General features: G+C 67.6%; 103 protein-coding genes, 1 tRNA gene, 1 other RNA gene and 4 pseudogenes (2 of these 109 only partly in view). 78 read left to right on the forward strand and 31 right to left on the reverse strand.

Features of this window, described 5'->3' with window-relative positions; translation table 11 throughout:
* The 3 genes from hflX to EDD41_RS15930 all read left to right on the forward strand — a co-directional run.
* Positions 1–338 carry the 3' end of a GTPase HflX gene (gene hflX / locus EDD41_RS15920; RefSeq protein ID WP_123576614.1) on the forward strand. It extends 1,165 nt beyond the left edge of the window, so the window shows 338 of its 1,503 coding nt (coding positions 1,166–1,503); the start codon falls outside the window, past its left edge; its stop codon occupies positions 336–338.
* Between the two features lie 126 nt (positions 339–464).
* A complete protein-coding gene (locus EDD41_RS15925; RefSeq protein ID WP_123577202.1) occupies positions 465–2,402 on the forward strand; it encodes an ATP-dependent DNA helicase in 1,938 nt (645 codons plus the stop codon).
* On the forward strand, positions 2,402–3,085 hold the full coding sequence (locus EDD41_RS15930; protein ID WP_123576616.1) for a hypothetical protein: 684 nt from the start codon (positions 2,402–2,404) through the stop codon (positions 3,083–3,085). The genes EDD41_RS15925 and EDD41_RS15930 overlap by 1 nt, the downstream gene beginning before the upstream one ends.
* A gap of 10 nt (positions 3,086–3,095) precedes the next feature.
* Here the strand turns inward: EDD41_RS15930 and lexA are convergent, their stop codons facing one another.
* Positions 3,096–3,893: a transcriptional repressor LexA gene (lexA, locus tag EDD41_RS15935; protein ID WP_094764884.1), complete on the reverse strand. Its 798-nt coding sequence runs from the start codon at positions 3,891–3,893 to the stop codon at positions 3,096–3,098.
* Positions 3,894–4,175: 282 nt separating this feature from the next.
* Between lexA and EDD41_RS15940 the strand changes: the two genes are divergently transcribed.
* Positions 4,176–4,562: a hypothetical protein gene (locus tag EDD41_RS15940; protein ID WP_123576618.1), complete on the forward strand. Its 387-nt coding sequence runs from the start codon at positions 4,176–4,178 to the stop codon at positions 4,560–4,562.
* Between the two features lie 66 nt (positions 4,563–4,628).
* Here EDD41_RS15940 and EDD41_RS17910 read toward each other — a convergent pair whose 3' ends face one another.
* Complete coding sequence (locus tag EDD41_RS17910; RefSeq protein ID WP_211336682.1) at positions 4,629–5,381, reverse strand: RDD family protein; 753 nt, start codon at positions 5,379–5,381, stop codon at positions 4,629–4,631.
* A 135-nt stretch (positions 5,382–5,516) separates the two neighbouring features.
* On the opposite strand from EDD41_RS17910, the gene EDD41_RS15950 reads away from it, so the two are divergent.
* From EDD41_RS15950 to EDD41_RS15970, 5 genes are all read left to right on the forward strand, one after another.
* Positions 5,517–5,927 (forward strand): DUF2752 domain-containing protein, encoded by a 411-nt coding sequence (locus EDD41_RS15950; protein WP_170165409.1) that lies wholly within the window; start codon positions 5,517–5,519, stop codon positions 5,925–5,927.
* Positions 5,928–6,138: 211 nt separating this feature from the next.
* Positions 6,139–6,606 (forward strand): transcriptional regulator NrdR, encoded by a 468-nt coding sequence (gene nrdR, locus EDD41_RS15955; RefSeq protein WP_123576621.1) that lies wholly within the window; start codon positions 6,139–6,141, stop codon positions 6,604–6,606.
* Positions 6,607–6,672: 66 nt separating this feature from the next.
* Entirely contained in the window at positions 6,673–9,573 is a 2,901-nt protein-coding gene (locus EDD41_RS15960; protein ID WP_123576623.1) for a vitamin B12-dependent ribonucleotide reductase, read from the forward strand.
* A gap of 117 nt (positions 9,574–9,690) precedes the next feature.
* A complete protein-coding gene (locus EDD41_RS15965; RefSeq protein WP_123576625.1) occupies positions 9,691–10,281 on the forward strand; it encodes a CueP family metal-binding protein in 591 nt (196 codons plus the stop codon).
* A 40-nt stretch (positions 10,282–10,321) separates the two neighbouring features.
* Positions 10,322–12,094: a SulP family inorganic anion transporter gene (locus tag EDD41_RS15970; RefSeq protein WP_123576627.1), complete on the forward strand. Its 1,773-nt coding sequence runs from the start codon at positions 10,322–10,324 to the stop codon at positions 12,092–12,094.
* On the opposite strand, the gene EDD41_RS15975 is transcribed toward EDD41_RS15970, so the two are convergent.
* Entirely contained in the window at positions 11,995–13,302 is a 1,308-nt protein-coding gene (locus EDD41_RS15975; RefSeq protein WP_123576629.1) for an acyltransferase family protein, read from the reverse strand. The two genes, EDD41_RS15970 and EDD41_RS15975, sit on opposite strands and share 100 nt — an antisense overlap.
* Positions 13,303–13,326: 24 nt before the next feature.
* Positions 13,327–13,848 carry a ferritin gene (locus EDD41_RS15980; protein WP_094764892.1) on the reverse strand — a complete coding sequence of 174 codons (522 nt, stop codon included), beginning with the start codon at positions 13,846–13,848 and terminating at the stop codon, positions 13,327–13,329.
* A 133-nt stretch (positions 13,849–13,981) separates the two neighbouring features.
* On the opposite strand from EDD41_RS15980, the gene EDD41_RS15985 reads away from it, so the two are divergent.
* From EDD41_RS15985 to EDD41_RS16010, 6 genes are all read left to right on the forward strand, one after another.
* Positions 13,982–14,929: an AEC family transporter gene (locus EDD41_RS15985; RefSeq protein ID WP_123576631.1), complete on the forward strand. Its 948-nt coding sequence runs from the start codon at positions 13,982–13,984 to the stop codon at positions 14,927–14,929.
* A 25-nt stretch (positions 14,930–14,954) separates the two neighbouring features.
* On the forward strand, positions 14,955–15,932 hold the full coding sequence (locus tag EDD41_RS15990; RefSeq protein WP_094764894.1) for a T3SS (YopN, CesT) and YbjN peptide-binding chaperone 1: 978 nt from the start codon (positions 14,955–14,957) through the stop codon (positions 15,930–15,932).
* Positions 15,933–16,000: 68 nt separating this feature from the next.
* Positions 16,001–16,402 carry a pyridoxamine 5'-phosphate oxidase family protein gene (locus EDD41_RS15995; RefSeq protein WP_094764895.1) on the forward strand — a complete coding sequence of 134 codons (402 nt, stop codon included), beginning with the start codon at positions 16,001–16,003 and terminating at the stop codon, positions 16,400–16,402.
* 10 nt (positions 16,403–16,412) lie between these two features.
* Positions 16,413–17,279: a universal stress protein gene (locus tag EDD41_RS16000; protein ID WP_123576632.1), complete on the forward strand. Its 867-nt coding sequence runs from the start codon at positions 16,413–16,415 to the stop codon at positions 17,277–17,279.
* A 468-nt stretch (positions 17,280–17,747) separates the two neighbouring features.
* Positions 17,748–21,659, forward strand: a complete 3,912-nt coding sequence (gene hrpA, locus EDD41_RS16005) for an ATP-dependent RNA helicase HrpA (protein ID WP_123577204.1) — start codon at positions 17,748–17,750, stop codon at positions 21,657–21,659.
* An 81-nt stretch (positions 21,660–21,740) separates the two neighbouring features.
* Positions 21,741–22,853 carry an alkene reductase gene (locus EDD41_RS16010; RefSeq protein ID WP_123576634.1) on the forward strand — a complete coding sequence of 371 codons (1,113 nt, stop codon included), beginning with the start codon at positions 21,741–21,743 and terminating at the stop codon, positions 22,851–22,853.
* 4 nt (positions 22,854–22,857) lie between these two features.
* Here EDD41_RS16010 and EDD41_RS16015 read toward each other — a convergent pair whose 3' ends face one another.
* Positions 22,858–23,748, reverse strand: a complete 891-nt coding sequence (locus tag EDD41_RS16015) for a LysR family transcriptional regulator (RefSeq protein WP_123576636.1) — start codon at positions 23,746–23,748, stop codon at positions 22,858–22,860.
* A gap of 69 nt (positions 23,749–23,817) precedes the next feature.
* Between EDD41_RS16015 and EDD41_RS16020 the strand changes: the two genes are divergently transcribed.
* A complete protein-coding gene (locus EDD41_RS16020; RefSeq protein WP_245995687.1) occupies positions 23,818–24,801 on the forward strand; it encodes a YeiH family protein in 984 nt (327 codons plus the stop codon).
* A 65-nt stretch (positions 24,802–24,866) separates the two neighbouring features.
* A complete protein-coding gene (locus EDD41_RS16025; protein ID WP_094764901.1) occupies positions 24,867–25,724 on the forward strand; it encodes an acyl-CoA thioesterase in 858 nt (285 codons plus the stop codon).
* 114 nt (positions 25,725–25,838) lie between these two features.
* Here EDD41_RS16025 and EDD41_RS16030 read toward each other — a convergent pair whose 3' ends face one another.
* Positions 25,839–26,759, reverse strand: coding sequence for a sigma-70 family RNA polymerase sigma factor (locus tag EDD41_RS16030; protein WP_094765008.1), 921 nt, complete (start codon positions 26,757–26,759; stop codon positions 25,839–25,841).
* A 184-nt stretch (positions 26,760–26,943) separates the two neighbouring features.
* Positions 26,944–29,076 carry a S9 family peptidase gene (locus tag EDD41_RS16035; protein WP_123576640.1) on the reverse strand — a complete coding sequence of 711 codons (2,133 nt, stop codon included), beginning with the start codon at positions 29,074–29,076 and terminating at the stop codon, positions 26,944–26,946.
* A gap of 161 nt (positions 29,077–29,237) precedes the next feature.
* On the opposite strand from EDD41_RS16035, the gene EDD41_RS16040 reads away from it, so the two are divergent.
* Positions 29,238–30,626 (forward strand): RNA polymerase sigma factor, encoded by a 1,389-nt coding sequence (locus EDD41_RS16040; protein ID WP_123576642.1) that lies wholly within the window; start codon positions 29,238–29,240, stop codon positions 30,624–30,626.
* Positions 30,627–30,712: 86 nt separating this feature from the next.
* On the forward strand, positions 30,713–31,234 hold the full coding sequence (locus EDD41_RS16045; RefSeq protein WP_094764904.1) for a GNAT family N-acetyltransferase: 522 nt from the start codon (positions 30,713–30,715) through the stop codon (positions 31,232–31,234).
* A 15-nt stretch (positions 31,235–31,249) separates the two neighbouring features.
* Here EDD41_RS16045 and EDD41_RS16050 read toward each other — a convergent pair whose 3' ends face one another.
* The gene (locus EDD41_RS16050; protein WP_094764905.1) at positions 31,250–32,662 is read right to left on the reverse strand and encodes an FUSC family protein; all 1,413 of its coding nucleotides are present in this window, start codon (positions 32,660–32,662) and stop codon (positions 31,250–31,252) included.
* Positions 32,663–32,761: 99 nt separating this feature from the next.
* On the opposite strand from EDD41_RS16050, the gene EDD41_RS16055 reads away from it, so the two are divergent.
* The 3 genes and pseudogenes from EDD41_RS16055 to EDD41_RS16065 all read left to right on the forward strand — a co-directional run bounded on the left by EDD41_RS16055 (position 32,762) and on the right by EDD41_RS16065 (position 35,522).
* Positions 32,762–33,733: a glutathione S-transferase family protein gene (locus EDD41_RS16055; RefSeq protein ID WP_123576644.1), complete on the forward strand. Its 972-nt coding sequence runs from the start codon at positions 32,762–32,764 to the stop codon at positions 33,731–33,733.
* 113 nt (positions 33,734–33,846) lie between these two features.
* Positions 33,847–34,266, forward strand: a pseudogene (locus EDD41_RS18255) (choline/carnitine O-acyltransferase); the annotation flags it as partial.
* A gap of 50 nt (positions 34,267–34,316) precedes the next feature.
* Positions 34,317–35,522, forward strand: coding sequence for a choline/carnitine O-acyltransferase (locus tag EDD41_RS16065; protein WP_123576646.1), 1,206 nt, complete (start codon positions 34,317–34,319; stop codon positions 35,520–35,522).
* A 36-nt stretch (positions 35,523–35,558) separates the two neighbouring features.
* Here the strand turns inward: EDD41_RS16065 and EDD41_RS16070 are convergent, their stop codons facing one another.
* The 5 genes from EDD41_RS16070 to EDD41_RS16090 all read right to left on the reverse strand — a co-directional run bounded on the left by EDD41_RS16070 (position 35,559) and on the right by EDD41_RS16090 (position 41,433).
* The gene (locus EDD41_RS16070; protein ID WP_094764908.1) at positions 35,559–37,355 is read right to left on the reverse strand and encodes an ABC transporter ATP-binding protein; all 1,797 of its coding nucleotides are present in this window, start codon (positions 37,353–37,355) and stop codon (positions 35,559–35,561) included.
* 1 nt (position 37,356) lies between these two features.
* On the reverse strand, positions 37,357–38,172 hold the full coding sequence (locus EDD41_RS16075; protein ID WP_094764909.1) for an ABC transporter permease: 816 nt from the start codon (positions 38,170–38,172) through the stop codon (positions 37,357–37,359).
* Complete coding sequence (locus EDD41_RS16080) at positions 38,169–39,173, reverse strand: ABC transporter permease (protein ID WP_218668508.1); 1,005 nt, start codon at positions 39,171–39,173, stop codon at positions 38,169–38,171. The genes EDD41_RS16075 and EDD41_RS16080 overlap by 4 nt, the downstream gene beginning before the upstream one ends.
* Positions 39,170–40,711: an ABC transporter substrate-binding protein gene (locus EDD41_RS16085; protein WP_245995688.1), complete on the reverse strand. Its 1,542-nt coding sequence runs from the start codon at positions 40,709–40,711 to the stop codon at positions 39,170–39,172. The genes EDD41_RS16080 and EDD41_RS16085 overlap by 4 nt, the downstream gene beginning before the upstream one ends.
* Before the next feature lie 188 nt (positions 40,712–40,899).
* A complete protein-coding gene (locus tag EDD41_RS16090) occupies positions 40,900–41,433 on the reverse strand; it encodes an NUDIX domain-containing protein (RefSeq protein WP_094764911.1) in 534 nt (177 codons plus the stop codon).
* A gap of 58 nt (positions 41,434–41,491) precedes the next feature.
* Between EDD41_RS16090 and EDD41_RS16095 the strand changes: the two genes are divergently transcribed.
* The 8 genes from EDD41_RS16095 (at position 41,492) to EDD41_RS16650 (ending at position 48,963) form a co-directional block, all read left to right on the forward strand.
* Entirely contained in the window at positions 41,492–41,710 is a 219-nt protein-coding gene (locus EDD41_RS16095) for a hypothetical protein (RefSeq protein ID WP_094764912.1), read from the forward strand.
* Between the two features lie 3 nt (positions 41,711–41,713).
* Complete coding sequence (locus EDD41_RS16995) at positions 41,714–41,887, forward strand: hypothetical protein (protein WP_170165410.1); 174 nt, start codon at positions 41,714–41,716, stop codon at positions 41,885–41,887.
* Between the two features lie 81 nt (positions 41,888–41,968).
* Positions 41,969–42,931, forward strand: coding sequence for a DMT family transporter (locus tag EDD41_RS16100; protein ID WP_123576649.1), 963 nt, complete (start codon positions 41,969–41,971; stop codon positions 42,929–42,931).
* A gap of 36 nt (positions 42,932–42,967) precedes the next feature.
* Positions 42,968–43,981, forward strand: coding sequence for an LLM class flavin-dependent oxidoreductase (locus tag EDD41_RS16105; protein WP_123576651.1), 1,014 nt, complete (start codon positions 42,968–42,970; stop codon positions 43,979–43,981).
* A gap of 121 nt (positions 43,982–44,102) precedes the next feature.
* Entirely contained in the window at positions 44,103–46,385 is a 2,283-nt protein-coding gene (locus tag EDD41_RS16110; RefSeq protein WP_245995689.1) for a carbon starvation CstA family protein, read from the forward strand.
* Complete coding sequence (locus EDD41_RS16115; RefSeq protein ID WP_123576655.1) at positions 46,382–46,570, forward strand: YbdD/YjiX family protein; 189 nt, start codon at positions 46,382–46,384, stop codon at positions 46,568–46,570. The genes EDD41_RS16110 and EDD41_RS16115 overlap by 4 nt, the downstream gene beginning before the upstream one ends.
* Positions 46,571–46,763: 193 nt before the next feature.
* A complete protein-coding gene (locus EDD41_RS16120; RefSeq protein WP_148060592.1) occupies positions 46,764–48,176 on the forward strand; it encodes an AAA family ATPase in 1,413 nt (470 codons plus the stop codon).
* Positions 48,177–48,411: 235 nt separating this feature from the next.
* Positions 48,412–48,963 (forward strand): hypothetical protein, encoded by a 552-nt coding sequence (locus EDD41_RS16650; protein WP_148060593.1) that lies wholly within the window; start codon positions 48,412–48,414, stop codon positions 48,961–48,963.
* Between the two features lie 177 nt (positions 48,964–49,140).
* Here EDD41_RS16650 and EDD41_RS16125 read toward each other — a convergent pair whose 3' ends face one another.
* Complete coding sequence (locus EDD41_RS16125; RefSeq protein WP_123576659.1) at positions 49,141–49,338, reverse strand: DUF7455 domain-containing protein; 198 nt, start codon at positions 49,336–49,338, stop codon at positions 49,141–49,143.
* Positions 49,339–49,465: 127 nt separating this feature from the next.
* Here EDD41_RS16125 and EDD41_RS16130 point away from each other — a divergent pair, with 127 nt between their 5' ends.
* The 3 genes from EDD41_RS16130 (at position 49,466) to EDD41_RS16140 (ending at position 52,568) form a co-directional block, all read left to right on the forward strand.
* Positions 49,466–51,652, forward strand: coding sequence for a DNA gyrase/topoisomerase IV subunit B (locus tag EDD41_RS16130; protein ID WP_123576662.1), 2,187 nt, complete (start codon positions 49,466–49,468; stop codon positions 51,650–51,652).
* 86 nt (positions 51,653–51,738) lie between these two features.
* Positions 51,739–52,347 (forward strand): hypothetical protein, encoded by a 609-nt coding sequence (locus EDD41_RS16135; RefSeq protein WP_148060594.1) that lies wholly within the window; start codon positions 51,739–51,741, stop codon positions 52,345–52,347.
* Positions 52,347–52,568, forward strand: a complete 222-nt coding sequence (locus EDD41_RS16140) for a helix-turn-helix domain-containing protein (RefSeq protein WP_094764919.1) — start codon at positions 52,347–52,349, stop codon at positions 52,566–52,568. Before EDD41_RS16135 ends, EDD41_RS16140 begins: the two co-directional genes overlap by 1 nt.
* An 84-nt stretch (positions 52,569–52,652) precedes the next feature.
* Here the strand turns inward: EDD41_RS16140 and EDD41_RS16145 are convergent, their stop codons facing one another.
* Positions 52,653–53,114 (reverse strand): SRPBCC family protein, encoded by a 462-nt coding sequence (locus tag EDD41_RS16145; RefSeq protein ID WP_094764920.1) that lies wholly within the window; start codon positions 53,112–53,114, stop codon positions 52,653–52,655.
* A 146-nt stretch (positions 53,115–53,260) separates the two neighbouring features.
* Between EDD41_RS16145 and EDD41_RS16150 the strand changes: the two genes are divergently transcribed.
* The gene (locus EDD41_RS16150; RefSeq protein ID WP_170165411.1) at positions 53,261–54,589 is read left to right on the forward strand and encodes an MFS transporter; all 1,329 of its coding nucleotides are present in this window, start codon (positions 53,261–53,263) and stop codon (positions 54,587–54,589) included.
* Positions 54,590–54,592: 3 nt separating this feature from the next.
* On the opposite strand, the gene EDD41_RS16155 is transcribed toward EDD41_RS16150, so the two are convergent.
* The 3 genes from EDD41_RS16155 to EDD41_RS16165 form a co-directional block, all read right to left on the reverse strand.
* A complete protein-coding gene (locus EDD41_RS16155) occupies positions 54,593–55,087 on the reverse strand; it encodes a beta-class carbonic anhydrase (RefSeq protein ID WP_123576668.1) in 495 nt (164 codons plus the stop codon).
* Between the two features lie 66 nt (positions 55,088–55,153).
* Positions 55,154–57,721 carry a DNA gyrase/topoisomerase IV subunit A gene (locus tag EDD41_RS16160; protein WP_245995691.1) on the reverse strand — a complete coding sequence of 856 codons (2,568 nt, stop codon included), beginning with the start codon at positions 57,719–57,721 and terminating at the stop codon, positions 55,154–55,156.
* Positions 57,722–57,764: 43 nt separating this feature from the next.
* Entirely contained in the window at positions 57,765–58,649 is an 885-nt protein-coding gene (locus EDD41_RS16165; RefSeq protein WP_245995780.1) for an App1 family protein phosphatidate phosphatase, read from the reverse strand.
* A 235-nt stretch (positions 58,650–58,884) separates the two neighbouring features.
* On the opposite strand from EDD41_RS16165, the gene EDD41_RS16170 reads away from it, so the two are divergent.
* The 6 genes from EDD41_RS16170 (at position 58,885) to EDD41_RS16195 (ending at position 65,658) form a co-directional block, all read left to right on the forward strand.
* On the forward strand, positions 58,885–59,463 hold the full coding sequence (locus EDD41_RS16170; protein WP_123577208.1) for a DUF5998 family protein: 579 nt from the start codon (positions 58,885–58,887) through the stop codon (positions 59,461–59,463).
* Positions 59,464–59,476: 13 nt separating this feature from the next.
* Positions 59,477–60,634, forward strand: a complete 1,158-nt coding sequence (locus EDD41_RS16175) for an alkaline phosphatase family protein (RefSeq protein ID WP_123576670.1) — start codon at positions 59,477–59,479, stop codon at positions 60,632–60,634.
* Positions 60,635–60,648: 14 nt separating this feature from the next.
* On the forward strand, positions 60,649–61,314 hold the full coding sequence (locus EDD41_RS16180) for a thymidine kinase (RefSeq protein ID WP_094764925.1): 666 nt from the start codon (positions 60,649–60,651) through the stop codon (positions 61,312–61,314).
* The gene (locus tag EDD41_RS16185; protein WP_094764926.1) at positions 61,314–62,153 is read left to right on the forward strand and encodes a sulfurtransferase; all 840 of its coding nucleotides are present in this window, start codon (positions 61,314–61,316) and stop codon (positions 62,151–62,153) included. The genes EDD41_RS16180 and EDD41_RS16185 overlap by 1 nt, the downstream gene beginning before the upstream one ends.
* A 104-nt stretch (positions 62,154–62,257) precedes the next feature.
* The gene (gene aceE / locus EDD41_RS16190; protein ID WP_094764927.1) at positions 62,258–65,050 is read left to right on the forward strand and encodes a pyruvate dehydrogenase (acetyl-transferring), homodimeric type; all 2,793 of its coding nucleotides are present in this window, start codon (positions 62,258–62,260) and stop codon (positions 65,048–65,050) included.
* Between the two features lie 230 nt (positions 65,051–65,280).
* Positions 65,281–65,658 carry a DUF3052 domain-containing protein gene (locus EDD41_RS16195; protein WP_245995781.1) on the forward strand — a complete coding sequence of 126 codons (378 nt, stop codon included), beginning with the start codon at positions 65,281–65,283 and terminating at the stop codon, positions 65,656–65,658.
* A gap of 4 nt (positions 65,659–65,662) precedes the next feature.
* Here the strand turns inward: EDD41_RS16195 and EDD41_RS16200 are convergent, their stop codons facing one another.
* Positions 65,663–67,459 carry an ABC transporter ATP-binding protein gene (locus EDD41_RS16200; RefSeq protein WP_211336683.1) on the reverse strand — a complete coding sequence of 599 codons (1,797 nt, stop codon included), beginning with the start codon at positions 67,457–67,459 and terminating at the stop codon, positions 65,663–65,665.
* A 103-nt stretch (positions 67,460–67,562) separates the two neighbouring features.
* On the opposite strand from EDD41_RS16200, the gene EDD41_RS16205 reads away from it, so the two are divergent.
* From EDD41_RS16205 to EDD41_RS16215, 3 genes are read left to right on the forward strand one after another with little or no spacing between them, the layout of a single operon-like run.
* Positions 67,563–67,775 (forward strand): hypothetical protein, encoded by a 213-nt coding sequence (locus tag EDD41_RS16205; RefSeq protein WP_123576674.1) that lies wholly within the window; start codon positions 67,563–67,565, stop codon positions 67,773–67,775.
* Complete coding sequence (locus EDD41_RS16210) at positions 67,768–68,559, forward strand: nitrilase-related carbon-nitrogen hydrolase (protein ID WP_123576676.1); 792 nt, start codon at positions 67,768–67,770, stop codon at positions 68,557–68,559. Before EDD41_RS16205 ends, EDD41_RS16210 begins: the two co-directional genes overlap by 8 nt.
* Positions 68,556–69,185, forward strand: coding sequence for a hypothetical protein (locus EDD41_RS16215; protein ID WP_123576678.1), 630 nt, complete (start codon positions 68,556–68,558; stop codon positions 69,183–69,185). Before EDD41_RS16210 ends, EDD41_RS16215 begins: the two co-directional genes overlap by 4 nt.
* Before the next feature lie 3 nt (positions 69,186–69,188).
* Here the strand turns inward: EDD41_RS16215 and EDD41_RS16220 are convergent, their stop codons facing one another.
* Both EDD41_RS16220 and EDD41_RS16225 read right to left on the reverse strand, forming a co-directional pair.
* Positions 69,189–69,974 (reverse strand): hypothetical protein, encoded by a 786-nt coding sequence (locus EDD41_RS16220; RefSeq protein WP_123576679.1) that lies wholly within the window; start codon positions 69,972–69,974, stop codon positions 69,189–69,191.
* A 16-nt stretch (positions 69,975–69,990) separates the two neighbouring features.
* Positions 69,991–70,476, reverse strand: a complete 486-nt coding sequence (locus tag EDD41_RS16225) for a SigE family RNA polymerase sigma factor (protein ID WP_123576681.1) — start codon at positions 70,474–70,476, stop codon at positions 69,991–69,993.
* Positions 70,477–70,566: 90 nt separating this feature from the next.
* Here EDD41_RS16225 and mgrA point away from each other — a divergent pair, with 90 nt between their 5' ends.
* Positions 70,567–71,562 carry an L-glyceraldehyde 3-phosphate reductase gene (gene mgrA, locus EDD41_RS16230; protein WP_123576683.1) on the forward strand — a complete coding sequence of 332 codons (996 nt, stop codon included), beginning with the start codon at positions 70,567–70,569 and terminating at the stop codon, positions 71,560–71,562.
* Positions 71,563–71,647: 85 nt separating this feature from the next.
* Here mgrA and EDD41_RS16235 read toward each other — a convergent pair whose 3' ends face one another.
* The 3 genes from EDD41_RS16235 to EDD41_RS16245 all read right to left on the reverse strand — a co-directional run bounded on the left by EDD41_RS16235 (position 71,648) and on the right by EDD41_RS16245 (position 74,303).
* Complete coding sequence (locus EDD41_RS16235) at positions 71,648–73,627, reverse strand: APC family permease (protein WP_094764936.1); 1,980 nt, start codon at positions 73,625–73,627, stop codon at positions 71,648–71,650.
* 80 nt (positions 73,628–73,707) lie between these two features.
* Positions 73,708–73,781 (reverse strand) — tRNA-Val (locus tag EDD41_RS16240).
* 51 nt (positions 73,782–73,832) lie between these two features.
* Entirely contained in the window at positions 73,833–74,303 is a 471-nt protein-coding gene (locus tag EDD41_RS16245; RefSeq protein ID WP_094764937.1) for a GatB/YqeY domain-containing protein, read from the reverse strand.
* Between the two features lie 65 nt (positions 74,304–74,368).
* Between EDD41_RS16245 and prfB the strand changes: the two genes are divergently transcribed.
* From prfB to hpf, 16 genes are all read left to right on the forward strand, one after another.
* Positions 74,369–75,481: a peptide chain release factor 2 gene (prfB, locus tag EDD41_RS16250; RefSeq protein WP_094764938.1), complete on the forward strand. Its 1,113-nt coding sequence runs from the start codon at positions 74,369–74,371 to the stop codon at positions 75,479–75,481.
* 148 nt (positions 75,482–75,629) lie between these two features.
* The gene (gene ftsE, locus EDD41_RS16255; protein WP_094764939.1) at positions 75,630–76,316 is read left to right on the forward strand and encodes a cell division ATP-binding protein FtsE; all 687 of its coding nucleotides are present in this window, start codon (positions 75,630–75,632) and stop codon (positions 76,314–76,316) included.
* Positions 76,317–76,347: 31 nt separating this feature from the next.
* Positions 76,348–77,250 carry a permease-like cell division protein FtsX gene (gene ftsX, locus EDD41_RS16260; RefSeq protein ID WP_211336684.1) on the forward strand — a complete coding sequence of 301 codons (903 nt, stop codon included), beginning with the start codon at positions 76,348–76,350 and terminating at the stop codon, positions 77,248–77,250.
* Positions 77,251–77,292: 42 nt separating this feature from the next.
* On the forward strand, positions 77,293–78,792 hold the full coding sequence (locus tag EDD41_RS16265; RefSeq protein ID WP_123576685.1) for a M23 family metallopeptidase: 1,500 nt from the start codon (positions 77,293–77,295) through the stop codon (positions 78,790–78,792).
* A 119-nt stretch (positions 78,793–78,911) separates the two neighbouring features.
* Positions 78,912–79,388 (forward strand): SsrA-binding protein SmpB, encoded by a 477-nt coding sequence (smpB, locus tag EDD41_RS16270; RefSeq protein ID WP_123576687.1) that lies wholly within the window; start codon positions 78,912–78,914, stop codon positions 79,386–79,388.
* Positions 79,385–81,208 (forward strand): DUF2207 domain-containing protein, encoded by a 1,824-nt coding sequence (locus tag EDD41_RS16275; RefSeq protein WP_094764942.1) that lies wholly within the window; start codon positions 79,385–79,387, stop codon positions 81,206–81,208. The genes smpB and EDD41_RS16275 overlap by 4 nt, the downstream gene beginning before the upstream one ends.
* Positions 81,209–81,228: 20 nt before the next feature.
* Positions 81,229–81,597, forward strand: a complete 369-nt coding sequence (locus EDD41_RS16280) for an FKBP-type peptidyl-prolyl cis-trans isomerase (RefSeq protein WP_094764943.1) — start codon at positions 81,229–81,231, stop codon at positions 81,595–81,597.
* 65 nt (positions 81,598–81,662) lie between these two features.
* Positions 81,663–82,313, forward strand: coding sequence for a DUF1707 and DUF4870 domain-containing protein (locus EDD41_RS16285; RefSeq protein ID WP_170165413.1), 651 nt, complete (start codon positions 81,663–81,665; stop codon positions 82,311–82,313).
* A gap of 90 nt (positions 82,314–82,403) precedes the next feature.
* Positions 82,404–82,773, forward strand: a transfer-messenger RNA (tmRNA) gene (gene ssrA, locus EDD41_RS16290).
* A gap of 754 nt (positions 82,774–83,527) precedes the next feature.
* Complete coding sequence (locus EDD41_RS16300; protein ID WP_123576691.1) at positions 83,528–83,779, forward strand: FeoA family protein; 252 nt, start codon at positions 83,528–83,530, stop codon at positions 83,777–83,779.
* A 227-nt stretch (positions 83,780–84,006) separates the two neighbouring features.
* Positions 84,007–84,567 (forward strand): YqgE/AlgH family protein, encoded by a 561-nt coding sequence (locus EDD41_RS16305; protein ID WP_123576693.1) that lies wholly within the window; start codon positions 84,007–84,009, stop codon positions 84,565–84,567.
* A 69-nt stretch (positions 84,568–84,636) separates the two neighbouring features.
* Positions 84,637–85,359 (forward strand): MtrAB system response regulator MtrA, encoded by a 723-nt coding sequence (gene mtrA / locus EDD41_RS16310; protein WP_123576695.1) that lies wholly within the window; start codon positions 84,637–84,639, stop codon positions 85,357–85,359.
* A gap of 56 nt (positions 85,360–85,415) precedes the next feature.
* Positions 85,416–86,903: an MtrAB system histidine kinase MtrB gene (gene mtrB, locus EDD41_RS16315; RefSeq protein WP_245995693.1), complete on the forward strand. Its 1,488-nt coding sequence runs from the start codon at positions 85,416–85,418 to the stop codon at positions 86,901–86,903.
* On the forward strand, positions 86,900–88,633 hold the full coding sequence (locus EDD41_RS16320; RefSeq protein WP_094764949.1) for an LpqB family beta-propeller domain-containing protein: 1,734 nt from the start codon (positions 86,900–86,902) through the stop codon (positions 88,631–88,633). Before mtrB ends, EDD41_RS16320 begins: the two co-directional genes overlap by 4 nt.
* A 92-nt stretch (positions 88,634–88,725) precedes the next feature.
* Positions 88,726–89,478 (forward strand): ComF family protein, encoded by a 753-nt coding sequence (locus EDD41_RS16325; RefSeq protein WP_123576697.1) that lies wholly within the window; start codon positions 88,726–88,728, stop codon positions 89,476–89,478.
* 133 nt (positions 89,479–89,611) lie between these two features.
* Positions 89,612–90,208, forward strand: a complete 597-nt coding sequence (gene hpf, locus EDD41_RS16330) for a ribosome hibernation-promoting factor, HPF/YfiA family (RefSeq protein ID WP_094764951.1) — start codon at positions 89,612–89,614, stop codon at positions 90,206–90,208.
* Between the two features lie 73 nt (positions 90,209–90,281).
* Here hpf and EDD41_RS16335 read toward each other — a convergent pair whose 3' ends face one another.
* Positions 90,282–90,980 (reverse strand): type 1 glutamine amidotransferase, encoded by a 699-nt coding sequence (locus tag EDD41_RS16335; protein ID WP_123576699.1) that lies wholly within the window; start codon positions 90,978–90,980, stop codon positions 90,282–90,284.
* Positions 90,981–91,146: 166 nt separating this feature from the next.
* Between EDD41_RS16335 and EDD41_RS16340 the strand changes: the two genes are divergently transcribed.
* The 4 genes from EDD41_RS16340 (at position 91,147) to secA (ending at position 96,195) form a co-directional block, all read left to right on the forward strand.
* Complete coding sequence (locus EDD41_RS16340) at positions 91,147–91,518, forward strand: hypothetical protein (protein ID WP_123576701.1); 372 nt, start codon at positions 91,147–91,149, stop codon at positions 91,516–91,518.
* 203 nt (positions 91,519–91,721) lie between these two features.
* Positions 91,722–92,171 carry an NUDIX hydrolase gene (locus tag EDD41_RS16345; protein ID WP_123576703.1) on the forward strand — a complete coding sequence of 150 codons (450 nt, stop codon included), beginning with the start codon at positions 91,722–91,724 and terminating at the stop codon, positions 92,169–92,171.
* Complete coding sequence (locus EDD41_RS16350) at positions 92,164–93,378, forward strand: winged helix-turn-helix domain-containing protein (protein ID WP_123576705.1); 1,215 nt, start codon at positions 92,164–92,166, stop codon at positions 93,376–93,378. The genes EDD41_RS16345 and EDD41_RS16350 overlap by 8 nt, the downstream gene beginning before the upstream one ends.
* Positions 93,379–93,447: 69 nt before the next feature.
* Positions 93,448–96,195 (forward strand): preprotein translocase subunit SecA, encoded by a 2,748-nt coding sequence (gene secA / locus EDD41_RS16355; RefSeq protein ID WP_484177316.1) that lies wholly within the window; start codon positions 93,448–93,450, stop codon positions 96,193–96,195.
* A gap of 13 nt (positions 96,196–96,208) precedes the next feature.
* Here the strand turns inward: secA and EDD41_RS16360 are convergent, their stop codons facing one another.
* Complete coding sequence (locus EDD41_RS16360; protein ID WP_123576707.1) at positions 96,209–96,712, reverse strand: Rv3235 family protein; 504 nt, start codon at positions 96,710–96,712, stop codon at positions 96,209–96,211.
* A gap of 76 nt (positions 96,713–96,788) precedes the next feature.
* Here EDD41_RS16360 and EDD41_RS16365 point away from each other — a divergent pair, with 76 nt between their 5' ends.
* The 3 genes from EDD41_RS16365 to EDD41_RS16375 are packed head-to-tail and all read left to right on the forward strand — an operon-like array spanning position 96,789 to position 98,327.
* Positions 96,789–97,271 (forward strand): DUF6912 family protein, encoded by a 483-nt coding sequence (locus tag EDD41_RS16365; RefSeq protein WP_148060596.1) that lies wholly within the window; start codon positions 96,789–96,791, stop codon positions 97,269–97,271.
* A 1-nt stretch (position 97,272) separates the two neighbouring features.
* On the forward strand, positions 97,273–98,118 hold the full coding sequence (gene ku, locus EDD41_RS16370) for a non-homologous end joining protein Ku (protein ID WP_123576710.1): 846 nt from the start codon (positions 97,273–97,275) through the stop codon (positions 98,116–98,118).
* A complete protein-coding gene (locus tag EDD41_RS16375; RefSeq protein WP_143813945.1) occupies positions 98,118–98,327 on the forward strand; it encodes a hypothetical protein in 210 nt (69 codons plus the stop codon). Before ku ends, EDD41_RS16375 begins: the two co-directional genes overlap by 1 nt.
* Here the strand turns inward: EDD41_RS16375 and EDD41_RS16380 are convergent.
* On the reverse strand, positions 98,324–98,800 hold the full coding sequence (locus EDD41_RS16380) for a DUF2505 domain-containing protein (protein WP_123576713.1): 477 nt from the start codon (positions 98,798–98,800) through the stop codon (positions 98,324–98,326). The two genes, EDD41_RS16375 and EDD41_RS16380, sit on opposite strands and share 4 nt — an antisense overlap.
* Positions 98,801–98,993: 193 nt before the next feature.
* Between EDD41_RS16380 and EDD41_RS16385 the strand changes: the two genes are divergently transcribed.
* The 6 genes and pseudogenes from EDD41_RS16385 to EDD41_RS18015 form a co-directional block, all read left to right on the forward strand.
* Positions 98,994–103,721, forward strand: a complete 4,728-nt coding sequence (locus tag EDD41_RS16385) for an NAD-glutamate dehydrogenase (RefSeq protein ID WP_170165414.1) — start codon at positions 98,994–98,996, stop codon at positions 103,719–103,721.
* Between the two features lie 21 nt (positions 103,722–103,742).
* Positions 103,743–104,594, forward strand: a complete 852-nt coding sequence (locus EDD41_RS16390) for a PHP domain-containing protein (protein ID WP_123577214.1) — start codon at positions 103,743–103,745, stop codon at positions 104,592–104,594.
* Positions 104,595–104,793: 199 nt separating this feature from the next.
* Positions 104,794–105,912 carry a tryptophan--tRNA ligase gene (trpS, locus tag EDD41_RS16395; RefSeq protein WP_094765017.1) on the forward strand — a complete coding sequence of 373 codons (1,119 nt, stop codon included), beginning with the start codon at positions 104,794–104,796 and terminating at the stop codon, positions 105,910–105,912.
* Positions 105,913–106,003: 91 nt separating this feature from the next.
* Positions 106,004–106,216, forward strand: coding sequence for an FAD-dependent monooxygenase (locus EDD41_RS18005; RefSeq protein ID WP_342769244.1), 213 nt, complete (start codon positions 106,004–106,006; stop codon positions 106,214–106,216).
* A pseudogene (locus EDD41_RS18010) lies at positions 106,216–106,668 on the forward strand (FAD-dependent monooxygenase); the annotation flags it as partial. The gene EDD41_RS18005 and the pseudogene EDD41_RS18010, both read left to right, overlap by 1 nt.
* A 68-nt stretch (positions 106,669–106,736) precedes the next feature.
* Positions 106,737–106,817 (forward strand): annotated as a pseudogene (locus EDD41_RS18015) (hypothetical protein); the annotation flags it as partial.
* A 60-nt stretch (positions 106,818–106,877) separates the two neighbouring features.
* On the opposite strand, the gene EDD41_RS17250 reads toward EDD41_RS18015, so the two are convergent.
* Positions 106,878–108,341, reverse strand: coding sequence for an NAD-dependent succinate-semialdehyde dehydrogenase (locus tag EDD41_RS17250; protein WP_211336530.1), 1,464 nt, complete (start codon positions 108,339–108,341; stop codon positions 106,878–106,880).
* 156 nt (positions 108,342–108,497) lie between these two features.
* Here EDD41_RS17250 and EDD41_RS16405 point away from each other — a divergent pair, with 156 nt between their 5' ends.
* From EDD41_RS16405 to EDD41_RS16415, 4 genes are all read left to right on the forward strand, one after another.
* Positions 108,498–109,340, forward strand: a complete 843-nt coding sequence (locus EDD41_RS16405; RefSeq protein ID WP_211336531.1) for an MFS transporter — start codon at positions 108,498–108,500, stop codon at positions 109,338–109,340.
* Positions 109,321–109,548 (forward strand): hypothetical protein, encoded by a 228-nt coding sequence (locus EDD41_RS17255; RefSeq protein WP_211336532.1) that lies wholly within the window; start codon positions 109,321–109,323, stop codon positions 109,546–109,548. The genes EDD41_RS16405 and EDD41_RS17255 overlap by 20 nt, the downstream gene beginning before the upstream one ends.
* Positions 109,549–109,701: 153 nt before the next feature.
* Positions 109,702–110,355 (forward strand): GntR family transcriptional regulator, encoded by a 654-nt coding sequence (locus tag EDD41_RS16410; protein WP_123574573.1) that lies wholly within the window; start codon positions 109,702–109,704, stop codon positions 110,353–110,355.
* A 53-nt stretch (positions 110,356–110,408) separates the two neighbouring features.
* Entirely contained in the window at positions 110,409–110,735 is a 327-nt protein-coding gene (locus tag EDD41_RS16415) for an aldehyde dehydrogenase family protein (RefSeq protein WP_245995468.1), read from the forward strand.
* 50 nt (positions 110,736–110,785) lie between these two features.
* Here EDD41_RS16415 and EDD41_RS16420 read toward each other — a convergent pair whose 3' ends face one another.
* Both EDD41_RS16420 and EDD41_RS16425 read right to left on the reverse strand, forming a co-directional pair.
* On the reverse strand, positions 110,786–111,316 hold the full coding sequence (locus tag EDD41_RS16420) for a helix-turn-helix domain-containing protein (RefSeq protein WP_123574575.1): 531 nt from the start codon (positions 111,314–111,316) through the stop codon (positions 110,786–110,788).
* Between the two features lie 143 nt (positions 111,317–111,459).
* A pseudogene (locus tag EDD41_RS16425) lies at positions 111,460–113,154 on the reverse strand (DEAD/DEAH box helicase).
* A 267-nt stretch (positions 113,155–113,421) separates the two neighbouring features.
* On the opposite strand from EDD41_RS16425, the gene EDD41_RS17000 reads away from it, so the two are divergent.
* Positions 113,422–114,105 (forward strand): ferritin-like fold-containing protein, encoded by a 684-nt coding sequence (locus EDD41_RS17000; RefSeq protein ID WP_170165163.1) that lies wholly within the window; start codon positions 113,422–113,424, stop codon positions 114,103–114,105.
* A gap of 1 nt (position 114,106) precedes the next feature.
* Here the strand turns inward: EDD41_RS17000 and EDD41_RS16435 are convergent, their stop codons facing one another.
* Positions 114,107–114,309, reverse strand: partial view of a DUF3107 domain-containing protein gene (locus EDD41_RS16435; RefSeq protein WP_094764965.1) — the 3' portion only. 22 nt of this gene lie beyond the right edge of the window; 203 of the gene's 225 nt are visible here — the last part of the coding sequence; its start codon lies beyond the right edge, outside the window; the stop codon is at positions 114,107–114,109.

The following is a 114,309-nucleotide window of genomic DNA, read 5'->3' on the forward strand; positions in this document are numbered from 1 at the left end:
GGGACGTGCCCGAGCAGCTGGTGATCAACAAGACCGACCAGGCCAGCACCGAGGCGCTGTATGCGCTGCGCACCCAGTTCCCGGAGGCCATCTTCGTCTCCGCTCGAACCGGTCAGGGCGTCGACCAGCTGCGGGCCGTGGCGGAGAGTCGGCTGCCCAGCCCGGAGATCAGCGTCGACGTGCTGATCCCCTACGAGCGCGGTGACCTGATGGACAAGATCCACAAGCATGGCCAGCTGATCACCCTGGAGCACACCGGGGAGGGGACCCGGGTGGTGGCACGCGTGCACCCCGAGCTGGGTGGTGAGCTGAAGCCCTTCCAGGTCACCACCGGGTAGGCTTGCTCGGTGCCCGACGCCGAGAAGACCCCATCCGAGAAGACCGCTGGTCAGCACAGTTCGTCGGACGTGCTGGCGGCGGCCGTCGAAGTGATCGGCGGCACTCCGCGCGAGGGCCAGCAGCGGATGGCCAAGGCGATCGAGCAGGCGATCGAGACCGGCGAGCACCTGATCGTTCAGGCCGGCACCGGTACCGGAAAGTCCCTCGGCTACCTGGCGCCGGCCCTGCTGCACGTGCAGGGCAGCAAGCAGCGCATCGTGGTCGCCACGGCGACCCTGGCGCTGCAGGCGCAGCTGGCCAGTTCCGACATCCCCAATGCGCTCAAGGCCGTCGCCAAGGTCACCGGCCGGGAACCTTCGCACGCCATCCTCAAGGGCCGTACGAACTACGCCTGCCTTCTGAAGACCCGCGACGGCATCGTCGATGACCAGGACACCCTGCTCGGCGGGGCCGACCTGGCCGCCAACCTCAAGGAGTCGAAGGCCGACGTCGAGTCCGTGCTGGGCGCCGAGGTCCTGATGCTGCGGGACTGGGCCGAGGAACAGCTCAAGGCCAAGGGTCTGGCGGACCGGGACGACGCCCCCACCCACAGCCCGCGCGCGTGGGGGCTGGTCTCTATGCCGGTGCGCGAGTGTCTGGGCGTGCAGCGCTGTCCCTATGGCAGTGAGTGCTTCGTCGAGTCCTCCCGGGAGAAGGCGCGCGGATCCAGTCTGGTGGTCACCAACCACGCACTGCTGGCCATCGACGCCATGCACGGTGGTACGGCGCTGCCGGAACACGACATCGTGATCATCGACGAGGCGCACGAGCTGGTCAGCCGGGTCACCGGCGCCGCCAGCGACGAGTTGAGCCCTCAGACCGTCGAACGCGTGGCCAAGCGCGCCCTGCCGTGGCTCAGCGATGACCTGGGCCTGGAATTCCTGGAGTGTGGCGACATCCTGGCCGCAGCCCTGGAGGACTCGGAGCTGACCCGGATCACCGCGCCGTGCTCCGCCACCACGGCCTTCGAGACCATCCGCGACGTGAGCCGCCGCGTGGTCACCGGCCTGGGCAGCAAAGGGGAGAAGGGCAAGAAGGACGTCGACCCCGAGCAGCAGCAGGCGGCGAGCGCCGTCAAGGAGGTCTTCGACATCGCCGAGCGGATGGCGGCGCTGGGGACCAATGACGTCGTGTGGGTGAGTGAGCGTGAGCGCTTCGGACGCCAGGCGCAGGTTGCGCCCCTGAGCGTCGCCGGGCTGATGCGTGAGCGCGTGCTGGGGGAGGCGACGACGATCCTCACCTCCGCCACCCTCAAGATCGGTGGGGACTTCAACCAGGTGGCCGGCCAGATCGGTCTGCGCAAGAGCGACCGGCTGGAGGGCGAGCGGCATGACCCGGACAATCGGCTTGCCTGGCGGGCACTCGACGTGGGCACCCCCTTCACCTACGCGAAGCAGGGCATCCTGTACTGCGCGACGAGTCTGCCCAATCCCCGGCGCGAGGGGATCACCCAGGAGGCGCTGGCGGAGATCGCGGAGCTGGTCTGGGCGGCGGGTGGCCGCACCCTGGGCCTGTTCGCCTCGCAGAAGTCCGCGGAGGTGGCGGCGGCGCACGTGCGCAAGCAGCTGCCGAAGATGACGATCCTGTGCCAGGGGGACGCGCAGCTCTCGGATCTGACCAAGCGTTTCATCGCCGAACCGGAGGTCTGCCTGTTCGGAACCGTCAGCCTCTGGCAGGGCATCGACGTGCCCGGAGAGACCTGCGAACTGGTGATCATCGACAAGATCCCCTTCCCTCGTCCCGACGATCCGCTGATGCAGGCCCGCCAGCAGGCCGTGGTGGATGCCGGTGGCAATGGGTTCATGGCGGTGGCCGCCACCCATGCTGGCCTGCTGATGGCCCAAGGGGCCGGGCGCCTGATCCGTCGCGTCACGGACAAGGGGGTGGTGGCGGTGCTGGACGCGCGGCTGGTCAAGGCCCGCTACGGCGGCTTCCTGCGGGCCTCGATGCCGGACTTCTGGATGACCCAAGACCGTGAGGTGGCCGTGCAGGCGCTGCGTCGGCTGCAGGAGGGCCGGGGCTGATGGAGGAGTTGCCCCACGGCAGCCACTTCCAGCGTCTGGACCAGGCTCGCGTGCGCCGCTCCACCGCCGAGCTCCAGACGTGGATCCGGGATCGTTTTCCCGACCGCACCCTGTGGGAGGTCTGCGGGGAGCTGGGGGCCCTAGTGGACGAGGTGGCACTGCGCGACGGGCTGAACCAGCGCAGGATCCGCGCCGCTCGGATGCTCTCCCGGCTCGCGGTGGTGCTGGTGGTGGCCTTCCTCACGGGAACCGTCGGGCTGGCCGTGCTGGACCTGGTGCGGGGAGGCCAGTTCCAGGCGGTCGACTTCCTGCCATTGCTGGAGACCATCATCAACACCTCCGTCTTCGGCGGCTTGGCGGTGCTCTTCCTGCTGGCCGTCCCGGAGCGGATGGAGCGGGCCCGGATCCTGCGGGTGCTGCACCGGCTGCGCTCGCTGGCGCACGTGATCGACATGCACCAGCTGACCAAGATCCCGGGGCGCGACGAACTGGCCTCCGCCGATCTGGGGGCCTATCTGGAGCAGTGCTCGGAGATGCTGTCGCTGGTGGGCAAGACAGCCGCCCTGTTCGCAGAGGACACCACCGACGGCGATGTCCTGGATGCGGTGGAGGGCATCGAGGCGCTGACCTCCGACATGGCCCGCAAGGTGTGGCAGAAGATCGCCATCATCCAGCCGGACTGACCAGCCCGGTTCACACCTTGCGCAGGACGGCGACGACCTTGCCCAGGATCCTGGCGTGGTTGCCGTCGATCGGGGAGTAGGCCTCGTTGTGGGGCATCAGCCAGACCTGGCCCGGTGTCTTCTTCAGCGTCTTGACGGTGGCCTCGTCGTCGAGCAGCGCGGCCACGATCTCGCCATTGTTGGCGTCGGCCTGCTGGCGCACCACCACCCAGTCGCCGTCGCAGATGGCCGCATCGACCATCGAGTCGCCATGGACCTCCAACATGAAGATGGTGCCCTCACCCACCAACTGCTTGGGCAGGGCGAAGACGTCCTCCACATGCTCCTCGGCGAGGATCGGACCACCGGCGGCGATCCTGCCGACCATCGGTACGTTCACGGCACTCGGTAGGGCATCACGGATGCCGGTGATGTCGGCCGGCTCGGAGGTCTCGGGGACCGGCTTGGCCTTGGGCTTCAGGGAGTCCGGGAGGTGCAGTTCCATGGCGCGGGGTTGGCCGTGCACCCGTCGGATGTACCCGCGATTCTCCAGCTGCTTGAGCTGGTGGGCGACGCTGGACGAGCTGGCGAGGCCGGAGGCATCGCAGATCTCACGGATGGTGGGCGGATAGCCGCGCTGGGCGAAGGAGTCCCGGATGATCTCCAGGATGCGACGCTGGCGCGGGGTCAGTCCATCGGGATCCGCGGGGCCGTCCGGGAGCGCCTTGAGCCGTCCCCGTCCCGCCAGCTCGCGGCGCACCTGCTCATTGCTGGGCCGGCCCACCGGACGCTTGCCCTGGGGGCTGTTCTTCTCGTTCCCTGTCGCCATGGGGCAAGCCTAGTGCCCGGAGGCGTTCGATTCAAACATCTGTTCGAGGTTGTGGGGTGGCATTTGCGGGTGCTCCGGAGGTCTGTTCACAAAAAATGTCAGAGGCACCTGTTTGACTCATCATGACCTCGAACCGCGGGTGTCGACCATCGGCCGACACGCCATCATTCGAATGGATGTTTGATTGGAGCGGGGAGGGGCGCTAGTGTTGAGGCATCGAACACCTGTTCGACGAGCGGATGGCTCGCCGGCGGGATTTCGCCCAAGAAGCAAGGAGCAACCATGAGTGCATCGCTGATCGCCAAGGCCAATGCCGTCACCCCGGCCAAGGTCCGCCGCCGCGTGCGTGAGCAGCAGCTGCGTGGCCCGCAGGCACGTCCGGTGCGGTTGACCGCGCCGGGCGGGCGTCCGCTGCAGCCGGTGGCTCCCGGTGGACACGGCGCCCCGGTCGAGCTGGTCTGGGGGTCCGACGCGCGGGGGCGCGCCGCACGCCCGGCCAGCGGTCAGGTCCAGCTCACTGATCGCGGGATCCTCGCGGTCGTCGTGCTGTTGGGGCTGATCGTGGTCGCCACCGTGTCCGTGGGCGTGGTGCGATTTCTGGGGGTCAGCGATGCCCCCCTGGAGGAGGCGCCCACCGGCGGTACCGCCGTCGTCGCCCTGCGGAACTGACACGAAGGATGAAGACCTCGACCCTTGGGGGTCGAGGCCTTCATGCTGTGTGCCGTGGGGTTCAGCTCACTTGGTGTCGATCACCAGGGTGTTGCAGATCTTGTCAGCGAAGGTCTGGCGACGGGAGTCCCACAGCGGGAAGAGGTAGCCGATCAGGCAGGAGATGGTGTCCAGGATGTGCGCGATCTGGCGCAGGAAGGCCTTCCCTGCGCCCACGGGCTGGCCGGTGTCGGCATTCACCAGCTGGATGCCCAGCACCTGGCGTCCCAACGAGACGCCGGTCTTGCCGTCCTTGAAGACCATGTTCCAGATGAACCACGCGAAGCCCACGACCAGCAGGATGAAGCCCAGGGTGGGGTTGGTGCCGACCCTCTCGGTCTTGCTCGCGTAGTCATAACCGCCAATCATCGGGTCCGTGATCCGGTTGATGATGGTGATGGGCGCCCAGTCGATCAGGTGGCTGCCCACGCGCTTGATCCACGAGGTCAGCGCAGGGGTGGGGCCGTAGGCCATCTGGCCATAGCCGGGCTGCCCGTTACCCTGCTGGGCATAGGGATTGGCCATTGCGTTCGGGTCCTGCGCGGCCGGCTGCCCGTACTGGGGCTGGCCGTAGGGATCGGCGGCGGGCTGCTGGGGCTGGCCGTACTGGGGCTGGCCGTAGGGATCGGCGGCGGGCTGCTGGGGCTGGCCGTACTGGGGCTGGCCGTAGGGATCAGCAGCGGGCTGTCCCTGCACCGGCTGCTGGCCAAAGGGCTGCTCGGGGCTGGAGTTCTGCGGGCCCCACGGGTTCTCGGGGGTCTTCTCGGGCGGGTTCGTCACGGCAATTCTCCAATTCTGGTCAGGATGCGTCTCGAATGCTAGGGGTGCAGGGGTTCGCCTCATCGGTGGCGCGCCCAGTGGAGGTGGACTCTTCAGACCTCGGAAAGGGGACGGTCCAGCGGCACAATGGGTTCCATGGAACCAACCGCGAACGCGCCGACGGACTTCGATCCGCGTCGTGGGCTCCGGGGGCTCGCGCTGCTGGGGCTGGTGGGCCTGGGCCAGATTTCACTGGTCTTCGTGCTCGGGCGTGGCGTCGCCTGCCCGTTGCGCGAGGCCACCGGCCTCCTGTGCCCGATCTGTGGCACCACGACGGCGGTACGCCACCTTCTCCAGGGGGACGTGGGGGCTGCGTGGGGCGCCAACCCGTTCACGATGCTGATCGCCCTGGCCCTGGCCCTGTGCGCCGTCTGTTGGCTCGTCGAGGTGGCTGGTGGGCCCGCCACTCGTCCGCCACGGCGCCTGCGGCCGCTCACCTTCGAACGCGTGAGCCTGGCGATGGCGGGGCCGGCGGTGCTCTTCGCCATCCTGCGCAACCTGCTCTGATCTGATCGCGGGCTGCCACTCGACACGCCGCGGAAGCGCGACTTCGTGGAGTTTGATTTTGGGGTCCGCGCGGCCTACGGTATCCATATCTAGTGGTTGCAGACATGTGATTAACCCACAGCTAGTGGTTGAAGCACATATTACCGCCACTTGTCCATTTCATCGACGACGCCTGCGCGGTGCCTCGTCGTGTGCTCGAAAGGAGGTTGGCATGCATTGTCCGTTCTGCCGCAATGCCGACTCCCGTGTGCTGGACTCGCGCGCCACTGACGACGGCTGCAGCATTCGTCGTCGCCGCCAGTGCCCCGCCTGCGAGCGTCGCTTCACCACCATCGAACAGGTGCAGCTGTCCGTGCTGAAGAAGTCCGGCGTTGCCGAGCCCTTCAACCGGGACAAGGTCATCTCCGGCGTACGCAAGGCCTGCAAGGGTCGGCCGGTCAGCGAGGCCGACCTGGCCCGGCTGGGCCAGCGCGTCGAGGAGACCCTGCGCGCCAGCGGCATGGGTGAGGTTCCCACCGACGAGGTGGGCATCGCCATCCTCGAGCCCTTGCGCGAACTGGACCAGGTGGCCTACCTGCGCTTCGCCAGTGTCTACAAGCACTACCAGGGCGTCGAGGACTTCGAGGAGGAGATCCGGCGCCTGCGCGCGCCGTCCGCCGAGTCCACCGCCAGCCACTGAACCTTGCGAACGGGAGAGACCCCGGCCGCCTTCTGTTGAGAACACCCCCGAAGAGAGAGTCGAAGCATGACCGAAACCACCAGGACCTCACGTCGCCAGCCCAAGAAGACTGCCGGCCTGACCATCGAGCGGGTCTTCTCCACTGAGGGCGTGCACCCCTATGACGAGGTCACCTGGGAGAAGCGGGACGTCGTCCAGACCAACTGGAAGACCGGTGAGAACGTCTTCGAGCAGAATGACGTGGAGTTCCCGGACTTCTGGAGCCTGAATGCCACCACCATCGTCACCACGAAGTACTTCCGTGGGGCCCTGGGCACCCCGCAGCGTGAGACCGGCCTCAAGCAGCTGATCGATCGGGTCGTGAACACCTACTCGAAGGCCGGCCTGGACAACGGCTACTTCGTGAGTGACAAGGATGCCCAGGTCTTCGAGGACGAGCTGCGCTGGATGCTGCTGCACCAGTACTTCAGCTTCAACTCCCCGGTCTGGTTCAACGTCGGCACCTCGAGCCCGCAGCAGGTCAGTGCGTGCTTCATCCTCTCCGTCGACGACTCGATGGACTCCATCCTGAACTGGTACAAGGAGGAGGGCTTCATCTTCAAGGGCGGCTCCGGTGCCGGCCTGAACCTCTCCCGGATCCGTTCCTCCAAGGAGCTGCTCAGCTCCGGCGGAACCGCCTCCGGCCCCGTCTCCTTCATGCGTGGCGCCGATGCGAGCGCTGGAACCATCAAGTCCGGTGGCGCCACTCGTCGCGCCGCCAAGATGGTCGTGCTGGACGTCGACCACCCCGACATCGTCGAGTTCATCGAGACCAAGGCGCGTGAGGAGGACAAGATCCGCGCCCTGCGTGATGCAGGCTTCGACATGGACCTGAGCGGCAAGGACATCACCAGCGTCCAGTACCAGAACGCGAACAACTCCGTGCGAGTCAGCGACGAATTCATGTCGGCCGTCGAGAACGACACCATGTTCGGCCTCAAGGCCCGCGGCGACGGCCACGTGATCGAGGAGGTCAAGGCCACCGAGCTCTTCGGCAAGATGGCCACCGCCGCATGGGAGTGCGCCGATCCCGGTATCCAGTACAACGACACCATCAATGACTGGCACACCAACCCGAACTCCGGGCCGATCACCGCGTCGAACCCGTGCAGCGAGTACATGAGCCTGGACAACTCGTCCTGCAACCTGGCCAGCCTCAACCTGCTGAAGTTCCTCGACGAGGACGACATCTTCGACGTCGAGCGCTTCACCAAGGCCGTCGAGCTGATCATCACTGCGATGGACATCAGCATCTGCTTCGCGGACTTCCCGACCGAGGCGATCGGCGACACCACCCGCAAGTTCCGCCAGCTGGGCATCGGCTACGCCAACCTGGGCGCGCTGCTCATGGCGCTGGGCCTGGGCTATGACTCCGAGGGTGGCCGCAAGCTGGCCGCCGCCATCACCTCGCTGATGACCGGTACCTCCTACCGTCGTAGCGCAGAGCTTGCCGCGGTCGTCGGCCCCTACGCCGGGTACGCGGCCAATGCCGAGCCGCACCAGCGCGTCATGCGCAAGCACCAGGCCGCGAGCGATGCCCTCAAGCCGCTGCACACCAATGACTCCGTGGTGGCCAAGGCCGCCAACGAGCAGTGGGCCCAGGTCGTCGAGCTCGGTGCCGTCAACGGCTTCCGCAACGCACAGGCCTCCGTGCTGGCCCCCACCGGCACCATCGGCTTCATGATGGACTGCGACACCACCGGCGTGGAGCCCGACTTCAGCCTGGTCAAGTTCAAGAAGCTGGTCGGCGGCAGCTCCATGCAGATCGTCAACCAGACCATCCCGCGTGCCTTGAAGAACCTGGGCTACGGCGCCGACGAGATCGAGAAGATCGTCGCCTTCATCGCTGATCACGGCCACGTCATCGACGCCCCGGCCCTGAAGAAGGAGCACTACGAGGTCTTCGACTGCGCCATGGGCGCCCGGGCCATCCAGCCCATGGGCCACGTACGGATGATGGCGGCCGTCCAGCCCTTCCTGTCCGGCGCGATCAGCAAGACGGTGAACCTGCCCGAGACGGCCACCGTCGAGGAGATCGCCGACGTCTACATGCAGGGCTGGAAGTTCGGCCTCAAGGCACTGGCCGTCTACCGCGACAACTGCAAGGTGGGCCAGCCACTGTCCGACGGCAAGAAGGGTGACGGCAAGAAGGTCGCCGACGACGCCGCCGCGACAGCTGCCGCCGCGGCCGCTCCGGCTCCCGAGGTGCGGGTGGAGTACCGCCCGCGTCGACGTCGCCTGCCCAAGAGCCGCGATGGCCGCACCACCAGCTTCTCGGTGGCCGGCGCCGAGGGCTACATGACCTCCAGCAAGTACGAGGACGGTCAGCTCGGTGAGGTCTTCCTCAAGCTCGGCAAGCAGGGTTCGACCCTGGCCGGTGTGATGGACGCCTTCTCGATCGCGATCTCCATCGCCCTGCAGTACGGCGTGCCGCTGGAGACCTATGTCCAGAAGTTCACCAACCAGAAGTTCGAGCCCGCCGGCATGACCGACGATCCGGACATCCGCATCGCCCAGTCGATCATGGACTACATCTTCCGCCGCCTGGCGCTGGACTACCTGTCCTTCGACGAGCGTTCGGAACTGGGCATCTACACCTCGGCCGAGCGTGCCCGCTATGTCGAGACCGGTTCCTACATCAGCGAGGAGGACGAGGCCGAGATGCCCGAGTCCGAGTCGCTGAAGAATGATGCCGGCGATGACCTGCGTGTCGACGAGGGCGGCCCCGTCCAGCCGTCGCTGATCCAGGCCAGCCCGAAGGTGGAGCAGGAGACGGTGGGCAGCGCCCACACCACCACCGAGATGATGGAGGGCCTGACCGGGCACGCCATCGACGCACCGCTGTGCATGACCTGCGGCACGAAGATGCGTCCGAGCGGCTCCTGCTATGTCTGCGAGGGTTGCGGCTCCACCAGCGGCTGCAGCTGATCGCCACTCCTGACCGCCGACGGCGGCGTACCCACCCCGGGTACGCCGCCGTCGGCGTCCTAGGGTAGTTTCAACCTCAACTGTCACCTGCTTGCCTGACCCCCCAAGGAGATCCGCATGAACCGCAGCACCCGACCGCTGGCCCTCGCCGCTGCCGCCCTGATGCTCTTCGGTGGGTGCTCCGCAGGCAGCACCCAGAGCACACCCGCCGCCCCCAGTTCCAGTGCCGGGGGAGCGGGTGTCCTCGACCGGCTCGGCGTGCAGGGCAAGGATGCCGTCGCGACGATCGACGCCCTGGACCGATCCACCGATCCGCGGCCCATCGAGGGCCTTCAGGCCTCGGTCAAGGCGGACCGGCTGGTGATCACCGATGACGCGGGGGAGCGCAGCCTGCCGATCCCGGCGGACAAGTTCTACCTGTCCATCGCGCCCTATCTGCAGACCACGCACGACTGCTTCGCCCACAGCCTGTCCGGTTGCCAGGGCGAACAGGTGGACAAGGAGATGCACATCACCATCGTGGACGGGGCCGGCAAGAAGCTCGTGGACAAGGACGTCACCACGGCCGGCAACGGCTTCGTCGGCCTCTGGCTGCCGCGCGACACCAGCGGCAGCGTGACCGCGACGATGGGGGACAAGTCCGGAACCGTGCCCTTCAGCACGGGCGCCGACAGCCCCACCTGCCTCACTACCCTGCGCATGAACTGAACCCACCCCGGGCACGCTCCGCGGGGAGTAGCCTCGCTCCATGGAGGGCAGGCAACCGGCGTGGGCGCGGGTGCTGCCCGGACTCGACGTCCTGGCGCACTACCGGCGCGAATGGCTGCGCGGCGACGTGCTGGGCGGGATCACCGTGGCCGCCTACCTCGTGCCCCAGGTGATGGCCTATGCCGTCGTCGCCGGACTGCCGCCGGTCGCGGGCCTGTGGGCGAGCGGCGTGCCCCTGGTGGTCTACGCACTCATGGGGTCCTCCCGGCAGTTGTCGGTCGGGCCGGAGTCCACCACGGCCCTGATGACTGCTGCGGGCGTCGCGGCGCTGGCCGGTCAGGGGGCGGGGCACCCACCCGACGAGCTTGCCGCCGCGCTGGCCTTCGCGGTCGGTCTGGTCTGTCTGGCCGGATACCTGCTGCGCCTCGGCTTCCTGGCTGCCCTGCTCAGCCGCCCAGTGCTGGTGGGCTACATGAGCGGCGTCGCCGTGATGATGATCACCTCCCAGCTGGGCAAGGTCTCCCGCCTCGGCGTGCAGGGAGAGCGCCCGGACCAGGAGATCTGGTGGTGGATCACCCACCTCGGCAGTGCACATCGCCCGACCCTGGCCCTGGCGCTGCTGGTGCTGGTCCTGCTCTTCGCCGCCCGGCGCCTGCTCCCCACCTGGCCCGGACCACTGCTGGTCATGGTGGCCGCGGCCCTCGTGGTGTGGCTCGCCGACCTGCAGGCCCACGGGATCCGCACCATCGGAGCGGTGCCGGCCGGCCTGCCTCGCGCCGCCCTGCCGAGCCCCGACGGCCTGCCCTGGGGGCACTTGTTCGCCGCGGCTCTGGGCATCGCCCTGGTGGGCTATTCGGACAATGTGCTCACGGCTCGCGCCTTCGCGGCCCGTCACCGACAGGACGTGGATGCCAACCAGGAATTCCTGGCGCTGGGCCTTGCCAACCTAGCCACCGCAGCCACGGGCGGCTTCCCCGTCTCCAGCTCTGGCAGCCGCACCGTCCTGGCGGACTCGATGGGCGCGCGCAGCCAGCTGCACAGCCTGGTCAGCGCCGTGATGCTGTTGGTGGTGATGTTCTGGCTCGCGCCCCTGTTGGCCTGGTTCCCGGCGGCCGCGCTAGGGGCGGTGGTGGTCTACGCCGCCATCCGGCTCGTGGACGTCGCCGAGTGGCGACGGGTGGCGCGCTTTCGGCGCAGTGAACTGGTGCTGGCATTGGTGACAACCATGTCCGTGCTGGGCTTCGGTGTCCTGAACGGGATCGGGGTGGCAATCGTGCTCAGCCTCCTGGACCTCCTGCGTCGCCTGGCCCATCCCAATGACGGGGTGCTCGGGGAGGTTCCGGGGATGGCCGGCATGCACGACGTGCGGGACTACGAGGCCGCCCGGCAGATCCCGGGCCTGGTGGTCTATCGCTACGATTCTCCGCTCTTCTTCGCCAATGCCGATGACTTCGCCCACCGGGCCCAGCGGGCCGCCGAGAGGGCGCCGCAACCCGTCCACTGGTTCCTGCTCAATGCCGAGGCCAATGTGGTGGTGGACCTGACCGCCGTCGACGAACTGGACCAGTTGCGGGAGCGGCTGGAGGCTCGCGGCATCGTCTTCGCTATGGCCCGCGTCAAGCAGGACCTGTTCGACCAGCTGGAGCGCGCCGGCTTCGTGGAGAAGGTGGGCCCCGGCCACGTCTTCCCGACATTGCCGACGGCCGTCGCGGGCTATCGCGAATGGCTGGCCGCCAGCGGACGGTTGGCGGCCCAGGCCAACAGCGCGGAACCCACCCAGACGCCGAGCACGCCCAGCGAGGAGCGTGGCTGATCCGGGTGGATGACCAGCCCGTGGCGCCACACGCCCACCAGGCTGAGGCTGAGGACCAGCAGGGCCAGGACCGCGACCGGACCATTCTGCGCCGGGCCCAGCGGTGGGATCATGCGCAGGTTGAGCCGGGCGACCGCGGGCACCACGATGGCAATCAGCACCAGGGCCACCACCGGGGTGAAGGCGGGGAAAGTGGTCACCGTCACCAGTGACGGCCACACCGTGCCCAGCCCGATCCCGATGCCGAAGGCCGCGACGACACACGGCATGTGCCACAGGTAGGTGGTCATCAGCAGGGCATTGACCACCTCCATGGCCCGGCGGACCCCGGGGCGCTCCAGCACGACCAGCCGTCGCCCGGACAGGAGGCCCAGGACCCCGGTCTGCGCCAGGGCCAGCCAGGCCATCGCCACGGTGGGAGGTTGCAGGTTGGAGACCCACCGGGATCCCATGCCCAGCGCCGGCACCGGCCAACCGCCCATCGCCCCGAAGCGCAGGTGGAGCAGCAGCACGATGGCCGTGGTGCCCGCGGCCACGGCGGCGGCAGCGTGCCAGCGGGGGCCGGTGCGCAGGAAGCCCCGCTGGTGGGCTATGCCGATCTGGTGGCAGGCCAACCACACGAAGGCCAGGTTCCAGTACCGGTGGTCCAGCACGCCGGTGGTGATGGTCCACACGTCCACGGCCGTGGCGGCCCCGAACATCACCATGGGCACCAGCCACCACCACCGGTCGTGGAGCCACACCAGGGCGGGGGCCAGCAGGACCACCAGCAGGTAGCTGACCAGGAACCAGAGCAGTTTGGTGAGGTTGTGGCTGATGGTCACCGCATCCTCGAGGTGGCCCAGCCAAGCGGCCCCCGTGCTGGGGATCGCGAAGAAGGTGATGAAGACCGTGGTGGGGCCGATCAGTCGTCGTCCACGGTTGGCGTAGTAGTGCGCCAGACCGGTGCCACGCTGCCGCATCTTGTCCACCACCAGCGCATGGGCGAAGCCGCCCGCGACGAAGAACAAGGGCATCACCATCAGCAGCCAGGAGCCGTACCAGCCCCACGGCCCCAGCTCCATGGTACGGGCCTGCCAGCCTGTCTCGGTCCGCCCGACCCGCCACGGGCCGGCGTGGAAGCCCACCACCATGCAGACGGCAAGAGCGCGAGCCGCGTCGATCAGCAGCTCGCGCTCGGTGCCGGTGGGCGGTGCATCGGGGCTCACCCGTTCAGGGTAGGGCCCCTCGGTTCAGCCCTGGGTGTTCTCCGTGGCCTGGGTGGGGCGCTGTCCCAGCTCCTGGTCGAGCCGCAACAGGCCTGGGCCGTCGTCATTGATCATCCTGATCCGGCCGATGATCTCGCTGACGGTGGCCTCCTCCTCGAGCTGCTCCCCGATGAACCAGCTGAGCAGGGGGCGGGAGTCCAGGTCCCCGGCGGCATCGCCCTCCCGGTACAGGTTGCGGATGGACTCGGAGACCTTCTGCTCGTGCTCCAGTGCAGCGGTGAAGACATCGAGCGGCGTCATCGTCTGCTGGGCCTTCGGTGCGCTGATGGCTCCGATGCGTGGATGGTTGTCCCGGTCCAGCAGGTGGTCTATGAACTTGTTGGCGTGCACGATCTCCTCGTCGGCCTGGTGGCGCAGCCAGGCGGCCATGCCCGGCAGGTCCTGGGCGTCGACCTCGATGGCCAGCTGGCGGTAGACGGTGGAGGCCTCCAGTTCGAGGGTGATCTGGTCGTTGAACAGCTTCTCGAGTTCATTGGACATCTTCATGGGTCCAGCCTGCAACGGCGCAGGGCCAGGGAAAAGGAATTTGGCCAAGGGCGAACTGGCGATGGGGCGAGGCGGCGGGGCCCATGGTGGTCATGGTCCGCAAGCCCCGCGGTGGCCGCCTAGGGTTGGAAGGGTGACGGCCGTTCTGGGGGGATTCTTCGCGATCTGGGCCGTCGTGGCCGTGGGCATGCTGTTGGCCCACCTGCGCATCCTCGACGCCGGCTCTCAGCTGATCCTGAGCAAGCTCAGTTTCTTCGCCGGCAGTCCGGCCCTGATGCTGACGATGATGGCGACGGCCGACCTCAAACGAATCTTCGCCTGGAACCTGCTGGTGACCGTGCTCGCCACCCTCACCACCGGAGCCCTGGCACTGGCGCTGCTGCGGCTGGTGCTGCGCGAGCCCGACCAGAGGCGCCCCTCGATGGGGCACACCGTGATTGCCGTCTTCTGCGCCTGCTATGTCAATGCCGGCAACATGGGCCTGCCGATTGCGTCCTATGTGCTGCACGACGTGACATGGATCGCGCCCCTGCTGCTGGTACAGGTGGCCGTGCTCCAGCCCCTCGGCCTTGCCTTCCTGGACATCGAGGCGGCCCGCGACGGGGGAGGTCCCCTCTCGCGTCGGCAGAACCTGCTGGTGCCGCTGCGCAACCCGATGACCCTCGGAGTGCTCGCAGGACTGGCCCTCAACCTCACCGGCGTCACCATCCCGCAATGGCTGGACACCCCGCTGACCATGCTCGGTGGTCTGGCCGTGCCCACGATGCTGATCGCCTTCGGTGTCTCCCTGCGCCTGGGGCCGCTTCCGGGACGTGGGCCGCAGTTCACGGAGACCCTGGTCCTGTGTGCGCTGAAGCTCCTCGTCCAGCCTCTGGTGGCCCTGGCGCTGGCCCGGGCCTTCGCCCTCGACGCCGTGACGACCCTGGCCGTGATGGTGCTGGCCGGGCTCCCGACCGCGCAGAACATCTTCAGCCATGCGGTGCGCTACCAGCGTCAGGTGGTGCTGGCCCGTGACGTGGTCTTCATCACCTCCGTGTGCTCCATCCCCACCATCATGGCGATGGCCGTACTGCTGGGGTGAGCCGCGCTGTACTAGGTTTGCCAACATGGACGAGGAACTGGTCAGCACCGACGGATTCGACTTCGATGCGAGCACCGCACAGGCGTGGAAGCTCTTCGGTGAACGGCTGGCCGAGGTGGTCTCGATGATCGAGGACGGTGCCAGCCTGCGGGTGGACACCGTGGCCCCGGACACCCAGACGGCCCCCTTCGTCTGCTTCACCTGTGGTCAGCGCGCGAGCCGTGAGGAGCAACCTGTGGTGCTCGTCGAGGCCTCCAGCAATGCCGTGCTGGGCGATGGCCACCAACTGACGACCGCCCAGTTGGACCAGCTCGAGGCCCTCGGCTGGCAGCCCCCGACCACCGACCAGCCCCACCCGACCGCGAACTTCTGGGCCGAGGAGATCCAGGACGACAGTGACAGGCTGGCCGAGCTGGCCGTCGACACCCTGCGCGATGTCTTCGGCGTGCAGCACCCGGTCTTCCTCGTTCCCGACCAGCTGGCCGAGATCCTCGCGCCGTCGGCCGCGGTTCGCGAGGAGCTGGACGGTAGCGAGGCACGCATGGAGTCGGGGCCGGCCGAGGCCCACGACTTCGTGGCCGTCACCGCCCGGGACCGCGATGAACTGCACTCCTTGGTGCGCACCGAGCTCACCCACATGTTCGGTCACGAGCCGATCGTCGACGACGAGGGGGACTTCGCCATCCGGGTGGGCTCCTCGATGGTCTTCGTGCGCTGTGCACCCGATGGCCGGGAGGTGCTGCTCTTCTCAGCCCTCGTCCACGACCTCGAGGGTCGTGGACGGGCGGTCGAGGTGCTCAATGACCTGAACTCGGAATCCCGGTTCGGGCGCTTCTCGCTCTACCGGGACCGGGTCTTCGTCACCATGAGCCTGCTCACCCGGCCCTTCGTGCCGGCCCACCTGCACGAGGGCGTCCGGATCATCACCCAGATCGCCGACGGGATCGACGACGACCTGGCGGCCAAGCTGCGCGGGCGGGTCACCTTCACCGAGCAGGACTGATCCGGATACGATCGGGTGGACGGGGTTTGCCCGAGGGACCGGGCGGGCCACGATCCTGACGAGGAGGGATGATCGGCATGGTGCAGGGTCATTTCGAACAGCTGGATGCCGCCGAGTGCGCCCAGCTGCTGCGCGAGGCGAGCATCGGGAGGGTGGCCTTCGTCGGGCCGGACGGCATGACCGTCTTGCCCCTGGCCTATGCGGTCGACGGTGAGGACATCATCCTGCGCACCGCCGCCGGTACCCAGCTGGCGAGTCTTGGCGCGGGCACTCCGGTCGCCTTCGAGGTGGACGAGTTCGATCCCGAGGTGCGCAATGGTTGGAGCGTGCTGGCGCGGGGGCGGCTCGGCGTCCTCGACCCATCGCGGGAAGTGCGTGAGGTGCCCGAGCCCTTTGTTCCCGGTGAACGCGAGGTACTCGTGACACTGGCCGTGGAGAGCCTTTCCGGACGAGCCGTCTCCGGGGACTGAGGAGGAAGACATGAGCAGCGATTCCGTTCACGAAAGCCCTGAGCTGTCCGGCCCGCGCGTCCTGGTGGGCGTCGACGGGTCCGAGGATGGCCTGCGGGCCGTGCGCTACGGCGCCCGGGCCGCCCGGTTGGGCCGCGCCACCCTGCATCTGGTGCACGCCGTGGACGATGCGGTGATGGCGGGTGCCTGGGGTGTCGTCTATGACCCGAGTGCCCTGCAGGAGGCGGGGGAGCACGCCAACCAGGCCGCGCGCGCTGCGGCCCTCGAAGCGGGGCTGGACGCGCAGCAGGTGCACGACGAAGTGGTGCTGGGCAATGCCGCCGCGGTGCTGGCCCGGTTGAGCGAGGGCGCCGACCTGCTGGTCACGGGGCGTCGTTCCGTGAGCGGCCTGGAACGCATGTTCATCGGGTCGACCAGCGTCGCCCTGGCCGATGCGGCGCAGTGCCCACTGGTGGTCATCTCTGCGGCCGCGACTCCGGGAGCCACTGGCGGGCAGAACCACATTGCGGTGGGCATTGACGCGGAGAGCCACTCGCCGAACACCCTGGGGTGGGCGTTGGCCGAGGCCGAGGCCCGTGGGGCGCGGCTGACGGTGGCCCATGTCTCCCGGCAGGAGGGCCGGGCGGGACAGGTGGATGAGGTGGCGCGCCGGGCCATCGACGAGCTCCTGGAGCCCCTGCGGGTCTCCCATCCGCTGGTGGATGTGCAGGTGCAGGTCTCGCACGGCAATCCCGTCGACGAGCTGGTGGACCTGTCCGGTCAGGTGGACCTGCTGGTCCTCGGCGTGCAGCGGCCCAAGCTGCTGGGAATCCACCTCGGAGGCGTGATGCGCGCCGTGCTGGCGCATGCCCAGAGCCCCGTGGCACTGGTGAAGTGACAATTATCACACGGCTGGATGTGTCCCCTGATCTCGTGACATGAGGCCTCGGCGCGGCGTGAACGAGGAATTGAAATACCTAGTCAGGGCCGCGGCCTTGTGGGTGCTCGGGGTGTTGGCTGCGCTCCCGGGCTCCAGCGCGTTCAACGTTAACTTGTCATCAGATTTGATGAACGTGAAACTGGTCATGTTCGAAGGGCACCCGATCGGGGGAGACGGTGCCAGTCATCCGGTTCGGGGGAACCGGTGGCGGTGGAGTGGCCGGATCGGGGGATCGACCACTCGGGTCTCATCGGGGGATGGGCCTGGGCCGCCCGCAACAATTGCACACGAGCTCGTCCTTCGGGGGAATGGCGAGTTGACGTGATGACGGGTCCGCTGGCGAGAGCCACCGGGCCCGTCAGTGCGTTGTGTGAATTGGCTTGCGCCCGACCGTAGTCTTGACGGGTCATGACAGAACCTCGCCAGATGCCCGAACCCCGCCTGGAATTCGACCCGTCGCTGCCGATTGCCGAGCACGCCGACGAGATCGCCGCATTCATCCGCGAGCACCAGGTGGTTGTCGTCGCCGGCGAGACCGGATCGGGCAAGACCACCCAGATCCCCAAGATCTGCCTGGCGCTGGGCCGCGGCCGCATCGCCCACACCCAGCCCCGTAGGATCGCTGCTCGCACGGTGGCCGAACGGATCGCGGAGGAGTGCGACACACCGCTGGGGGATCTGGTCGGCTACCAGGTGCGCTTCACCCGCAAGGCCGGCAAGGACACCCGGGTCAAGGTGATGACCGACGGCGTCCTGCTCGCCGAGATCACCCACGACAGGGACCTGCGGCGCTACGACACGATCATCATCGACGAGGCGCACGAACGCAGCCTGAACATTGACTTCCTGCTCGGTTACCTCAAGCAGCTGCTGCCCAGGCGCCCGGAGCTCAGGGTCATCGTCACCTCCGCCACCATCGACACCGCTCGTTTCGCCGAGCACTTCAGCAACACGGCGGGCGAGCCGGCCCCCGTGATCGAGGTCAGCGGCCGTACCCATCCGGTCGAGATGCGCTACCGGCCGCTGGTGGCGGACGGGGAGACCGCCGAGGTGGCCGACCAGATCGACGGGATCTGCAAGGCCGTCACCGAACTGTCCCGCGAGGGGGCCGGGGACATCCTGGTCTTCCTGTCCGGCGAGCGGGAGATCCGCGATGCCGCCGAAGCCGTGAACGGCCTCAAGCTGTCCGACACCGAGGTCCTTCCCCTCTACGCGCGGCTCAGCGCCGCCGAGCAGCACCGTGTCTTCACCGCGCACACCGGCCGACGCGTGGTGCTGGCCACCAATGTGGCTGAGACCTCCATCACCGTGCCGGGCATCCGTTACGTGATCGATCCGGGCATGGCCCGCATCTCTCGCTACTCGGCACGCACCAAGGTGCAGCGGCTGCCCATCGAGCCGGTCAGCCAGGCCAGCGCCAACCAGCGCTCCGGGCGTTGCGGTCGCGTCGCGCCGGGCATCGCGATCCGTCTGTACAGCGAGCAGGACTTCCTGGCCCGGCCGGAATTCACCGAGCCGGAAATCCTGCGCACCAACCTGGCCAGCGTGATCCTGCAGATGGCCGAGGCAGGGCTGGGTGACATCGGCTCCTTCCCCTTCGTCGAGGCCCCGGACCGTGGCCAGATCACCGACGGCCTGCGGCTGCTCGACGAGCTGGGTGCCCTGAAGCCAGGAAGCCATTCGCATCCGAAGCTGACCAGGGTGGGGCACCGGTTGGCCCGGATCCCGCTCGACCCACGGCTGGGCCGGATGCTGCTGGAGGCTGAACGGCAGGGCTGCGTGCGGGAGGTGCAGGTGCTGGTGGCGGGCCTGGCCATTCCCGACGTCCGCGAACGGCCTGCGGAGAAGCGGGAGCAGGCGGACCAGCTGCACCGCCGCTTCTGGACCGCGGTGATGCCGCAGCCCGAGCCCGAGCCCGAGGCATCCGAGGGGCCGAAGCGTCACACCGCCCACACTCGCGCCGCGGAACGCGTGGCCGCCAGTGGTGGCGAACCCGATTCCGGTGGCGACATCATGGCGATGCTGCGTCTGTGGGACTACCTGCGCTCCCAGAAGAAGGCCCTGTCCGGCAACGCCTTCCGACGGATGTGCCGCGACGAGTTCATCCACTTCCTGCGGGTGCGGGAATGGGAGGACCTGCACACCCAGCTGCGCGACATCTCCAAGGAGATCGGGCTGGAGCGCAACAGTGCGCCGGCCCCCGCGGACAAGGTGCTCACCGCCGTCCTGGCAGGCCTGCTGGGGCACGTCGGGTTGGCCGACCTGCGGGAGCAGGACCAGCCGAAGAAGGACCGCAATGGCAAGCGTCGGCGTCCCGGTCCCAGGGAGTACCTGGGGGCCAGGGGGGCACGCTTCGCGATCCAGCCCGGTTCGGCGCTGGCCAAGAACCCGCCGCCGCTGGTGATGGCCGTCGAACTGGTGGAGACCAGCCGGCTCTGGGCCCGCACGGTGGCCGCCATCACCGCCGAACAGGTGGAGGAGGTGGCTGGTGACCTGCTCAAGCGCAGCTATTCGGAGCCGCACTGGTCCACGAACTCCGGTTCGGTGGTGGCCTACGAGAAGGTCACCCTCTACGGGGTGCCGGTCATCGCAGAACGTCCGGTCAGCTATGCCCGGATCGACCCTGTCGTCGCGCGTGAGATCTTCATCCGTTCCGCGCTGGTTGAGGGGCAGTGGCGTACCCGGCATCACTTCTTCCACCACAACCGCAAGGTCCGCGAGCAGGCCGAGGAACTGGAGGAGCGCAGCCGCCGCCGGGACATCACCGTCGACGACCAGCAGATCTTCGACTTCTACGACGCCCGGATCCCCGCCGAGGTGGTCAGCGTCCAGCACCTCGACGCATGGCTGCGTCGGCTCCCGGACAAGCGGCTGCTCGAGATGGGCATGGATGACCTGCTGGCCCCCGAGGCCGACCAGGTGGACGCCGGAGACTTCCCGGACCACTGGGTGGTGCCCGCCAGGGATGGTGGCGAACTGCGTTTCGACATCGACTACGTCTTCGACCCGGGCAGCGGCCACGACGGTGTCACCGTGGCGATCCCGCTGGCACAGCTCAACCAGATCAGCGCCGAGCCCTTCAGCTGGCAGGTGCCGGGCCTGCGGCACGAACTGGCCACCGAGCTCATCCGGGCCCTGCCCAAGAGCGTGCGGACCAGCTTCGTGCCCGCTCCCAACCATGCGCGCGCGGCATTGGACTGGCTCGACGAGATGGCCAAGGTCGGTCAGGGGCCGGACCACTCCACGCGCTTCTGCGACGAACTGGGACGGGCACTGCGCCAGCTGACCTCGGTGACGGTGGAGCCGCAGCAATGGAGTCCCGATGCCGTTCCCGACCACCTCCGGATCGCCTTCCGGATCACAGAGAATGGCCGCGAGACCCGCCGCAGCAAGGACTTCGCGGACCTGCGGCAGGACCTGGCCCGCAAGGTCAGCCAGACGCTGACCCGGGCCAGCGCCAAGAAGGCCGTCACCGGCGCCACCAGCTGGACGATGGGCCCCATCGACCGCACCCTGCAGGTGGAGAAGAGTGGCACGAAGGCCATCGGCTATCCCGCGTTGAAGGACGAGGGATCCAGCGTCGGCGTCGTCGTGCTGGACACCGCCGAGCGTGCCAGCCAGTCCCATGCGAAGGGTCTTCGGCGGCTGTTGGTGCTCACCCTGCCGGATCCGACGAAGTGGGTGGTCAGCCACCTGTCCAACCCGGACAAGTTGGCCCTGGGCAATTCCCCGTACGCGTCGGTGCCGTCCCTGCTAACCGATGCCCGGCTCAAGACCGCCGAGCAACTGGCCAGGCGCTGGGCGCAGGAGAACAAGCTCGGCCTCGATGATGTGCGCGACGCCCAGACCTACGAGCGTCTGGCCCTGTTCGTGCGCCAGGAACAGGCCGACGCGATGCGCGCGGTCGTCGCGACCGCGGCCGAGGCCCTGCGCAATGCCACGGCAGCCCGGTTGGCCATCGGTTCCCATCCGGCGGGCGAGGTGCGCGAGGACGTGACGGCCCAGCTCGACAACCTCGTCTTCACCAACTTCATCAGCGCTACGCCGGACCCGTGGTACGGGCACCTGCCGCGCTATGTGAAGGGGATCACGTTGCGCCTGGCTGGCGCCGCCTCCAGCCCGTCACGGGACAGGCAGGGGGCACTGCTCGTCGACGAGCTGGAGGCCGAGTATGCCCGGCTGTGCGATGCCCAGCCGCCCGGCCCGCTGCCCGCCGCGGTCGAGGAGATTGGCTTCCTGATCGAGGAACTGCGGGTGCAGCAGTTCGCCCAGCAGCTGCGCACCGCCGTCACCGTCTCACCCAAGCGGATCCGAAAGGCGATGGCGGAGGCCCACTGAGGAGTGCACAAGGGCGGGAATGGATGGACCCGGGCCGACGGTTGTGTTTCCGGACGACAACACCGATGGAAAGACGAACCAGTGATTGACCTCTTTGCCCCCGCAACCGCAGGCGCCCTGCAGTTGAAGAACCGCGTGACGATGGCTGCGCTGACGCGATCGCGTGCCGGGGCGGACGGCGTTCCCACCGACCTGCACGTCGAGTACTACGCCCAGCGCGCCACTGCCGGCCTGGTGGTGACCGAGGGCACCCGCACCAGCGGGGTGGGGCAGGCCTTCATCGGGCAGGCGGGCATCCACAGTCACGAGCAGGTTGCCGGCTGGCGACGGGTCGCCGACGCGGTGCACGCCGCGGGTGGCACCATCGTCATGCAGATCATGCATGGCGGCCGCCTCACCCTGTCCAGCATCAACAATGGTGAGCAGGCGGAGGCGCCCAGCGCCATCGCCCCGGTGATGCGCGCCCCCCAGGGCGGGGAGGTGCGCGTCAGCCTGCACGGTGCCGACGGCAGGCAGGACGTCCCCGCGCCCCGCGCACTGGAGACCGACGAGTTGTCGCGCATCGTGGACGAGTTCGTCACCGCGGCCCGCAATGCCGTCGCGGCGGGTCTGGACGGCGTCGAGCTCCACAGCGCCAACGGCTACCTGTTGCATGAGTTCCTCGCGCCCTCGGGCAACCAGCGCACCGACGAGTACGGCGGCTCACCGGAGAACCGTGCCCGTCTGGGCGTCGCGGTGGTCCGGGCCGTCGCCGCCGAGATCGGGGCCGACCGGGTCGGCCTGCGCATCTCGCCCGAACACAATGTCCAGGGCCTGGTGGAGGACGACCGTGCCGACGTGCTGGCCACCTACGGGGCCCTGTTGGACGGCATCGCGGACCTGGACATCGCCTACCTGTCCATCCTGCACGCTGACATCGACGGCGACCTGGTGGCAGCCCTGCGCTCCCGGTTCGGCGGGTTCACCCTGCTGAACAGCGGTTTCGGCTCGGTCACCACCCGGGAGGAGGCCGCTCACATCGTCGAGGACGGTCTGGCGGATGCCGCCGTGGTGGGGCGTCAGCTGATCGCCAATCCCGATCTGGTGCGCCGCTGGCAGGAGGGTCTTGAGCGCAACACCCCGGACTTCTCGACCTTCTACACCCCCGGAGCACACGGTTACACGGACTACCCCTTCGCGGGACAGGAAGCCTGAACGGCTACCGGGATGCCGCGATCCGGACCAGTTCCCGGGCCAGCGGCTCGGGAGAGCGGCCGGTCCAGATGGCGCGCAGCTGGCGGGTCAGGACGTCGGGTTCGGCGAGCTGGACCAGCCTCACCCGGCCCTGCTCGACGGCGCCACGCACCGCCAGCTCGCTGAGCACTGCCGGCCCCGCGCCCGCGGCGCAGGCGCCCAGTACGGCATGGTTGCTGCTCAAGACCAGCGACGGGGCGGCCACCGGGTGACCGGCCAGCGCGGCGTCGAGGGTCTCCCGGGTGCCGGAGCCCAGCTCGCGGACCACCAGTGAGGTCTTCGCCAACTCGGCGAGGCTGAGGGGGCGTCGATGGTGCACCCAGCGATGCTGGGGGTCGACCACGACGCACAATCGGTCGGTGTGCACGGTGCGCGTGGTGATGCCCGCCGGGAGGTCCGGGGTCTCGATGAAGCCCACGGGCACCTGGTGGGTCAGCACCTGGGCGATCACGGTGCTGGAATTGGTGACCGTCATGTTCCAGCCGGCATGGGGATCCAGCTGGTGCAGCCGTGCCAGCCAACGGGGAGCCAGGTATTCCGCAATGGTCTGGCTGGCGGCGAAGTCCATTCGCCGGGAGGCCTGGGTCGACAGGGCCTCGGCCCCGTCGAGGAAGAAGCGGGCCTGTGCCAGCAGCGGTGCGCCCAGGTCCACCAGCTGTCGTCCCGCGTCGCTGAGCGTCGAGCCTCGGTGGCTGCGCACCAGGAGCGTCAATCCCAGGCGGCGCTCCAGACGGGCAATCGCGCGGCTGGCATTGGGCTGGGCGAGGCCGAGCTCCCGGGCCGCGGCGGTCAGGCTGCCGGTCCGCGCGGTGGCATCCAGCAGGTCGAGCACGGCAAGCTCTGGCCAATCAGTCATGCGTCGATGATATGACCCGATGGCATCGCCGGTCTTCTGCCGCTCCGGCCCGCTGGCAAGGATGGACAGGTGAAGAACCTTCGACGTCTGCTGCCCGGCCTCCTGCTCTGCGCGGCGGGTGCCGTGCTCGCCGTCCTCGTCAACCGGGCGGTGCCGACGATGAGTGCCCTGCTGGTGGCCATCCTGCTGGGCGTCGCCGTCACCAACCTGGTGCCGGTCCCACCACGCTTCCAGCCGGGGGTGGCCTGCAGCGCCAAGCGGCTGCTGCGGATCGGTATCGTCCTGCTGGGCCTGCAGCTGGTGCTGGGCGACATCGCGCGGCTGGGGGCCGGGATGGGCCTGGTCATCGTCGTGGTGGTCCTGTTCGGCATCCTCGGCAGCTTCGCGCTCGGCCGCGCCCTGGGCATGGCCCACACCCAGTGCCTGCTGATCTCTTCGGGCTTCTCCATCTGCGGTGCGGCGGCCGTGGCCGGGGTGAACAGCGTTGTGGACGCCGACGAGGACGAGGTGGCCACCGCCATCGCTTTGGTGGTGCTCTACGGCACCCTGATGATCCCCATCGTCCCGCTGCTGGCGCACCTGTTCGGGCTCGGCACCCTGCCCTCGGGGCTGTGGGCGGGGGCCTCCATCCACGAGGTGGCACAGGTGGTGGCCGCCGGTGCGGCCCTGGGTCCCGCGGCCCTGAAGGTGGCCGTCGTGGTGAAGCTGGCGCGGGTCCTGATGCTCGCTCCCGTCGTGGTGGTCATGGGCGCCTGGCTGCGGCGCTCCCGGCCGGCGCAGCCAGGCGCCAACCGCCCGCCGATCGTGCCGCTCTTCGTTGCGGGATTCGTGGCCATGGTGCTGCTGGCCTCCCTGCACGTGGTGCCCGCGGGCTGGCTGCCCGTCATCAAGATCGTGCAGACGGTGCTGCTTGCCGCGGCCATGTTCGCCCTGGGGCTGGGAGTGAAGGTCTCCAGCCTGGTGAAGGTCGGCCCCAAGCCCTTCGTCCTCGGCCTGCTCACCACCGTGTGGGTGGCCGGGATCGCTCTGGCGGGCGTGATGCTGGTCAGCTGACCGCGGGCCGGAACACACAGCGAACCTTCCACGGCTCCCCAACACGATGGTGGCACACTGTCTGCGTGCCACAGACCACCGAAGAACTCGTCCAGCTGCTCGACCTCGAGGAAATCGAGATCGGACTCTTCCGCGGAGCCCAGCCCCAGACCGAGCTGCAGCGCACCTACGGCGGGCAGGTGCTCGCCCAGTCCCTGATGGCCGCCTACGGCACCGTCACCGAGGACCGGATGTGTCACTCGCTGCACGCCTACTTCCTGCGCGGCGGCATGCCGGACAAGCCGATCATCTACGACGTGGAGAATGTCCGCGACGGCGGGGCCTTCAGTTCCCGACGCGTCGTCGCCCGCCAGGGTGGCCGCCCCATCTTCAACATGAACGCCAACTTCCACATCAACGAGGGTGGGCTGGACCACTCCGACCCGATGCCGCGTGGCGTCCCCGCACCCGAGGACTGCCCCTCGCTGGTGCAGATGATGAAGGAGCGCTTCGGGGCCTCGTCGAGCTTCTTCAGCGAGTGGGATGCGCTCGACGTGCGCTTCGCCGGTGACTCGGGACATTCCAAGCAGATCGAGCGGGGCGCCCACCAGGCCCACATGCGGGTCTGGGTGCGCACCACCAGCGCCCTGCCCGATGACCAGCGGCTGCACCAGGCCGTGCTCGCCTACCTCTCGGACATCACGATCCTGAGCGTCTCGACCGTTCCCCACGAGGTCGTCTTCCACTCACCGTCGATGAGCATCGCGTCGCTTGACCACGCCATGTGGTTCCACCGGCCCGTGCGTGCCGACGAGTGGGTGCTCTACGACCAGGTCTCGCCGTCGGCCAGCAATGCGCTGGGCTTCTCGACCGGTCGCCTGGTGCAGGGAAATGCCCTCATGGCCTCGTGCAGCCAGGAGGGCATGATCCGGGTGGTGAAGTAGGCGCCCGCCCCAACTGGGACGCCGCGATGGTTCTTCGACGTAGCTGACCTCGCTGGGGTCGCAACGTCGAACAACTATCGTGACGTCCGCAGTGGTGGCCCTGCGCGAGTCAGGTCAGGCGGCGTCGCGCAGCTGGGCGAGCGCATTGCGCTCGATCTGGCGCACCCGCTCGGCCGTGATGCCCCAGACGGCGCCGATGTCGGCCAGCTTCGCCTGGCGCCCGTCGGACAGGCCGTAGCGACGCCGCACCACGTCGGCGGAGCGGTCGTCCAAGCCGGCGAGCATGTCCTCCAGGACCTGCCGCTCCTCGGCATCCAGCACCATCTCGTCGGGGCCGGGAGCGGTCTCCTTGGCTATCAGGTCGCCCAGGGAGGTGTCGCCGGACTCCTCGACAGGGGCGTCCAGGCTGATGTGGTCCCGGCTGTAGCGGATCAGGTCCACCACTCGTTCCTGCTCCAGGCCCAGCTCGTCGGCGATCTCGGCGACTTCGGGTTCGCGGCCCAGCTGGCGCTCCAGGTTGCGGCGCACGGCGTTGACCTGGTTGACCTGCTCGGCGACATGTACGGGCAGCCGCACGATCCGGCCCTGCTGGGCGATTCCGCGGCTGATGGCCTGGCGCACCCACCAGGTGGCGTAGGTGGAGAACTTGAAACCCTTGGTGTAGTCGAACTTCTCCACGGCGCGGATGAGGCCGGTGTTGCCCTCCTGCACGAGGTCCAGCAGGGGCATCTGCGCCCGGCCGAACTTGCGGGCCACGGACACCACCAGACGCAGGTTGGCCTGGACGAAGCGCTGCATCGCGGCATCGCCCTCGTCGACCATCAGTTGCAGCTGTTCGGTGGTCACCTTCTTGCGGGTCTTCAGCTCACCGTCGAGCAGGGCACGTGCGTAGAGCCCCAGCTCGATCGTGCGGGCCAGCTCCACCTCGTCGGCGGCGCTCAGCAGGGGAGTGCGGGCGATCGACTCGAGGTAGAGGCCGACGGAGTCCTTGCCGTCGATGCCCTCGCTGCTGCGAACTCGCGTTCGTGTGTCCATGGGATTGACCACCTTTCACCGGTTCTTCAACCCCCACAACGCATGACATTCCCGAAACGATCCACGAAAGTGCCCACGGATCGTGAAATCACGCTGTGAGCGGACAAGGCGGGACCGTGGTCGTAGGAATACGACGGCGGGGCTCAGGGTTTTCCCTGAGCCCCGCGAGCACTGCCTGGTTCGGTCAGCCGGTGATCTGGCTGATGATCCACGCCAGTTCGAAGGCCTCCTCACGCCAGCCGCCGTATCGGCCGCTGACCCCACCGTGTCCGGCGACCATCTCGGTCTGCAACAGAATGGGGCGCTGCGGATCCGGCTCGACGGTCTCCCGCAGCCGGGCCACCCACTTGGCGGGCTCGGTGAACAGCACACGGGTGTCGTTCAGGCTCGTGGTGGCAAGGATCGCCGGGTAACGGACCGCGCGGATGTTCTCGTAGGGGGTGTAGCCCTTCATGCAGGCGTAGACCTCCGGGTCCTCCATCGGATTGCCCCACTCCTCCCACTCGACGACCGTCAGCGGCAGCTCCGGCTTCAGGATCGTCGTCAGCGCGTCGACGAAGGGCACGCCGGCATGCACCGCGCGGAAGAGCTCCGGCGCCAGGTTGGTCACCGCACCCATCAGCAGACCGCCGGCGCTGCGGCCGCGGGCGGCCAGGCGGTCGGGGGAGGTCCAGCCCAGGTCCACCAGGTGCCGGGCGCAGGAGACGAAGTCGCTGAAGGTGTTCGGCTTGGACAGCTCCTTGCCCTGTTCGTACCAGGCCCGGCCCATCTCGCCGCCGCCGCGCACATGGGCGATGGCGAAGACGATGCCGCGCTGCAGCAGGGACAGCCGTGAGATGGAGAAGGACGGCGGGATGCAGGCCTCATAGGAGCCGTAGCCGTAGAGCAGGCAGGGGGCGCTACCATCGGCGACGACGTCCTTGTGACGCACCAGGCTGATTGGCACCCGGGTGCCGTCCTCGGCGGTGGCCCACAGCCGCTCCTGCACGTAGTCCGCCGGGTCGTAGGCACCGTGCACCGGATGGTCCAGGACGGGGGTGCGACGCAGCAAGGTGGTGCCCAGGCCGTCCAGGTCCAGTTCCAGCACGCCGGGTGGCGTCACGAGGGAGGTGTGGAAGACGCGCACCGTCGCACTGCCGTAGTCCTGTTCGGAGTGCGGCTGCACCTCGAGCAGTGGCTCGTCGAAGCCAACCCAGCGGGGCTCCAGGAAGTCCTCGCCGTCACGGGGCAGGACAGCGATGGCGCTGAGCCCCTCGCGCCGCCCGCTGAGCACCACGTGCCCGGCATAGGCGTCGACGCTCTCCAACCGGGTGCCTGTCTGGCCGTCCACGACGGTCCTCCAGTGTTCGGCACCGGGGGAGTGCAGCGAAGCGGTGGACAGGCTGTAGTCCGCACAGTCCCGGTTGTGCAGCAGCAGGACACGGTCCCCTGCCACCTCCGCCTGGTACTCGACGCCCTCGATCCGGCCGGCGACGGTACGTGGTGCGCCGGTGGGCTCGTCGGTGGACAGCAGCCAGCACTCGCTGGTCAGCTTTGATCCGGCCATGAAGACCAGCTGGGTCCGGTCACGGCACTCGTCGACGCCCAGCCAGAAGCGGTCGTCGTCCTCCTGCAGCAGCAGCACGTCCTGCTCGGGGTCGGTGCCAAGCTGGTGGCTGAAGACCTGGAAGGGCCGCCAGGCCTCGTCGACGCGTGAGTAGACGACGTGCTCATTGCCCGCCCAGCACAGGCCATGGGCCAGGTCCGTGTGAACCGGGCCGAAGTCCTTCCCGGTGGACAGGTCACGGACATATGAGGTGAAGCGCTCGTCACCGGCATGGTCGACGGACCACGCAAGCAGCCGGCCATCCGGCGAGACGCTGAAGGCGCCCAGCGCGAAGAAGTCGTGTCCGGCCGCCTCGGCATTGCCGTCCAGCAGCACCTGCTCGTCCGCAAGGGCGCGGGTGGGGTCGGGGCGGATGCCATCGGTGTCGGGGACGCGGCAGCGGAGGGGATAGTCCTGGCCCTCGACGGTGCGGCTGAAGTACCACCAGCGGCTCTCGCCCTGCTCGTCATGGTGAGTGACGTGCGCCGGCACGCTCAAGTCGGTCTGCTGGGTGCGTGCCGAGATGTCGTCGAAGATCTCCTGACGCAGCCGGGCCAGGCTCGCGGTCATGGCCTCGGTGTAGCCGTTCTCCGCCTCGAGGTGTGCGATCACCGCAGGATCGGCCTTGTCACGAAGCCATTCGTAGTCATCGGTGACGTCATCACCGTGGAAGCTGCGGATGATCGGGTGCTTGGCGGCGACGGGCGGCTGCGGCGTCGTGGTGTCAGTCATGTCCGCCAGCCTAGTGCGGCCCCTCGGAACCCGGGTTTGGGTTGAGGGACGGAGCGTGTAAAGATGTGTGCGGGAGTACTCTTGACTTTCACCGGCCTGTTCACGCCCTGAATTCAGGCGAGTTCGGTTCCGCTAGCAGTGCCCCCGCCGTCGCCGCCTCCATGCGGTGCGGGAGAACACCCCGGACTCCCCGAGAGGATCCTTCGTTGACGCCCACCTCTTCCAAGAAGGCAGCAGCCACCGACGACGCCGTCGTCGAGCAGCCTGCCGCCAAGAAGACCGCTGCCCGCAAGACGACCGCCCGCAAGACGGCCTCCGCGGCCGCGGGCACGGCCAAGAAGGCCACCAAGCGCACCACCAAGGCCGCCGCCAAGAAGGGCGCGCCCGGTGAAGAGGTCGTCACCATCGGTGGAGCGGTCGAGGGTGAGAACCTCGAGGTCGTCGTCAAGCGTGATGGCGATGACGTGGTCCTCACCGTCGGCGGCAAGAAGCGCACCCTGGACGACGTCGACGAGGCCGCCTTCAAGCCCGAGGAGACCGCCAAGGAGGAGAAGGAGCTCGTCGAGGAGTCGAAGGGCTTCGTCGTCTCCGACGCGGATGACACCGACGAGCCCGAGCAGCAGGTCATGGTGGCCGGTGCCACCGCAGACCCTGTCAAGGACTACCTGAAGCAGATCGGCAAGGTTGCCCTGCTGAATGCCGAGATGGAGGTGGAGCTGGCCAAGCGCATCGAGGCTGGCCTCTTCGCCGAGGAGCAGATCAACGACCCGGCCATCAAGGTGAAGGCCTCCGACCTGGAGGACTTCGAGTGGATTGCCGCCGACGGCAAGCGCGCCAAGAACCACCTGCTGGAGGCCAACCTGCGTCTGGTGGTCTCGCTGGCCAAGCGCTACACCGGCCGCGGCATGCTCTTCCTGGACCTGATCCAGGAGGGCAACCTGGGCCTGATCCGTGCGGTTGAGAAGTTCGACTACACCAAGGGCTACAAGTTCTCCACCTATGCAACCTGGTGGATCAAGCAGGCCATCACCCGCGCCATGGCAGACCAGGCCCGCACCATCCGTATCCCGGTGCACATGGTCGAGGTCATCAACAAGCTGGCCCGCGTGCAGCGCCAGATGCTCCAGGACCTGGGCCGCGAACCCACCCCGGAGGAGCTGGCCAAGGAACTCGACATGACCCCCGAGAAGGTCGTCGAGGTGCAGAAGTACGGGCGCGAACCCATCTCCCTGCACACTCCGCTGGGCGAGGACGGCGACAGCGAGTTCGGTGACCTGATCGAGGACTCCGAGGCCATCGTTCCGGCGGATGCCGTGAACTTCACGCTGCTGCAGGAGCAGCTGCACGACGTGCTGGACACGCTCAGTGAGCGTGAGGCCGGCGTGGTCAGCATGCGCTTCGGCCTGACCGACGGCCAGCCGAAGACGCTGGACGAGATCGGCAAGGTCTATGGCGTCACCCGCGAGCGCATCCGCCAGATCGAGAGCAAGACGATGAGCAAGCTGCGTCACCCGTCGCGCTCCCAGGTGCTGCGGGACTACCTCGACTGAGCACCCGCCCTGCCTCAAGGCGGCCGTCCGGACTCCACGGGGCGGCAGCTTTTCGCTGTGCGTCGGCTCTCGCTAGGCTCACGGGCATGTCCAAGACCCCGTACCGCATCAAGCGCGCAGAGCACCCCGTCGAGATCGAGGGGGCCGTGCGGGCCGTGGCGCAAGCCTGGCAGGAGTCCTTCGCGGACCTGTTGCCCGCCGAGGTGCTCGAGGCCCGCGGCCGTGAGGGTGTCGTGCAGCGCCGCGCCATGGAATGGGCGCTGGCCAGCCAGGAGGGCAGCTGGTTCTGGATCCTGATGGACTCGCGCGACCAGCGGGTGGTGGGCACGGCCTGCGCCCTGCCAGCCCGAGACGACGATGCTCCCGAGATCCTCGAACTGGTGACCCTGTACATCACCGACGAGGTGAAGGGCTCCGGCGCCGCGGCCGCCATCCTGGAGATGGCGATCGGCGACATGGATGCCTACCTGTGGGTGCTCGAGGGCAATGACCGGGCGATCGCCTTCTACCGCAAGCACGGATTCGAGCTGGACGGTGCCAGCCGTTCCAGAGACGATCTGTGTGGTGCCACCGAGCTGAGGATGGTCCGTCACAGTACCGGCGACTGACACGGGCAGGCCGCGTCAGCTGCTTCTCCGGGTCTTCCGCTCGGCTTCCATGGCGGCCAGCGTCTTCGCGTCCAGCCGCGGCAGGACCTGGGTGGCCTCGTCGTCGTCGAGGAAGTCGACGGCCGTGGTGGGCGTGTTGCGGCGCCGCAGGGCACGGGCACGCATCCGTTCGTGGCGGAAGCGGTCGACGGTGTTGGTCCGTGGCCCGATTCGCCCGTCGGTGAGGCGACGGCCGAGCTGGGAGGCCTTCCAACGGTCGCGCACCCGGACGCGGGCGTCGACGTCTAGTTGCTGCAGTACCTGGTCGAGTGAGGCGAGGATCCCTCCGCCCAGCAACCACTGGTCCCCGAGATGATCGGCGGCCGCCATCAGCTCGGCGATCTGGGCCCGGGTGTCGCGTAATTGGCGATAGTTGACCACGAAGGCCTGGTGGGCCTTGGCCTCGTTCCCGTTGGCCTCGGCCTCCACCATCGTCCCGAAGGCATCCAGGCAGTCTCCGAGCCGACGCAGCATCATGGCCACGGCCTGCTGGACGTCGTCGTCGAAGGGCTGGTCGGGGCGGGTGGCGAGGCCGAGCGACGGATGTACGGGGGAGGGCGCATGCCGTTCCATGGCCAGGAAGATGCCCCGCAGGCTGAGCAGGCAGCTCTCCAGGGTGTTCAGGCCGCTGGTGAGGATCGGGGAGATGTCCGCGGTGCCGACGGCGCGGGTGTTGAACTTGCGCACATCGCTCAGCCTGGTCACTTGCTGGCCGGCCTTCGAGAGCTGCGTGGTGAGCGAACGGGCCTCGTCGATCCACCCCGCCACGACTGGTCGGTCGACCCGTCCCGTCTCCATTGACTCTGCCGCCCTGTGCAGCAGGTCGCGTTGGGAGCTCGCTGCCCGGCGTACTGCCGAAGACGCGGACCGGAAGGGGACTGCCGGGGGTAGCAGGATCGGGAAGACGATGCCCACCACGGTGCCGATCAGAGTGGCCACGACGCGGGTTTCGGCGGCCACGTCGGTTCCCTGGCCCAGGATCAGCATGGCGGAGATCGGCATCTCGAGCGCCGAGTCGCCCAGCCGCAGGAGCCGGGCCAGCGCCAGCGCGCTGAAGATCACCAGACCAAGGCTCCACCAGTGCATGCCGAACAGGTAGGTCGTCAGCAGGGCCAGACCCACGCCGGAGCTGACCGCCACCACGCGCAAGGCGCCCTTCTTGAAGGTGCTCGCCACGCTCGCCTGCATCACCAGCAGGGCGGTCAGCGAGCTGGTGAGGTCGATCGGGCCATGGACCAGGGCACGGGTGAGGACATGGGCGAGAACCGAGGCGATCGCGAGCTTCGCCATGTTGCCGAGGACCGGCGCGACCCGCGCGAGCACCTCCTGGCGTCCCGCCGGGCGGGTGGGCCACAGGAGGTCCAACAGGCGCTTCCACTGCTCATTCATATGACGTCCAGTCTAGGAGGGCCTTCCATGTCTCCGCTGTGGATCCGCCGACAGCGTGCTGAGTGGTGACATCTCACGAAAAGGTCTAGTGTTGGTTGAATGAGCAATCAAGAGCGCGCCGAACAACATCAGGGTGGGGTCTACTCCTCCAAGGGGAACCCATTCGAGCGGGACACCCGCTACATCACCACTCGGATCGTGCGCCAGCCGACGCCCGGCCAGGATGCCGTCGCGGTGGAACCCGGCCGCTACCGCCTGATTGCGGCCAAGGCCTGCCCCTGGGCCAACCGAGCCCTGATCGTGCGTCGTCTCCTGGGCCTGGAGGAGGTCATCTCCGTGGGGATGCCCGGTCCGACCCACGATGCCGACTCGTGGACCTTCGGCCTGGATCCCGACGGCCTGGACCCGGTGTTGCGCATCCCGCGGATCAAGGACGCCTATCGGGCGCGTGACCCGCACTACTCGCGCGGGATCACGGTGCCCGCCATCGTCGACGTGACCACTGGCAAGGTCGTCACCAACGACTACGCCCAGATCACCCTGGACTTCTCGACCGAGTGGACCGAGTTCCACCGCGAGGGCGCTCCCGACCTCTACCCCGAGCACCTCCGCGAGGAGATGGACGCCGTGATGAAGCGCATCTTCACCGAGGTGAACAATGGCGTCTACCGCTGCGGCTTCGCCGGCACGCAAGAGGCCTACGATGCCGCCTACGACCGGCTGTGGACCGCGCTGGACTGGCTTGAGGAGCGACTGGCGAGGCAGCGATTCCTGATGGGCGAGAACATCACCGAGGCCGACGTGCGGCTGTTCACCACCCTGGTGCGCTTCGATGCCGTCTACCACGGCCACTTCAAGTGCAATCGCAACAAGCTGGCCGAGATGCCGGTGCTGTGGGGCTACGCCCGCGACCTCTACCAGACCCCCGGATTCGGCGACACCGTCGACTTCCAGCAGATCAAGGAGCACTACTACGTGGTGCACACGGACCTGAACCCGCTGTCGATCATCCCCAAGGGGCCGGACCTGTCTGGGTGGCTGACGCCGCACGGACGCGAGGCCCTGTCCTGACGCGGATTCGCCGCGAGTGTCTGCAGCAGCGGCCACACCGAGGTGAGCCCTGAGCACCAGTAGCCCAAGGAGTCATCGTGACCCGCCTGCCCGTACCCCCACTCGAGTAGTCGCTGACGAGCTTCCTCGACGCAACCCGCGTGCTGCTCGACGACGAGCAGTACCAGCGAACCCAGCAGTTGGTGCGCGACTTCTCTGAGGGCGAGGGCACCCAGTGCCAGGCTGAGCTCGAGGGCTTCGCCGAGGCTGAGTGCGCCGAAGGGCGCAACTGGATGTCCGAGATGTGGCTCGAGGCCTATCTGGCCGGCCGCACCCCGGTCACCCTCACCAGCAATGTCGGCTTCTCCCTGCCCCTGACCACCGACGAGTCGCTCGGCGACCCGATCGAGCGGGCCGCGGACCTGTTGGTGCGCTGCGCCGCCACCCATCTGGAGCACCTGCGCAGCGAGACGTCCGAGCAGCTCACCGCGCGAGGCGCACCGCTGTGCATGCAGCGATGGCGATATCTCGCCGGTGGCGCCCGTCACCCGCCTGCTGACATCGACGGCTTCCTGCCCGGGCCAACCGACGCGGCCAACGCAGCGTGCTGGTGCTGTGGAAGGGCAATGCGGCCACGGTGGCGATCAGCGACGCACACGGCCAGCCGCTGTCGCGCGCAGCCGTCGGCGCTGCCCTGCGCGAGATCACCGCCCTGGCGCCCGTCGACGGTCTGGGCTTCGCGGACATGTCCTTCCTGGGTGGGGAGCAGCTCGCCCCGCATCTGGCGCAGCTGTGTTGTGACGAGCTCAATGCCGCCACCTACCGCGCCGTCACCGAGGCCGTCTTCGGCTTCACCCTCGACGACCGGCCCGCAGACGAGGACGAGCACCTGCGCCGCTCCGTCTTCCAGGTGGGCATGGCCTGGGCCTACAAGCCGTCCACCTTCCTGGTCAGCCTGGCCGACGACTTCGTCGGGATGCACGTGGAACACACCATCGTGGACGGTGGGACCCTCAAGACCTCGATCGAGCGCGCGCAGCAGCTGGTCGCCGACACCACCGCCACCGAGCAGGTGGCGCGATGGCAGCAGCTCGCCTGGGCCTGGCCCGAGGCCCTTGAGGAACAGGTCGCCGACCAGATCGACCAGGTCCGTCATGCTGCGGCGAGCCACCGCGTCCGGACGCACCGTGTACCGACGCTGCCGCAGGCCGAGATCGGCATCAGGATGAGCCACGACGCCGGCATTCAGTTCGTGCTGCTCTATGCCCAACTGGCGACCTATGGCCGGGTGCGCAGCACCTATGAGGCGGTCGACATGCGCGAGTACCAGGCGGGGCGCACCGAATGCCTGCGTCCCAACACGATCGCCGCCGTCGCCCTCGCCACCGCCATGCGCGACGGCGACGCCACCGTCGAGCACCTGCACGCTGCACTCGCCGCCCATCGCGCCGGCGTGATCGCCTGCAAGACCGGACAGGCCTTCGACCGCCACCTCTTCGCCCTCCGGTCCGTCGCCCGGAAGCTGGGCCACAACCCGCAGCTGTTCGCCGGCGAGGGCTACCGGGCCCTGACCAGCGACCTGCTCAGCACCACCTCCTTGGGGGACCAGGCCCAGATCGTGCGCTATGCCTTCGCACCCGCCATCACCGGCGGCATCGGCGTCGACTACAACGCCTTCGATGGCGAGTACGAGTTCTGCCTCAGCGTGGATGACGCCACGGTGGAGCGCCTCGACGAGTTCGTCGCGAATCTCCACGAGGGGGCGCGTCGACTCTTCGAAGTGGTCGTCAGCGCAGGCCGGGCAGCCTGAACCGGGCCGGGCACCCGCCCCGGCTCCGGCTCAGGCTCACAGCGACGGGCTGTGGGCCAACAGGTCGCGGGTGTAGGGGTGCTGCGGGCGGTCCAGCACGTCGCTGACCGCCCCCGCCTCCACCAGTCGGCCATGCTGGAGCACCAGGACCCGGTCGGCGATGGAACGCACCAGTGGCAGGTCATGGGTGACGAAGAGCATCGAGACCTTCCTCTCGGCCTTGATCCGTGCCAGCAACTCCACGATCGAGCCCTGGATGGACACGTCGAGGGCGGAGGTGATCTCGTCGCAGACCAGCAGGTCGGGACGGGTGGCGAGGGCGCGCGCGATGGCGACGCGCTGGCGTTCACCGCCCGAGAGGCGGTTGGTGCGCAGGGTCAGCAAGCCGGCGTCCAGCTGCACCTGGTCGAGGAGCTCCGCGGCCTGTTCGCGGGCGTCACGTCCCTTTGCGATCCCGAAGAGCTCAAGCGGACGCACCAGGATCTGTTGCACCGTGCGTCGGGGGTTCAGCGAGAGGTAGGGGTTCTGGAAGATGTACTGGACGCGCTGGCGTTGCTCGCTGGTGCGCCGGCGTGCGGCAGGCGCCAGCTGCTCACCGTCGACGGCGATCGAGCCCTGCCACTGCTTGTGGATGCCGCCCACACAGCGCGAGATGGAGGTCTTACCGGACCCGGACTCGCCCACCAGCGCCACCACCTCCTGCCGGGCGACGTCGAAGCCGACGTCGTGCACCACCTGGCTGGCGCCGTAGTGCACGTCGAGGTGCTCAACGCTCAGCACCACCTCGCGCGGCCGGTCGGCGGGGGTGTCGGACACGACGCGATCTCGGGGGTCCCAGTCGCCCAGTTCGTTGGTTCGCAGACAGCGCGCACGATGGGCGGGGCCCACCTCGACATCGGCGGGGGACGTGCTGGCGCAGGACTCGACGGCGAAGGTGCAGCGGTCGTGGAAGCGACAGCCCTGGGGCCGATCACCCGGCGAGGGGGTGCGGCCGGGGATGCCACTGAGCAGCCAGGCGACGTCCAGATGTGGGATGGCGGCCAGCAGGGCGCGGGTGTAGGGGTGACGCGGGTTGCGGAAGATCTCCTGCACCGGGCCCTGCTCCACCACCTGCCCCGCGTACATCACGGCGACGCGCTGCGCGATGGTGGACACCACGGCCAGGTCGTGGCTGACGTAGAGCGCGCCCACCTCGAAGCGGCGGCACAGCTGCAGCAGCGTCTCCAGCACCATCGCCTGGGTGGTCACGTCCAGCCCGGTGGTGGGCTCGTCGAGCACCAGCACCTTGGGTCGCGGCAGGAACATCATCGCCAGGGCGACGCGCTGCACCTGTCCGCCGGACAGCTGGTGGGGATAGCGCGCCAGGAAGTCGTCGTCGGCCTCCAGGCCCACCTCGGGCAGGATCTCGCGGATCCTGCGGTCGCGCTCGGAGGGGGTGCCGATGGCATGCAGGTCGAGCAGCTCGCGCAGCTGGGCACCGATGCGGATGGCCGGGTTGAGCGCGGAACTGGGGTCCTGGGGCACGTAGCCGATCTCCACCCCGCGCAGGCGACGGACGGAGCTCGGGTCCAGCTCGCGGATGCTGTGGCCTGCCACCCGGATGTCACCCCCGGTGATCCGAGCCCCGGTCCGGGCGTAGCCGAGCAGGGCAGTGCCGGTGGTCGTCTTCCCGGACCCGGACTCGCCGACCAGGCCGAGCACCTCGCCGGGGTACAGCACCAGGTCGACGTCCTCGACGACGGCCACCCCTGTGCGCTCGAGACTGACCTGCATTCCGGTGACCGTGCTGATGGGTCGTGCATTGGCCGTGGCGACCTCGTCGGTGGTGTTCATCTCAGGCTCCCTTGGCGCTGCGCTGGCCCAGGCCGTCGGCCAGGAGGTTGGTTCCGATGGTGAACAACCCGATCACCAGGACGGGGGCGAGCACGCCCCAGGGCTGCACCAGCAGTCCCAGCCGGTTCTCGTCGGTCATCTTTCCCCAGTCGGCGGACCCCGGGTCGGTGGAGAAGCCGAGGAAGCCGATGCTGGCGATCATGCCGATGGAGTAGGTGAGGCGCAGGCCGGCCTCCGCCAGCAGCGGCACCACCAGATTGGGGCCCAGTTCGGTGGTCAGGATTCGCCAGCGGTGCTCGCCGATCGCCTCCGCGGCGGCGATGAAGTCGTCGTCGACATAGGTGAGTGCCACGCCCCGAGCCACCCGGGCCACGCGGGGCGCGTGGGAAATGCCGACCACGGAGACGACCACCCACCCGGTGGGCTGCTCGACGGCACTGAGCACCAGCAGGGTGATCAGGATCTGCGGGATGGCGAGCATGACGTCGTTGAGCCGCATCAGGGCCTCGTCGAGCCATCCACCCAGATAGGCGGCGAGAACACCCACCAGAACGCCGAGCGCGACGCCCAGGACGGTGGCGAGCAGCGCGAGCGTCAGGATGGAGCGACCTCCCCACAGCAACCGGCTGAGCACGTCCTGCCCAAGGTGGTCGGTGCCCAGGAAGGCACCGGCGTCGGTGAAGGGCTTGCCGACGATGTCGTACTGCCCGTACGGAGCCAGCCAGGGGCCCGCCAGGGCCAGCGCCAGCACCACCAAGGTGATGGCGCCCCCGATGGCGATGCGCGGATCACGCAGCACGCCCACGAGGCGGCTCATCGGGCCATCCCCGTCCGGGCACGCGGGGTGAACAGGATCGAGAGCACGTCGGCGACGAGGTTCACCACCACGTAGACGGCGGCGATGACCATCGTGAGCGCCTGCACGACGGGGAAGTCGCTGTTCTTGACGGCGTCCACCATGGTGGCTCCGATCCCGGGGTAGTTGAACAGGTACTCGACCATCACCGCGCCTCCCACCAGCCAGGCGAGTTGCAGGGCCGTCACCTGGATGGTGGGCACCACGGTGTTGGGCAGGGCGTGGCGACGCAGCACCCGGGCCTCGGGAACACCCTTCAGGCGAGCCAGTTCCACGTAGTCGGAGTCGAGCACCTCCACCAACGAGCTGCGCAGCATCCGGGTCAGATAGGGCGTCACGGCGATCACCAGGGTGGCCACCGGCAGCACCATCGACGCGGGCCGGTTCCATGGCCTGGTGCCAATCGGCAGCACCGTGACGGCGGGGAGCCAGTGCGCCACGCTGGTGCTGAGCAGCGCCACCAGCAGGATGCCGGTGACGAACTCGGGCACTCCTGCGAGGGCGAGGGTGACCACTCCGACGGCGTGGTCGACCGGACCGCTGCGGTGGCGTCCGCTGAGCGTGGCGAGCCCCGTCGCCAGCGGCAGCATCACGATGGCCACCAGCAGCACCAGGAAGCCGCTGTTCACGATCTTGTCACCGACCAGCTTTCCCACCGGAAGGTTGTTGGCCACCGAGGTTCCCAGATCGCCGTGCAGCAGACGAGAGAGCCACCTGCCGTAACGCACCAGCAAGGGCCGATCCAGGGCAAGCGTCTCGCGGATCGCGGCCACCCGGTCGGGGCTGACCGCATAGTCCTTGCCGAGGATGGCGCGCACCGGATCGCCCAGGGCCGAGGTGGCGAGGAAGACCAGCAGCGAGACCAACCACAGGGTGAGGACGGCCAGGGCGGTGCGCCGCAGCAGCCAGAGCGTCCAGCCACGCGCCGCGGAGGGACGACGGACCTTCGTGGCGCCCATCATGACTGCACCGGCTTGACCAGGTTGAAGCGGTAGTCGGAGACTGGCAACTGGCGTGCCGGTTGCAGCCCGGTGACGGAGTTGGAGTAGGCGTCCACCTGGTTCTTGAAGGCCCACACGATGTAGCCGCCGCGCTCGTGCTCGATGCGTTGCGCGTCCTGCAGCAGCATGGTGCGTCGCCGCGCGTCCATGGTGCGGTTGGCGGTGGTCACCAGTTCGATGAACTGCGGATCGTTCCAGTGGGTCTCGTTGTAGGGCGAGCCCTTCAGGCCGCAGGCCGCCACCTGGGGCAGGTAGAGCCTGGTCTCCCAGAAGTCCTGGGCGAAGGGCCAGGAGAGGTACTGGTCGCCGTAGAAGATGCTGCCGTCGAGCACCCGCAGCCGCACCTTCACCCCTGCCTTCGCAGCCTGCTGGACGAAGAGGCTTGCCGACTCGACGCCTCCGGCACCGACGGCGGTGGAGGTGGTGAGCTCGATGCGCAAGTCGGACTGGCCTGCCTGCCTCAGCAGTGCCTTCGCCTGGTCGATGTCCTGCTCCCGCTGGGGAAGCTGCTCGCCGATGTAGGAGGGGTCGAAGGGGGAGTGGAGGTCGTTGGCGACGCGGCCGAAGCCGTTGAGCGCCTGCTCCACCATCTGGTGACGATCGGCGATCAGGCGCATCGCCTGTCGCACCCGCACGTCGGAGAAGGGCTGGACGTCGACCCGCATGGTGAACGGGATCCAGGCACCGGTCTGGCTGACCAGCGCCGTGGCCCCCTGACTGTCCACCGCCTCGCTGAGATAGCCGGGAAGGTTGTCGATGCTCTGCACCTGGCCTGCGAGCAGGGCGTTGACCTTGGCGGCGTCGTCGGTGAAGTCGATGATGGTCAGGGCGTCGAAGGTGGCGCGCGTGTCCCAGTAGTCGTCGTATCTGGTGAAGACGCTGCGCTGCCCCGGGACGAAGACGTCCGCCCGGAAGGGGCCGGTGCCCACAGGATTCCTGGGGTCGAAGTCGGCGGGGATGATGCCCAAGGGGTAGGAGGCGAGCATCGCGTCGAGGATCGCATAGGGCTGGGTGAGGTGGAGCTGGTAGGTGCGCTCGTCGAGCACCCGCGAGGACTTCAGGTTGGCGATCGGGGCGACGGTGGACAGGAAGGGGGCGGGATTCTTCGGGTCGAGCATCCGCTCCAGGCTGGCCTCGACGTCGGTGGCGCGCACGCTCTTGCCGTTGTGGAAGGTGACGTCCTGGCGCAGCCGGATGGTCCAGATGGTGCCGTCTGCATTGTGCTCGATCGACTCGGCCAGACCGGGCTGCACCTTCATCTGGGTGTCATAGCGCAGCAGCGGCTCGTAGAGCTGTCGCACCCGGGCGATGTCGGGGATGGTGACGGGGAAGTGGGGGTCGAGCGAGTCCTTGAGGCTGCCGCCGGTGGCGCCGTGGGCGAGCATCGCGGTGGAATTGGCCTGTGCGGTGTTGCATCCCGACAGGCCGGTGGCCGCGGCAATGCCGAGTGCAGCGCCCTGCAGGGCTCGTCGTCGGGTGAGGACGCGGGGGCGGTGCACCCCGGATGCCGGGGCATCCTGAGGCGGGGTAGGTGTCGGGTGAAGCGTGGATGGGGCCGGTGGAGCGCCCATGGTCTGTCCCGTCCGGTCGACAACGTTGCCGGCCTTGGGCCGAACCCTAACGGACTCTTGCCTGCACCACGTCCAGAGACGTCCTGGTCCGCCCCGCGACGGAGGGCCTGGTCGGCTCAGCAGCCCTTCGCGATCGCCGCGAACATCAGCGCGGCGATGGTCTCGCCGTCACGGATTTCCCCGTGGGCGACCATGGACAGCGCCTCGGTCCAGGGAATCGGACGGGCGGAGGTGATGCCCTCTGCGTCGGGCTCCACCAGATCAGTGGCCGCGGAAGAGAGCCCGGTGGCGAGGAAGACATGCTCGGGGGCCTCGCAGATGCCGTTGAGGGCATCCATCTCGCCGATCTTGCGCCAGTGCTCTGCGACCAGACCGGTCTCCTCTGCCAGTTCCCGCTGGGCGGCCACGAGCGGCTCCTGTCCGTCGCTGCCGCCACTGGGCACCTCCAGCGAGGGCCCGACGGTGTGGCGGTCGACCTCGACCATCCAGACGCACTCGTCCTCGGTGAGCGCGACGACGAAGACCGACGCATTGCGCACCGTCATCACGCCGAAGATGCCCGGGGTGCCGTCGGGACGGACCACCCGGTCCTCGCGGACACTCATCCAGTTGTTCGCGTACTTGGTCTCGGTGCTGGTGACGGGCCACATGCTGGCGAGCCTAGTGCGGCGGCTCCAGACAGCCGCGTCGCGATGGCACGATGATCCAGTGACCACCCACCTCGTCATCCGCCGACGCAGCCCCTTGCCTCCGGCTGAGGCCCTCTCGCGGGTGCTCGACCTGCGGCGACACCGCCCGCCGTTCACCACGATCACCGCCCCCTTCCCGCTCGAGGCCGGATCCGTGGTGGTGGCCCGCACATCCTTGGGGTGGTGGTCCTTTGATGACGTCATGCACGTGACGCGCCGTGACGAGCGCACGGCCTAGCTGGTGAAGGCCGGTGGACTGGTGCGCGGTTCCTCTGTGATCGAGGCGACGCCACTGCGCCAAGGGAGCACGGTGACCTGGGGGCAGGAGATCGGCGTGCGGGGCATTCCCGACTGGATCGTCGCTCTTCCCGCGCGGATCTTCTACCGGCTGCTGGTCTTCCAGTCCCTGCGCTGACGGCTGTTCCCGCGGCCTCGTCGGGGGCTGGGGTGACGGTCTAGGGTGGCCTGCGCCTGTTGCCTCGACCCGGGAGCCCCGATGACCACAGCCCACCCCGAACGCTCCTCCGTCGTCCTGTTCGCGCTGGCAACCCTGGCAGCCGGGGCCGGGGCCGCGGTGCAGGCGAAGGCCAACGGGGCACTTGCCACCCGACTCGGGGCGCCCGTCGAAGCTGCCCTGTGGAGCTTTGGCTCCGGCTGGCTCGTCCTGGCCCTCGGTCTGGCGCTGCTGCCCGCTGCGAGACGAGCCCTGGCCGACGTCGCCCGGGCGGTCCGTCGCCAGAATCTGCAGTGGTGGGAGGTGCTGGGCGGGCTCTTCGGCGGCTTCTTCGTCGCCGTGCAGTCCTTCGCCGTGCCGCAGATGGGCGTGGCGCTGTTCACCATCGCCATGGTGGGCGGGCAGACGGCCAATGCCCTGCTCGTCGACAGGATCGGCCTGGGGCCGGCGGGTCGCACGCCTCTGTCGATGCCGCGCGTCCTCGCGGCGCTGGCCACCTTCGTCGGTGTCGCCGTCGCCTCCAGCGCCCGGGGCGGCACCGTTCACGCCCTCAGCCTCACGGCGCTGCTGCTGACCGTCGCAGCCGGTGCGGGCATGAGCATCCAGCAGGCCATCAACGGCAAGGTGAACCTGGCCTCGGGGCATGTCGTGGCCACCACTTTCGTCAACTTCACCTGGGGTTTCACTGCACTGTGTGGGTATGCCATGGCCCTGTTCGCCACCGGTCGCCTGCATGCCCCGCGCACCCTCGACGTGCCGTGGTGGTCGCTGGTCGGCGGCGTCATCGGCGTGGTCTACATCGCCATCGCTGCGGCAGCCGTGCGACATCTCGGCGTCCTCGTCACGGCCCTGATGTCACTGACCGGGCAGCTGGTGACCGCAGTCCTGCTCGACATCGTCACCCGTGCCGCCCCCGTCACCGCCCAGCTCCTCGCAGGCGTCGCCATCACCCTGATGGCCGCCGCGGCAGCGGGCCTCGCAGCCCAGCGGGCGAAGCGCGACTGACGGAATACTCGTGCTGGCGCCCGGGTTGCACCAGGCATGAGCACCCTTCCGCTGAGCGTCCTGGACCTCGTCACCGTCACCGAGGACACCACCACACCGCAGGCCCTGCAGCGTGCCATCACCTTGGCCAAGGCAGCCGATGAGCTCGGCTACCAGCGCTACTGGGTTGCGGAGCACCACAACATGCCGGCCGTCGCCTCGACCAGTCCGGCGGTGATCATCGCGGCCCTCGGCGCCCACACCGATCGGATCCGCGTCGGCTCCGGTGGCGTGATGCTCCCGAACCACGCCCCCTATGTGGTGGCCGAGCAGTTCGCACTGCTCGAGGGGCTCTATCCGAACCGGATCGACCTCGGCATCGGGCGGGCCCCGGGAACCGACCAGCGCACCGCCCAGGCGCTGCGTCGCGGGCCCGACGCCCTGGGTGTCGAAGAGTTCCCGCAGCACGTCCTGGAACTGATGAGCTGGCTGGGTGACACTCGCCTGGAGGAGCCGATGTCGGCCACCCTGGCCGCCACTCCGAAGCCTGAGACCTACCCCGACGTGTGGCTGCTGGGCAGCTCGGCCTACTCCGCGCAGCTGGCCGGCATGCTCGGTCTTCGCTACTGCTACGCCCACCACTTCGGCCAGATGGACGAGGTCTCGGTGATGGAGGCCTATCGCGCCCGCTTCGAGCCGTCGCCGGTGCTCGCCGAGCCCTACGCCATGATCGCGACCTCGGTGATCACCGCTGCGGACACCGACCGTGCCGAGTACCTGGCGGGGCCCGCCAAGCACATGGCGCTGGCCCTGCGCACCAATCGTCTGACGCCCGTGATCTCGCCCGAGACCGCCGTCGAGCGCGGGCTCTCGCCGCTCGACGAGCAGATGATGGGGCACCTGCCCGCCACCAAGTTCGTCGGCACCCCCGAGTCGGTCAAGGCCCGGTTGCAGTCGCTGGTCGACCGCACCGGGGTGCAGGAACTGATGCTCGCCGCCACCACGTACGACGTGGGCACCCGCATCGGCACCCTGCGCGACGTGCGGTCGATGGGGCTGCAGCAGGGCTGAGCGCAGGATCTCAGACAATGGGCCACTATGCGAGACGTACGGTCTCACATGGTGGCCCACTGTCATGCTGGGGCGTCGCAACCCACAGAGAGGCCCCAGCGTCTCCAGCTCCGCCCCACCCGTGCCGCAACCGCAAGAGATCCGTACCAGGCAGGACCTGCCCCCGGTCGCCGTCGTGCAGGACCACGTCGTAAGTGGCCGCGAGAAGGCCGTCTTCGGTGTGGTCGGCATCGTCGCCGCCGTGGCATGGTTCGTGATCGCCGTCCAGCGCGGTGAGCGGGTCAGCGCCGCCTGGTTCGTGCTCGCCGCGGTCGGCAGCTACCTGTTGGCACTGCGCTTCTACGGCAAGCTGATCGAGCGAAAGCTGCACCGGCCGGACGACACCCGCGCCACCCCGGCCGAGGAGTTCGCCAACGGCAAGGACTTCATGCCCACCCACCGGGTGGTGCTCTTCGGCCACCACTTCGCCGCCATCGCCGGCGCCGGGCCGCTGGTCGGCCCCGTCCTCGCGGCCCAGATGGGCTACCTGCCTGGCACCCTCTGGATCGTCTTCGGCGTGATCCTGGCCGGTGCGGTGCAGGACTACATGGTGCTGCACCTGTCCATCCGCCGTCGCGGCCGCTCGTTGGGCCAGATGGCCAAGGACGAGCTCGGCACCGTCGGTGGCTGGTTCGCCATCCTGGGTGTCACGAGCATCATGATCATCCTCATCGCGGTGCTCGCCATCGTCATCATCGGCGCCCTGGCCCACAGCCCCTGGGGCGTCTTCTCCATCGCCATGACCATCCCGATCGCCCTGCTGATGGGCGTCTACATGCGCTACATCCGCCCCGGCGCGGTCGGCGAGACCTCCGCCATCGGCATCGTGCTGCTGATCGCCGCCATCGCCGGTGGCTCCTGGGTGAGCCACCACCCGACGCTGGCCGAGGTCTTCACGCTCAGCCCGGTGCAGCTGGCCTATGCCATCGCCATCTACGGCTTCTTCGCTGCAGTGCTGCCCGTCTGGCTGCTGCTGGCACCCCGCGACTACCTGAGCACCTTCATGAAGGTGGGCACCATCGCCTTCCTGGCGCTGTCCATCCTGGTGGTGCTGCCCTTCATGAGCATGCCCGCGGTCACCAGCTTCGCCCACACCGGCACCGGCCCGGCCTTCGCCGGAAACCTGTTCCCCTTCCTGTTCATCACCATCGCCTGTGGCGCGCTCAGCGGCTTCCACTCCCTGATCAGCTCGGGCACCACGCCCAAGATGATCCAGAAGGAGTCGCAGGCCCGCGTCATCGGCTACGGCGGCATGCTCACCGAGAGCTTCGTCGCGATGATGGCCATGATCACCGCCTGCGTGATCGACCAGCACATGTACTTCGGCATGAATGCGCCGCTGGGCCTCACTGGTGGCACGCCGGAGTCCGCCGCCACGTACACCAACGGGCTCGGCCTGGTGAGCCCCGGCGGCGCACCGCTGCCGCCCGCCACCCCCGACATGTTCAGCACGGCCGCGCACGAGGTGGGGGAGACCACGATCATCTCCCGCACCGGTGGCGCGCCGACGCTGGCCTTCGGCATGGCCCAGATCTTCGGCGAGATCCCGCTGATCGGCGCCGCCAAGGCCTTCTGGTACCACTTCGCCGTCATGTTCGAGGCGCTGTTCATCCTCACCACCATCGACGCCGGCACCCGCGTCGCCCGCTTCATGATCAGCGACATGCTGGCCAATATCCCGGGCCTCAAGAAGTTCGGCGACCCGTCGTGGCGCACCGGTGCCTGGATCACGACGCTGGCCACCGTGCTGGGCTGGGGCTCGATCGTCGTGATGGGCGTCACCGACCCGCTGGGCGGCATCAACATGCTCTACCCGCTGTTCGGCATCGCCAACCAGCTGCTCGCCGCGATCGCCCTCACCCTTTGCTTCGTCGTGGTCATGAAGAAGGGCCTGTTCAAGTGGGCCTGGATCCCCGGCCTGCCACTGGCCGTCTTCATCACCATGTGGGCCAGCTACGAGAAGATCTTCTCCAGCAACCCGAAGATCGGCTACTGGAGCAACCACGCCGCAGCCAAGGCGGCCAAGGAGGCGGGCAAGACCACCTACCTGACGGCCAAGACACCCCACGAGATCGACATGGTGATCCGCAACACCTTCGTGCAGGGAACGCTGAGCATCGTCTACGCGGTGCTGGTGCTGGTGGTGCTCGCCATCGGCCTGCGGATCGCCTGGCAGGCGTGGCGGGCCGGCGGGCTGCCCGATACCGAGGCCCCGCACACCCCGTCGGAGATCTTCGCGCCGTCCAGCTTCCTGCCGACGCAGGAGGAGAGGCGCGTGCTGGCCCAGTGGAAGGCGGCAGGGTTGGATGCCAGCGGCGAGCACCTGGACCACCGTGTCCATGCCCACGAGGTGGCGACGTCGTGACCGTCCGTGAGGCCGCGCACCTGGTGGCGCGGGTGTGGAAGGGGATGAGCGGCCTGGACGCCTACGAGCGCTACCTGGCCCACCATCGCCATGCCCACCCGGGCACCCCGGCCCCCAGCCGGGCCGACTTCTACCGCGCCAAGTGGGACCACGAGTCCACCTCGCCGACGGCACGCTGCTGCTGAACGCACAACAGCCCTCGCCCCCATGGTCGGGGGCTGTTGTACGTGGCGTGCGTGTTGGTCCCTACTCAAACGCCCTCGAGTAGGCGCGAATGCACCGAAGACATGAGACTTTGAGAAGAGGCACCTGTCCAGAGACTCTTGGCTAGAGTGTCGTGAGGTTCTATGACGCTCAGGAGACTACTAGCTGAGTTCGGTGAACCTGCCAGCCTCGATTTCGGGGATTTTTGGTCGGACAGGAGAGATTGTGAGCGACGATCAAATCGTTAGGATTGAAGCATCTGGGGTCCTCAATGAGTTTGACTATTGCATCACCTTCGATGATGAGGTCGGTGAAGGACGCCTTGCGGTGATTTATGCAGAGAATGGCCGGGGTAAGACAAATCTACTGCGTGCCATTTCATTCCTGCTAACGCCTACAATGGAGAGCATCGAAACACTAATTGAAGTTCCGGTGCAACATATTGCCATTCAATTTGCGAGTGGCGGTGTGATCTCGATGGTTCGTGAGGACGCATTTCGTGGCTCGCTCAGGCTTAAGGTCTCCTCAATTCCGAGTGTCGTATTCCAGGATGATGAATCGAGCGCCGAGATGTTCGGGCTCGAGGAGGAAGCAGAGTTAATTGAACGAGAGTTCACCGTCGAGGCGTCGGACTTCGCTGGCCGGCTCTATCGTCGAGCGCTCGAGGATCGGCGCGAGTTTCTTGAGTATATGAACCTAGCGGCTCGCCAGTCGTCCGGTGCACTCTTTATCGGCGATACGCGGTTGGCGGTGCCTGTGGGGGAGGAGGTTTCGAGTGAGTCAATTGGCCGATCGATCTCGCGTCGGCCGCGCTCAATGGTCTCGCGGCTACTAGAACAAGCGGAGCGGACCCTCTCTAGGGCTGCTTTTGAGGGTCTGAAGCGTGATTCAAGCGGCCAAGGCGTTTACGTTGATATTGCAAAGCGGACCTTGCTTGCGAGAAGTGGGCCTAGTATTTCCAATACAGATGCTTATGAATCGATGGTCGAGCAAATTTCGAGAATTGAGCGTAGTGGCGCACTTCATGAGAATTACGGTCTGATTTCACTTCGCCAAGTTCGGGGAATTTCCCAACTCTTGTCCACGGCTCGCCGCAACGGCGCCAATAACGCAACATTACACTCGATTTTGAACCCATTTTTGGTTAACATCGAGAGTCAGATTGAGACGCTGTACCCGGCGGTTCGACAGATCGACACTTTCGTTGCAGGCGTTAATAAATTCCTAGAGCGCAAGGAATTAGTTTACTCGACAAATGGGGGGATTGAGCTGCGCGATGGGGCGGCAAGATTGCTCGATCCCGACTCTCTATCGAGCGGCGAACGGCATCTCCTTGCGCTGATGTGCCACGCTGTTATTTCTACCGCAAGCGCACCGCTAATGATCATTGATGAGCCTGAGATTTCACTCGGTCTAGATTGGCAACGAATGCTATTGGCTGAACTCTTGAATGTGACGGCAGATTCTCAAGTGAAGATATTGGCGGCATCTCATTCAGTTCAAGTGATGGGAGTTGTTCCGCACAATAAGATCATTCAGCCTACCGAAGTCGGGGGGGAGATTGATGCCGTTTCAGACGGTCGGTGAGTACCTGCGAGAAGTGTCGCTCTCTCGGCGTAAGCATGTCGTGGTCGAGGGATCCTCGGATCGTAGGACTTGGGAGGTCTGGGCGGATCGTCACGCGCTCGGTAACCAGCTGACCTTTCACGAGGTTGCGGAGCTGCACGTCCCCTATGAACTCCTCGTTAGTAATTCGCTGGGTGCTGGTCGTCGTGCTGAAGTTCTCGGCGTAGCTCTTGAGGCTACAGCGCAGGGAATTGACATGAAGTGCATCGCCGACCGCGATACGGGTGAACTGGTCCATGAATTGACTCTTCCGGTGTTATTGTGGACGGATTATCCAGCGTTGGAGAGTTATTCATTCTGCCCTAAAGTAATTGACGCGGCTAATCGGTTGAACTTCCGGGAAAGGTTGCCAAAGGGCGAGGCTGTCGTGGCTCTACTTAGTGGTCCCATGGCGGAGTTGTTTGCCCGTCGCTGTGAAAATGTGAACCTCCGGAATCCAAATTTTGCGCGCGGGGTGACTTCAGTGGCGAATGGATTTTCCTTCGATGCTACTGTGGCAACGGGCGTGACCTTAATTGATTCAACACGGGTGGATTCGTTGCTCTGTGGGTCGGACGCGAGGGGATGGGCTCATGGGCATGATATTTCAGCGCTAATCTTTTTCGCATTCCAAGGGGAGTTCTCGGGAAGTGGGACGTCCGGAGTCAAAGGGGTCGAAGCGGCGCTGGTGGCGGCGATGCATTCTTCTGGAGAGTTGGATGAATCGCCCCTTGCTCGGCGGCTCGCGGGGTGGATCAAGAAGATCTGAATCCAGCGAGATAGCGATCGCAAGTGCGATCACGAGCCCACTCGCCGACGGCCCGCTGCTGCTGAACGACGCGGTGCGACGCCGGCCTCCGCCGGGAATGACAACGAGGGAGCCCCCACCGATCGGTGGGGGCTCCCTCGTGTCTGCTGGGCTGGCGCTGGCTGGGCGGCAGTGGCCTCAGCTGATCCTTGCCGTCTCGTCCTGGATCTTGAGCGCGACCTGCTGCAGCTTCTCCTGGTGGGCCCGCGCGTGGTGGGCGCAGAAGAGCAGCTCCCCGCCGGACGCGAGGATGACGCGCAGGTAGGCCTGGGCGCCGCAGCGGTCGCAACGGTCCGTCGCGTCGAGCGAACGGTCCTCGATGACTGTGGTGGTCACGTGGCCTCCAATGTTTCTGGCGGGCGAGCCCGCAATAGGTGAACAAGGGGTTCAACGAAAGGTTCGTCGTCTTTGTTCCCCTCCAGCCTATCCCGCCCCGGGGCGCCTGCCCGGGTGGCAGCGCCTGATGTTCCACTGGACGTCCGGCCGGGCCCCGGAACCGGCCTCGCGGCGTGGAGGGCCGAAAACTGTCGGCGCGCCCGAGTACCCTGTCGGGGTGCCAGAAGCGAAGACTCCCACCAGCAAGACCGCTGCCCAGCCCGGGCGTGACTACGAGGCCAAGCACCTTCTGGTCCTGGAAGGGCTGGAGGCGGTGCGCAAGCGCCCCGCCATGTACATCGGCTCCACGGACACCAAGGGCCTGATGCACTGCCTCTGGGAGATCATCGACAACGCCATCGACGAGGCCCTCGGTGGCTCCGGTGACGCAATCGAGATCTTCCTGCACTCCGATGGCTCGGTGCAGGTGGACGACCACGCCCGCGGTATGCCGGTGGACACGGAGCCCCGCACCGGCCTTTCCGGTGTCGAGGTGATCTTCACCAAGCTGCACGCCGGCGGCAAGTTCGGCGGCGGCGCCTACAACGCCACCGGTGGTCTGCACGGCGTTGGCGCCTCCGTGGTCAACGCCCTGAGCTCCCGGTTGGACGTCCAGGTGGACCGCGCGGGCAAGACCTACGAAATGAGCTTCCGGCGCGGCACGCCGGGTGTCTTCGACGGCGACGGCCCAGACGCTCCGTTCACCCCGCAGGGTGGCCTTCGCGTGGTGGGCAAGGCCAAGCGAGGCGTCACCGGTTCGAGGGTCCGCTACTGGCCGGACCGGCAGATCTTCCTCAAGGACGCCCAGCTCAATGTCGACTCGTTGCTGGCGCGCGCCCGGCAGTCCTCCTTCCTGGTGCCCGGGCTGAGGTTCACCGTGACCGACAGTCGCAGTGGCGTCGACGAGGTGGAGGTCTTCCACCACCAGGGTGGCATCAGCGAGTTCTGCGACTACCTCTCGCAGGGAGCCCCGATCAGCGACGTGCTGCGGCTGCAGGGTTCCGACGTGTTCACCGAGACGGTGCCGATGCTGGATGCCGCCACCGGCGCCATGACCCCGCAGGACGTGGAGCGGGAGCTGACCGTCGACATCGCCGTGCGGTGGAGCAATTCCTATGACACCACGCTCAAGAGCTTCGTGAACATCATCTCCACCCCCAAGGGCGGCACCCACGTGCAGGGCTTCGAACGCGCCCTGACCAGGACCTTCACCAAGGCGATGGAGGGAACCCGCCTGATGAAGGCGGGCGACGACATCATCAAGGACGACTGTCTGGAGGGCGTCACTGCCGTCGTGACGGTGCGCCTTGCCGAGCCCCAGTTCGAGGGTCAGACCAAGGAGGTACTGGGCACCCCGCCGGCCACCCGAATCGTGCAGCGCGTCGTCGAGCGCGAGCTGGGGGACTTCCTGGCCTCCACCAAGCCGGCGCAGAAGGCTCAGGCCCGTCAGGTGATGGAGAAAGTGATCGGAGCCTCGCGTACTCGCGTGGCCGCCCGCGCCCACAAGGAGAACCAGCGCCGCAAGAATGCCCTGGAGAGCTCCACCCTGCCGCCCAAGCTGAAGGACTGCCGCAGCAATGACTCGGAGCTGACCGAGCTGTTCATCGTCGAGGGTGACTCGGCGCTCGGCACCGCCGGCCGGGCGCGCAATTCCGAGCACCAGGCCCTGCTGCCGATCCGCGGCAAGATCCTCAATGTGCAGAAGGCCTCGGTGGGAGACATGCTCAAGAATGCCGAGTGCGCCGCCATCATCCAGGTGGTCGGGGCAGGTTCCGGACGTACCTTCGACGTGGACCAGGCGCGCTACGGCAAGGTCATCTTCATGGCCGACGCCGACTCCGACGGGGCCCACATCCGCTGCCTGTTGGCCACGCTCTTCTTCCGCTACATGAGGCCGCTGGTGGAGGCCGGGCGGGTCTACTCCGCAGTGCCCCCGCTGCACCGCTTCGAGCTGACCAACCCGAAGAAGGGCATGGACAAGTACATCTACACGTACTCGGATGCCGAGTACCAGCGCAAGATGGCCGAGCTCACCAAGAAGGGCATCAACTTCAAGGAGCCGCAGCGATACAAGGGTCTGGGCGAGATGGACGCCGACCAGCTGCAGGAGACCACGATGGACCCGCGGCACAGGGCGCTGCGCCGGATCACCGTCGACGATGCCGAGACCGCGGAGAAGACCTTCGAGATCCTGATGGGCAATGAGGTGGCGCCGCGCAAGGAGTTCATCGTCGAGGGTGCCTACAAGCTGGATGCCGACCAGATCGACGCCTGAATCGACCTCCCTCCGTTGGCCGAGCTTCCCGAGGCCCTCCATATCGATTATCGTTGCTAACGAAAAGCGATATGGATGGAGTTGTCGTGGAACTTTCGGAGCACAGGGGTCAGGTCCGTCCGGGACGTCTGGACGGGCCCAGCATCATGGCCCTCATCTTCGCAGGGCTCGTGCTGCTGTACGCGGCATGCAACGCGGTGGCCGTCGTCATGGCGGGCGAGGTGATCCTGCGAGTCCAGAATGGCGGCGGTGAACTGGCGCTGGCGAACCTGCCGGCTGGTGTGGAGCTGGTCTGGCCCTACCAACTCTCCGTCCCGGGGGCGCTGGCCCCGCTGGGCAGCGTCGTGCTGCTCAAGCTCGCCGAGGCACTCATCCCGCTGCTGTGGGGCGGCGTACTGCTCGGGATCGGTCTGCTGCTCAGGGAGGCCTCCGGCGTGGACACCATCTTCGACGGGGGAGTGGCGCGACGCGTCGCCACCGTTCGCTGGCTGTTGGTGGTGCTCGCCGTCGTGCCCCATGGGCTGCGGGTGCTGGGTTCCAACTGGGCCCTCGGGGGCCTGGGCACCGGCTTCTCCACGTCCACCAGGTTGGGTGACATGTTCATCCCGTTGTTCGGCTTCTACCTCTGTCTGGCCTTCGAGTTCGTCCTGCGACGTGGCGAGGCCCTGCAGGGTGAGCTCGACGAGGTGATCTGATGCCGGCCGACGAGCATCGCGTCGTCTGCCATCTTGACGAGCTGCTGACGGCCCGGGGGATGACACTGGCCGAGCTGTCCGAGCGGGTCGGCCTGAGTGTGGTGAACCTTTCGATCCTGAAGAACAACCGCGCAAAGGCGGTGCGCTTCACCACGCTGACTGCCCTCTGCGACGCCCTGGACTGCTCCCCGGGGGACCTGTTCAGCGTCGAGGAGGGGTGAAACGCGACGTCGCTACAGTTCTTCGACGTTGCGTACCTCGTGAGGTCAGCGACGTCGACGAACTGTAGCGACGTGTGAAGTGGATCAGCCGAGCACTTCGGCGATCTTCGCGAGGGAGGCCTCGAGGTTCGACTCGATGGCGAACTTCTCCTTCGCCAGCGCCTGCACCTGCGGGTTCTCGATCTCGGAGGAGTCGTAGGTCAGGGAGAGCTTGCTGGTGGTGGCATCGACGGGCTCCAGTTCGTAGAGCCACTTGGATCCCACCTCGACGTCGCTGGTGAGGTTCTTCATGTTCTGCCACCCGATGACGCGGTCCGGCACGAGGGCGAAGACCTTGTTCTCGGTCTGGTACTCGGAGCCGTCGCCCTTGACCATGTTCATCCGGAAGGTGTCGCCCACGTGCTTGAGGCGCTCACCCTTGTCGGTGGAGACCACGCCGCCCGACGGGTCGGTCTCATGGTGGCGCGCCGGGTTGCTGAGCAGGTCGAAGATGTCCTTCGGCGCGGCATTGATCTCGCGGCTTGCGGTGGTCCTGGTTTCGGTCATGACACCACGCAACCACGGGCAAGCGGCCAGATCAAGCGATTCCGCGGCCCGCGTACAAGCCCGGCAAGCCTGGCTTCTCCCCGGGCATGACCGCGGCCCGGCAGCCGTTCACGAAACGGACGCCGACTGCCGCTAGCGTGCCACCTGTGACCACTCCTTCTCCGGCCGCCGCCAGCCTCGCCCCCGGGGGCCTGGCCCTCGACGAGTCATCCGCTCCCCGCAAGGTCGTCGCGGCCTGGAGCGCCTACGACTTCGGGGGCAATGCCTTCAACACGGTGATGCTGAGCTTCGTCTACTCCGTCTACGTCACGGGCACCGTCGCGGCCGACAAGGCCCACGGGCAGGTGGTCTGGTCGAACTTCCAGACCGCCGCAGGCCTGGTGCTGGCCCTGCTGGCCCCGCTGATGGGTGCCTGGGCGGACCGGGTGCGGCGCCGCCGGCTGATGTTGGCGGTCTCGACGCTGGTGACCGTCTCCGCGATGGCGGCCTGCTTCTTCGTCCGGCCGGAGAATTCCTACCTGTACCTGGGCGCCGGACTGCTGGCCTTCGCGAGTGTCACGCAGGACATTGCCGGGGTCTTCTACAACGGGATGCTGCCGCACGTGTCCACCCCGAAGACCGTCGGACGGATCTCCGGCACGGCCTGGGCGCTCGGCTACTTGGGTGGCGTGGTCTGCCTGGTGCTGGCGCTGTTCGGCTTCATCCTCAAGGGCGGCATGCTGGGCCTGCCCACCGATGACGCCTTCAATGTGCGCTGCGTGGCCCTGCTGTGTGCGGTCTTCATGCTGGCCTTCAGCCTGCCCATCATGCTGATGGGGCCCGACGGGGAACCGCGCGAGGGTGAGCCCTTCCGCATCGGCGCTGCCTATCGGGACATCGCCCGACGCCTCGCCGGGATGTGGTGGCACGAACGGGGCCTGCTGCACTTCCTGGTCTCGGCCGCCATCTACCGAGACGGGCTCAACGCCGTCTTCGCCTTCGCCGGGGTGATCGCCGCCACCGCCTACGGGTTCAGCAAGGAGGAGGTCATCTACTTCGGGTTGGCCGCCAGCGTCTCCGCCGCCCTGGGCACCTGGCTCTTCGGTCGTCTCGACGACAGGCTGGGGCCGAGGCCGGTGATCCTGGCCAGCCTGTCCGCCATCGTCGCATTGGGGTTGGGCATCGTCGTCGCCAACCGGGCAAGCGTCTTCTGGGTGGGCGGCATCCTGATCAGCTTCCTGGTGGGGCCGGTGCAGTCGGCCAGCCGTACCCTGCTCACCCGGATCATCCCGGCGGGGGAGGAGAACGAGACCTTCGGGCTCTACGCCACGGTTGGCCGGGTGGTGAGCTTCATCGCCCCCGCCCTGATCGGGGCCTTCACCGCGGCCTTCGGGGTCCGGTGGGGAATCATGGGGATCGTGGTCACCCTGATGTTGGGCCTGGCGGCGTTCTGGCCGCTGCGGATCGACGGGGTCACCCACCGCCAGGCCCGCTGAGCGTCAGTAGACGTGGGCGAGCTTGCCGGAGTCCACGTCGTAGATGAAGCCGCCGATCTTCGTGCGGGGCTTGATCGCTGGGTGCGTCTTGAGCAGGTGCACGTCGAAGTCCAGCGTGCGGTCCTGGTCCGGGTTGGCCCCGAAGGTCATACCGCGCAGGTCCATCTTGCTGGACTCGATGATCTTGTCCGCCACCTCGGCATCGGTGCCGGAAGCCATCGCACACCGGGTGTGCTGCACCACCATGATGCGGTTCACGTTGAGCAGGTGGGATCCCACGATGCAGCCGGTGAGCACGTCCGGGGTCACCCGACCGCCGGGGCTGCGCAGGATCTTGGCGTCCCCCAGCTTCAGGCCGAGCATGCCCAGTGGTTCGATGCGCGAGTCCATGCAGGTGATGACGAGCACGCCGGCCTTGGCGATGCCGTCGAACCCGCCGTCGGAGAAGGTCTCGGCGTAGAGGTCATTTGCTTCCAGGAGGTCGTTGAAGTCACCCATGGAGGGAAACCTACCGCGCGACGAGGCGTGCCGGACAGTCATCTCGCCCCGTCCGGCACGGCTCGGTCAGATCAGGGTGTCCTGACCGTCCTGGTCGTGCGCGTCGCCGCTGCTTGCGGACTCGGCCAGCTCGTCCTGGCGTTCGTCGGCCTGCTCCGCCGCAGCATCCGCACTGACCCGCAGCCCGAGCGTGCGGGTCGAGACCGCGGCGATGGGCTGCAGGGTCGGCGTGCCGGACCCGTCGCGACGGCCCGTGGCAGGCGGCAGGTCGATGGCGGCCCCGCTGCCGGCGGCGGCGACGGCCGGATCGGGTCCCACCCAACCCAGCACCAGCGCATCCTCTCCCCGCAGGAAGCGGTGGCAGCGCACGCCGCCGGTCGCACGGCCCTTGGCAGGGTATTCGTCGAAGCTGGTGACCTTCACCGAGCCCACCTCGGTGCCGGGAATCGCGTCGGAGGAACCGGAGACCGTCACGACCACCGCGTCGTGGGTCGGGGTCGCGCCGAACCAGATGGCCTTGGCGTCCTTGCCCAGCTTGATGCCCGCCACGCCACCGCCGGAGCGGCCCTGCGGACGCACCAGCGAGGCGGGGAAGTGCAGCATCTGCGCATCGGAGGCGACGAAGACCAGGTGGTGCGAGGCGTCGGTGAGTTCCACCGCACCCACCAGCTCGTCCTTGTCGTCCAGCCGGATGACCTCCCACGAGTCCTTGTTCAGCACCTCGGGATTGACGCGCTTGACCACGCCATTTCGCGTGCCCAGCGCCAGGCCAAGGGAGTCCTCACGCAGGCTGGTGAGCCCGATCGGCTTCTCGCCCTTCTGGAAGGCGTAGAGCTCGCCGGCCCGCGATCCCCCCTTCAGGTTGGGAGAGGAGGCGGTGGGCACGACGGTGGGCAGTTCGATGGCGCGCGCCTTGATCAGGCGGCCATGGTTCGTGATCACCCCGAAGTCGGCATGGCTGGTGGTGCGGATGGCGCTGATGATCACGTCGTGCTGGGCCCGGCCGCCGCCGATGCTGATCTCGTCGGCCGTGTCCATCCGGGCCATCAGCCCGGCGGAACCCATCATCACCCAGCAGGGCTCGTCGGGGACCTCCAGCGGGGTGGCGCTGGAACTGGTGACCTCACCGGAGGAGGCCAGCAGCACGGTGCGCCGGGGATCTCCGTAGGTCTTCGCGACGGCGACCAGCTCGGAGCTGACCAGGTCGCTGAGCACCTCGTGGTTCTCGATGATCTCGGTGAGGGCCTTGATGGTCTCGTTGAGCTCGTCGCGTTCCTTCTCCAGTTCGATGACGCTGAACCTGGTCAGGCGGCGCAGCGGGATGTCCAGGATGTCATTGGCCTGCACCTCGGTCAGCTCGAAGGCATCCATCAGGCGCTCGCGGGCCTGCCCGGCGTCGTCGGAGCTGCGGATGATGGCGATCACGTCGTCGATGTCGACGATGGCCAGCAGGCGGCCCTCGACGATGTGCAGACGGTCGGTGGCCTTGCCCAGCCGGAACTGGGTGCGGCGCAGGGTCACGTCGAAGCGATGGGCCAGGTAGACCTCCATCAGCTCCTTGAGGCCCAGGGTCCGCGGCTGGCCTTCGACCAGAGCGACATTGTTGATGCCGAAGGAGTCCTCCAGCTTGGTGCTCTTGTAGAGCTGCTGCAGGATTGCCTCGGGATTGATGCCGTTCTTGACCTCGATCACCAGACGGGTGTGGTTGTTGATGTCGGACAGGTCCTTGATGTCCGCGATGCCGGTGAGCTTCTTGTTCTGCACAAGGGTCTTCACCTGCTCGATGATCTTCTCCGGGCCCACCGCATAGGGAAGCTCGGTGACCACGATGCCCTTGCGGCGCGGGGTGACCTGTTCGATGCGGGCGGTAGCGCGGATCTTGAAGGTGCCGCGGCCCGTGGCATAGGCATCGGCGATGCCGTCCAGGCCAATGATCTTGCCGCCGGTGGGAAGATCCGGGCCGGGGATGAAGCGCATCAGCTCCGGCAGGTTCGCATCGGGGTGCTTGATCAGGTGGCGCAGGCCCTGCACCACCTCGGCCAGGTTGTGCGGTGGCATGTTGGTGGCCATGCCGACGGCGATGCCGGTGGCACCGTTGACCAGCAGGTTGGGGAAGGCCGACGGCAGCACGGAGGGCTCGTCCTGCTTGCCGTCGTAGTTGGGCTTGAAGTCGACGGTGTCCTCGTCGAGGCCGCCGGTCATCGCCAGTGCGGAGGGCGCCATCCGGCACTCGGTGTAACGCATGGCGGCCGGTCCGGCGTCGAGGGAGCCGAAGTTGCCGTGCCCGTCCACCAGCGGCAGGCGCATGGACCAGGACTGGGCGGTGCGCACCAGGGCGTCATAGATGGCGGTGTCACCGTGGGGGTGCAGCTTGCCCATCACCTCGCCGACGACGCGGGCGGACTTCACGTGGGACTTGTCCGGGCGGATGCCCATGTCGTCCATCGAGTAGAGGATGCGGCGCTGCACCGGCTTGAGGCCGTCGCGGGCATCGGGCAGTGCACGGGCGTAGATCACCGAGTAGGCGTATTCCAGGAAGCTGGACTCCATCTCGCTGGAGACGTCGACGTCGATGATGCGCTCGGTGAAGTCCTCATCGGATTCGTCGGTGGGACGGTTCTTCCTGGCGGCCAAGGCGGGGTGCTCCTTCAATCAACGGACCCCACATTGTCTCCGATCAGGGGGTGGGCGGCGAATCAGGCTCGCCGGAGCCATCCAGGACGGCCTTCAGCTTGGGCCACAGGGCATCGCCGTCGGGGGCGCGGACCTCCGGCGCCTTGTCCGGGCTCCACGTCACATGGTCGTCGTCGGCGAGCACCGTGGTGGAGCCGTGGGCCAGCACCTGTTCGGTCATGGACAGCTCGCGGATGGCGATGGCGCGCACCCGGTCCGGCTGCAGCTCGGCGAACTCTGCGTAGAGACCGGGATCGTGCTGGCCGTCGTCGCCCACCAGTACCCACTTGACCTTGGGGAAGTCCCGCGCGAGTTCCCGCAGGGACTGGCGTTTGTGGTCCGGGCCGCTGCGGAACCAGCCGGTATTCGTCGGGCCCCAGTCGGTCAGCAGCATGGCGCCCTCGGGGAAGCCATGACGGTGCAGGAAGCGGCTCAGGAAGGCGTGGGTGTTCCAGGAGCCCGTCGAGACGTAGATCACCGGGGCACCGGGGTGTTCCGACAACAGCTGCTGGTACATCCTGGCCATGCCGGGCACGGCCCTGCGTCCTTCCTCGGTGACGACGAAGGAGTTCCAGGCCGCGATGAACAGGCGGGGCAGGGAGGTGGAGATCACGGTGTCGTCCAGGTCACTGACAAGGCCAAAGGTCTCCTCGGCGGAGAAGACCTGGATCGGCACCTGCTTGGTCCGGCCGCCGGAGATGACCACTTCCGCCTGGTGCAGACCCGGCTGCAGGCCCTCGGTCCGCAGACGCACGTCCACATAGCCGCCGCGGTCCGCGCGTACCTCGACGCTGGAGCCCTTGAGCTTGACGGTCACTTCTGCGCGCGGCACCGGGGCTGCGACGAAATTGCGCCAGCCACGCTGGCTGAGGAAGGAGTCGGCCGCCATGCCCAGGTGGGTCTGGGGCTCCGCAGGGCGCAGCACGATCCGGGCCAGAACCCGGACATGGTCCGTGGTTCCGTATCCGATGAAGGGAATCACGCTGGGCCGCCAGTGCGCGTCCTCCAGCCGCGCATTCACGCGTCGCATCACGATTTCCTCCGCGCGGGCGCCGATGAAGGGTCTGGTCGACATGCGACCGACTGTACCGACATGGGACCATGGTCGGGTGAACCCGACCGCGATGCTGCCCTCCGACCTGCGACAAGAGATCGATGCCTGTGGCTATTTCCCACAGTTCATCGAGGACTCGGTGGCACTGGCCCTGGGTGACGAGCAGGTCACCAGCCACCTGGTGCACCACGAGGCCAGCTTCGCCAATGACGAGATCTCCCGTCATGTCACCGTGATCGTCGTGACCGGGACGCGTCTGCTGGTGGTCCACACCGACGACGGCCCGGCGGTCGACGCCCTGGGCCGGCCCAGCCCTGCGGGGCGCGCGATCACCTCCTGTGAGACGATCCCACTGGCCAACCTGAAGCAGGTGTCCTTGTCCCGGGCGGTGTCGAACCCGCAGGACTTCGGCGCGCCCGGTTCCGAGGTGGTGGAGACCTGGTTGACGCTGGGCTGGGGAACGATGCGCCGGATGGACCTGGAGCCGGCTGCCTGCCCGGACCCCACCTGTGAGGCGGACCACGGCTACACCGGCACGGTGGTCGGGGACGACATCACGATCCGGATGAGCGCCGCCGCGGACGGGGCTGACAAGGTGGGGCGCCTGGTCGCCTTCGCCACGGGTCTCCAGCGCCTGCTGGGGAAGTGACCGGCACCACACCATGAGGCTGCCCGACGAATTCGTCCTGCCCCGGCACGGACACTCCACCCTCAGTGACCTGCTGCCCGCCATCGGCGCCCATCTGGGCGTTACCGGCTGTCTGGACGACGCGCTGGGCCTGCCGTCGACGAGTCGTTATGTGGTGCTGCTGGTCGACGGCCTGGGTCACCACCTGCTGCGCGGCAGCCTGCGCCACGCCGGCTACTTCAGCGAACTCTTCGGCGACACGATGACGCTCACCAGCGGCGTCCCGTCCACCACGGCCACCTCACTGACCTGTCTGGGCACCGGGCTCGAACCCGGCCAACACGGGATGGCCGGTTACTCCTTCCTTGATCCCACCGGAAGTCACGCCATGAATGCGTTGACCTGGGAGGGCGGACCCCCGGACCCGGTGGCCTTCCAGCCACGCCAGACGATGTTCGAACGGGCGGCTGCGGCCGGAGTTGAGGTCAGCGCCGTGGGCCCCGCCCGCTTCGAGACCTCCGGCCTGACCACGGCGGCCCTGCGCGGCCCCGACTTCAGGGCGGCCGACGAGAGCGCCCACGCAGACCGGATCGAGGTGGCCGTCGAGGCCAGCCGTCTGGGCGAGCGCAGTCTGGTCTACGTCTACGAACGCAGCCTGGACCACACGGGTCACGGCAAGGGCGTGGCCTCGCGGCAGTGGCTGGAGACCCTCGGTGCGGTGGACAGTTTCGCGTCCGAGCTGCGCGAGGCCCTGGATGACGAGGTCTGCCTGTTGGTCACCGGTGACCACGGCATGCTGGACGTCCCCCCGGAGCGTCACGTGCTGGTGGAGGACCACCCCGCGCTGCTTCGTGGCGTGGAGCTCTTCGCCGGAGAGGGACGCCTGAGGCAGTTGTGGGTGGCCGATGCCGGGGGTCCTGGGCCGGAACGGGTGGCTCGGCGCTGGGCCCTCGAACTTGGCGAGCGCGCACACGTCGTCACCCGCGACGAGGCGGTGGCCGACGGCTGGTTCGGGCGGGTGGATGACCGGGTACGCAGCCGCTTCGGTGACGTGCTGGTGGCTATGCGTCAGGACTGGGCCGTGATGTCGCGAGCCCTGGAACGTGAGCTCTCCTTGGTGGGCCAGCACGGCTCGCTGACGGAGCAGGAGATGATGGTGCCCTTGCTGGTGGACCACCCGGCAAGCTGGTGAGAGGAAGGCGAACGGTGGCGGATCTGGTCTTCTTCACGGGACCCATGGACTGCGGCAAGTCCACCCTGGCGCTGCAGATGGACTACACCCAGAGCAGTCATGAACGGGTGGGTCAGTTGTTCACCCGCTTCGACCGTGCTGGCGCGGCGGTGATCACCAGCCGCATCGGGCTCTCCCAACCGGCCATCGAGGCCGGTGACGACTTCGACTTCTGGGAGCACGTCGTCGGGCACCTCACCTCCGGTGGCCGTCTGGACTACCTCATCTGTGACGAGACGCAGTTCTTCGTGCCGGACCAGATCGACCAGCTGGCCCGGATCGTAGACGACCTGGGCATCGACGTCTTCGCCTTCGGCATCCTCAGTGACTTCAGGACCGAGATGTTCCCGGGATCCAGGCGCCTGGTGGAATTGGCCGATCGTGTCGAACAGCTGCAGGTGCAGCCGCTGTGCTGGTGCGGCGCCCGGGCCACCCACAATGCCCGCACCATCAATGGTGTGATGGTCGTGGAGGGCAGTCAGGTCGTCGTCGGTGACGTCGCCGGCTCCCACACCGATGACGTGCCCACCGTGCGCTACGAGGTGCTGTGCCGCAAGCACCACCGCCAGCAGCTCACCAAGGCCCGTTCCGGGCAGGAGCTGCATCCGGACCAGTTGCCCTTCGAGAACCAGGAGAAGTGATGGAGCCTCTCGTCAGCGCGGAGGAACTGGCCGGCCTGTTGGCCCAGCCGGGAAGCCTCGTGGTCATCGACGTCGGATACCAACTGGGCCAGCCGGGCTGGGGACGTGAGCAGTACCTGGCCGGCCACATTCCCGGCGCCCACTTCGTCGACGTCGAGACCGAGCTGTCGTCGCACCGCAGCGACGGGACCGGTGGACGTCACCCGCTACCGGAGCCAGAGGACTTCCAGCGCGTCATGCGCCGCTGCGGGGTGGACGCGGACTCGACGGTGGTGGTCGTCGACCAGGAAACGATGCTGTCGGCCGGCCGGTTGTGGTGGCTGCTACGCCATCACGGGCACGGCGCGGTCCGGGCCCTCAACGGGGGGATGCGCGCCTGGACCGGGGCCGGGGGAGTGGTGAGCACCGTCGAGCCCGAGGCAGCCAGCGGCGACTTCAAGGCCAACCCCGGAGGGCTGCCGACGGTGGACGCAGAGCAGATCCCCGCGCTGCTCGCGGCGGGAGGTCGCCTGGTGGACGTGCGCGCCGCCGAGCGCTTCCGCGGTGACAGTGAGCCGATAGATCCCGTTGCCGGGCACATTCCCGGTGCCACCAATCTGCCCGCCTCGCAGCTGATGGCCCCCGACGGTGGTTTCCTGCCCGTCCAGGTGCTTCGTGAGCGGCTGGACGGGCTGCGCCCCGGTGACGCCGTGAGCTGTGGTTCGGGGCTGACGGCCAGTCAGGTGCTGCTGGCTGCGGATGCCGCCGGTCTTGCCGATGTGGCGCTGTACCCGGGATCGTGGTCCGACTGGATCACCGATCACAGTCGACCCGTGGCGACGGCGAGTCGGGCGACCTGACAGACTGGAGCCCGAGAGCACCCCACGGCTTTATGCAAGGCCACCACTGTGACAAAAGTGCCACGCCGGTGGAAGATGGAGGTGGCGTCCGCCCGAGGTGTTGGATGCCACGTGACGAGAAAGGACACAGCGTGATTCCACGCGAGGAACCCGGCCCCATCATCAACGGCCTGCCGACCAACCTGCCGGATGCAGATCCGCAGGAGACCTCCGAGTGGCTCGAGTCCCTCGACGGCATCATCGACGCCGAGGGCCGCAACCGCGCCCGCTACGTCATGCTCAAGCTGCTGGAGCGCGCCCGCGAGCGCCAGATCGGCGTCCCGTCGCTGACCAGCACCGACTACGTCAACACCATTCCGGCCGAGACCGAACCCGCCTACCCCGGCGACGAGGACCTCGAGCGCGGCTACCGTCGCCTGCTGCGCTGGAATGCCGCCATGACGGTGCACCGCGCCCAGCGTCCCGGCGTCGGCGTCGGTGGCCACATTGCCTCCTATGCCTCCGCGGCCACCCTCTACGAGGTGGGCCTCAACCACTTCTGGCGTGGCCAGGACCACCCCGGTGGCGGCGACCAGATCTTCTTCCAGGGTCACGCCAGCCCCGGCATGTACGCGCGCGCCTTCCTCGAGGGTCGCCTGTCCGAGACGGACCTGGACGGCTTCCGCCAGGAGAAGAGCCACATCGTCGACGGCCAGATCCGTGCGCTGCCGTCCTACCCGCACCCGCGCCAGCTGCCCAACTTCTGGCAGTTCCCGACGGTGTCCATGGGCCTGGGCCCGATGAATGCCATCCACCAGGCGCAGTTCAACCGCTACCTGCACAACCGCGGCATCAAGGACACCTCGCAGCAGCGCGTGTGGGCCTTCCTCGGCGACGGAGAGATGGACGAGCCCGAGTCGCGCGGCATGCTGCAGCTGGCCGCCAATGAGAACCTCGACAACCTGACCTTCGTCGTCAACTGCAACCTGCAGCGCCTCGACGGCCCGGTGCGTGGCAATGGCAAGATCATCCAGGAGCTGGAGGCGCAGTTCCGTGGCGCCGGCTGGAATGTGATCAAGGTGATCTGGGGTCGTGGCTGGGATCCGCTGCTGGCCAGTGACACCGAGGGTGCGCTGGTGAACCTGATGAATGCCACCCCCGATGGTGACTACCAGACCTTCAAGGCCAATGACGGCGCCTACGTGCGCGAGCACTTCTTCAACCGTGATCCGCGCACCGCGGCGATGGTGGCGGACTGGAGCGACGAGGAGGTCTGGAACCTCAAGCGCGGCGGTCACGACTACCAGAAGGTCTACGCAGCCTACAAGAGCGCCACCGAGTTCACCGGTGCTCCCACCGTGATCCTGGCCCAGACCATCAAGGGCTACTTCCTGGGCACCCACTTCGCGGGCCGCAATGCGACCCACCAGATGAAGAAGATGGCGCTGGACGACCTCAAGGGCTTCCGCGACCGTCTGCAGATGCCGATCACCGACGCCCAGCTGGAGGAGAACCCCTACCAGCCGCCGTACATCAACCCGGGTCCGGAGGATCCGCGGATCAAGTACATGATGGAGCGTCGCCGCGAGCTGGGTGGCTTCATCCCCGAGCGTCGGCACAGCCCCAAACAGGCCCTGGCGCTTCCGGAGGAGAAGGCCTACGCCGGTGTGAAGAAGGGTTCGGGCAACCAGCAGATCGCCACCACGATGGCCTTCGTGCGCCTGCTCAAGGACCTGATGCGGGACAAGGCCTTCGCGCCGCACGTCGTCCCGATCATCCCCGACGAGGCCCGCACCTTCGGCATGGACTCGTTCTTCCCGACGATCAAGATCTACAACCCGAACGGGCAGAACTACACGCCGGTGGACCACGAGCTGATGCTCAGCTACCGCGAGGCCACCAATGGCCAGATCCTGCACATGGGCATCAACGAGGCCGGTTCGATGGCGGCCTTCACCGCGGCCGCCACGTCCTACTCCACCCACGGCGTGCCGATGGTTCCGATCTACATCTTCTACTCGATGTTCGGATTCCAGCGCACCGGTGACTCCATGTGGGCCGCCGCCGACCAGCTCGGCCGCGGCTTCCTGATCGGCGCCACTGCCGGCCGCACCACCCTGACCGGCGAGGGTACCCAGCACATGGACGGCCACAGCCCGCTGCTGGCCGCCACCAATACGGCAGTCAAGTCCTATGACCCCGCCTATGCCTACGAGATTGCGCACATCGTCAAGCGCGGTCTGGAGGAGATGTACGGCGAGGACCCGAAGGACGTCATCTACTACCTGACGGTCTACAACGAGCCCATCGTGATGCCCAAGGAGCCGGAGGGCATTGACACCGAGGGCATCGTGAAGGGCATGTACCTGCTCAAGGAGGGCAGCTTCGAGGGCGTCGGCCAGGACGCACGCCGTGCACAGCTGCTCTCCTCGGGTGTCGGTGTGGCGTGGGCGCTGGAGGCCCAGGAGCTTCTGAAGCGGGACTTCGGTGTCGTTGCCGACGTGTGGAGCGTCACCAGCTGGGGCGAGCTGCGTCACGACGGCCTGGCGTGCGACGAGCACAACTTCCTCCACCCCACCGAGGAGAAGCGGGTGCCCTACGTCACCCAGTGCCTGGAGGGACGTCCCGGCCCGGTGGTCGCGGTCAGCGACTACATGCGCCAGGTGCAGGACCAGATCGTCAACTGGGTGCCGGGTGACTTCGTCAGCCTGGGTGCCGACGGATTCGGTTTCTCCGACACCCGCCAGGCAGCCCGTCGCTTCTTCCACATCGACGGACCGTCGATGGTCGTGCGGACCCTGCAGCAGCTGGCCGCGCGGGGCGAGGTGCCCGCAGAGTGGCCGCTGCAGGCAGCCGAGAAGTACAACCTGCTCGACGTGAATGCCGGAACCTCCGGCAATGCGGGTGGCGACGCCTGACCTGAGTCGTGCTCCCCGAGCTTGTTCCGGGGGGATGGTGCCCGTTCCTCCGCGTGGAGGAGCGGGCATCGTCGCATTCTTGGCGGGGCCCACTACCACCTGCACCGGGTGATCTGGCAGGCTTGTGCCCATTGGACGTGCTGGGAATGGGTCCCGGCCAAGCAGGAAAGTGGGAATTGACGGTGGTGACCGCGGCGCAGCCGGGGAGCGATGCCAAGCGCATCGCACAGATGGGGCTCAGCGAGGGCATGGTCGTGCAGGAGATCGGCTGGGACAGCGATGTAGACGAGGACCTGCGCAATGACGTGATGGATGCCATCGACGCGGACCTGGTCGAGGAGGCCCTCGAAGCCGTCGACATGGTTCTGCTGTGGTGGCGGGAGGACGACGGCGACGTCGTCGACGGGTTGGTGGATTCGCTGACCGACCTGGCCAGCGGTGGCATCATCTGGCTGCTCACCCCGAAGGTGGGACGCGAGGGCTACATCGACCCCGCCGACATTGCCGAGGGGGCGAAGACGGCCGGGCTTGCCCTGAGCAGCCCCGCGAACCTGTCGCAGGACTGGCAGGGCCACAAGTTCGTCCGCCCCAAGGGCGGCAAGAAGTAACGGCTCACGCCGTGATGTCGAACTCCTTGAGCTTCTTGCGGTCCCGCTTGCTGCCGGCCGCCTGGAGCGCGAGGAGTTCGGCGTAGATGCCGCCGGACCGCGCCAACTCCTCCGGGGTGCCGATCTCGTCGACACGGCCCTTGCGCAGCGTGACGATCCGGTCCACTGAGGCGATGGTGCTCAGCCGGTGCGCGATGATCACGCTGGTCCGGCCGTGCATCAGCCGGTCCAGCCCCTCCTGCACCAGGCGTTCGCTCTTGGAGTCCAGGGCGCTGGTCGCCTCGTCGAGCACCAGGATCGGGGCATCTTTCAGCATGGCCCGGGCCACGGCGATGCGCTGTTTCTGTCCGCCGGACAGCTTGAGGCCGCGCTCACCGATCAGGGTGTCGTAGCCCTCGTCGAAGCCCATGATGAAGTCGTGGGCATTGGCCTCCACGGCCGCAGCACGGATCTGCTCGTCGGTGGCCTGCGGGTTGGCGTAGGCGATGTTCTCGCGGATGGTGCCGCTGAACAGGCTCGCGTCCTGGAAGACGACGCCCACACTGCCGCGCAGCAGTTCGGTGGGGGTCTCGGTGATGGAATTGCCCGCCACACGCACCTGCCCATGGTCCAGCGGGTACAGGCCCAGCAGCAGGCTGACCAGGGTGGTCTTGCCGCCACCGGACTCTCCGACGAAGGCAACCCGCTCGCCCTGGGCGATGGCGAAGCTCACGTCGTGCAGCACCTCGTGGCCGTCCTCATAGCCGAAGCTTGCCTCCCGGAACTCGATCATCGGCTCGCCGTCGCCCAGCGGTCGCGGCTCGGCAACCACCGGAGCGGCCAGGGCCTCGCGCTCCTGCTCCTCGGCCATCACCGCGAAGTAGTCGCGGCTACCGGCGATGGCGCGCTGGGCGGTGTCCACCAGGTAGCTCATCATCATGGCGGGCTGCTTGGCGAGGCTGACCAGCTGGATCAGCAGCACCATCACGCCCACCGTGAAGGCGCCCTGCATGGTGCGCACGAAGATCAGGGCGTGGATCCCGAAGAAGATCACGTTCATGGCCCCACGGCGGGCGGCATCCATCGCGTGCCAGTAGCGCGACTGCTGCCTGGTGAGACCCACCGTGGCGTCGTAGTGCTGGCCGAAGCTGAGCAGTTCCCGCTTCTCCTGCACGAAGGACTTCACGACGCGGATCTGGCCGATCACCTCGGCGAAGCGGCCACCGGCGATGTCGACGTGGGTGTTCTTCTCCGCCTCCAGCTTCTGCCACTTCTTGCTGGTCAGGGTGGTCAGCCACATGTAGGTGGGGAAGATGACCAGCAACAGCAGGGAGATCCAGGGCGAGTACCAGGCAGTGATCACCAGAGAGGCGGCCAGGGTCAGCAGCATCGGGAAGAAGTTGTTGCTGAAGCTCTGCAGGAACTGGGTGGTCTCGGTGATGGAGCGCTGCAGACGGCTGATGATGGTGCCGGTCAGGGCAGTGTCGTAGTAGCGCTGGGGGAGGGTGAGCAGCTTGCGGAAGTAGCGTTGGCTGAGCCGGGCGCGCAGCCGGGCGGCCATCACGTCACCCAGGTAGCCGCCGATGTTGCTGATCACCGTGTTGGCCAGGTCCGCCGCCAGAAGTGCGACGGCCAGCCAGATCACCACGCCGATGCCGCGGCTGTTGCCCTGGAGACTGCCGACGACCTCGTCGGTGGCCGCCTTGATGATGAAGGGCGTGAGCAGCCCGGTGACGGCGGTCAGCACCGAGCAGACGATGATGCCGGTGTAGAACCAGCGCAGCTCCTTCACTGCGGCGAGGATCTGGACGAGACTGCGCACAACTGGCTCCTGGGGTGGGGGCGGGCGTCGCCGGGGCATTTCAACGACAGATCAGTCTACGCCCACGTTACGATGGGCGCCCGACGGCAGAAGGGACTCCGCCATGGCACGGGCACGAGAGCTGGACCGCAACGCACGCTGGGTGAACATCGGGATGATCTTTGCGATGGCGTGCACCATCGCCAGCCAGGCCTTGCAATTGAAGGGTGGGGTCACTTCGGTCTGGCCCCGCGTCGCCCTCATCGCGGCCTGCGCCGTCGTGCTGGTTGTCTTCGCCGTGCGGCTCCTTCGGGCAAGGAGAAATGACTATGTCTGAGACCCTCACCGTCGCACTGGCCCAGATCAGGGCTGGCAAGGATCCCGGCCAGAACCTGGAGCTGGTGCGCGAGCACACGGCCCGGGCCGCGGGGCTGGGGGCCCAGCTGGTGGTCTTCCCGGAGGCGACGATGGTGCGCTTCGGGCCGGACCCCCGCGAGGCGGCCGAGCAGTGGTCCGATCGCTGGCTCGCCGCGCTGCCGGAGATTGCCCGGGAGCACGGCGTCGTGCTCATGGTGGGGATCTTCGTGCCCAGCGCCGACGGCCGGGTCCGCAACCGCGTCGTGGTCACCGACGGCAGCGGCGTGGACGCCCACTATGACAAGGTGCACCTGTTCGACGCGATGGGCACTCGGGAGTCCGCACACACCGAGGCCGGGAACGGCTATGTCGTCGTCGACGCCCTGGGGACCCGGATTGGGCTGGCCACCTGTTACGACGTGCGCTTCGCGGAGCAGTTCGCGGCACTGGGACGGGAGGGGGCGGAGCTGGTCTGCCTGCCCACGGCCTGGGCCGACGGCCCGCGCAAGGCCGAGCAGTGGAATCTGTTGGTGCGTGCCCGCGCCATGGACGCCCAGGCCTGGGTGCTGGGGTGTGACCAGGCCTTCGACCCCGACGCCAGGCTGAGCTTCGGGGTGGGGCGCTCACTGGTGTCGGGGCCGCTCGGTGAGGTCATCGCCGAGGCCGGTGCCGACGAGGATGTCCTCGTCGCGCAGATCGATCTGGACGAGGTGCGCCGCGTCCGGCGCGATGTCCCCGTCCTGTCTGGCAAGGAGATGGCATGAGGCTCACCACGGTCGAGTCGCCCGAGACCCGCGACCACTTCGGCCCCAATCCGTGGGCGCCGGGCGAACGTCGCCTGACCTTCCACCTGACCCTGCAGGCGTCGCCAGAGGTCTACGACGCCGCGCTGCGCGTGCAGGACGTCCTGGAAGGGCAGGAGCACGTCCGTCCGGTGCCGCGGGCCTGGTTGCACCTGACCATGTCGAGCCTGGGCCGCGAGGACGCGGTGGACCGCGTGGACCTGGCCGATGTGGCGGACAGGGTCTTCGACCAGTGGCCTCGGTTCGCGGGTGAGCGCATCGTCTACGAGCAGCTGCTCATCGCCGACGAGTCCGTGATGCTCATGGCCCGCGATGACCAGTGGCTGCAGGACCTCGCCGAGGTGCAGCGACGCGCGGTGGACGGCCTGCTGGGCGAACGGCCGTGGCGACGTCTGCAGCCGCACACCTCGCTGGCCTACCTCAACGGTCCGGTTCCGGTTGCCGGCCTGGCCGAGCGGCTCGCCCCGGCGGCCGCCAGCCTTCCGGAGGTCATCGCGGGGCCGCCCGTGCTCACGCTGATGTCGCTGTCGCGTGAGACGGGTGACTACACCTGGCAGGTGCTGCGCGACGAGGGGCCGGTGGGCTGAGGCTCAGCGCTTCGTCGGGGCCGCCGCGGGTGTGGGGCCCTTGGTGGCAGGATCTGCATCGGGTGCCAGTTCGGTGGGCACCACGACGAGCTCCTTGTCCCACCGGGGATCGCTGAGCAGCGCAGCCACCTGCTGCTGCGTCAGCAGATGTCCCGGCCGAGTGACCTTGTGCTCGAGGGCACCCTGCTGGCCGAACCAGATGACGCGCTGGTCGGGGCGTTGCAGGTAGCTCCACATGCCCTGCCCCGCCTTCTCCGTGTCGATCGAGGTGGCCATCGTGGCCGCGCCGACCTTGGTTGTGACGCACCCCGCCTGGCGGCAGCTGGCTGCCGAATAGGGATGCCAGCGCACGTCATCCATGCCAATCGCTGCCCACGATGTGCCCTTGACGTCGGTCACCTCCATGCTGAGCGCCTGGATCTCCTGGGAGTAGGTGTACTTGATCGACTTGCCGGGCAGATGGCTGGCGACGATGGCCTTCATGCCGGGTGTGGCGGGGATCGGCCGCCCCGGATCGGGGACGCTGGCTGGCAACGGGGTCTGACTCGTGACGGGCAGCGGGCTGGGCTGCGCGGCCACGTCGACCTGCTCCCGCGGGATGGCCGACCAGCCCAGGCCCACCGTCGCGACGGCGGCAGCCGTGATTCCGGCGCCTGCGACGAGGCGACGTCGCTGCACGGTGCGCCGGCCAGTGGCCAGGGCACCGGTGACAAGTTCGTCCTCGAACCAGAGGGGGGAGTCGAGGTGGTCGGCAAGGGCGGACAGGATGGGGTCCTTGTGCGTGTTCATGGTGTGTCCTTCGACGTCAGGGGATGGTGGTGAGGGCGGGGCTGGTGCGCAGGCTGGCCAGGGCACGGCTGGACGTGGTGCGAACCCAACCTTCGGAACGGCCGAACATGCCTGCCACCTGCTTTACCGGTAGGTCATCGATGTAGCGAGCCACCACGAGCGCCCGCAGATCGGGTTCGAGTTGGACCAGGGCCCGTGCCAGGTCGAGTCGCAGCTCCGTGTCATCGACGGGGCCGCCGGCCTCGGGCAGCGCTTCACTGGGAAGTTCGCCGGATGACCGTCGCCGAGAGTGGTCAATCGCCAGCCGGTAGAGGATCGTGAACGCGTAACCGCGCGGATTGTCCTGTGTGCGTACCCGTCGGAAGTTGACGTACAGCTTGGTCAGGGTCTCCTGCGTGAGGTCCTCGGCGAGCTGTGGGTTGCGGGTGATCAGCAGGGCCCGTCTGTACAGGCCGGCGGCGATCTGTCCTGCCAGCTCGCAGAATTCCGCGTCGCGGTTCATGCGCACCTCCTTTGCCATCATGTCCGTGTGTGCCCTGTACTACGCACGGGCCGCCGGATTCGTCACAGATCGGTTTGCAAGACTGGGGACATGACCGGATACCTCGCTTCCCCCGACCGCTATGACCAGATGCCCTACCGCGGCTGTGGGAAGTGGGGCCTCAAGCTGCCCGTGCTGAGCCTGGGCCTGTGGCACAACTTCGGTGACCTGACGACGGGCGATACCCAGCGTGCCATCGTGCGTCGCGCCTTCGACGCCGGCATCACCCACATCGACCTGGCCAACAACTACGGCCCGCCCTATGGCCAGGCCGAGCTGAACTTCGGCCGGCTCTTCGCCGATGACCTCAAGCCCTACCGCGACGAGCTCATCATCTCCACCAAGGCCGGCTACGACATGTGGCCCGGCCCCTACGGCCAGGGCGGCGGCACCCGCAAGTACCTGCTGGCCAGCCTGGACCAGTCGCTGGAGCGGATGGGCCTGGACTACGTCGACATCTTCTACAGCCACCGCTTCGACGCGGACACGCCGCTGGAGGAGACGATGATGGCCCTGGACCAGGCGGTCCGCAGCGGCAAGGCCCTCTATGTCGGCATCTCCTCCTACAGCCCGGAGCAGACGGCCCAGGCCAACACGATCGCCCGGGAGCTGGGTACCCCGCTGCTGATCCACCAGCCCAGGTACTCCATGCTCGACCGTTGGGTGGAGGACGGCCTGGTCGATGAGTGCGAGCAGCAGGGGATGGGCATCATCGCCTTCAGCGCAATGAATCAGGGCATCCTCACCGATCGTTACCTGGACGGCATCCCGGCGGACTCGCGGGCGGCACGGGTGGACAAGCTCGCCGGCCAGCTGGACCGGGCCACGCTGGACAAGGTCCGAGGCCTGGACGAGATGGCCAAGGAACGTGGCCAGAAGTTGGCCCAGATGGCCCTTGCCTGGGTGCTGCGTGACGAGCGGGTCACCTCGACGCTGGTCAGCGCCAGCTCCCTGGCCCAGCTGGAGGACAACCTCAAGACCCTGGACAACCTGGCCTTCGAGGACGCAGAACTGGCCAGGGTCGACGAGATCCTGGCCAGTTCATAGGCAAGGGGGACGACCCCCCTTGAACCCCCGGGCACTCGCGCGCACCGCCGCTCGCAGGCTCGCGGCTGCGCTCGTGTGAGGAACCTCAGCCGCCGACGTGCAGCTGGGGCCGCCAGCGTTCCTCGGGCTGGGTACGACGGATGATCTCGTGCACCAGCGGGGGAGTATCCCCCTCTCCGGTGACCAGGAAGCGCAGTGCGCTCTGCACCGGCCCCTTCTCCGACCACTCGAAGTAGCAGTGCGGCGGCTCATTGGTGCGTGAGTTCACGTCCAGCAGGACGGCGGCCAGCACATTGGGCACCGCCGTGCCCTTGGCCCGCAGGATCCTGTGCCGGCCCACGACGGAGGAGGTCACCTCAACCGGTGCCTCGAAGTCCGATGCGTCGGAGATGACGGCCTCCAGGAAGAGGGTGGCGGACTCGTTGGGGATGTGGTTGTCCAGACGAACCTCGAGGGCCTTGTAGTTGTACTCGTCCTCGTCGCCGCTCTCCCGCTTGTTGGCGATGAAGCGCACCGGGCACGGCTTGGCCTGGGCCTGGGCGATCGCGTCGTCGAGCATGGCGCGGGCGCCTTCGTCCCAGATCACGGCGTTGACGCGCAGTTCAAGACTGCGATTGGTGCGGGACCAGATGGAGACCACCATGATGGCCGCCACGAACATCAGCGAGATCCACAGCCCACCGGGGTGGGTCAGCACGTTCTGGACGAAGGTGTAGATGAAGATGGCGCTGATCAGGCTGAAGTAGCAGCCCGGCAGCCAGTGCTTGCGTCGCAGTTCGGTGAGGGCGACGGCCACGGCAGCAGAAGTCATCAGGGCCAGCACACCGGTGGCGTAGGCCGCGGCCTGGTCGTCGACGCTGGCCTTGAAGATGATCGTGACGACGGCGGCGATTCCCCAGATCACCACGACCAGGGGGCGCACGGCCTTGGCCCAGTCGGGGGCCATGCCGAAGCGGGGCAGGTAGCGGGGCACCACGTTGAGCAGACCGGCCATCGCCGAGGCGCCCGCGAACCACAGGATCAGGATGGTGGAGACGTCATAGGCGGTGCCGAAGCCCTCGCCGAGGAATTCGTGCGCGAGGTAGGCCAGGGCACGGCCATTGGCCTCGCCTCCGGGCTGGAACTCGGCGGGCGGGATCAGCAGGGTGGTGGCCAGCGAGGAGCCGATCAGCAGGACGCTCATCATGAGTGCGGCGGTGGCCAGGAGCTTCTTCGCATTGCGGATCCGGCCGGCGGGGTTGCCGCGGGTGTCCGTGGCGTCCCCCTTGACCTGCGGCATGACGAGCACGCCCGTCTCGAAGCCGGACAGGCCCAGCGCCAGGGCGGGGAAGACGAGCATGGCCGCGCCGAAGACGCCCAGCCAGTTGCCGTTCTGCGCGACGGCGTGCTCACTCCACTGCGAGATCAGCGATGCGTGGCGGAAGACCTCCATCAGGCCGCGGACGATCACGACGATCGACAGGCCCAGGTAGGCCACCACCAGCACGACGGCGACGCCGATCGCCTCGCTGAAGCCCTTGAGGAAGACCGCGGCAAGCAGGGTGAGCAACAGCAGGGTGATGATCACCTGCTTGCCCTCCAGCGACTCCTTCAGCAGGGGGTTCTCCACCATGTGTGCCGTGGCATCGGCTGCCGACAGGGTCATGGTGAAGATGAATCCGGTGGCGATGAAGCCGATCAGTCCCAGCACCAGCATCTTGCTGGGCCAGTAGCTGAGCAGTTTGGCCAACATGGACAGCGAGCCGTCGCCATTGGGGCTCTCCTTGGCGACGCGGCGGTACATGGGGAGCGCCCCGAAGAGCGTGATGAGCACCAGGACCAGGGTCGCGACGGGAGCGAGGATGCCGGCCGAGACGGCGGCGATGCCGGGCTGGTAGCCCAGGGTGGAGAAGTAGTCGACGCCCGTGAGGCACATCACGGCGTACCACGGCTTCACATGGTGTTGGCTGACGGCCTCGTCGGGATTCTCGTAGGGGCCCTGGGCGTCGGTCTCGTCCCGCTCGAGGAACCATCGGCTGAAGCGCGACTGCGTCTTGTGCGCACGCGCACCAGTTGCTGAACTCACTGCACAAGGGTAGGGCCAGCGCATCGGCTGGGATGACACGGCCCTTGGGCTTCTTCTGGGCCTCTCAGCGAGGGCGGTTGTGGGCGCAGAGGGACTCGAACCCCCGACATCTTCCTTGTAAGGGAAGCGCTCTAACCAACTGAGCTATGCGCCCGGGTGCTGCGGACCATTGTGGCAGGCCGCAGCGGCAGTGCAAGCCAAGGACTCAGGACAGGGCGGTCTTGACCATGCCGGAGATGGTCTTGCCGTCGGAGCGTCCCTCGGTACGTGCGGTGACGGCCTTGATGATCTGTCCCATCTGTCGCATGGTCGGCTTCTCGCCGTCGGTGCTGGCGGCGGCCACCTCCTCGTCGACCAGGGCCTGCACCTCGTCCGTCGTGAGCGGCGTGGGCAGGTACTTGGCGAGGAAGTCGGCCTCGGAGGCCTCCTTGGTGGCCAGGTCCTCGCGGCCCCCGGCTCGGTATGCCTCGGCGGAGTCCTTGCGCTTGTTGACCTCCTTGGTGACCACGGTGGTCTCCTCGGCGTCGGTCAGCTCGCGTGCGACGTTGCCGGCCACCTCCTCGGTGTGGATGGCGGCCAGTGCCATGCGAATGTTGCTCTTCGCGGCATCGTCCTTGGCCTTCATGGCGGTCACCAGATCGGTCTTCAGCTGGTCCTTCAGGGCTCCCACGAGCATTCCTTTCGTCTGTCAGTCACAGTCTTTCATGTTCCGGCACGGACAAGGAGGTAGACTCCGGCGACGTGGCTCTTCCTGATCTTTCCGACACCCTCACGACCCTCGAGACTTCACTGAAGTCGATCGAGGCGGTCATCGACCCCGACGCCAAGAAGGCCGAGATCCGGGACCTGGAGGAGCAGGTGGGCGCGCCCGACCTGTGGGATGACCAGGCCAATGCGCAGCGGGTCACCTCCCGCCTCTCCAGGCTGCAGGCCGACGTGGAGCGCGTCGAGGACCTGCGCACCCGTCTGGACGACGTCCAGTTGATGCTTGAGATGGCTGCCGAGGAGTCCGACGCCGAGGCGGCGACGGAGGCGCAGTCCGAGCTGGCCAAGCTCAAGACGGACATCGAGGCGCTGGAGGTCCGGACCCTGCTCTCCGGCGAGTACGACGAGCGCGACGCGGTCGTCACCATCCGCGCCGGTGCCGGCGGTGTCGACGCCGCAGACTTCGCCGAGATGCTGCTGCGGATGTACACCCGATGGGCCGAGCGACACGGCTATGCCGTGACGCTGATGGACACGTCCTATGCGGAGGAGGCGGGCCTCAAGTCCTGCACCTTCGAGGTGAGCGCCCCCTTCGCCTACGGCACGCTGAGCGTGGAGAGCGGCACCCACCGTCTGGTGCGGATCAGCCCCTTCGACAACCAGGGCCGTCGCCAGACCTCCTTTGCCGCCGTGGAGGTGATCCCGCTGATCGAGGACACCGACCACATCGACATCCCCGAGTCCGAGATCCGCGTCGACGTCTTCCGCTCCAGCGGTCCCGGTGGTCAGTCGGTCAACACCACCGACTCGGCGGTGCGCCTGACGCACATCCCCACCGGTGTCGTGGTCTCGATGCAGAACGAGAAGTCCCAGATCCAGAACCGTGCCGCCGCGATGCGCGTCCTGCAGTCCCGTCTGCTGCTGCTCAAGCAGCACGAGGAGGAGGCCAAGAAGAAGGAACTGGCCGGTGATGTGAAGGCCAGCTGGGGAGACCAGATGCGCTCCTATGTCCTCAACCCGTACCAGATGGTCAAGGACCTGCGCACGAACTTCGAGGTGGGCAATCCTGAGGCGGTCTTCGACGGAGAGATCGACGGCTTCATCGATGCCGGCATTCGCTGGCGCATGAAGGATCCCGACGAGATCTGAGGACATGCCCCGATCGGGTATGACGAGCGGTTGAACTTCTGCCGCCCGAGGTGTGTCACGCCGCTCGTCGTCGCGATCGACCCCTAGACTCCTTTGCGGCCGTCCTGAGAATTCTCAGACCTTCCCCAAGACGCGGCCGAGGACAATCGTGATCACCTTCGATGACGTCACCAAGATCTACGACGGCCAGAGCAAGCCAGCCCTGCGCAATGTCAACGTCCAGATCGACAAGGGCGAGTTCGTCTTTCTCGTGGGCCAGTCCGGCTCCGGCAAGTCCACCTTCATGCGCCTGGTGCTGCGCGAGTACCGTCCCACCACCGGAACGATCCACGTGGCGGGCAAGGACCTCGGGCGGCTGCGCAGCTGGAAGGTCCCGGCACTGCGGCGCCAGATCGGCACCGTCTTCCAGGACTTCCGGCTCCTGCCCGGCAAGAATGTGCACGAGAACGTCGCCTTCGCACTGCAGGTCATCGGCAAGCCGAATGCGGAGATCAAGCAGCTCGTCCCCGAGACCCTGGAGATGGTGGGCCTGACCGGCAAGGGGCATCGCCTGCCGGAGGAGCTGTCCGGTGGTGAGCAGCAGCGCGTCGCCATTGCCCGCGCCTTCGTCAACCGGCCACAGATCCTGATCGCCGACGAGCCCACGGGCAACCTGGACCCCACCACCAGCGTCGGGATCATGAAGCTCCTGGACCGGATCAACAAGACCGGCACCACCGTGATCATGGCCACCCATGACTCCACCATCGTCGACCAGATGCGTCGCCGTGTGATCGAGCTCGACGCCGGCAATGTCGTCCGAGACCAGACCAAGGGTGTCTACGGCACCGCGTGAGCGGCCCCGGACACCTGGAAGGAAGAAGTCAATGCGTCACACATTCCGCGAGACCTGGTCCGGCCTTCGCCGCAACCTGTCCATGACCATCGCCGTGATCGTCACCATGTGGGTCAGCCTCAGCCTCTTCGGGGCCGGCCTGATGACCATGCAGCAGGTGGACCTGATCAAGGGCAAGTGGTACGACAAGATCGAGATCAGCGTCTTCATGTGCGTGAAGGACTCCAAGGGCGGGATGTGTGAGCCCGGCAAGGACATCACGCAGGCCCAGCGCGACGTGGTCAAGCAGCGCCTGGAGGCCAACCCGGAGGTGGCCACCGTCTTCTACGAGAGCAAGCAGGAGGCCTATCAGGAGTTCAAGAAGACCTTCTCGGACTCGCCGATCGTGGAGTCCCTGACCGTGGACCAGATGCAGGACTCCTTCCGGATCAAGCTGAAGGACCCCGCTCAGTATGCCGGGGTGGTGGACGAGGCCAAGGTCCTGCCCGGCGTACAGAATGTCCAGGACCTGCACACGGTGCTGGACCCGCTGTTCAGCTGGCTCAATGCCCTGAAGTGGGCGACGATCGGGATGAGCGTGCTGCTGCTGTTGGCTGCGGCACTGCAGATCGGCAACACCATCCGGATGGCTGCCTTCAGCCGACGTCGCGAGCTGGGCATCATGCGGCTGGTCGGTGCCTCGAACGCCTACATCATGCTGCCCTTCCTTTTGGAGAGCCTGGTGGCGGGCGTGATCGGGGCCTCCCTGGCGTGCGGAACGCTGGCCTTCGGCTACTGGTCCATCATCGTCAAGAACGCTGAAGTCTCCATCAAGGCTTTACGTTGGATCACGTGGCACCACGCGGGACTGGCCATGGTTGGGGTTGCACTAGTTGGGATCGCGCTGTCTATCATTCCCACGCTGTTCGCAACTAGGAAATACCTGAGAGTCTGAGTGCCTTCGCATTCAGCAACGGGTGTTGGAAGAGGTAGACGCGTGATCATCGACACCAAGGACGGCGCTCCGGGCGCTCTCATGCCGGGCGCTCGTCGTGCCCCGCGTCTTGCCATGGCCGCGGTGACGGTCCTCGCGCTCGGTCTGGGGGGCACCCCTGCGGCCCATGCCGACGACCTCACTGACAAGCGCGACCGGATCAACGCCCAACTGGCGGACACCCGGGCCAATGTCGACGAGTTCTCCAGCGAGCTCAACAAGGCGGCCAGCCAACTGCAGGCCTCCGAGGCCAAGCTCTCCCAGGCACGCACGGCCCTCGCCGCCGCGCAGCAGCAGCGCACCGCCGCGCAGGCCGAGGACACCCGGTTGGCCGCCGCCTTGCAGGAGGCCCGCAAGAAGCTTGCGCAGGCCAAGCAGGCCGTTGCCGACAACCAGAAGCGCGTCGACGCCGAGGCCCGGCTCATCGGTGCCAGCGTCCGCGAGACGCACCAGCAGAACACCGAGCTGATGGGCATCGCCGCCTTCGTCACCGATGTGAAGACCGGCGACGTCAACGAGTCGATGCAGTGGTCCTCCACCATCTTCAATGCCACCCAGGCCCAGATGGACCGCCTCCAGTCGCTCCAGATGCAGCTCGAGGCCGCCAAGCAGGCCCAGACCAAGGCAGAGCAGGAGGTGGCCTCGCAGCGTGAGGCCGCCGCGAACCAGCTGGCCACCACCCGTGCCGCGGAGTCCGAGGCGGACCGGGCAGCTGCCTCGGTCGCCAGCCTGTTCAGCGCGAATGCAAGCGCCAAGGCCTCCGCCGAGGACAAGGTGGCCGCCGAGAAGCAGCGCGAGGCAGACCTGGCGGGGGAGTCGAGCGCCGTCCAGCAGCGCATCGCCGCCCGCATTGCCGCGCAGAAGGCCGCGGCCGCCAAGGCAGCCGCCGAGGCCCGTGCCCGTCAGGCCGCCGCGGAACGCGCCCGTATTGCCGCGCAGCGTGCCGCACGCGAGGCCGCCGAGGCCGCCAGCCGTCGTCAGGCCGATGCCGCGGCCAAGCAGCGCGCCGCCGATCGAGCCCAGGCCAGTGCGCGTCGGGCCGCCACGGCCGCCCGGGTCGAGGCCCCGGCGGCAGAGAGTGTCTCCAGCCCCGCAGTGTCCTCCGGTGGCAATGGCTTCATCTCGCCGGTCAGCGGGCCGCTGACCTCGCCCTATGGCATGCGGCTGCACCCGGTGCTGCACTACTGGAAGCTGCACGACGGCATGGACTTCGGCGCTGGTTGTGGCGCTCCCATCCGGGCACCCCAGTCCGGTGTCGTCACCGAGGCCCACTACAACGCTGGCTATGGCAACCGCCTGCTGATCGACCATGGCAGTGTCGGTGGCAGCTACGTCACCACCGCCTACAACCACGCGACGCACTATGTGGTCGGGGTGGGGGAGCACGTCAGTCAGGGCGAGGTGATCGGTTACGTCGGAACCACGGGTTACTCGACGGGCTGTCACCTGCACCTGATGGTCTGGCGCAATGGGCAGATGGTGAACCCGGCAACCATCTTCTGAGCCAGCCGGCAAGAATTCGATCGATCCCGTACTGCCCTGCGAGCTAGGGTGGTGCGGGATCGGCCCTATTCTGGGTTGTCAGGACGCACCCAAGTCAGAACTCACCCAGGAGGGACCCCGTGCCACGCGAGAAGGGCCGAAAGCTGGTCGCGCAGAACAAGAAGGCGCGGCACAACTACCAGATCGGGCACACGCTCGAGGCGGGCATGGTGCTCACCGGAACCGAGGTCAAGAGCCTGCGCAATGGCCGATGCTCCTTGGTGGACGCCTTCGCCACCATCGACGACGGCGAGGTCTGGTTGCGCAATGCCAACATTCCCGAGTACGCCTTCGGCACCTGGCGGAACCACGCCGCCACCCGCACGCGAAAGCTGCTGCTGAACCGTCGTGAGATCGACAAGCTGGAGCGCGAACTGGGTGATTCGGGGCGCACCCTGGTGCCGCTGAGCGTCTACTTCAGTGATGGCTACGCCAAGGTGGAGATTGCGGTCGGCACGGGCAAGAAGGACTGGGACAAGCGCCAGACCATTCGTGAGCGTGACATGAACCGTGAGACCCAGCGTGAGCTCGCCGAGCGAAACAAGCGACGCCGATGACCGGCCGGATGAAGGCCGGGCTGCTCGGCCTGATGGCGCTTCTGCTGGGCGTGCTGGGCGCATCCGCACCCTCTGCCGCCTGGGCGGCCGGAGACACGGTGGACTCCTGGAAGATCAACTACACCGTCAAGGCCGACGGGACCGTCCACGCCAAGGAGACCCTGGTCTACCGTTTCGGCACCTCCGGACGGCAGGGGATCGCCCGCTCCTTCGTCACGCGAGAGGCCTTCGACGAGCACTCCGACGCCGTCTACGAGGTCAAGAACTTCAGCGTCACGGCAAGCGACGGGGCCTCGGGTCAGGTGACCCCGCAGTACCAGGAGGACGGACGCGACGAGTTCCTCTCGATGAGGATCGGCACCCAGGGGCGCTACATCCAGACGCGGACCGTTACCTACACCCTGGAATACGACGTGAAGGGTGCGATGCGCACCTCCGGGGACTACGACGAGTTCTACTGGGATGCCCTCAGCGGCGAGACCCCTCTGGTGCGGGACATCGACGTGACCGTCACCGTGCCGGGCGGGGTCAAGGGCGTGCGGTGCTATTCCGGGCCGGCCCAGACCAAGAACCCGTGCACCAGCATGCGGGTCAACGCCCAACGTGGCGAGTACCATCAGGACGCCAAGCAGGCCGGTGACGTGCTGAGCATCGGCGCCAAGATCGCGGCGGGGCAGGTCAGCGACAATGCGCCGCACCTGGTGACCCGTGCCGACGCCGAGACCATTGCCATGCAGCGTACGGCGATGGGAGCCGGCGTCGTGAGCCTGGTGCTGTCGCCGCTGCTCGGCCTGCTCTACTACCGACGCCGGGGGCGTGACCTGCGCTACGTCGGCCTTCCGCCCGGCGTGGTGCCCGGGCCGGGGGAGAAGGGCACCCAGAAGCCCACCGGACCGATTGAGATCCCCGTCGCCTTCTCCCCGCCACGGATCAGCGTTGCTGAGGCTGGGTTGTTGGTGGACGGTGTGATCGACACCAAGGAGACCACCGCCACCCTGGTGGACCTCGCGGTGCGCGGCGCGGTGAAGATCGCCAACGACGACGGCTCGACGCGAGTCGCCCTGGTGGACGCGTCGGTTGCCACCGCTCCGCATGAGCAGGTCCTGCTGCAACGTCTGTTCGCGGGCCGCAGTGGTGAGGTCGAATTGTCCGGCCGCGGCGACATGTACCGAGCCCACACGGCGCTGGTCACCAGTGTGCGCAACCAGCTGGCCTCGGCGAGGGTCTTCACCTCGCTGCCGTCGGCGGCCACCACGGGATTCGGATGTTCCGGTGTGCTGCTGATGGGTTTCGTCGCCTACTTCTTCTTCGGAGCGTCCTCTGGGTTGTTGTGGCTGGCCGTGCCGCTCATCCCCATTGCGCTGACCTATATGGTCCTGCGCAAGAAGATGCGTCGGGGACGACGCACCGGTTACGGCCGGGCGCTGACCGACCAGGTGGAGGGCTTCCGCACCTACATCGCGACGGCCGAGGCCGACCAGCTGAAGTTCGAGGAGGGCGAGGACATCTTCTCGCGCTACCTGCCGTGGGCGATCCTGTTCGGCCTGGCCGATCGGTGGGCCGACGTGTGCGCGGAGCTGGTGCGAATGGGGCGCCTGAGCGCCGAGCCGCCGATGTGGTACTACGGGCCCTACGACCACTGGAACTTCTACGTCTTCAACAATTCCCTGAACACCATTGACCACGCCGCGGCGCCCGAGGTCACGGTGCCCTCCTCCTTCGGCACCAGCGGCTCGGGCTTCGGTGGTGGCTCCTCCTTCGGTGGCGGGGGAGGCTTCTCCGGCGGTGGTGGCGGTGGTGGCGGCGTCGGCAGCTGGTGACATGTGGCAGGCTTGCTGTCATGACTGAAAAGCCTGAGATCGACTTCCCCGAGGGCCCGGCGCCCACCGACCTTGAGATCACCGACATCGTCGTGGGCGACGGCCCCGAGGCCACGGCCGGCATGGCCGTGGCCGTGCACTATGTGGGCGTTGCCTACTCCACCGGCGAGGAGTTCGACTCCAGCTACGGCCGTGGACCGCTGCAGTTCAAGCTCGGCTCCGGCATGGTCATCGAGGGCTGGGACACGGGCATCCAGGGCATGAAGGTGGGTGGCCGCCGCAAGCTCGTGATCCCCGCCCACCTCGCCTACGGCGACCGTGGCGCCGGCGGCGTCATCGCCCCCGGAGAGACCCTGATCTTCGTCTGCGACCTGCTCGCCGTCCGCTGACAACCCGGGCCGGCTCAGGGCTGGCCCCGATGGTGTGGGGGCGGTGGGCGAGCAAGAATCGTTGCATGTCCACCGTCACCACGCCCGCGCGAAAGCTGTCCACCATGCCCTCGCCCTTCGAGCACCCGTCGCTGGGCCTTCCGGTCACCGACGAGCAGAAGGACCGTGCCGTCGACTACCTGCAGCAGGCCTATGCCGAGGGTCGTCTGACGATCTATGAATTCGAGGACCGCGTCCAGACGGTCCTCGAGGCGAGCACCCGTCGTGAGATGAACCGTGCCTTCACCGGTCTGGCCACCATTCCCATGGGTGCCTCGCTCCTGCCGCGCCGCCGCCCGGCCGGCGTGCCCGGCCCGATGGGACGCGCCGGTGCGACGATCGCCCACGTGAGCGGCCTCGGCAGCTTCTTCGTCGGGCCCGCCGTCTGCTACGCCTTGGCCCCGCACGAGAGCTATGCCCGACGCGAGGCCGCCAAGGCCTTCAACTTCCAGCTGGTGGCCCTGCTGTTGATGGCCATCACCGGTGTGCTGACCGAGGGATTCCTGGGGGGAACGCTCAGCGGCATCCTGGGCGTCACATGGCTGGTGCTCACGGTGGCGGGGATCGCCCATGCCGCCTCGGGCGACGACTGGCGCAATCCGGTGACCCGCGTCATCCCGCTGCGCCCGCTCGACGAGGGGCGCCCCGGGCGTCGCCCCCGCGAACTGGGCCGCTGACTCGGGAATATTCACTGGCGCTGGAGGCGTTGGACGAGTAACCTCGAATGAACCGGGTTGTTGGTGCATCCCGGGCAGTACAACTCAACAGGGGGTGACTGGTTTCGACTTGGGACGGTAGTTCCAGGAGAAGCGGGCCGTGAATCCAGGGTCAACACGTTAATGTTCCCCGGAAACCTATAACTGCCGACACCAATCGCGCAGACTTCGCTCTCGCTGCCTGAGCAGTGACCGAAGGGTCAGTCCGGACGTAGCCTTCCGTCCGGTTCCTGGCCTCATCATGAAGGCTTGCTGATCAACCCGCGTGGCAGGGGTTGATCGGGACTTTACTGCTACTGGGCCTGTCCACGACGTGCTGTAGAGAGCGTGGGGGCCGAGAAAAGCATCAACCACAGCTGCGCCCGGAGAATGCCTGGTTCGCCTCTTGAGGACGCGGGTTCAATTCCCGCCACCTCCACCACACCCTGTTTGGCAAGGCCGGGGCTGCTTCTGCAGCCCCGGCCTTGTTGTGTCCCTGGGGTCAAGTCGGGTGGCTGGGCCTCACCCCGGTCTGGTGGACGAGATCGGCGGCTTCATCGAGCGACTTCGTCGGGGGTGATCCGGCGGGTGGAACAGATCCCGCATCCTCGAATCTCCCCCCGTGCGTGAACCTTGCCGCTTGACAGCTTGCCCCCATGACTCCACCGATGAAGCTGGCGTTCCGGAAGGCTGCCTGGACGGGGCTGCTGGCGATGGCGGTCCTTTCCGGGATCGCGGTGGTGCTCGACAGCAAGAAAGTAGCTGTTGGGAGCCGTGGGGCTGTAGCTGGGTACCGGTTACACGATCGCCTTTCTGGTCAACCAGGTCGGGACGCTGGTGCTCGAGCACCACCTTGCCGAGGGGCTCGTGCCCGGGCTGATCGTAGTTGCCCTGATGGTGCTGGCCGTGGTGGTCGTCGCGCGACGAAGCCATCTCCGGATGGCCGCCGCGTACGCGCTCACGACACAGCGACACCCGAGTAGGAGGACGTCATGGCGACCATCATTGTCACCGTGACCCTCGTCGTGATTGTCTCCTGGGCAGTCCGGCACCTCTGGAGGTCGAGGCAATCGGGCCCAGCCTGCGTCGGCTGCCCGTTGGCCGTCGCCTGTCCCAGCCAGGGGCCACCTGTCAGGGTGCTGTTCAGGAGACCAGCCGACCTTGTTGGGCATGCCCATGGTGAGGGGTGAGCGGTGATGAGGCTGGAAGAGCCGGTGGATCTTCTGGATGGGCAGCCGGGAACCAGCTACGTCATCGAGCGCATCGTCACGAGCGATACCGCGATGGATGCCTTCCTGCTTCGCCTGGGCGCCTACCCCGGGGAACGGATCACGCTGGTCTCCAAGAAGCGCAGGGCGTGCATCGTCGTCGTCAAGAACCCGCGGTACAGCCTGGGCGCGAACCTGGCCAGAGCAGTGTTCGTCCGCCCCCTGTCGGTGGCTGGCTGAGCCTGGGTTTCCGTGATCACTGCGCCCATGTCCTGACCGCGCAGCTCCGGCAGGGCGTCGAGTGTCTGGCGCAGGGTGGCGGCGAGTTCCTTGGCCTGAGTGCGACCGGTTGCCTGTCGGCCACCATCTCGCGCATCCCCTCCGCCGAGACCGGGCCCAGACCATGGGCGTGATCCGACGGAGGAAGTCCAGTCGTTGCGCCGTCGTGCAAGACTGGCGGCGTGAGAATGCCGAACCGTCCGCGGGCTGGGGAGCTCCTGGTGGCGCCCGCCGGCATGGGCGAGGGCTACTGGGAGCAGTGCGTGATCCTCCTGCTGGACTGCGATGATTCCGGCTCCCTGGGAGTCCTGCTCAACCGCCTCGCGGAGACCGACCTGGACGACGTCCTGCCACAGTGGCGAGACCAGGTGTGCCCGCCGCAGGTGCTCTTCGAAGGTGGCCCCATCTCTCCCAACGGGGCGGTCTGCGTCGCGAAACTGGCTCATCCGGCCGAGGAGCCGCCGGGTTGGCGGCGGGTCTGTGGAGACCTCGGCCTGCTGCACCTGGACACGCCGGTGGAGATCATCGCGCAGACCTATTCGGACCTTCGGATCTTCGCCGGTTACGCGGGCTGGGATGCGGGGCAGTTGGAGAGTGAACTGGTCCGCGGAGACTGGCACCGGGTGCCGTGCCGTGACGAGGACGTCTTCGGGGCTGATCCGGAGGGGCTGTGGCGCCGCGTGCTGCGACGGCAGGGCGGGGAACTGGCGTGGTTCTCCACCTGGGTTGAAGATCCGCAGATGAACTGAGGCTGGGCGAGGGTCGCGCCACAGCGGGCCGTTACGATTGCGCTCAATCAAGATCGTCTGGAGGGGTCGATGGGTGAGACGAAGGCAGCCAGCCGCATCCTGGTGATCGACGACGATGCGGCGCTGGCAGAGATGCTCCAGCTGGTGCTTCGCCAGGAAGGTTTCGAACCCTCCTGGTGCGGACATGGGGACAAGGCGCTGGCCGCCTTCCGTGAACAGCGCCCGGACCTGGTGTTGCTGGACCTGATGCTGCCCGGCCGCGACGGGATCGAGATCTGCCGGGACATCCGGGCCGAGTCGGGCGTTCCCATCGTGATGCTCACCGCCAAGAGCGACACCATGGATGTCGTCGTCGGCCTGGAGGCGGGGGCCGACGACTATGTGAGCAAACCCTTCAAGGCCAAGGAACTCATCGCGAGGATCCGCACCCGGCTGCGCCGCACGCCCGTCGACGAGTCCGGCGGTGACGTCCTGCGGATCGGCGACCTTGCCATCAGTCTGTCCGGTCACCAGGTGCGTCGGGGAGAGGAGAGCATCGCCCTCACCCCGCTGGAATTCGACCTCCTCCTGGCGCTGGCCCGCAAGCCCCACCAGGTCTTCAGTCGTGAGGCCCTGCTGCAGGAGGTGTGGGGCTACCGTGACGCGGCCGACACTCGACTCGTCAACGTGCACGTGCAACGCCTGCGCGCCAAGATCGAGCGCGACCCGGAACGGCCGGAGATCGTGGTGACGGTGCGTGGCGCCGGGTACCGCGCAGGGGAAGCCAGCAGCGCACGCGAGCCGGGCCGTTGACCACAGGCCAGCCAGCCCCACTGTCGAGGAACCTGTCCCGGTTGTGGTGGTCCTCCTTGCCCCTGCGGGTGATCGCGCTCACCGTGGCCGGATCGGTGCTGGTGCTCCTGCTGGGCGGCTTGCTGCTGATGCGCCAGGCCTCCAGCGGCGTGCTGGCCGGCAAACGGACGTCGGCGGTGGCGGAGGCCTCGACGGCCCTGGAGCGGATGCAGGTGCAGCTGCGTTCCAGCGACATGAGGAGCACGTCGGTCTACGAGAGGCTCAACAAGCTTGCCGACGAGGCGGGAGCCCAGCCGAGCCAGTACCGGGTGGTCATCCAGGGGCCCGTCTCGCGTTTCGTGTCCCCGGGGATCTCCGAGGAAAGCGTGCCGGATTCCCTGGTGCAGGAGGTGGCCAGGGGCGACGGCATGTACGTGACGCCCACCACGGTGGTGTGGGCCCAGATTCCGCGCCGCGAGGAGCCGGGGCTCGCCATCGGCGCGATGCTGCAGGCACCGTCGGGGCAGGAGGGTTATCCCATCTACTTCATCTTCCCCGAATCGCACGAGGCCCAGACCCTGTCCGTGCTGCGCCGGGCCATCGCCTCCACCAGCGTGGTCCTGCTGCTTGCACTGGGCGGTATCGCCTGGCTGGTCTCCCGCGAGGTGATGGGCCCCGTCCGCGAGGCGTCGATTGCGGCCTCGAAGATCGCCTCGGGAGACTTCGAGGAGCGCATGCGGGTGCGGGGAACCGATGACCTGGCGAGTCTGGCGACGTCGATGAATGACATGGCGGCGGAACTGTCGCACCAGATCGGCCAGCTGGAGGACCTGTCGCGGGTCCAGCAGCGCTTCGTCTCCGATGTCTCCCACGAATTGCGCACGCCGTTGACGACGGTGCGGATGGCTGCCGACCTCCTCCACGAGGGGCGCTACGAGATGGATCCCTTCGCCGCGCGGTCCACGGAGTTGATGCAGGAGGAGCTCGACCGCTTCGAGGCGATGCTCGCGGACCTGCTGGAGATCAGCCGTTTCGACGCCGGTGCGGCGGTGCTGTCACTGGCCGAGCACGACCTGGTCCCGGTGGTGCGCCGGGAGATGGAGGCCCAGCAGGCCTTCGCGGAGCGGCTGGGGTGTCGGCTGGAGCTGCACGGCATCGACAGCGCGGTGGCGATGATGGATGACCGTCGGATCACCCGGATCCTGCGTAACCTGTTGACCAATGCGATCGAGCACGGCGAACGGCAGCCGATCATCGTCACGGTGGGGGCCGACGAGCAGTCCGTCGCCGTGACGGTGCGGGACCATGGCATCGGCTTCGCGCCTCACCTGGCGGACCAGGTCTTCCTGCGCTTCTGGCGTGCGGATCCGAGCCGGACCCGCGCCGTCGGTGGCACTGGCCTGGGACTGGCCATCTCCCTCGAGGATGCGAACCTGCACCGGGGCTGGCTCCGGGCCTGGGGCCGGCCGCACCGGGGGGCCCAGTTCCTGCTGGTGCTCCCGCGCGACGAGAAGGTGACCCTCACGGACAGCCCGCTGCCACTCGTGCCCCGGGAGCGGTCATGAGCCTCCGCCGAGCCGTCGCGTGCCTGCTTGCCCTGCTGCTGGCAGGGTGCAGCACCACGGTGCCCAGCACCGGCCCCGTGGAGAAGGTTGCGCCCGCTGCGCAGGGCCGCGTCGAGCGTGGTGTCCGGGTGCAGCCAGCGCCTCCACAGGAGGACGTCGCGCCGGACGTCGTGCTCGCCGGATTCTTGGACGCCATGGCCTCCTTGGAACCGGGCTTCGGCGTGGCTCGCCAGTACCTGACACCGAAGGCGGCGCGATCCTGGGACCCCCACGCCGGCGTGATCGTCTACGACGGGGACACCCGCAGCAGCCTGCCGGGGTCCACCACCGCCGGTCTGCAGGCACGGGTCGTCGGCACGCTGGATGCCCAAGGCCACTACACGGCCTCCACCGGGCGGCTGATCCGGCAGAACTTCACCATGCATCAGGTGGACGGCCAGTGGCGGATCAGCAATCCACCCTCGGGGTTGCTGGTCAGCCAGTACACCCTGCTCAACCGCTTCACTCCCGCCCAGGTCTGGTTCCAGGGGCTCGATGCCCACACGCTGGTGCCGGAACGCGTGTGGCTGGCGAGCAGCCCGGCGAGCCCGCTGGAGGCGGTACAGGCGCTCCTGGACGGACCGTCGCGGTGGTTGGAGGTCAGCGTGACGACGGCCTTCCCGGCCGGTACACGCCTCACGGTCGATGCCGTGACGGTGACCGGTGGTGTGGCGGAGGTCCCATTGGACGGCCGGATCGCCGCGCTTCCAGACGCCCAGCGCAGCCAGCTGGTGTCGCAGGTGGGCACCACGCTGAAGGCCTTCCCGGACATTCGGGCCGTGCGGATCCTGTGCGACGGGCAGCCGTGGCATGCCCCCGGGCAGACCGCGAGCGGTGAGGTGCCACTCGATGCACTTCCCGGCATGCCCAGCATTCCGCTGGAGGGCGATGAACAACCCTTTGCCGTCGTCGGGAATGCCGTCGGGCGCCTCGATGACCAGGGTGCCTTCTCCCCGCTGGGCGGCCGGCTGGGGCGCAACCAGTGGGGCGACCGGCCGGGGGAGTTGGCCGTCTCCACGACGGCCGGGGTGGTGGCACTGGTCAACCACGGCCGTACCCGGCTCGTGACCAGCCGGCTGGGGCAGGACGAGGTCAGTCCGCGGCTGACCGGTACCGGTTTGGCATCACCCGTGGTGACGGCCACCGGGGTGGTGTGGGCCGTTGTCGATGCCGACGGGGAAGTGGCGCTGCGGAGGGCTTCCGGCACGCAGAACCTGGCTCCGGTGCGGGTGCCCAGTCTCAAGGGCAGCCGGATCCTGCAGGTGGCGGTCGCCCCGGACCAGACGCGGATGGCGGTCGTCCTGCGTCGGGGTGGACGCTCCGAACTGGCCCTGCTGCGCATCCACGGCGGGGTCGTCGACGGATTGCGCCGGATCCCGCTGGAGGTCTCACAGCTGTCCCTCGAGGAGGTCGTCGATGCGGCCTGGACCGGGCCGGAACAGCTGATGGTGCTGGCAGCCCAGCATCCCGGGGCACGGCCCAGCGCCTTCCTGATCAGCGCGGACGCCTCGCAGGTGGATCCGGTGGGGCCCGCGGGGGAGCTCGATCTCGTGCAGGTCACCGCCCGCGCCCAGCAGCGCGGTGCGCCGGTGCTGCTGCGGGCCAGTTCCGGTGAGGTCCTGCGCCATGTGTCCGCATGGCGGTGGCACATCCTGCCGCACCGGGTGCGGTCCCTGGCCGTGCCCTCCTGAGGCTTGTCCACAGTTCGGTGACGGCCGAGGACTTGTCCACAGGTCCTGCTTGGGCGCTTGCGTCGCGGGTGGACGGGAGACACGCTGAGGCCATGCTCGACGAGATGGCCGACCTCTTGCTGGGGGCCCAGTGCCCCGGCTGCGGAGCGCCCTCGTGGCGGTTGTGCGAGGACTGTCGCCGCGTCGTGTCGCGCCCGGCACGGCCCCTGGACGACGCGGTGGCGCTGGGACCGCTCCTCTCTGGCCGAGCCGCGTGTGCGGGCGACTGGGATGGTCCGGTGCGCCAGCTGGTGACCGCCTTCAAGGACCGGGGGAGTTGGGGGCTGCGTCGGGTCCTTGGAGGACAGCTGGCATTGGCCGTGCGCTGGGTGCTGGACGGGGTGCTGCAGGACGGATGTCTGGAGGGGACTCGGCAGGTGGTGCTGGTGCCGGTGCCCTCGAGCCCCAAGGCGGTGCGAACCCGAGGCTTCGACCACTCGCGTGTCCTGGCCGACACGGCTGCTCGTCTGCTCCGGGAAGGTGACACCGGCGGCCTGCGGGTGGAAGTTGCCAGGCCGCTGAGACGGGTCCGAGCTGTGGCAGACCAGTCCGGTCTGGGGCGCGCCGAGCGGCTTCGCAACCAGCACCGCACCATGCGGGCGGCGCCACCGGCAGGCTGTCGCCGCGCCGTGGTCATCGACGACGTGTGCACCACCGGCGCCAGTCTTTCCGAGGCGGCCCGGGCCTTGACCGAGGCGGGATGGACCGTGCTGGGAGCGGCCGTCGTCGCCCATCCCTCGCATCCCGTGGGCCGGAGGGAAGATCCGTTGAAGGTATTTCTCCCAGATCCCTTGAAAGGGGTCTGACAGGGGGTAACGTTTCGGTATGGCACGACATGCAGGTTCTTGGGAGTCGCTTCCGGGGGGCCTTGTGGGTCGTGCCGTGTTCATTGCCGCGGCCTTCGGTTCCCCGAGGGTCACCTGATCGAGGAGGATCACCATGGACATCGTCGTCACCGGACGTCACTGCACCGTCAGCGATGACGTGCGCGAGCGGGTCATCGAGCGTCTGGCCACCATCGAGAAGCTCAAGGATCGCGTGATCCGGGCCGAGGTCGAGTTCACGGCCGAGGAGTCCAAGGGGAATCCCGACGACAACATGCTGTGTGAGATCACGCTGCGGAGCAAGGGTCCCGTCATTCGCGGGCAGGGACACGCGGAGGACAAGATGCTTGCCTTCGAGGGTGCGATGGACAAGCTCAAGATCCAGCTGCGCAAGGCGAGCGATCGTCGCAAGAACCACCGCGGTCTGCGCGCGCACCAGGTCATCACCGAGCTGGCTCCCGAGCCCGTGGTCGAGGACGACACACCGGTGACGAAGAATCTCGCCGGCCTGCAGGTGACGGGAGATGGCCCGCTGGCGGTGCGCGAGAAGGAGTTCACCTCGGCACCGCTCACGCTCGCCCAGGCACTGGACGAGATGGAGCTGGTGGGGCACGACTTCTTCCTGTTCGTCGACGCGGACAGCAACAAGCCGAGCGTGGTCTACCGCCGCAAGGGCTATGACTACGGCGTCATCCACCTGACGCAGGCCTGAGCAAACGACGAGGCCCGCATCCCCGAGTGATCGGGGATGCGGGCCTCGTGCGCGTCTGTCTCGTGGGTGCCTGTCAGGCGTTGCCCAACACCTCGGTGATGAAGCCCTGGGCGATGCTGCGGCAGGCGGGCTCGGTGCGATCGTTTCCGGCACGCATCCGGTCCAGCATGGTGGTGGCCTTCGTGCGGTGTTCCTTGGTCCACCAGTACTGCATCAGTTCCGGCGAGGCCTCGGGGTGGAATTGCACGCCGACGGCCGATCCGAGCCGGAAGGCCTGATTCGGGTAGGTCTGGCTGCGGGCAAGCTCGATGGCACCTTCGGGCAGTTCGGTCACGGCGTCGTGGTGGCTCATCGGCACCGGCGCCCCGCTGGCCGCGATTGCGCCCAGGACCGGGTCCTCCTCGGCGCCGGGCAACCACTCCAGGGTGACGGGGCCGTCCTCGGGGCCACGTTCGTCGGCGACGCTGACCTGCCCGCCCAGTGCCTCGGCCAACAGCTGGTGGCCAAGGCAGATTCCCAGGATCGGCAGGTCGATGGCATGGGCATCGGCAATGAGGTCCTTCACCTCGCCGATCCAGCGGATGTCGTCGTGGACGCCCATCCGGCCACCGAGCACCACGAGGCCGTCGCCGATGGTCTCCAGGTTGGGGACGTCCTTGGTTGCGAGGTCGATGATGGTCAGGCGCAGGCCTTCGCGCAGCCACGCGTCGAAGCGCTCCAGGGGAACGTCGGCTTCGGGCTGCAGGACGGTGATGCGGGGTTTCTTGGCCATGGCGACGAGCCTACGGCAGTGCCGCGGGTGAGAGGACAGCCTTGACCTTGGGGTCGAGTTCGCAGCCGTTGGCTCGGAAGATCGAGATCATCGCCAGGTTCTCGGTGGCTGTGGAGCCGACATCCCTGGATGCCCCACGCTTCTTGGGCTCGCTGAGACCAAACCGATGGATCTGGCCTCCCAGCCCCTCGCCTCGACGATCGGGGACCACCGCAAGGTAGAACAGGGTTCCCGTGGTCGGTTCGTCCGGAAAGACCTGGGGAAGGACTACTCCGAAGTCACCGAGGTCATCAGCGATGGCGAACCAGTGCTGGGGGTTGAACAGCTTCCCCGCTGCGAGAACCAGTTCGTGAAGGTCATCGAGAACGGCTTCGTCGGTGGACGTGTCGTAGGTTCACCATCACTTGCGAGCACCATGAGGCGGCTGAGGGCCTCTTCTCCGCGATCCTCCAGAGATGTGACGAGCCATCCGGTGGGTCTTGGTGCAGAGTCGGTGAGGTTCTGCCGGACCACGATCTTGGAGGCTGTCATGCGCTGATCTTGGGGCACTCACCCGCACCGTCCACCGGGCCAAGACCCACGGCGGCTGGCAACTCCACCAACCCCTACCCGGCATCTACCTGTGGCAATCACCCCTCGGATACCGCTACCTCGTCACACCCAGCCGAACCCTCGACCTCGGAAGACCAGACACACCCAGACACCTGACCGTGCCGCCGCTGGCCTCGGTAGCCTGACGTCATGACCCCGCTCGACTACACCGGCTACGACACCCGGCTGACCGGTTACGCCCTGGTCCGTGACGAGCACGGCCGCATCCTGCTCAGCCGGTGGGTGGAGGGGCACAAGCCCACTTGGACCTGCCCGGGTGGTGGTATCGAGTTCGGAGAGCAGGTCGTCGACGGCATCCGGCGCGAACTCCGCGAGGAGACCGGCTGCATCGTGGAGGTCGGCCGGCTGCTGGACGTACGAACCTTCGAGATCCCCGCGGAGCAAAGAATCCGCCACGCCAAAAGGCCCATGCGCGCCATTCAGGTCTTCCACACCGCCGCGGTCACCGGGGGAGAGCTGAGGTTCGAGACCGACGGCAGCAGTGACATGGCCGGCTGGTTCGCCCCCGACGAGATCCGGCAGATGCCACACGTCAGCACGGTTGACCACCTGCTGGCCCTGGCGGGCCTCGATGCGTGAACTCACCTTGCCCCAGGCTCGTCGGATTGTCCTGGCGGCGCAGGGATTCGGCCGGCCGCGGCCCCAGCGCCCCATCACGATGCGCGACGTCCAGGGACAGATCGACCGGCTGGCCCAGTTCCAGATCGACAGCATCAATGTCCTGGCCCGGGCCCACCAGTTTCCCCTGTTCAGCCGGCTCGGACCCTACGACGTCGAACTGCTCACCCGGGCCAGCGGCCGTGCCCCACGTCGCCTGTTCGAGTACTGGGGACACGCCGCCAGCCTGGTCGACGTCAACCTGCAACCAGCACTGCGCTTCCGGATGGCCCGGGCCCGGGGCGAGGCGTGGGGTGGTATCCGACGCGTCCAGGCCGAACACCCCGAACTGGTCGACTTCGTACGTCAGGAAGTGGCGTGTCGGGGCCCGATCACCGCACGTCAGATCGAGTTCGACGAGCAGCCTGACCGCACCCACTGGGGCTGGAACTGGTCGGCCACCAAGACCGCCCTGGAATGGCTCTTCTGGAATGGTGAGATCACAGCGGCCGGCCGCAATCCGGCCTTCGAACGTCGCTATGACCTGCCGGAAGGAGTCCTGCCACAGTCGGTGGCCCAGGCAGCGACACCCACAGACGAGCAGGCGCACGTCATCCTCGTCCGGCGCGCGGCCCGGGCGCTGGGCGTGGCCAGCGAGAAGTGCCTGGCCGACTACTTCCGTCTCAGCCGAGCCGAGACCAAGCAGGCGGTCGCCACCCTGGCCGCCCGAGCTGAGTTGGAGGAAGTCGAGGTGGCCGGCTGGCCGGTCCGAACGTGGCTGTGGACGGGTGACGGCCAGCCCCGCATTCCGCGCCGCATCGGTGCCCGGTCCCTGATCAGCCCCTTCGACCCCCTCATCTTCGAACGATCCCGCGCCCTGGCACTCTTCGACCTCGACTACCGCATCGAGATCTACGTCCCCGAGGCGCAGCGCCGCCACGGCTACTACGTCCATCCCTTCCTGCTGGGGGAAGAGTTCGCTGCCCGCGTCGACCTCAAGGCGGACCGCGCCGCAGGGGTGCTGCGCGTCAAGGCCGCCTGGCTCGAACCGGGCGCCGCGCGGCCACCGCAGGAGGTGGCGGTGGAACTGCGCGCCGAACTGGGGGAACTGGCCCGCTGGCTGGACCTTGCGCAGATCGAGGTGGAGCCGCGGGGCGACCTTGCCGGAGAGCTTGCCGCCACCCCCTAGGATGGGTTGGGTCTGACGACTAACAGGGCGTGTGAGCGCGCCACGAGCACCGACGAAGGATTCGACCACATGGGCTTCATGGACAAGCTGCTTTCGGCAGGCGAGGGCCGCACGCTGAAGAAGCTGAAGAAAGTCGCCGACCAGGTCAACAGCATCGAGGACGACTTCGCCGCGATGAGCGACGAGGAGCTGCATGCCCAGACCGAGGTGTTCAAGCAGCGTCACGCCGACGGCGAGACTCTCGACGCGCTGATGCCCGAGGCCTTTGCGACGGTGCGTGAGGCCTGCAAGCGCGTGCTCGGCAAGCGTCCCTATGACGTGCAGATCATGGGCGGCGCCGCCCTGCACCTGTGCAACATCGCCGAGATGAAGACCGGTGAGGGCAAGACCATCGTCGCCCTGATGCCCGCCTACCTCAATGCCATCACCGGCAAGGGCGTCCACATCGTCACGGTCAATGACTACCTGGCCCGCTACCAGAGCGAGCAGATGGGCCGTGTGCACCACTTCCTGGGCCTGTCGGTGGGCGTCATCCTCGCCAACATGGACCCGGCCGAGCGTCGTGAGGCCTACAAGGCCGACATCACCTACGGCACCAACAACGAGTTCGGCTTCGACTACCTGCGCGACAACATGGCGCTGACTCTCGACGAGTGCGTGCAGCGCGGCCACTACTTCGCCATCGTCGACGAGGTGGACTCGATCCTGGTCGACGAGGCCCGCACCCCTCTGATCATCTCCGGCCCCGCCGAGGACGACCACTCCTGGTACCCCGAGTTCGCCAAGCTGGCCAAGCGTCTGGAGCGCGACGTCGACTACGAGGTGGACGAGAAGAAGAAGACCATCGCCGTGCTCGGTTCCGGCATCGAGAAGGTCGAGGACCGGCTGGGCATCGACAACCTCTACGAGAGCGCCAACACCCCGCTGATCGGCTACCTGAACAACGCCATCAAGGCCAAGGAGCTGTTCAAGCGCGACAAGGACTACGTGATCATGGACGGCGAGGTGCTCATCGTCGACGAGCACACCGGCCGTACCCTGATCGGCCGCCGTTACAACGAGGGCCTGCACCAGGCCCTCGAGGCGAAGGAGGGCGTGGAGATCAAGGACGAGTACCAGACACTCGCCACGATCACCCTGCAGAACTTCTTCCGCATGTACACCAAGCTCTCCGGCATGACCGGTACGGCCAAGACCGAGGAGAGCGAGTTCCAGAAGATCTACGGCCTGGGTGTGGTGGTGATTCCCACCAACAAGCCGATGCAGCGCATTGACCAGAAGGACCTGATCTACCGCACGGAAGAGGCGAAGTTCGACGCCGTGGTGGCCGATGTCGCCGAACGCCACGCCAACGGCCAGCCGGTGCTGATCGGCACCGCAAGCGTCCACAAGAGCGAGATCATCTCCCAGCTGCTCACCCAGGCGGGCGTGCCGCACGAGGTGCTCAATGCCAAGCAGCACGAGCGCGAAGCCGGCATCGTCGCCATGGCGGGCCGCACGGGCGCCGTCACGGTGGCCACCAACATGGCTGGCCGTGGTACCGACATCATGCTCGGTGGCAATGCCGAGTTCCTGGCCGACCAGGTCCTGCGCAACAAGGGCCTGGACCCCGTGGAAACCCCCGAGGAGTACGAGGCGGCGTGGCCCGGTGTGCTTGCCGAGCTGGAGCAGCAGGTGGCCGACGAACACGAGGAGGTGACCGCCGCCGGCGGCCTCTACGTCGTCGCCTCCGAGCGCCATGAGTCCCGCCGCATCGACAACCAGCTGCGTGGCCGTTCCGGACGTCAGGGAGACCCGGGGGAGAGCCGCTTCTACCTCAGCCTGGGCGACGACCTGATGCGCCTGTTCAAGGCCGATGTCGTCGAGCGGGCGATGATCACCCTCAAGGTTCCCGATGACCAGCCGATCGAGCACAAGTGGATCAGCAATTCCATCGAGAGCGCCCAGAAGCAGGTGGAGGCGCAGAACTTCGAGATCCGCAAGAACGTCCTCAAGTACGACGACGTGATGAACCGCCAGCGCCACGCCATCTACGCAGACCGGCGCAAGGTGCTGGAGGGGGCAGATGTCGAGCAGCAGCTGCGTGACACCACCAAGCGGGTCGTCGAGGGCCTGGTGCGGGCCCGCACCGAGGGATTCCACGAGGACTGGGACCTGGACGCCCTGTGGACGGAGATGCAGACTCTCTACCCGGTGGCCCTGGTGCAGGAGGAGTGGGCGGACGAGACCGACGTGCAGACGATGGTCGATGCCTTCGTCGAGGATGCCATGGGCGCCTACGACGAGCGCGAGGAGCAGCTGGGCGCGTCCAACATGCGCGAGCTGGAGCGTCAGGTGCTGCTGACCGTGCTGGACCGCAAGTGGCGAGAGCACCTCTACGAGATGGACTACCTGCGCGAGGGCATCGGCCTGCGCGCCATGGCGCAGCGCGACCCGCTGGTGGAGTACCAGCGCGAGGGTGGCCAGATGTTCAACGCCATGATGGAGGCCTTCATGGAGGAGGTCGTCGGCTTCCTGTTCAACCTGGAGGTGCAGGTCAACCAGGAGCCCCAGGTGGGCCTGGTGACCGGCTCCGATGGACAGGCCGTGGACGTGGACAGTCTGATGGGCGGCGTCGACCAGCCGCAGATCCAGGCCAAGGGGCTGGGCGGCAAGCGTGCCCAGAACCTCACCTACACCGCCCCCGACGAGCTGGGCGAGGCCGAGGCGCGTCGTGCGGAGCCGGAGCAGGATCCCTACGCGGGCACCGGGCGTAATGCTCCCTGTCCGTGCGGCTCGGGCAAGAAGTTCAAGGCCTGCCACGGCAAGAAGAGCTGATCCATCAGGGACATCACGCCACAGCACTCCCCACGGCCGGTGGGCTGATCACGTCGAAGACGGTGACCAGCCACCGGCCGTAGGCATGTTCGAGGCGGAGCAGGACGGCGAAGACCCGGCCCGCCTGACGCAGCTGAACACTGCCCTCCACCGCGCGCGTCGCCACCCGGCAGGCGTGCACGGACGCCAGCTGTGCACCGGACCAGTCGTGCTGCCGGCTCCAGGCCAGCAGCAGCAGGTGGCTCTGGTCATCCATCCACTGCTCGAGCTGGGACGGGGAGCGGCGGTGCTGGAGGACCTCCACCATGCCCCGCGCCATGGCCCCCACCAGCTGCCTGGCCTGTTCGTTGCCGTCGCTGCCGCCGATCGTGGCCGGATCTCGGGGGTGTGGCTCGTCGGGCCCCGCCAGCCATGGCAGCTGCCCCTGCAGCGTGTCGGGGGCCGGCGCCAGGGGAAGATCGGGGGCCACCAGACGCACCGGGAGGCCGTGGAGGCTGAATGCAACGGGTCTGTCCATGGCTCACAAGCCTCGGGCCCACAGGTCCGGCCGCCAAGAGGTGACGCGAAATCTGTGGACAACTACTGTGGGCGCCATGAGTGGTGTTCTGGTCTTCGTCCCCTGCAGCCCCGAGCGGGCTCTCGCCCTGAGCGACGGCGAGTCCTTCGCCAGCTGCCAGGCCTTCGCCGTCACCCCCTCACTGCTGCGCGCCCTCGACCTCACCCCGGCCGATGACGAGGACGCCGAGTACGGGTGCATGCTGCTCGCATCGGTCTGGGGGCTGGCCCAGTACGGGACCCGTCTGGTGCTGGTGGCCGAGGTGCCACAGGGGCAGGTCGGCGAGGGCGACGACGCGGACAATGGCGGGGTTCGGGTGAGCGGCCTGCGGCTGGGTCACCTGCAGAGCTTCTTCACCGACGAGGCCGGCCAGAGCCTGGTGGCCGAGGCCTCCCGCGCCGTGGAAGGCCTGGGCCTCGACGAGGCGTGGGAGACCGACGAGGTGCAGCAGCTGATGCGCGGCACCAGCCTCCTGTGGCATTCGGTGGAAGAGCTGGCCCGTCTCGGGAAGGATGTCTGACATGCCTCGTTCACTCTGGAAGGGCGCGATCTCCTTCGGCCTGATCACGATTCCCGTCAAGCTCTACGGTGCCACGGAGGAGAAGGACATCTCCTTCAAACAGGTGCATCCCGCCGACGGCGGCAAGATCAAGTACAAGCGTGTCTGCGAGAAGTGCGGCGAGGAAGTGCCCTATGCCGAGATCGGCAAGGGCTACGAGGCACCCGACGGCCGGATGGCGGTGCTGAGCAAGGAGGATCTCGACTCGCTGCCGCTGAGCTCCGCCAAGAGCGTGGACGTCGTGCAGTTCGTCGACGAGGACGAGATCGACCCCACCTATTTCGAGAAGACCTATGTGGTGGAGGCCGAGGGACCCGGCGCCAAACCCTACGTGCTGCTGCGGGATGCCCTGGTCAAGACGGGCAAGTCCGCCGTGGTGAAGGTGGCGCTGCGCAGCCGGGAGTCCTTGGCGCTGGTTCGCCCGTCCGGCAAGGTCTTGCTGATGCACACCATGCTGTGGCCTGACGAGGTGCGCGACAATGATTTCGCCGCCCCGGACGGTGACATCAAGGCCAGCGACGCCGAGGTGGCGATGGCGGAGATGTTCATCACCCAGATGGAGGGCACCTTCAACCCCGGTGACTTCTCCGACTCCTACCGGGAGGCGCTGGATGCCGTCGTGCAGGCCAAGCTCTCCGGTGTCGCGGTGGAGGAGAAGGCCGAGCAGCCTTCCAGCGGTGGTGGCGAGGTGGTTGACCTGGTGGCCGCGCTGAAGGCCTCGGTGGAGGCTGCCAAGGCCAAGCGTGCCGCGGCCGCCGGCCAGGGCACGGATGACAAGGACGACGAGAAGAAGAAGGCGGCAAGCTGATGGTTTCCCGAATGCACTTCGAGGACGAGGACGAGGCCGTGAAGGCAGCCGAGGCGATTGACGCCGCCGGTCATGAGGTGGCCCTGATCAAGGAGCGCTTCGCCGGGGAGGACGACGACGAGGCCATCGACTTCGTCGTCGCCACTCCCGCGGAGCCGGATGTCCTGCGCCCCGTGGTGGGCGAGGACACCTTCATCGAGACCGACTAGCCCCGCGCGGCCAGCCAGTCGTCGCCGACGGCCTGCTGGGTGTCGATGGCGTCCTTGACATGTGGCGCGGCCTGCTGCTCGATCTTCTTGCCCATCAAGGGAATGTTGACCTTGAGGTCACCGGAGTAGTCGACGACGGTGCCCTGGCCGCCGGGGTACATCCGTGCGCTCCCGTTCATGGTCACGGGCATGCCCGGAACCTCCACGACCAGGCTGCCCTCGCGGGAACCATCCTGCGCCGGGTCTCCCCAGGTGACGGTCTGGCGGAGGTTCAGGGCGGAGCCGACGAAGCGGGCGATCTCCTGCGGCGCGGGCAAGGCCATCTCGACGCGGGTGGTGGGACCGGCGATGTCGATGGAATGGCTGGTTGCCTCGGAGCGTCCGACCAGTTCGGTCAGCCAGCCCCTGTCGGTCATCATCAGGTGGACGGTCTTGGGATCGGCGGCGAATTCCAGCCGTGACGTGATCTGCATGAACCCATTCTTGCGGGTCAGGAGGCAATTCCCCGCGCATTTCGCGGCTACCGAACAAATTGGTGCGCCATGACCACTGACTTTTGTCGGTAGCGATGGATAGGGTGGAAGTTGATGGCCATGGAGCCGTCGAATCGCGATTGACAAGGGATGTCAGTCTTCACGCCGCACGGGAGAGATGATGCTGACACCGATGTCACGCACCGATGTCGTCCACGAGCTCGGCGATGTCCTGCAGTCGCGGCTGCCGGGCATGCCGAACGGTCGCCTGCAGGAGATGGTCGAGCTGTGGCTGTCCCACGTGCGTGACGAGGACCTTGCGGCCATGGATCGCGAGGTCCTCACCGGCCTGATGCAGGGCCAGCTCGACTTGGGCAGGAGGCGCGCTGACGGACAGGACCTCGTGCGAGTGGAGGCCGCCGTCGCGGCGGGCCGTCCAGCCCTCGTCCAGGTGGTCACGCAGGACCGCCCCTTCGTCGTCGACACCATCGCCATGGCCCTGACCGGTGCCGGGTGGAGCATCGCCGAACTCCTGCACCCGCAGTTCCACGTCGCCCGGGACGGTGACGGGAGGCTGGTGCAGGCCGGCCAGACTGCCCTGCAGGAGAACCGGCACGAGTCCTGGGTGGGAATCCTCGCGAACCCTCCGCTGGGCGGGGACGTGGAGCAGCTGTCCCGCCAGTTGGAGCACGAGATCCGCACCAGCCTGCAGGACCTGGCGCTGGCCGTCGAGGACTTCGACGCCATGCGCAGGCTGATGCGTCGTGTGGCCGATGACCTGCCGCGACGCACCACTCCCTACCCGTCCGAGGAGATGGCCGTCACCGCCGAGCTGCTGCGCTACCTCGCCGACGACCGATTCACCTTCCTGGGCTACCGCGAGTACGACTATGCCGACGGCGGGGCCGTGCCGGTACCCGGGTCTGGCCTGGGGATCCTGCGGGGCCACGACGAGCCGGACACCTTCAACGCGATGCCCGCGCACGATCCGGCGCTGTTGTTGGCCATCACCAAGGACCAGCGTCGTTCCCGGGTGCAGCGTCCGGTCCTGATGGACTACCTGGCGGTCCGCCGCTTCGACGAATCGGGCCGGGCCGTGGGGGAGCAGCGCTTCCTGGGCCTTTTCGGCCACCGGGTCTTCACCGAGAGCGTGCACACGATTCCCGTGCTGCGGGACAAGATCGAACAGATCCTCGACGAGGTGCACTACGAGCCAGGTGGGCATGGAGCCCGGGCCATCTGGGCCGTCGCCGACGCTTTTCCGCGGGAGGAACTCTTCCACGCCACAGCCGCCGAGCTGGAGCCCGTGGTGCACGAGATCTCCCAGCTCAAGGAACGCCGACAGGTCCGGCTCTTCCTGCGCCCCAGTCCGTGGCCGGGCCGTCTGACCGCCCTGGTCTACTTCCCGCGCGATCGATACAACACCGACGTGCGCCTGCGGATGGAACGAGTACTGCTGAAGGCGACGGGGGCCCAGTCCATCGAGTACCAGGCGCAGGTCACCCAGTCCGTGCTGGCGCGGCTCTACTTCGCCCTGGTGCTGCCCGACGAGGCGCCGGCGGATCTCGATGCGGCGGCCATCGAGGAAGAACTGACCGCGGCGACCCGGGACTGGGAGGACGAATTCGTGGACCTCGCCCGGGAGCTGTCCAGCGAGGAACGCGGGGTGAGCTTCCCGGATGCCTACAAGGAGGACTCCACGGCGCGCCAGGCCATCGCGGACCTCCGGGCCCTGAACGAGATCTCCGGCAGCGAGGGCATGCGCTTCGCCGTCTATGCGCCCGATGACGAGGCCGATCCTTCCGATCTGCGACTGAAGGTGATGCGCGTCGGGGCCGTGATGCAGCTGCAGGATGTCATGCCGCACCTGACCAGCCTCGCGGTGCGGGTCCTGGATGAACGACCCTATGAACTGGAACTGCGCGGCCAGCAGGCGATGGTCTACGACTTCGGCCTGTCACTCCCCGGCGGCCTGCAGGACTGGGACATGGCGGCCCGAAGGCGGCTCACCGAGGCCTTCGAAGCCTCCTGGCAGGGGCAGACCGGGGTGGATCCCCTCAACGGCCTGGTCAGCGAGGCCGGCATGGGATGGCGCCAGGTGATGGTCCTGCGAGCCATCGGGCGCTACCTCCAGCAGCTCGGCAGCGCCTACTCGCAGGCCTGGATCGCCCAGACCCTGCGGGCCAACCAGACCGCCGCCCGGCACCTGGTGGAGCTCTTCGAGGCACGCTTCGACCCCGACCGGCAGCAGGGCCGCGACGAGGAGGTGGAGCGCCTCAACGAACAGCTGCAGGCCGACCTCGACGAGGTCTCCTCCCTGGACCAGGACCGGATCCTGCGCCAGTACGTCGCCGTGGTCAACGCCATCGTGCGCACCAATTTCTTCGCCGCCGACGCGCCGGCCTTCGCCATCAAGCTGCTGCCCACCGCGCTGGATTTCGCACCCCAACCGCGCCCGGCCTTCGAGATCTTCGTCCACTCGCCCCGGGTCGAGGGTGTCCACCTTCGCTTCGGATCCGTGGCCCGCGGCGGGCTGCGCTGGTCGGACCGGCCGGAGGACTTCCGCACCGAGGTGCTCGGGCTGGTCAAGGCCCAGATGGTGAAGAACACCGTGATCGTTCCCGTCGGCGCCAAGGGCGGCTTCTTCGCCCGACAGCTGCCGAACCCGGCTACCGACCGTGCCGCCTGGCTGGAGGAGGGCCAGGCCAGCTACCGGCTGTTCATCTCCAGCCTGCTGAGCCTCACCGACAACATCGTCGACGGCCAGGTGGTACCGCCGCCGCGGGTGGTGCGCCACGATGCGGACGACCCCTACCTCGTTGTCGCGGCGGACAAGGGCACCGCCACCTTCAGCGACATCGCCAATGGCATCGCCATCGAGCGGGACTTCTGGCTGGGCGATGCCTTCGCCTCCGGCGGCTCGGTGGGCTACGACCACAAGGCTATGGGCATCACCGCGCGCGGTGCCTGGGAATCAGTGAAGCACCACTTCCGCGAACTCGGAGTCGACTGCCAGGGCGAGGACTTCACCTGCGTCGGCATCGGAGACATGGCTGGCGACGTCTTCGGCAACGGCATGATGCTGTCCGAACACACCCGCCTGGTGGCCGCCTTCAACCACCTGCACATCTTCCTCGACCCCAATCCCGACGCCGTCACAAGCCATGCCGAACGCGTCCGGTTGTTCAACCTGCCCCGCTCCACCTGGGCGGACTACGACGCGTCGCTGGTCAGTGAGGGGGGTGGTGTCCACTCCCGGCAGGCCAAGTCGATCGAGATCACCCCGCAGGTCCGCGAGGCCCTGGGACTCGATGCCGAGACCAGCCACTTGACCCCCACGGAACTGATCAGGGCGATCCTGTGTGCGCCGGTCGACCTGCTGTGGAATGGCGGCATCGGTACCTACGTCAAGGCGGGGCAGGAGACGCACCAGGACGTGGGGGACAAGGCCAATGACGCGGTGCGGGTGAACGGTGCCCAGGTCCGTGCCCGGATTGCGGGGGAGGGAGGCAATCTGGGCTGGACGCAGCTCGGCCGCATCGAGTACGCCCGGGCGGGTGGCCGGATCAACACCGACTTCATCGACAACTCGGCCGGGGTCGACACCTCGGACCACGAGGTCAACATCAAGATCCTGCTGGACGGGGAGGTCTCGGCCGGCCGGCTCTCCCAGCAGGACCGAGATGCCCTGCTGCCGCAGATGACCGACGACGTCGCCGCGCTGGTCTTGCGCCACAACGTGGACCAGAACCTGGCCCTGTCCAATGCACGCGCCCATGCCGTCGAGATGGCCGGGGTGCACGAGGACTGGATGAGGCAGCTCGAGGCCTCCGGCTACCTGGACCGTGCCGTCGAGTACATGCCCAGCAGCGCCGCGATGGCGCAGCGGATCACCGAGGGCAACGGGCTGACCAGTCCGGAGCTGGCCACCCTGCTGGCGTGGAGCAAGATCTGGTTGGCAGACCAGATCCTCGACTCCGACCTGCCCGATGACCCCTACGTGGCGGACCGTCTGGTGCACTACTTCCCGCCCTTGCTGCGCGAGCGTTACCGGGACCGGATGCCGCAGCACCGCCTGCACCGGGAGATCATCACCACGGTGGCGGTCAACCGCTTCGTCAATTCCCAGGGCATGACGGCATGCCACCGGTTGTCGACGGAGACCGGAGCTGCGCCCGCACAGGTGATGCGTGCCCAGCTCGCGGCACGCAGCATCTTCGACGCCGGGCGGGTGGAGTCCAACACCCGGCGGGCGGCGCTGGATGCCGCGCTCCAGACGGACCTGCGGGTCCGGTTGCGCACGCTGGTGGAATACGGGGCTCGCTGGCTGCTGCACCGCCACCCCGAGCAGATCGATGTCCAGGCCACCATCGACCGCTACCACGACGGTGTCCAGGAGCTGTTCGGCCAGTTGCCGTCTCTGCTGTCCGCCAGGGCCCGCGAGGTCTACGACATGGCCCTGCAGCAGGCACTGGCACTGGGCGTGGACGAGGACCTGGCCCCGGTGGCCGTCGGGGCGGACTGGGCGCACCTGTTGCTCAGCTGCGTGGAGATCTCCCAGGAACAGGGACGGCCGCTGGACGAGGTGGCCCAGACCTTCTTCGAACTGGCCGAGCGGTTGGGGCTGGACCGCATGTTGGAACGCGTCGAGAACCTGCCCCGGACCAACAGGTGGGACAACATGGCGCGTTCCGCGATCCGCGACGACCTCCTGTCCGTCCAGACGCAGCTGGCCGCCCAGGTGGTCGCCCATGGCGCAGGACAAGGCGATGCGGCCCAGATCGTGGACGCCTGGTGGCAGGCAACACCCGGGGTGGACCAGCGTGCGAGCACCCTGTCCGCGATCCTCGACAGCGATACGGACCTCGCACGGATGTCCGTCGGGCTGCGAACCGTGCGCTCCCTCATGGCGAAGGCCTGAGGGGTCAGGCATGATATGACCATGCGGATCGATCTCCACACCCATTCGGTAGTCTCCGACGGCACCGACACGCCCACCCGCCTGGTCCTCAAGGCGATGGAGGTGGGGTTGGACGTGATTGCACTCACGGACCACGACACCTTCGACGGAATTCCCGAGGCCATCGAGGCCGGCAAGCGCATCGGCGTGAAGGTCATGTGCGGTATCGAGATGTCCACCCAGCTCGACGGACACTCGGTGCACCTGCTCGGCTACGGCTGCGACCCCTTCCATCGTCCGCTGGTGCAGGAACTCGCCAAGATCCGGGTGGCCCGCACGGGGCGCCTGAAGGCCTTCGCGGAGCGGATGACCGAACTGGACATGCCGCTGGGCGTGGACGACATCATCGCCGCCGCCGGCGCATCGCCCTCGATCGGCCGTCCGCACGTCGCGGACGCGCTGGTGGCCAAGGGCTACGTCGGGCACCGCGACGAGGCATTCGACAAGTGGCTGCGTGAGGACAAGCCCGGCTACGTGCCGCGCTATGCCTGCGAGCTGTCCGCTGCCATCGACCTGATCCACGCCGCCAAGGGCATCGCGATCCTTGCCCACCCGTGGGGTCGCGGCAATGAGTCCGTGCTGACCGCCGAGGTGATCGAGCGTCTGACCACCGAGAAGGGTCTGGACGGCATCGAGGTCAACCACCCCGACCACGACGAGCGTGCGCGTGAGCTGCTCTTCGCCCTGGGCGGCCGCCTCGGACTGATCCGCACCGGCAGCTCGGACTACCACGGTCTCGGCAAGCGCAACAACCCGCTGGGCGGCGAGAACACCCGGGACACCGCCTACCGCGAGATGCTGCGTCGCATCCGCCTGCGCGGCGGCATCGTCTGAGCGCGCAGCAGGCCTGTTAGGCTGGCCCCATGATGACCACGACATGCTGGTGGCCGCCCCTCGGCGGCCAACGGAAGCAGTGATCATCCACAAGATCATGTGACACCACCCAAGGGTCGCCGAGATTCGGCGGCCCTTGTGTGCGTCTTGACGACGTGCGGTCCGTCGGGTTCCCGGCGACGCGAATCGAGAGGAAATGATGAGCGAGAACACCACGGCCGAGGTCGTCGAGGAGCAGATCAGCGAAGAGATCAGCGACGCGTCGCTGAAGCACTCCCTGGAGCGCAGCCGCCAGATCGAGGCGGACATTGCCAGCAATCCCGGCAGGTACCGCATCCTCACCGGTGACCGACCGACCGGAAAGCTGCACATCGGCCACTACTTCGGCTCGTTGAGCAACCGCGTGCGCCTGCAGAACCTGGGGGTGGAGACGATGCTCGTCGTCGCCGACTACCAGGTCATCTACGACCGCGACGGCGTGGGAAGCCTGCAGGAGAATGTGCTCAACGGCATGGCCGACTACCTGGCCTGCGGCATCGACCCCGAGCGCTCCACCATCTTCACCCACTCGTCGGTCACGGCCCTGAACCAGCTGCTGCTGCCCTTCCTGAGCCTGGTCACGGTGCCCGAACTGCACCGCAACCCGACGGTCAAGGACGAGATGGCCAACAACCCGAACCGTCCGATGAGTGGCCTGATGCTGACCTTCCCGGTGCACCAGGCCGCGGACATCCTGTTCTGCAAGGCGAACCTTGTCCCCGTCGGCAAGGACCAACTGCCCCACATCGAGATCACCCGCGTCATCGCCCGTCGCTTCGACGAGCGCTACGGGCGAGTTGACGCCAAGACCCCCGTCTTTCCGCAGGCCGACGCCCTGATGAGCCCAGCCCCCGCCATCCTGGGCCTCGACGGCACCAAGATGAGCAAGTCCAAGGGCAACACCATTGAGATCGGGATGACCGCCGACGAGACGGCCAAGCTGATCAAGCGCGCCAAGACGGACTCGGAGCGTCACATCAGCTATGACCCGGTCAACCGTCCCGAGGTCAGCAACCTGGTGCTGCTCGCGGCACTGGCCACCGGCGGGGACCCGGTGCAGATCGCCGACGAGCTGGGCGATTCCGGCGGTGGCGGCCTGAAGAAGCTGGTCACCGAGGCCATCAACGAGCACTTTGCGTCCATCCGTGCCCGTCGCGCCGAACTGGCGGCCAATCCGGACCACCTGCGCGAGGTGCTGCGCGCGGGCAATGACAAGGCGAACGCGATCGCGGAGCAGACCCTCGACGAGGTCCGCTCCGCGATGGAGATGAAGTACTGAGCTGCGCTCACTCCTGCGAGCGGTTCTCCTGCCGCGACTGCGGAGCAAGGTAGCGCCACGGCGTGACGTCAGGCTGCAGCGGCATCGGGACGTGGATGACCGTCGGGATGTCCCGGCCGCTGGCCTGCCGATCCAGGCCCGCAGCGTCGAGACCTTCCAGGTCTTCGGCTTCGCGCGCAGCATGGGCGTCGAGCGCACCATCCGCGCCCGGTACGTGGTCGGTGGCGACGGTGCGCACTCCAAGGTGCGCAAAGCCATCGGCGCGCAGCACACCGGTGGCGCCAGCAAGCATGCCTGGGGGTGATGGCCATACTGGCCAATACCGACTTCCCGGACTGGAACACCACGTGGATCATCCAGTCCAACCAGGGCTCCATCCTGCACATCCGCGCGAGGGCGGCTTCCTGGTGCGGGTCTACGTCGACCTGGGTCAGGTGCCCGAGGACGACAACGGGAACATCCGCAAGACGCCTGTCGAGGAGATCATCCGTCGCGGCAATGCGATCTTCGCGCCGTACTCCTTCGATGTGTTGGAGGTCTGCCGGTGGAGCGTCTACGAGATGGGCATCGCGTCACAGATCGCTTCGACGACATCCCCGTCGAGGAGGCCGGGCAGCGGATGCCGCACGTCTTCATCGCCGGCGACGCCTGCCACACCACTCCGCCAAAGCCGGCCAGGGGATGAACGTCTCCATGCAGGACGGCTTCAACCTGGCCTCGAAGCTGGCCCAGGTGCTACGCGGCCTGTCCGACGAGAGCCTGCTGACCACCTACACCTCCGAGCGGCAGGAGATCGCCCAGGACCTGATCGACTTCGACCGGGAGTGGTTTACAAGCCGTCGCGGATCATCGGCACCGACGAGCACCAGGATCTCGCCGCGGGGTGGACGATTGGCAAGCGGCTCAAGTCCTCACCCGTGATGCGGTTGAGCGACGCCAACGAGGTGGAGCTGCCGGACCAGCTCTCAGAGGGGGTTGGGAAGTGCCACGTAGATGGTCTCCAGGAATTCCTCCAGTCCCTCGTGCGAACCCTCGCGGCCCAGGCCTGCCTGCTTGACCCCACCGAAAGGCGCCGCGGCATTGCTCATCACGCCCACATTGGCGCCGATCATGCCCACCTCCAGAAGCTCGGCCATCCGCAGGATGCGGGAGGTGTCGCGGGTGAAGACGTAGCCCGCCAGACCGACCGCCGCCCGGTTGGCCAGCTCCAGGGCCTCCTCCTCTGTGGTGAAGGTGGTGATGGGGGCAACGGGGCCGAAGATCTCCTGCCCCAGGATGTCGGCGTCGTGACTGACGCCGGTGAGCACGGTGGGGGAGAGGAAATTGCCCGGGCCCTCGACGGCCTTGCCGCCGGTCAGCACAGTGGCGCCCTGCTCCACCGCCTTGCCCACCAGGTCGAGGATCTCGTCGCGGGCCTTGCCAGTGATGACAGGGCCAATGTCGGTGCTCTCGGACATGCCGTCGCCCACGCTCAGTGTCGCGAAGCGATCCGCCAGACGACGGGAGAAGTCCTCGGCCACCGACTCGTGCACGATGAAGCGGTTGGCCGCGGTGCAGGCCTCCCCCATGTTGCGCAGCTTGGCGGCCGTCGCGCCCTCGACGGCGGCGTCCAGGTCTGCATCCTCGAAGACCAGGAAGGGGGCATTGCCGCCCAGTTCCATCGAGGTACGCAGCACGCCGTCGGCCGCTTGCTCCAGGAGCTGCTTGCCCACGCCGGTGGACCCAGTGAAGGACAGCTTGCGCAGCCGCTCGTCGGCCAGGATCGCGTCGGTGACGTCGTGCTTCTCACTGGTGATGACGTTGACCACGCCCGCGGGCAGTCCGGCGTCGGCGAGCACCTTGGCGAACAACAGTGAGGTGAGTGGGGTCAGGGAGGCGGGGCGCAGCACCACGGTGCAGCCGGCGGCCAGTGCCGGGCCCACCTTGCGGGTGGCCATGGCCAGCGGGAAGTTCCACGGGGTGATCAGCAGGCAGGGGCCGACGGGGCGCTTGGCCACCAGGTGGCGGGCCGTGCCCTCGGGGGAGATGCCGTAGCGGCCGTGGATCCGCACCGCCTCCTCGCTGAACCAGCGCAGGAATTCGGCGCCATAGGTCACCTCGCCGCGGGCCTCTGCCAGCGGCTTGCCCATCTCCAGGGTCATCAACCGGGCGAAGTCATCGGTGCGCTCGATCACCAGGTCGAAGGCGCGGCGCAGGATCTCGGAACGCTCGCGCGCGGGCGTGGCGGCCCAGGTCCGGGAAGCGTCGCAGGCGGCGTCCATCGCGGCCTTGCCATCCTCGACGTTGGCATCGGCAATCTCGCAGAGCACCTCACCCGTTGCAGGGTTCTCGACGGCCAGGGTGCCCCGACTCCCGGGGCGCCACGAGCCGTTGATGAACAGTCCGGTCTCAAGGTCTTCGGGAAGGCTCGGGTGGGTGGTGGTCGACATCGTTGGGACACCTCCGGGGGATTTGGATCTACGCGTTCGCTTTCACGATAGACCGTTGCATTAGTATACGAAATCGTATGCGATCCATGGCACGAGGCAAGGCCCCATTGCTCGCACGTCCGCAGGGTCGCGGACACGTCATAGGGAGACACCCTGTTGAACGGCGTCGAGAGTCAGACCGGGCATCCGGTCGGCAAGATCATCGCCGTCCACCTCAACTACCGTTTGCGCTGCGACGAGCGAGGCCGGACACCCAGCGAGGCGTGCTACTTCATGAAGCCCACCAGCTCCCTTGCCGCCAGCGCCGAGGTGGAGCGCCCCGAGGGCTTCGAGCTGCTCGACTACTTCATCTACGCCAATGCCGCGGCGCTGATCTTCGGCCCGCATTTCTTCAAGGCCGTGCCAGAGAGCATGCAGCTCATCCTGAGTTTTGCCACCGTGGGCATCTCCTTCCTCTTCCGCCCGTTCGGTGCGGCGGTTGCGGGGCACTACGGGGACCGTCTCGGCCGCAAGGCGATGCTCGTGCTCACCCTGATGCTGATGGGCGGCGCCACAACACTGATCGGCCTGCTGCCCACCGCCAATGCGATCGGCATCTGGGCCCCGATCCTGCTGATCGTGCTGCGCATCGTGCAGGGCTTCAGCGCCGCCGGCGAGTGGGGCGGTGCTGCCCTGATGGCCGTCGAGCACACACCGTCCGAAAAGCGCGGCCGGTTCGGCGCCTTCCCCCAGATCGGTGGTCCCGTCGGCATGCTGATGTCCACCGGCTTCCTGGCGATGCTCTCGGTGCTGCTCACCGAGCAGCAGTTCCAGGCCTGGGGCTGGCGCGTGCCCTTCCTCTTCTCGGTCGTGCTGATCGGCATCGGCATGTGGATCCGAATGGGCGCCACCGAGTCTCCCGTCTTCCAGGAGCTCACCGAGCACCCCCGAAGAGGTGAATATGCCGCTCGGCCAGGTCTTCAAGCACAGCTCCAAGGAGGTGCTGCAGAGCGCCGGTGACTTCATCGGCAACAATGCCGCGGGCTACATGCTGGTGGGTGGCTTCATCATCGCCTACACCACACAGGTGCTGGGCATGCCCAAGCAGGAGGTCCTCAACGTCGTGACCCTGTCGGCCGTCAGCTGGGGTTTCTTCACCTGGATGGGTGGCGTGCTGTCCGACAAGTCACCAAGTACCACAGCACCCGTCCCGTGGCCTACTACCTGATCGGCGTGACACTGCTCGCCCTGCTGGCCATCTTCACCACCAAGGACCGAACCGGCCTGCGCCTGGACAAGGACGCGCCGGACATGCCGCAGCTCTGAGCGTGCGGCGCCGTTATCCTCGTCCACAGCAGATGGTCAAACCTGGAGGTGCCCCGTGGGGGAGTCGAAGTCCGAGCTGGTCTACCGTGACCTGCGCGAACGGATCATGCACGCCGACTTCTCCGCGGGGCATCGCCTCGTGCTGGCCCGGCTGGCCGAGCACTACCAGGTCAGCCCCGTGCCCGTGCGTGAGGCGCTGCGACGTCTGGAGGCCGAAGGCCTGGTCCGCTACACCCTGAACATCGGCGCCGAGGTCGTCGGCGTCAATGCGGCCGACTACACCGAGACCATGCAGGTGCTGGCCCAGCTGGAGGGCCTGGCCACCGCGCTGGCCGCACAGGTGATGGACGAGCAGACCCTGGAGCGCGCCCGGGAGATCAACGAACGGATGCGCGAGCTTCGTTCCAGCGGCTTCGATCCCGTGCAGTTCACCTCACTGAACCACGAATTCCACGTCGTGCTGTGCAGCGTCTGCCCCAACCACCACCTGCTGGACCTGTTGGGACGTGAATGGGAGCGGATGGCGCAGATCCGCAGCTCCACCTTCAGCCATGTCCCGGATCGCTCCCGGACATCGGTGGAGGAGCACGACCAGCTGCTCGAACTGATCGGTGGTCAGGCGCCGCAAGCCATGATCGAGGAGCTGGCACGACGCCACAAGCTGGGCACCCTGCGGCAGTTCCTGGACTCGGAGGGCTCCAGGTCCTGATCTCCGGTGGCATGGGCCCGCCAGCGTGGGCCGAGCCAAGGGTGCGCCCGCTGGTGGCCAACATCGACAACGACAACGCCCTGGTCCAGAAGGAGCAGTTCGGGCCCGCGCTGCCGATCGTGCCCTACACCGATCTGGAGCAGGCCATCGAGTGGGCCAATGACTCCGAGGTGGGCCTGGGATCGTCGGTGTGGAGCAGCGACCCGGAGCGTGCCCTGCAGGTCGCCGACCGCCTGGTGGCCGGCACCACGTGGATCAACAAGCACGGTGCCATCGATCCGCGGGTTCCCTTCGGCGGCGTGAAGCAGTCCGGCTTCGGGCTGGAGTTCGGCGTCGAGGGCCTCAAGGAGATGGGTCTGCCCAAGGTGGTCAGCCACTGACCTTCACACGCTCCCCGACCCTCACACGCTCCCCGGGCCTGTCGAGGGACTCACCCGTCGCCCCGGCCACGTCGTCGCAGGGCTGCTGCGGGTGATTCCGTGTGGGCGGCCTTGAAGGTGAGGGAGAAGTGGGCGGCGTCGGTGAATCCCGAGCGGGCGCCGATCACGGCCACCGGTGTGTACCGCTGCGCGGGGTCGACGAGGTCCTGGTGGCAGCGCTCCAGGCGGCGGGAGCGCACATAGGCGGAGACGGTCATGCCCTGTTCGAGGAAGACATTGTGCAGGCGCCGGGTGGAGATGAAGTTCGCGGTGGCGATCGAGCTGGGGGACAGGCCGGGACTGCCCAGATGCTCGTCGATGTGGTCGCGAATCTGCTGAAGCAGGGCCCAGTGGGGTGAGGCGGCCGTCCTGGTCACGTCGAGCTCATTGGTCAGCAGGGTCTGCAGCAGGTCGACGGTATTGTGCACCAGCCGGGTGCCCGCGGGGCCGGACAGGTCGTCGAGGCCCGCGACGAGCTGGCTGAGGAAGGGCGAGACGATCCGCCCCAGCCCGGCATCGCCTCCCAACCGCACGACGGTCATCTGCTCCAGCAGTCCGTAGGGGATGCCGAAACGGGAGTGCGGCGCACGGTCTGCGCCGTGGCGCGCACCGTGGAGAAGGAACCCCGGCCACGGTGCGTGAGGCGAGCTTGCCGCGGAAGTCGTCCGGGCTGGGGCTGGTGACCTCAAGCGGCACGAAGGAGGCGTCGACGGCAGCGCGGAAGGCGGTCAGGTGCAGCGCCTGTCCGTCCACCATCGCGCCTCCTTCGTGGCTCAGGCCTCGGGCGTGCTCTCCGGCGCGGTCGATCCCTTGCCGCGGTTGCGGCGGCGGCGGCGCGGCTTGTGCTCGCCCTGTTCCTCTGACTTCGGGGCCTCGGCGGGGGCAGAAGCGGTCTGCTCGCTGCCCTCGGCCACCGGCTCACCATTCTTCAGGCGGCGACGGCTGCGCTGCGGACGGTCCTTGCGGGGCTCGCGGGAATGCTCGACGCCTTCGTCCTCGCTGGACTTCTCCCTGCCTCGGCCACGGCCTGCGTCCCGTCCACCGCGGCCACCGCCACGACGGTCGTCGTCGCGCTTGGGGCGGTCCTTGGGCTGGGCACCTGCGAGCTTGCCCTTGGTGCCCTCCGGGATGTCCAGATCCGTGTACAGGTGTGCGGAGGTGGAGTAGGTCTCCACCGGGTCGTCGAAGCTCAGCTCCAGGGCCTTGTTGATCGTCTTCCAGCGCACGATGTCCGCCCAGTCGACCAGGGTGATGGCAATGCCCTTGTGCCCGGCGCGGCCGGTGCGGCCGATCCGGTGCACATAGGTCTTGGCATCCTCCGGGCACTCGTGGTTGATCACGTGGCTGACACCCGTCACGTCGATGCCGCGGGCGGCGACGTCGGTGGCCACCAGCACCTTGACCTCACCGGCGCGGAAGCGCTTGAGGGCCTTCTCCCGCATGGCCTGGTTCAGGTCGCCGTGGATGCTGGCCGCGTTGAAGCCGCGATCCTCGAGCTCGTCGGACAGCCGCTGCGCGGCACGCTTGGTCTTGCAGAAGACCATCACCTTGTCCACGTCACTGGCCTGCAGGACGCGGGCGATGATCTCCGGCTTGTCCAGGTTGTGGGCCTGGTAGACGAACTGGGTGGTGTCCGGCACGGTCGCCTGGGCATCGTGGCCCTCTGCGCGGACATTGATCGGCTGGTGCATGTGGGCACGGGCCAGCCCGATGATGGCGCTCGGCATGGTGGCGGAGAACATCAGCATCTGACGGTCGGTCGGGGCCATGGCGATCAGGCGCTCGACGTCGGGCAGGAAGCCCAGGTCCAGCATCTCGTCGGCCTCGTCCAGCACCAGCATGCGCAGCCAGGACAGGTCCAGGGTGCCGCGCTCGGCGAGGTCCTTCAGACGGCCCGGAGTGCCGACGACCACGTCGACACCCTCGGTGAGGGCATCCACCTGGGCGTCGTAGCCGACGCCGCCGTAGACGGTCAGGACGCGGGCCTTTCGGATGGTGGAGGCCACCTGCAGGTCCTTGGAGACCTGCAGCGCCAGCTCACGGGTGGGGCACATCACCAGGGCCTGCGGCTTGCCCGGGGCATCTCCAGGTCCTCGTAGCCCTCGTCGCCCTCCAGGATGGTGCGCTGCAGGATGGAGATGCCGAAGGCCAGCGTCTTGCCGGTTCCGGTGCGGGCCTGGCCCATCAGGTCGGTGCCCATCACCGCGATCGGGATGGCCAGCGTCTGGATGGGGAAAGGATGGGTGATTCCCTGGGTCTCCAGCGCCTGCTGGATCTCCGGGACGACGCCCAGATCATCCCAGCTGGTCTGCACATCCGGTTCGGGGGTGGTTACGTTGTCGCCCACCAGGCCATCGACGCGCTCGGCGTCCACGTTCATGTTCTCTGTCACGGTCCAAGACTCTCTCGTCGCCGATCGTCAGACCGGCCAGAACTTCTGCAGGTGGCCACATCCGGCGGTGCCCAGAGGGGTCCGGGCACCAGGCGCGGGGCTCGACCTGCGGTCGCACGGGAACGTGCGACCCCTCAAGGCTACCCTCTTGGCGGTCCCGGCGTCCGGATCCGGCCTTGCCACGGCCCGTCATCGGGGGCAACACACCCGCTTCCACGCCGGGAAGAGGTGCCGCGGCGCACTACGCTTGCTGCCGTGAGCAAGAACACCTCCGGCGCTGGACGCCCCGTGGAACCCACCTCCCAGATCGAGCTGCTGGGGCTGGTGGCGTATGGCTCGCTCGCGGCCTTCGAGCGCACCGCGCAGGCCTCTGCGGCCGCCACCAGCATCGACGACAAGCTGGTGCTGGCGCGCATCGCGGCGCAGCGCTTCACCCACCTGGGGCGGTTGGAGACCGAGCTGGCCCGTCGGGGCAGCACTCTCAAGGCAGCGATGGAAGCCTTCGTCGCACCGATCGACTCCTTCAACCAGCACACCGAGCCACGCACCTGGGGTGAGGTCCTGGTGAAGCTGTGCATCATCGGAGGGCTCGTGCAGGACTTCGCCGACGAGATCTCTGGGCACCTGGACGCGGGCCTGCGTGAGATCCTCACCGGCTCCATCGACGACGGGGAACTGGCCTCCGAGCCGGGCCAGATGCTGGCCAGGGCACTCCAGGAGGATCCAGAGCAGCAGGGTCGGCTGGCGCTCTTCGGCCGCCGGATGCTGGGGGAGGCGCTCAGCCAGGCGCAGCGCGTCGCGGCAGCCCGCGCGGACCTCACGGGCTTGCTCACCGGACTGGGACAGGACGGGGGCGACGACCTGGCCGCAATCAGTCACCTGATGTCACGGTTGGCCGCCGCCCACGCCACTCGGATGGAGTCGCTGGGGCTCGCCTGATTCAGGCCGCGCCGAAGCCCACGGGCCGGCTGTGCTCCTGACCCAGGTCCACGTAGCCAATCTGCTGTGAGGGCACGAGGACACGGCGACCCTTGGCATCGGTCAGTCGCAGGACACCACCCTCGGCCAGAGCGGAGCGCAGGGACTGTTCGACCTCGTCGGCCGAGGCCTCAGTGTCGATGTTGATCTCGCGCGGGACGTTGT

This window comes from Luteococcus japonicus (genome assembly GCF_003752415.1).
Taxonomy (GTDB): Bacteria; Actinomycetota; Actinomycetes; order Propionibacteriales; family Propionibacteriaceae; genus Luteococcus; species Luteococcus japonicus.

Excerpts from the sequence above, each read along its gene's own strand:
- EDD41_RS16050 (WP_094764905.1), bottom strand. The coding sequence starts at position 32,662 with ATGAATGAGCAGTGGAAGCGCCTGTTGGACCTCCTGTGGCCCACCCGC.
- EDD41_RS16210 (WP_123576676.1), top strand. The coding sequence starts at position 67,768 with ATGTCTGAGACCCTCACCGTCGCACTGGCCCAGATCAGGGCTGGCAAG.
- EDD41_RS16215 (WP_123576678.1), top strand. The coding sequence starts at position 68,556 with ATGAGGCTCACCACGGTCGAGTCGCCCGAGACCCGCGACCACTTCGGC.
- EDD41_RS16140 (WP_094764919.1), top strand. The coding sequence starts at position 52,347 with ATGCCGGCCGACGAGCATCGCGTCGTCTGCCATCTTGACGAGCTGCTG.
- EDD41_RS16305 (WP_123576693.1), top strand. The coding sequence starts at position 84,007 with ATGCCGAACCGTCCGCGGGCTGGGGAGCTCCTGGTGGCGCCCGCCGGC.
- ftsX (WP_211336684.1), top strand. The coding sequence starts at position 76,348 with ATGCGTCACACATTCCGCGAGACCTGGTCCGGCCTTCGCCGCAACCTG.
- EDD41_RS16175 (WP_123576670.1), top strand. The coding sequence starts at position 59,477 with ATGAGGCTGCCCGACGAATTCGTCCTGCCCCGGCACGGACACTCCACC.
- EDD41_RS15995 (WP_094764895.1), top strand. The coding sequence starts at position 16,001 with ATGATCGGCATGGTGCAGGGTCATTTCGAACAGCTGGATGCCGCCGAG.
- EDD41_RS16035 (WP_123576640.1), bottom strand. The coding sequence starts at position 29,076 with ATGACTGACACCACGACGCCGCAGCCGCCCGTCGCCGCCAAGCACCCG.
- EDD41_RS16350 (WP_123576705.1), top strand. The coding sequence starts at position 92,164 with ATGCGTGAACTCACCTTGCCCCAGGCTCGTCGGATTGTCCTGGCGGCG.
- hpf (WP_094764951.1), top strand. The coding sequence starts at position 89,612 with ATGGACATCGTCGTCACCGGACGTCACTGCACCGTCAGCGATGACGTG.
- EDD41_RS15940 (WP_123576618.1), top strand. The coding sequence starts at position 4,176 with ATGAGTGCATCGCTGATCGCCAAGGCCAATGCCGTCACCCCGGCCAAG.
- EDD41_RS16205 (WP_123576674.1), top strand. The coding sequence starts at position 67,563 with ATGGCACGGGCACGAGAGCTGGACCGCAACGCACGCTGGGTGAACATC.
- EDD41_RS16340 (WP_123576701.1), top strand. The coding sequence starts at position 91,147 with ATGGATCTGGCCTCCCAGCCCCTCGCCTCGACGATCGGGGACCACCGC.
- ku (WP_123576710.1), top strand. The coding sequence starts at position 97,273 with ATGCCTCGTTCACTCTGGAAGGGCGCGATCTCCTTCGGCCTGATCACG.
- EDD41_RS16345 (WP_123576703.1), top strand. The coding sequence starts at position 91,722 with ATGACCCCGCTCGACTACACCGGCTACGACACCCGGCTGACCGGTTAC.
- EDD41_RS16015 (WP_123576636.1), bottom strand. The coding sequence starts at position 23,748 with ATGACTGATTGGCCAGAGCTTGCCGTGCTCGACCTGCTGGATGCCACC.
- EDD41_RS16275 (WP_094764942.1), top strand. The coding sequence starts at position 79,385 with ATGACCGGCCGGATGAAGGCCGGGCTGCTCGGCCTGATGGCGCTTCTG.
- EDD41_RS16375 (WP_143813945.1), top strand. The coding sequence starts at position 98,118 with ATGGTTTCCCGAATGCACTTCGAGGACGAGGACGAGGCCGTGAAGGCA.
- EDD41_RS16090 (WP_094764911.1), bottom strand. The coding sequence starts at position 41,433 with ATGTGGCCCGTCACCAGCACCGAGACCAAGTACGCGAACAACTGGATG.
- EDD41_RS15990 (WP_094764894.1), top strand. The coding sequence starts at position 14,955 with ATGGACGAGGAACTGGTCAGCACCGACGGATTCGACTTCGATGCGAGC.
- lexA (WP_094764884.1), bottom strand. The coding sequence starts at position 3,893 with ATGGCGACAGGGAACGAGAAGAACAGCCCCCAGGGCAAGCGTCCGGTG.
- EDD41_RS16185 (WP_094764926.1), top strand. The coding sequence starts at position 61,314 with ATGGAGCCTCTCGTCAGCGCGGAGGAACTGGCCGGCCTGTTGGCCCAG.
- EDD41_RS16285 (WP_170165413.1), top strand. The coding sequence starts at position 81,663 with ATGTCCACCGTCACCACGCCCGCGCGAAAGCTGTCCACCATGCCCTCG.
- EDD41_RS16165 (WP_245995780.1), bottom strand. The coding sequence starts at position 58,649 with ATGGCGGCCGACTCCTTCCTCAGCCAGCGTGGCTGGCGCAATTTCGTC.
- EDD41_RS16045 (WP_094764904.1), top strand. The coding sequence starts at position 30,713 with ATGTCCAAGACCCCGTACCGCATCAAGCGCGCAGAGCACCCCGTCGAG.
- EDD41_RS16040 (WP_123576642.1), top strand. The coding sequence starts at position 29,238 with ATGCGGTGCGGGAGAACACCCCGGACTCCCCGAGAGGATCCTTCGTTG.
- mgrA (WP_123576683.1), top strand. The coding sequence starts at position 70,567 with ATGACCGGATACCTCGCTTCCCCCGACCGCTATGACCAGATGCCCTAC.
- EDD41_RS15960 (WP_123576623.1), top strand. The coding sequence starts at position 6,673 with ATGACCGAAACCACCAGGACCTCACGTCGCCAGCCCAAGAAGACTGCC.
- EDD41_RS16155 (WP_123576668.1), bottom strand. The coding sequence starts at position 55,087 with ATGGGTGACTTCAACGACCTCCTGGAAGCAAATGACCTCTACGCCGAG.
- EDD41_RS16245 (WP_094764937.1), bottom strand. The coding sequence starts at position 74,303 with ATGCTCGTGGGAGCCCTGAAGGACCAGCTGAAGACCGATCTGGTGACC.
- EDD41_RS15925 (WP_123577202.1), top strand. The coding sequence starts at position 465 with ATGGCCAAGGCGATCGAGCAGGCGATCGAGACCGGCGAGCACCTGATC.
- EDD41_RS16145 (WP_094764920.1), bottom strand. The coding sequence starts at position 53,114 with ATGACCGAAACCAGGACCACCGCAAGCCGCGAGATCAATGCCGCGCCG.
- EDD41_RS16420 (WP_123574575.1), bottom strand. The coding sequence starts at position 111,316 with ATGACCGTCGTGCGGTTGGGAGGCGATGCCGGGCTGGGGCGGATCGTC.
- EDD41_RS16320 (WP_094764949.1), top strand. The coding sequence starts at position 86,900 with ATGAGCCTCCGCCGAGCCGTCGCGTGCCTGCTTGCCCTGCTGCTGGCA.
- EDD41_RS16300 (WP_123576691.1), top strand. The coding sequence starts at position 83,528 with ATGAGGCTGGAAGAGCCGGTGGATCTTCTGGATGGGCAGCCGGGAACC.
- EDD41_RS16170 (WP_123577208.1), top strand. The coding sequence starts at position 58,885 with ATGCTGCCCTCCGACCTGCGACAAGAGATCGATGCCTGTGGCTATTTC.
- EDD41_RS15950 (WP_170165409.1), top strand. The coding sequence starts at position 5,517 with ATGGAACCAACCGCGAACGCGCCGACGGACTTCGATCCGCGTCGTGGG.
- EDD41_RS17250 (WP_211336530.1), bottom strand. The coding sequence starts at position 108,341 with ATGTCGACCACCACCCACCCGAGCCTTCCCGAAGACCTTGAGACCGGA.
- EDD41_RS16280 (WP_094764943.1), top strand. The coding sequence starts at position 81,229 with ATGACTGAAAAGCCTGAGATCGACTTCCCCGAGGGCCCGGCGCCCACC.
- EDD41_RS16365 (WP_148060596.1), top strand. The coding sequence starts at position 96,789 with ATGAGTGGTGTTCTGGTCTTCGTCCCCTGCAGCCCCGAGCGGGCTCTC.
- EDD41_RS16360 (WP_123576707.1), bottom strand. The coding sequence starts at position 96,712 with ATGGACAGACCCGTTGCATTCAGCCTCCACGGCCTCCCGGTGCGTCTG.
- EDD41_RS15980 (WP_094764892.1), bottom strand. The coding sequence starts at position 13,848 with ATGAAGATGTCCAATGAACTCGAGAAGCTGTTCAACGACCAGATCACC.
- EDD41_RS16100 (WP_123576649.1), top strand. The coding sequence starts at position 41,969 with ATGACCACAGCCCACCCCGAACGCTCCTCCGTCGTCCTGTTCGCGCTG.
- hrpA (WP_123577204.1), top strand. The coding sequence starts at position 17,748 with ATGCCCGAACCCCGCCTGGAATTCGACCCGTCGCTGCCGATTGCCGAG.
- EDD41_RS16225 (WP_123576681.1), bottom strand. The coding sequence starts at position 70,476 with ATGAACCGCGACGCGGAATTCTGCGAGCTGGCAGGACAGATCGCCGCC.
- EDD41_RS16075 (WP_094764909.1), bottom strand. The coding sequence starts at position 38,172 with ATGAGCCGCCTCGTGGGCGTGCTGCGTGATCCGCGCATCGCCATCGGG.
- EDD41_RS15965 (WP_123576625.1), top strand. The coding sequence starts at position 9,691 with ATGAACCGCAGCACCCGACCGCTGGCCCTCGCCGCTGCCGCCCTGATG.
- EDD41_RS16195 (WP_245995781.1), top strand. The coding sequence starts at position 65,281 with ATGGGGCTCAGCGAGGGCATGGTCGTGCAGGAGATCGGCTGGGACAGC.
- EDD41_RS16380 (WP_123576713.1), bottom strand. The coding sequence starts at position 98,800 with ATGCAGATCACGTCACGGCTGGAATTCGCCGCCGATCCCAAGACCGTC.
- nrdR (WP_123576621.1), top strand. The coding sequence starts at position 6,139 with ATGCATTGTCCGTTCTGCCGCAATGCCGACTCCCGTGTGCTGGACTCG.
- aceE (WP_094764927.1), top strand. The coding sequence starts at position 62,258 with ATGCCACGTGACGAGAAAGGACACAGCGTGATTCCACGCGAGGAACCC.
- EDD41_RS15970 (WP_123576627.1), top strand. The coding sequence starts at position 10,322 with ATGGAGGGCAGGCAACCGGCGTGGGCGCGGGTGCTGCCCGGACTCGAC.
- trpS (WP_094765017.1), top strand. The coding sequence starts at position 104,794 with ATGAGCGAGAACACCACGGCCGAGGTCGTCGAGGAGCAGATCAGCGAA.
- mtrA (WP_123576695.1), top strand. The coding sequence starts at position 84,637 with ATGGGTGAGACGAAGGCAGCCAGCCGCATCCTGGTGATCGACGACGAT.
- secA (WP_484177316.1), top strand. The coding sequence starts at position 93,448 with ATGGGCTTCATGGACAAGCTGCTTTCGGCAGGCGAGGGCCGCACGCTG.
- EDD41_RS16030 (WP_094765008.1), bottom strand. The coding sequence starts at position 26,759 with ATGGACACACGAACGCGAGTTCGCAGCAGCGAGGGCATCGACGGCAAG.
- EDD41_RS16335 (WP_123576699.1), bottom strand. The coding sequence starts at position 90,980 with ATGGCCAAGAAACCCCGCATCACCGTCCTGCAGCCCGAAGCCGACGTT.
- EDD41_RS16220 (WP_123576679.1), bottom strand. The coding sequence starts at position 69,974 with ATGAACACGCACAAGGACCCCATCCTGTCCGCCCTTGCCGACCACCTC.
- EDD41_RS16390 (WP_123577214.1), top strand. The coding sequence starts at position 103,743 with ATGCGGATCGATCTCCACACCCATTCGGTAGTCTCCGACGGCACCGAC.
- EDD41_RS16325 (WP_123576697.1), top strand. The coding sequence starts at position 88,726 with ATGCTCGACGAGATGGCCGACCTCTTGCTGGGGGCCCAGTGCCCCGGC.
- EDD41_RS16105 (WP_123576651.1), top strand. The coding sequence starts at position 42,968 with ATGAGCACCCTTCCGCTGAGCGTCCTGGACCTCGTCACCGTCACCGAG.
- EDD41_RS16080 (WP_218668508.1), bottom strand. The coding sequence starts at position 39,173 with ATGATGGGCGCCACGAAGGTCCGTCGTCCCTCCGCGGCGCGTGGCTGG.
- EDD41_RS16000 (WP_123576632.1), top strand. The coding sequence starts at position 16,413 with ATGAGCAGCGATTCCGTTCACGAAAGCCCTGAGCTGTCCGGCCCGCGC.
- EDD41_RS16650 (WP_148060593.1), top strand. The coding sequence starts at position 48,412 with ATGAAGTGCATCGCCGACCGCGATACGGGTGAACTGGTCCATGAATTG.
- EDD41_RS16385 (WP_170165414.1), top strand. The coding sequence starts at position 98,994 with ATGTCACGCACCGATGTCGTCCACGAGCTCGGCGATGTCCTGCAGTCG.
- EDD41_RS15930 (WP_123576616.1), top strand. The coding sequence starts at position 2,402 with ATGGAGGAGTTGCCCCACGGCAGCCACTTCCAGCGTCTGGACCAGGCT.
- EDD41_RS16130 (WP_123576662.1), top strand. The coding sequence starts at position 49,466 with ATGTTCCACTGGACGTCCGGCCGGGCCCCGGAACCGGCCTCGCGGCGT.
- EDD41_RS16070 (WP_094764908.1), bottom strand. The coding sequence starts at position 37,355 with ATGAACACCACCGACGAGGTCGCCACGGCCAATGCACGACCCATCAGC.
- EDD41_RS16055 (WP_123576644.1), top strand. The coding sequence starts at position 32,762 with ATGAGCAATCAAGAGCGCGCCGAACAACATCAGGGTGGGGTCTACTCC.